This window comes from Bifidobacterium vespertilionis, from assembly GCF_008698145.1.
In the GTDB taxonomy this organism is placed as follows: Bacteria; Actinomycetota; Actinomycetes; order Actinomycetales; family Bifidobacteriaceae; genus Bifidobacterium; species Bifidobacterium vespertilionis.
The window spans coordinates 115344-230686 of record NZ_RZNZ01000003.1 but is presented as its reverse complement, the minus strand read 5'-3'; the positions used below and the strand labels follow the sequence as shown (position 1 = coordinate 230686).

Annotated in this window: 100 protein-coding genes, 1 tRNA gene, 2 pseudogenes and 1 riboswitch (1 of these 104 only partly in view); of the genes and pseudogenes, 64 read left to right on the top strand and 39 right to left on the bottom strand. The window is 64.5% G+C overall.

What is annotated here, in order from left to right; all coding sequences use genetic code 11:
- The 3 genes from EMO90_RS03685 to EMO90_RS03675 all read right to left on the bottom strand — a co-directional run.
- Positions 1 to 535: the start of a YifB family Mg chelatase-like AAA ATPase gene (locus tag EMO90_RS03685; protein WP_150353134.1), read on the bottom strand. 1010 nt of this gene lie to the left of the window's left edge; the window shows 535 of its 1545 coding nt (coding positions 1–535); the start codon lies at positions 533 to 535; its stop codon lies off the left edge, out of view.
- Positions 535 to 1203 (bottom strand): YraN family protein, encoded by a 669-nt coding sequence (locus tag EMO90_RS03680; protein ID WP_150353133.1) that lies wholly within the window; start codon positions 1201 to 1203, stop codon positions 535 to 537. Before EMO90_RS03680 ends, EMO90_RS03685 begins: the two co-directional genes overlap by 1 nt.
- A 370-nt stretch (positions 1204 to 1573) precedes the next feature.
- Positions 1574 to 2452: a bifunctional hydroxymethylpyrimidine kinase/phosphomethylpyrimidine kinase gene (locus tag EMO90_RS03675; protein ID WP_150353132.1), complete on the bottom strand. Its 879-nt coding sequence runs from the start codon at positions 2450 to 2452 to the stop codon at positions 1574 to 1576.
- Between the two features lie 339 nt (positions 2453 to 2791).
- On the opposite strand from EMO90_RS03675, the gene pdxS reads away from it, so the two are divergent.
- The 14 genes from pdxS (at position 2792) to EMO90_RS03605 (ending at position 22555) form a co-directional block, all read left to right on the top strand.
- Positions 2792 to 3667, top strand: coding sequence for a pyridoxal 5'-phosphate synthase lyase subunit PdxS (pdxS, locus tag EMO90_RS03670; protein ID WP_150353131.1), 876 nt, complete (start codon positions 2792 to 2794; stop codon positions 3665 to 3667).
- 3 nt (positions 3668 to 3670) lie between these two features.
- A complete protein-coding gene (pdxT, locus tag EMO90_RS03665) occupies positions 3671 to 4291 on the top strand; it encodes a pyridoxal 5'-phosphate synthase glutaminase subunit PdxT (protein WP_150353130.1) in 621 nt (206 codons plus the stop codon).
- 384 nt (positions 4292 to 4675) lie between these two features.
- A complete protein-coding gene (locus EMO90_RS03660) occupies positions 4676 to 5992 on the top strand; it encodes an O-acetylhomoserine aminocarboxypropyltransferase/cysteine synthase family protein (RefSeq protein WP_150353129.1) in 1317 nt (438 codons plus the stop codon).
- Between the two features lie 450 nt (positions 5993 to 6442).
- On the top strand, positions 6443 to 7018 hold the full coding sequence (locus tag EMO90_RS03655) for an ECF transporter S component (RefSeq protein ID WP_150353128.1): 576 nt from the start codon (positions 6443 to 6445) through the stop codon (positions 7016 to 7018).
- The gene (locus EMO90_RS03650) at positions 7015 to 8598 is read left to right on the top strand and encodes an ABC transporter ATP-binding protein (RefSeq protein WP_223849644.1); all 1584 of its coding nucleotides are present in this window, start codon (positions 7015 to 7017) and stop codon (positions 8596 to 8598) included. The genes EMO90_RS03655 and EMO90_RS03650 overlap by 4 nt, the downstream gene beginning before the upstream one ends.
- Positions 8588 to 9379, top strand: coding sequence for an energy-coupling factor transporter transmembrane component T family protein (locus tag EMO90_RS03645; RefSeq protein WP_150353127.1), 792 nt, complete (start codon positions 8588 to 8590; stop codon positions 9377 to 9379). The genes EMO90_RS03650 and EMO90_RS03645 overlap by 11 nt, the downstream gene beginning before the upstream one ends.
- A 74-nt stretch (positions 9380 to 9453) precedes the next feature.
- Positions 9454 to 10485, top strand: coding sequence for an Lrp/AsnC family transcriptional regulator (locus EMO90_RS03640; RefSeq protein ID WP_150353126.1), 1032 nt, complete (start codon positions 9454 to 9456; stop codon positions 10483 to 10485).
- 728 nt (positions 10486 to 11213) lie between these two features.
- Positions 11214 to 12137, top strand: a complete 924-nt coding sequence (locus tag EMO90_RS03635; protein WP_223849643.1) for an ABC transporter ATP-binding protein — start codon at positions 11214 to 11216, stop codon at positions 12135 to 12137.
- A 41-nt stretch (positions 12138 to 12178) separates the two neighbouring features.
- On the top strand, positions 12179 to 14965 hold the full coding sequence (locus EMO90_RS03630) for an ABC transporter permease (protein ID WP_150353125.1): 2787 nt from the start codon (positions 12179 to 12181) through the stop codon (positions 14963 to 14965).
- A gap of 833 nt (positions 14966 to 15798) precedes the next feature.
- Positions 15799 to 17169: an ABC transporter substrate-binding protein gene (locus EMO90_RS03625; RefSeq protein ID WP_150353124.1), complete on the top strand. Its 1371-nt coding sequence runs from the start codon at positions 15799 to 15801 to the stop codon at positions 17167 to 17169.
- A 142-nt stretch (positions 17170 to 17311) separates the two neighbouring features.
- On the top strand, positions 17312 to 18244 hold the full coding sequence (locus tag EMO90_RS03620; protein WP_150353123.1) for a carbohydrate ABC transporter permease: 933 nt from the start codon (positions 17312 to 17314) through the stop codon (positions 18242 to 18244).
- Between the two features lie 32 nt (positions 18245 to 18276).
- On the top strand, positions 18277 to 19239 hold the full coding sequence (locus EMO90_RS03615) for a carbohydrate ABC transporter permease (RefSeq protein ID WP_150353156.1): 963 nt from the start codon (positions 18277 to 18279) through the stop codon (positions 19237 to 19239).
- 3 nt (positions 19240 to 19242) lie between these two features.
- Positions 19243 to 21414, top strand: coding sequence for a beta-galactosidase (locus EMO90_RS03610; RefSeq protein WP_150353122.1), 2172 nt, complete (start codon positions 19243 to 19245; stop codon positions 21412 to 21414).
- Positions 21415 to 21496: 82 nt separating this feature from the next.
- Positions 21497 to 22555, top strand: a complete 1059-nt coding sequence (locus EMO90_RS03605) for a LacI family DNA-binding transcriptional regulator (protein WP_150353121.1) — start codon at positions 21497 to 21499, stop codon at positions 22553 to 22555.
- 262 nt (positions 22556 to 22817) lie between these two features.
- Here EMO90_RS03605 and EMO90_RS03600 read toward each other — a convergent pair whose 3' ends face one another.
- The 3 genes from EMO90_RS03600 to EMO90_RS03590 all read right to left on the bottom strand — a co-directional run bounded on the left by EMO90_RS03600 (position 22818) and on the right by EMO90_RS03590 (position 27565).
- Positions 22818 to 23852 carry a bile acid:sodium symporter family protein gene (locus EMO90_RS03600; RefSeq protein ID WP_150353120.1) on the bottom strand — a complete coding sequence of 345 codons (1035 nt, stop codon included), beginning with the start codon at positions 23850 to 23852 and terminating at the stop codon, positions 22818 to 22820.
- A gap of 444 nt (positions 23853 to 24296) precedes the next feature.
- Positions 24297 to 25034 (bottom strand): response regulator, encoded by a 738-nt coding sequence (locus tag EMO90_RS03595; RefSeq protein WP_150353119.1) that lies wholly within the window; start codon positions 25032 to 25034, stop codon positions 24297 to 24299.
- Positions 25031 to 27565, bottom strand: coding sequence for a sensor histidine kinase (locus EMO90_RS03590; protein WP_190971913.1), 2535 nt, complete (start codon positions 27563 to 27565; stop codon positions 25031 to 25033). The genes EMO90_RS03595 and EMO90_RS03590 overlap by 4 nt, the downstream gene beginning before the upstream one ends.
- Before the next feature lie 153 nt (positions 27566 to 27718).
- On the opposite strand from EMO90_RS03590, the gene EMO90_RS03585 reads away from it, so the two are divergent.
- Entirely contained in the window at positions 27719 to 29059 is a 1341-nt protein-coding gene (locus EMO90_RS03585) for an alpha/beta fold hydrolase (RefSeq protein WP_150353117.1), read from the top strand.
- A 58-nt stretch (positions 29060 to 29117) separates the two neighbouring features.
- Positions 29118 to 29921: a pyrroline-5-carboxylate reductase gene (proC, locus tag EMO90_RS03580; RefSeq protein ID WP_150353116.1), complete on the top strand. Its 804-nt coding sequence runs from the start codon at positions 29118 to 29120 to the stop codon at positions 29919 to 29921.
- A gap of 306 nt (positions 29922 to 30227) precedes the next feature.
- Here proC and EMO90_RS03575 read toward each other — a convergent pair whose 3' ends face one another.
- Positions 30228 to 32729 carry a beta-L-arabinofuranosidase domain-containing protein gene (locus EMO90_RS03575; RefSeq protein WP_223849642.1) on the bottom strand — a complete coding sequence of 834 codons (2502 nt, stop codon included), beginning with the start codon at positions 32727 to 32729 and terminating at the stop codon, positions 30228 to 30230.
- A gap of 301 nt (positions 32730 to 33030) precedes the next feature.
- Here EMO90_RS03575 and EMO90_RS03570 point away from each other — a divergent pair, with 301 nt between their 5' ends.
- From EMO90_RS03570 to EMO90_RS03560, 3 genes are all read left to right on the top strand, one after another.
- Positions 33031 to 34911 (top strand): hypothetical protein, encoded by a 1881-nt coding sequence (locus tag EMO90_RS03570; protein ID WP_150353114.1) that lies wholly within the window; start codon positions 33031 to 33033, stop codon positions 34909 to 34911.
- A 57-nt stretch (positions 34912 to 34968) separates the two neighbouring features.
- Positions 34969 to 36066 carry a redox-regulated ATPase YchF gene (gene ychF / locus EMO90_RS03565; protein WP_150353113.1) on the top strand — a complete coding sequence of 366 codons (1098 nt, stop codon included), beginning with the start codon at positions 34969 to 34971 and terminating at the stop codon, positions 36064 to 36066.
- A 195-nt stretch (positions 36067 to 36261) separates the two neighbouring features.
- Complete coding sequence (locus EMO90_RS03560) at positions 36262 to 37473, top strand: site-specific integrase (RefSeq protein ID WP_150353112.1); 1212 nt, start codon at positions 36262 to 36264, stop codon at positions 37471 to 37473.
- A gap of 32 nt (positions 37474 to 37505) precedes the next feature.
- On the opposite strand, the gene EMO90_RS03555 is transcribed toward EMO90_RS03560, so the two are convergent.
- From EMO90_RS03555 to EMO90_RS03535, 8 genes and pseudogenes are all read right to left on the bottom strand, one after another.
- Positions 37506 to 38000: a hypothetical protein gene (locus tag EMO90_RS03555; RefSeq protein ID WP_150353111.1), complete on the bottom strand. Its 495-nt coding sequence runs from the start codon at positions 37998 to 38000 to the stop codon at positions 37506 to 37508.
- Between the two features lie 409 nt (positions 38001 to 38409).
- The gene (locus tag EMO90_RS03550) at positions 38410 to 38901 is read right to left on the bottom strand and encodes a hypothetical protein (protein WP_150353110.1); all 492 of its coding nucleotides are present in this window, start codon (positions 38899 to 38901) and stop codon (positions 38410 to 38412) included.
- Positions 38902 to 38903: 2 nt separating this feature from the next.
- Positions 38904 to 39602 carry a protein rep gene (locus EMO90_RS12350; protein ID WP_223849641.1) on the bottom strand — a complete coding sequence of 233 codons (699 nt, stop codon included), beginning with the start codon at positions 39600 to 39602 and terminating at the stop codon, positions 38904 to 38906.
- Positions 39603 to 39627: 25 nt separating this feature from the next.
- Positions 39628 to 39858, bottom strand: a complete 231-nt coding sequence (locus tag EMO90_RS12345; RefSeq protein WP_223849640.1) for a hypothetical protein — start codon at positions 39856 to 39858, stop codon at positions 39628 to 39630.
- 166 nt (positions 39859 to 40024) lie between these two features.
- Positions 40025 to 40300: pseudogene (locus EMO90_RS12715) on the bottom strand (FtsK/SpoIIIE domain-containing protein); the annotation flags it as partial.
- 71 nt (positions 40301 to 40371) lie between these two features.
- Positions 40372 to 40752: a hypothetical protein gene (locus EMO90_RS12090; RefSeq protein WP_190971910.1), complete on the bottom strand. Its 381-nt coding sequence runs from the start codon at positions 40750 to 40752 to the stop codon at positions 40372 to 40374.
- 82 nt (positions 40753 to 40834) lie between these two features.
- Complete coding sequence (locus tag EMO90_RS03540; protein WP_150353109.1) at positions 40835 to 41164, bottom strand: hypothetical protein; 330 nt, start codon at positions 41162 to 41164, stop codon at positions 40835 to 40837.
- Between the two features lie 266 nt (positions 41165 to 41430).
- Positions 41431 to 41745: a hypothetical protein gene (locus EMO90_RS03535; RefSeq protein WP_150353108.1), complete on the bottom strand. Its 315-nt coding sequence runs from the start codon at positions 41743 to 41745 to the stop codon at positions 41431 to 41433.
- Positions 41746 to 42544: 799 nt separating this feature from the next.
- On the opposite strand from EMO90_RS03535, the gene EMO90_RS03530 reads away from it, so the two are divergent.
- Positions 42545 to 45100: a hypothetical protein gene (locus EMO90_RS03530; RefSeq protein WP_150353107.1), complete on the top strand. Its 2556-nt coding sequence runs from the start codon at positions 42545 to 42547 to the stop codon at positions 45098 to 45100.
- A gap of 53 nt (positions 45101 to 45153) precedes the next feature.
- Here the strand turns inward: EMO90_RS03530 and EMO90_RS03525 are convergent, their stop codons facing one another.
- On the bottom strand, positions 45154 to 46131 hold the full coding sequence (locus tag EMO90_RS03525; RefSeq protein WP_190971909.1) for an SNF2-related protein: 978 nt from the start codon (positions 46129 to 46131) through the stop codon (positions 45154 to 45156).
- A 302-nt stretch (positions 46132 to 46433) separates the two neighbouring features.
- Between EMO90_RS03525 and EMO90_RS03520 the strand changes: the two genes are divergently transcribed.
- Positions 46434 to 48041: a CAP domain-containing protein gene (locus EMO90_RS03520; RefSeq protein WP_150353105.1), complete on the top strand. Its 1608-nt coding sequence runs from the start codon at positions 46434 to 46436 to the stop codon at positions 48039 to 48041.
- A gap of 109 nt (positions 48042 to 48150) precedes the next feature.
- Here the strand turns inward: EMO90_RS03520 and EMO90_RS03515 are convergent, their stop codons facing one another.
- Entirely contained in the window at positions 48151 to 50436 is a 2286-nt protein-coding gene (locus EMO90_RS03515) for an InlB B-repeat-containing protein (RefSeq protein WP_223849648.1), read from the bottom strand.
- Between EMO90_RS03515 and EMO90_RS12335 the strand changes: the two genes are divergently transcribed.
- Complete coding sequence (locus EMO90_RS12335; protein ID WP_223849651.1) at positions 50344 to 50700, top strand: hypothetical protein; 357 nt, start codon at positions 50344 to 50346, stop codon at positions 50698 to 50700. The two genes, EMO90_RS03515 and EMO90_RS12335, sit on opposite strands and share 93 nt — an antisense overlap.
- A 673-nt stretch (positions 50701 to 51373) precedes the next feature.
- Here the strand turns inward: EMO90_RS12335 and EMO90_RS12330 are convergent.
- Positions 51374 to 51511: pseudogene (locus tag EMO90_RS12330) on the bottom strand (class C sortase); the annotation flags it as partial.
- Between the two features lie 311 nt (positions 51512 to 51822).
- Here EMO90_RS12330 and EMO90_RS03505 point away from each other — a divergent pair.
- From EMO90_RS03505 to EMO90_RS03475, 7 genes are all read left to right on the top strand, one after another.
- Entirely contained in the window at positions 51823 to 52032 is a 210-nt protein-coding gene (locus tag EMO90_RS03505) for a helix-turn-helix domain-containing protein (protein ID WP_223849639.1), read from the top strand.
- Between the two features lie 358 nt (positions 52033 to 52390).
- Positions 52391 to 52645, top strand: a complete 255-nt coding sequence (locus EMO90_RS03500) for a type II toxin-antitoxin system RelB/DinJ family antitoxin (RefSeq protein WP_150353102.1) — start codon at positions 52391 to 52393, stop codon at positions 52643 to 52645.
- Positions 52646 to 52858: 213 nt separating this feature from the next.
- Positions 52859 to 54484: an aminopeptidase P N-terminal domain-containing protein gene (locus tag EMO90_RS03495; RefSeq protein WP_150353101.1), complete on the top strand. Its 1626-nt coding sequence runs from the start codon at positions 52859 to 52861 to the stop codon at positions 54482 to 54484.
- A 73-nt stretch (positions 54485 to 54557) separates the two neighbouring features.
- Positions 54558 to 54851 carry a hypothetical protein gene (locus EMO90_RS03490; RefSeq protein WP_150353100.1) on the top strand — a complete coding sequence of 98 codons (294 nt, stop codon included), beginning with the start codon at positions 54558 to 54560 and terminating at the stop codon, positions 54849 to 54851.
- 82 nt (positions 54852 to 54933) lie between these two features.
- The gene (locus EMO90_RS03485; RefSeq protein WP_150353099.1) at positions 54934 to 55143 is read left to right on the top strand and encodes a zinc ribbon domain-containing protein; all 210 of its coding nucleotides are present in this window, start codon (positions 54934 to 54936) and stop codon (positions 55141 to 55143) included.
- 2 nt (positions 55144 to 55145) lie between these two features.
- A complete protein-coding gene (locus tag EMO90_RS03480) occupies positions 55146 to 55643 on the top strand; it encodes a GNAT family N-acetyltransferase (protein ID WP_150353098.1) in 498 nt (165 codons plus the stop codon).
- A gap of 88 nt (positions 55644 to 55731) precedes the next feature.
- Positions 55732 to 56154, top strand: coding sequence for a peptide deformylase (locus EMO90_RS03475; RefSeq protein ID WP_150353097.1), 423 nt, complete (start codon positions 55732 to 55734; stop codon positions 56152 to 56154).
- Between the two features lie 143 nt (positions 56155 to 56297).
- Here EMO90_RS03475 and EMO90_RS03470 read toward each other — a convergent pair whose 3' ends face one another.
- The gene (locus EMO90_RS03470; protein ID WP_150353096.1) at positions 56298 to 57347 is read right to left on the bottom strand and encodes an FAD-dependent oxidoreductase; all 1050 of its coding nucleotides are present in this window, start codon (positions 57345 to 57347) and stop codon (positions 56298 to 56300) included.
- Positions 57348 to 57622: 275 nt separating this feature from the next.
- On the opposite strand from EMO90_RS03470, the gene EMO90_RS03465 reads away from it, so the two are divergent.
- Entirely contained in the window at positions 57623 to 58315 is a 693-nt protein-coding gene (locus EMO90_RS03465; RefSeq protein WP_190971906.1) for a L,D-transpeptidase, read from the top strand.
- A 294-nt stretch (positions 58316 to 58609) separates the two neighbouring features.
- Here EMO90_RS03465 and EMO90_RS12580 read toward each other — a convergent pair whose 3' ends face one another.
- Positions 58610 to 58741 carry a hypothetical protein gene (locus EMO90_RS12580; RefSeq protein WP_263390664.1) on the bottom strand — a complete coding sequence of 44 codons (132 nt, stop codon included), beginning with the start codon at positions 58739 to 58741 and terminating at the stop codon, positions 58610 to 58612.
- A 177-nt stretch (positions 58742 to 58918) separates the two neighbouring features.
- Between EMO90_RS12580 and EMO90_RS03460 the strand changes: the two genes are divergently transcribed.
- The 3 genes from EMO90_RS03460 (at position 58919) to EMO90_RS03450 (ending at position 62124) form a co-directional block, all read left to right on the top strand.
- Positions 58919 to 59665 (top strand): helix-turn-helix domain-containing protein, encoded by a 747-nt coding sequence (locus tag EMO90_RS03460; protein ID WP_150353095.1) that lies wholly within the window; start codon positions 58919 to 58921, stop codon positions 59663 to 59665.
- A gap of 194 nt (positions 59666 to 59859) precedes the next feature.
- Positions 59860 to 60678 (top strand): histidine phosphatase family protein, encoded by an 819-nt coding sequence (locus EMO90_RS03455; protein ID WP_150353094.1) that lies wholly within the window; start codon positions 59860 to 59862, stop codon positions 60676 to 60678.
- A gap of 156 nt (positions 60679 to 60834) precedes the next feature.
- Positions 60835 to 62124: a uracil-xanthine permease family protein gene (locus EMO90_RS03450; RefSeq protein WP_150353093.1), complete on the top strand. Its 1290-nt coding sequence runs from the start codon at positions 60835 to 60837 to the stop codon at positions 62122 to 62124.
- Between the two features lie 86 nt (positions 62125 to 62210).
- Here EMO90_RS03450 and EMO90_RS03445 read toward each other — a convergent pair whose 3' ends face one another.
- Entirely contained in the window at positions 62211 to 62720 is a 510-nt protein-coding gene (locus EMO90_RS03445) for an NAD(P)H-dependent oxidoreductase (protein ID WP_150353092.1), read from the bottom strand.
- Between the two features lie 248 nt (positions 62721 to 62968).
- Between EMO90_RS03445 and EMO90_RS03440 the strand changes: the two genes are divergently transcribed.
- Entirely contained in the window at positions 62969 to 63679 is a 711-nt protein-coding gene (locus EMO90_RS03440) for an SDR family NAD(P)-dependent oxidoreductase (RefSeq protein ID WP_150353091.1), read from the top strand.
- Positions 63680 to 63989: 310 nt separating this feature from the next.
- Here the strand turns inward: EMO90_RS03440 and EMO90_RS03435 are convergent, their stop codons facing one another.
- Positions 63990 to 64778 carry an SDR family NAD(P)-dependent oxidoreductase gene (locus tag EMO90_RS03435; protein ID WP_150353090.1) on the bottom strand — a complete coding sequence of 263 codons (789 nt, stop codon included), beginning with the start codon at positions 64776 to 64778 and terminating at the stop codon, positions 63990 to 63992.
- Positions 64779 to 64802: 24 nt separating this feature from the next.
- On the bottom strand, positions 64803 to 65738 hold the full coding sequence (locus EMO90_RS03430) for an isoaspartyl peptidase/L-asparaginase family protein (RefSeq protein ID WP_150353089.1): 936 nt from the start codon (positions 65736 to 65738) through the stop codon (positions 64803 to 64805).
- 152 nt (positions 65739 to 65890) lie between these two features.
- On the opposite strand from EMO90_RS03430, the gene EMO90_RS03425 reads away from it, so the two are divergent.
- Positions 65891 to 66835, top strand: coding sequence for a DMT family transporter (locus EMO90_RS03425; protein ID WP_223849638.1), 945 nt, complete (start codon positions 65891 to 65893; stop codon positions 66833 to 66835).
- Between the two features lie 6 nt (positions 66836 to 66841).
- On the opposite strand, the gene EMO90_RS03420 is transcribed toward EMO90_RS03425, so the two are convergent.
- The 3 genes from EMO90_RS03420 to EMO90_RS03410 all read right to left on the bottom strand — a co-directional run bounded on the left by EMO90_RS03420 (position 66842) and on the right by EMO90_RS03410 (position 70645).
- The gene (locus tag EMO90_RS03420) at positions 66842 to 67480 is read right to left on the bottom strand and encodes a TetR/AcrR family transcriptional regulator (RefSeq protein WP_150353088.1); all 639 of its coding nucleotides are present in this window, start codon (positions 67478 to 67480) and stop codon (positions 66842 to 66844) included.
- Between the two features lie 76 nt (positions 67481 to 67556).
- Entirely contained in the window at positions 67557 to 68810 is a 1254-nt protein-coding gene (locus EMO90_RS03415; RefSeq protein WP_150353151.1) for an alpha-amylase family protein, read from the bottom strand.
- Positions 68811 to 68965: 155 nt separating this feature from the next.
- On the bottom strand, positions 68966 to 70645 hold the full coding sequence (locus EMO90_RS03410; protein ID WP_150353087.1) for an acetolactate synthase large subunit: 1680 nt from the start codon (positions 70643 to 70645) through the stop codon (positions 68966 to 68968).
- Between the two features lie 178 nt (positions 70646 to 70823).
- On the opposite strand from EMO90_RS03410, the gene EMO90_RS03405 reads away from it, so the two are divergent.
- The gene (locus EMO90_RS03405; RefSeq protein ID WP_150353086.1) at positions 70824 to 71423 is read left to right on the top strand and encodes a hypothetical protein; all 600 of its coding nucleotides are present in this window, start codon (positions 70824 to 70826) and stop codon (positions 71421 to 71423) included.
- Positions 71424 to 71444: 21 nt separating this feature from the next.
- Here the strand turns inward: EMO90_RS03405 and EMO90_RS03400 are convergent, their stop codons facing one another.
- Positions 71445 to 72980: an L-serine ammonia-lyase gene (locus EMO90_RS03400; RefSeq protein WP_190971905.1), complete on the bottom strand. Its 1536-nt coding sequence runs from the start codon at positions 72978 to 72980 to the stop codon at positions 71445 to 71447.
- A 999-nt stretch (positions 72981 to 73979) separates the two neighbouring features.
- On the opposite strand from EMO90_RS03400, the gene EMO90_RS03395 reads away from it, so the two are divergent.
- Positions 73980 to 74822 carry an alpha/beta hydrolase gene (locus tag EMO90_RS03395; protein ID WP_150353085.1) on the top strand — a complete coding sequence of 281 codons (843 nt, stop codon included), beginning with the start codon at positions 73980 to 73982 and terminating at the stop codon, positions 74820 to 74822.
- A 131-nt stretch (positions 74823 to 74953) separates the two neighbouring features.
- Here the strand turns inward: EMO90_RS03395 and EMO90_RS03390 are convergent, their stop codons facing one another.
- Complete coding sequence (locus EMO90_RS03390; protein ID WP_150353084.1) at positions 74954 to 75373, bottom strand: glycerophosphodiester phosphodiesterase; 420 nt, start codon at positions 75371 to 75373, stop codon at positions 74954 to 74956.
- Between the two features lie 340 nt (positions 75374 to 75713).
- Complete coding sequence (locus EMO90_RS03385; protein ID WP_150353083.1) at positions 75714 to 77000, bottom strand: glycoside hydrolase family 3 N-terminal domain-containing protein; 1287 nt, start codon at positions 76998 to 77000, stop codon at positions 75714 to 75716.
- A gap of 98 nt (positions 77001 to 77098) precedes the next feature.
- Between EMO90_RS03385 and EMO90_RS03380 the strand changes: the two genes are divergently transcribed.
- The 18 genes from EMO90_RS03380 (at position 77099) to EMO90_RS03295 (ending at position 98060) form a co-directional block, all read left to right on the top strand.
- Positions 77099 to 80368 (top strand): UPF0182 family membrane protein, encoded by a 3270-nt coding sequence (locus EMO90_RS03380; RefSeq protein WP_150353082.1) that lies wholly within the window; start codon positions 77099 to 77101, stop codon positions 80366 to 80368.
- Positions 80369 to 80467: 99 nt separating this feature from the next.
- Positions 80468 to 80989 carry a GNAT family N-acetyltransferase gene (locus EMO90_RS03375; protein WP_150353081.1) on the top strand — a complete coding sequence of 174 codons (522 nt, stop codon included), beginning with the start codon at positions 80468 to 80470 and terminating at the stop codon, positions 80987 to 80989.
- Positions 80990 to 81295: 306 nt separating this feature from the next.
- Positions 81296 to 81637 carry a nuclear transport factor 2 family protein gene (locus EMO90_RS03370; RefSeq protein WP_150353080.1) on the top strand — a complete coding sequence of 114 codons (342 nt, stop codon included), beginning with the start codon at positions 81296 to 81298 and terminating at the stop codon, positions 81635 to 81637.
- A 57-nt stretch (positions 81638 to 81694) separates the two neighbouring features.
- Positions 81695 to 82615, top strand: a complete 921-nt coding sequence (locus EMO90_RS03365) for a hypothetical protein (protein ID WP_150353079.1) — start codon at positions 81695 to 81697, stop codon at positions 82613 to 82615.
- 438 nt (positions 82616 to 83053) lie between these two features.
- Positions 83054 to 83398: a hypothetical protein gene (locus tag EMO90_RS03360; RefSeq protein WP_150353078.1), complete on the top strand. Its 345-nt coding sequence runs from the start codon at positions 83054 to 83056 to the stop codon at positions 83396 to 83398.
- Positions 83399 to 83450: 52 nt separating this feature from the next.
- Entirely contained in the window at positions 83451 to 84374 is a 924-nt protein-coding gene (locus tag EMO90_RS03355) for a hypothetical protein (RefSeq protein WP_150353077.1), read from the top strand.
- 141 nt (positions 84375 to 84515) lie between these two features.
- Positions 84516 to 85598, top strand: coding sequence for a peptidoglycan-binding domain-containing protein (locus tag EMO90_RS03350; protein WP_190971904.1), 1083 nt, complete (start codon positions 84516 to 84518; stop codon positions 85596 to 85598).
- 59 nt (positions 85599 to 85657) lie between these two features.
- Positions 85658 to 86266: an ABC transporter ATP-binding protein gene (locus EMO90_RS03345; RefSeq protein ID WP_190971903.1), complete on the top strand. Its 609-nt coding sequence runs from the start codon at positions 85658 to 85660 to the stop codon at positions 86264 to 86266.
- A 3-nt stretch (positions 86267 to 86269) separates the two neighbouring features.
- Complete coding sequence (locus EMO90_RS03340; protein ID WP_150353074.1) at positions 86270 to 87433, top strand: ABC transporter permease; 1164 nt, start codon at positions 86270 to 86272, stop codon at positions 87431 to 87433.
- A 63-nt stretch (positions 87434 to 87496) separates the two neighbouring features.
- Positions 87497 to 88096: a response regulator transcription factor gene (locus EMO90_RS03335; RefSeq protein ID WP_190971902.1), complete on the top strand. Its 600-nt coding sequence runs from the start codon at positions 87497 to 87499 to the stop codon at positions 88094 to 88096.
- 35 nt (positions 88097 to 88131) lie between these two features.
- Positions 88132 to 89460 carry a sensor histidine kinase gene (locus EMO90_RS03330; RefSeq protein WP_150353072.1) on the top strand — a complete coding sequence of 443 codons (1329 nt, stop codon included), beginning with the start codon at positions 88132 to 88134 and terminating at the stop codon, positions 89458 to 89460.
- On the top strand, positions 89454 to 90077 hold the full coding sequence (locus tag EMO90_RS03325; RefSeq protein WP_190971901.1) for a response regulator transcription factor: 624 nt from the start codon (positions 89454 to 89456) through the stop codon (positions 90075 to 90077). Before EMO90_RS03330 ends, EMO90_RS03325 begins: the two co-directional genes overlap by 7 nt.
- A 2-nt stretch (positions 90078 to 90079) precedes the next feature.
- The gene (locus tag EMO90_RS03320; protein ID WP_150353070.1) at positions 90080 to 91366 is read left to right on the top strand and encodes a sensor histidine kinase; all 1287 of its coding nucleotides are present in this window, start codon (positions 90080 to 90082) and stop codon (positions 91364 to 91366) included.
- A 137-nt stretch (positions 91367 to 91503) separates the two neighbouring features.
- Positions 91504 to 92193, top strand: a complete 690-nt coding sequence (locus EMO90_RS03315; protein WP_150353069.1) for a hypothetical protein — start codon at positions 91504 to 91506, stop codon at positions 92191 to 92193.
- 58 nt (positions 92194 to 92251) lie between these two features.
- Complete coding sequence (gene pth / locus EMO90_RS03310) at positions 92252 to 92851, top strand: aminoacyl-tRNA hydrolase (RefSeq protein ID WP_150353068.1); 600 nt, start codon at positions 92252 to 92254, stop codon at positions 92849 to 92851.
- Positions 92841 to 96440, top strand: coding sequence for a transcription-repair coupling factor (gene mfd, locus EMO90_RS03305; protein ID WP_150353067.1), 3600 nt, complete (start codon positions 92841 to 92843; stop codon positions 96438 to 96440). Before pth ends, mfd begins: the two co-directional genes overlap by 11 nt.
- Before the next feature lie 95 nt (positions 96441 to 96535).
- Entirely contained in the window at positions 96536 to 97516 is a 981-nt protein-coding gene (locus EMO90_RS03300; RefSeq protein ID WP_150353066.1) for an AEC family transporter, read from the top strand.
- Positions 97517 to 97577: 61 nt separating this feature from the next.
- Positions 97578 to 98060: a GNAT family N-acetyltransferase gene (locus tag EMO90_RS03295; protein WP_150353065.1), complete on the top strand. Its 483-nt coding sequence runs from the start codon at positions 97578 to 97580 to the stop codon at positions 98058 to 98060.
- 175 nt (positions 98061 to 98235) lie between these two features.
- Here EMO90_RS03295 and EMO90_RS03290 read toward each other — a convergent pair whose 3' ends face one another.
- The 3 genes from EMO90_RS03290 to EMO90_RS03280 form a co-directional block, all read right to left on the bottom strand.
- Positions 98236 to 98988 carry an ABC transporter ATP-binding protein gene (locus EMO90_RS03290; protein WP_223849637.1) on the bottom strand — a complete coding sequence of 251 codons (753 nt, stop codon included), beginning with the start codon at positions 98986 to 98988 and terminating at the stop codon, positions 98236 to 98238.
- 37 nt (positions 98989 to 99025) lie between these two features.
- On the bottom strand, positions 99026 to 100027 hold the full coding sequence (locus EMO90_RS03285) for an ABC transporter substrate-binding protein (protein WP_150353064.1): 1002 nt from the start codon (positions 100025 to 100027) through the stop codon (positions 99026 to 99028).
- A 92-nt stretch (positions 100028 to 100119) separates the two neighbouring features.
- Positions 100120 to 100869: an ABC transporter permease gene (locus tag EMO90_RS03280; protein WP_150353148.1), complete on the bottom strand. Its 750-nt coding sequence runs from the start codon at positions 100867 to 100869 to the stop codon at positions 100120 to 100122.
- Between the two features lie 103 nt (positions 100870 to 100972).
- Positions 100973 to 101101: riboswitch (TPP riboswitch) on the bottom strand.
- A 177-nt stretch (positions 101102 to 101278) separates the two neighbouring features.
- Between EMO90_RS03280 and eno the strand changes: the two genes are divergently transcribed.
- The 8 genes from eno to EMO90_RS03240 all read left to right on the top strand — a co-directional run bounded on the left by eno (position 101279) and on the right by EMO90_RS03240 (position 106819).
- Complete coding sequence (eno, locus tag EMO90_RS03275) at positions 101279 to 102577, top strand: phosphopyruvate hydratase (RefSeq protein ID WP_150353063.1); 1299 nt, start codon at positions 101279 to 101281, stop codon at positions 102575 to 102577.
- Positions 102578 to 102667: 90 nt separating this feature from the next.
- Positions 102668 to 103174, top strand: a complete 507-nt coding sequence (locus EMO90_RS03270) for an FtsB family cell division protein (RefSeq protein WP_150353062.1) — start codon at positions 102668 to 102670, stop codon at positions 103172 to 103174.
- A complete protein-coding gene (locus EMO90_RS03265) occupies positions 103171 to 103794 on the top strand; it encodes a DUF501 domain-containing protein (RefSeq protein ID WP_150353061.1) in 624 nt (207 codons plus the stop codon). Before EMO90_RS03270 ends, EMO90_RS03265 begins: the two co-directional genes overlap by 4 nt.
- Positions 103794 to 104819 carry a Ppx/GppA phosphatase family protein gene (locus tag EMO90_RS03260; RefSeq protein WP_150353060.1) on the top strand — a complete coding sequence of 342 codons (1026 nt, stop codon included), beginning with the start codon at positions 103794 to 103796 and terminating at the stop codon, positions 104817 to 104819. The genes EMO90_RS03265 and EMO90_RS03260 overlap by 1 nt, the downstream gene beginning before the upstream one ends.
- Positions 104820 to 104883: 64 nt before the next feature.
- Positions 104884 to 104963 (top strand) — tRNA-Leu (locus EMO90_RS03255).
- Between the two features lie 87 nt (positions 104964 to 105050).
- A complete protein-coding gene (locus tag EMO90_RS03250; protein WP_150353059.1) occupies positions 105051 to 105638 on the top strand; it encodes a hypothetical protein in 588 nt (195 codons plus the stop codon).
- Positions 105639 to 105816: 178 nt separating this feature from the next.
- On the top strand, positions 105817 to 106227 hold the full coding sequence (locus tag EMO90_RS03245; RefSeq protein ID WP_150353058.1) for an FKBP-type peptidyl-prolyl cis-trans isomerase: 411 nt from the start codon (positions 105817 to 105819) through the stop codon (positions 106225 to 106227).
- Between the two features lie 106 nt (positions 106228 to 106333).
- Entirely contained in the window at positions 106334 to 106819 is a 486-nt protein-coding gene (locus EMO90_RS03240) for a GreA/GreB family elongation factor (RefSeq protein ID WP_150353057.1), read from the top strand.
- A gap of 147 nt (positions 106820 to 106966) precedes the next feature.
- On the opposite strand, the gene EMO90_RS03235 is transcribed toward EMO90_RS03240, so the two are convergent.
- The 4 genes from EMO90_RS03235 to trhA form a co-directional block, all read right to left on the bottom strand.
- The gene (locus EMO90_RS03235; protein ID WP_150353056.1) at positions 106967 to 107857 is read right to left on the bottom strand and encodes a D-hexose-6-phosphate mutarotase; all 891 of its coding nucleotides are present in this window, start codon (positions 107855 to 107857) and stop codon (positions 106967 to 106969) included.
- Between the two features lie 103 nt (positions 107858 to 107960).
- Positions 107961 to 108485, bottom strand: coding sequence for a GNAT family N-acetyltransferase (locus tag EMO90_RS03230; RefSeq protein ID WP_150353055.1), 525 nt, complete (start codon positions 108483 to 108485; stop codon positions 107961 to 107963).
- Positions 108486 to 108503: 18 nt separating this feature from the next.
- Entirely contained in the window at positions 108504 to 108668 is a 165-nt protein-coding gene (locus EMO90_RS12080) for a hypothetical protein (protein WP_190971900.1), read from the bottom strand.
- 327 nt (positions 108669 to 108995) lie between these two features.
- Complete coding sequence (gene trhA, locus EMO90_RS03225) at positions 108996 to 109880, bottom strand: PAQR family membrane homeostasis protein TrhA (protein WP_150353054.1); 885 nt, start codon at positions 109878 to 109880, stop codon at positions 108996 to 108998.
- A gap of 147 nt (positions 109881 to 110027) precedes the next feature.
- Between trhA and EMO90_RS03220 the strand changes: the two genes are divergently transcribed.
- Positions 110028 to 111512, top strand: coding sequence for a sensor histidine kinase (locus EMO90_RS03220; RefSeq protein ID WP_150353053.1), 1485 nt, complete (start codon positions 110028 to 110030; stop codon positions 111510 to 111512).
- A 90-nt stretch (positions 111513 to 111602) separates the two neighbouring features.
- On the opposite strand, the gene EMO90_RS03215 is transcribed toward EMO90_RS03220, so the two are convergent.
- The 3 genes from EMO90_RS03215 to EMO90_RS03205 all read right to left on the bottom strand — a co-directional run bounded on the left by EMO90_RS03215 (position 111603) and on the right by EMO90_RS03205 (position 115321).
- Complete coding sequence (locus EMO90_RS03215; protein WP_033495370.1) at positions 111603 to 111881, bottom strand: WhiB family transcriptional regulator; 279 nt, start codon at positions 111879 to 111881, stop codon at positions 111603 to 111605.
- A gap of 173 nt (positions 111882 to 112054) precedes the next feature.
- Positions 112055 to 113767 (bottom strand): FtsK/SpoIIIE domain-containing protein, encoded by a 1713-nt coding sequence (locus tag EMO90_RS03210; RefSeq protein WP_190971899.1) that lies wholly within the window; start codon positions 113765 to 113767, stop codon positions 112055 to 112057.
- A 249-nt stretch (positions 113768 to 114016) separates the two neighbouring features.
- Positions 114017 to 115321, bottom strand: coding sequence for an LCP family protein (locus EMO90_RS03205; RefSeq protein ID WP_150353051.1), 1305 nt, complete (start codon positions 115319 to 115321; stop codon positions 114017 to 114019).
- Between the last annotated feature and the right edge of the window lie 22 nt (positions 115322 to 115343).

Sequence of the window (115343 nt, the reverse complement as noted above, 5' to 3'; positions counted from 1 at the left end):
TCACGTCCAGACGATAGCGGGGTTCGCCGCCCATGCGCTCGATCAGTTCGCCCAGATGGCGGATGCCGGTCACGTCCATGCCATGGACGAGGGCCGCCTCCTCCACGTTGGCGTAGGGGACGAACGCGCGCGTGATGCCCCGCTCCTTGGCGCCCAGCAGCATGGGCAGGATGCCGTTGATCGGCAGCACCGTGCCGTCCAGATTGAGCTCGCCCAGCACCAGCGCATGCTCCAGACAGTCGTGGGGGATCATCTTCCCGGCGGCGAGCACGCTGGCGGCGATCGCCAGATCGTGCGAGGATCCGCGCTTGTGCAGCCATGCGGGGGCGAGATTCACGGTCACGCGGGTTTCCGGCCAGCGGAAGCCGCATGCCGTGCACGCCGATTTGACGCGCTCGCGGGCCTCGCTCAGGGAGGTGTCGGGCAGCCCGATGATGGAGAAGTGCGGCAGACCCGGGCTGATGAAGGCCTGCATCTGGATGAGGTTGGCGCTCAGGCCGAGCATGCCGATGGAGATCGCGGTACCGATGGGCATCAGAACGCCCCCGGAATATGGGTGACCTGCGGGCCGAAGCCGGTCACGAGGATGGCGATCACGTCGAAGCGGGTGCCATAGTGGGATACGTCGTTGCTGCCGTCGAGCAGCCACTCCATCGCCGCCCGGCGCAGGTTGCCCTGCTTGCGCCGGTCTACCGCGGCCTGCGGCACGCCCTGCGCCACCGACCGGCGGGTCTTGACCTCCACGAAGACGATCTCCCCGTTCGGTGCGAGGGCCACGATGTCGAGTTCGCCGTAGCGGGACCGCCAGTTGCGCGAGAGGATCCTCCAGTCCTGGCATTCGAGCCAGAGGGCGGCGTAGTGCTCGCCGGCGACGCCGAGCTGCTTGGCGTTCAGATCGCGGCGCGACAGGAGGCGGGCCGCTTCGGCGAGGGGGTCGGGCGGCGCCGCCTGCTCGCTGGGCGCCGCTGTGGGCGTGAAGCGCGATGCGGGGCGGGAGGATGACGGACGACTGGAAGCCGGGCGGTCGTGCGTTGGCCGGTTGGATGCCGGCCGATCGGAGACCGGGCGGGTAGGCGTTGTGCGCGGGGCTTCCGGCGTGTTCGATGGGGTGTTCGTCTGAGTGTTCGTCTTGTTCAGTGGGGTGGCGTCGTGGAGCGGGTGATCGGTTGCAGGATACTGCGGTGTTGTGTGTTGTGTTGTCATGCCCCCAGTGGAGCATCACCGCGTGTTCCCGCGCAATCGCGGAGGGCCCATGTGCGCGGATGTACCCCACTTGCCCATGGTTTCGCGCGTGTCGGAGGCTCGATGGTGGATTGGGCGGTGGATAACAATCGGCCTGTGGACGAATGTGGGCGTTGTTCCTCGTCATCCTGAGCGCAGCGAAGGATCCTTGACCATTGCGTGCGGATTCGGTGGGTGCGCAAGGTTAAGGATCCTTCGACTGCGCTCAGGATGACGAAGTCTGCTCGTGTCATCCTGAGCGAGCGGAGCGAGTCGAAGGATCCTTCGACTTCGCTGCGCTCGCTCAGGATGACGTGAACTGCGCTGTGCTCAGGATGACAGGAAGAGCGACTCAGCCGCGCACCAGGGCGGTGAGCTGGCCCAGGCTCAGTTCGAAGCTCGCCCCGCGCAGTTCGTGGCCGGGCTGGTCCGGCGTGTGCTCCATGGCCGACCGCACGAACTCGCCGGCGATCCGTGCCGACTCGGCCAGCCCGCGTCCCGCCATCACCGCGCCGCACAGGGCCGAGGCGAACACGTCGCCGGTGCCGGGCGCCATGAACGGCATGCGACGGTGCTCGATGCGGACGCACGCTTCGGCGCCCGTCTCCGCGCCGGCCACATAGTTGCGGATCAGCCCGTCTCCGCGGTCCACGCCCTTGAGCACCACATGCCGGGCGCCCAACGCGAGCAGCGCGCTGAGCCAGTCGGTCACCTCGCCGTCGGAGAGGTTCTGGCCGGGGTAGTCGCGACCGGTGAGGATAGCGGCTTCGGTGAGGTTGGGCAGTAGGATGTCCGCGCCGGATGCGAGCCGGCCCATCGCACGGCACATGTCCTGCGTGTACGTGGGGTAGATCTCGCCATTGTCGCCCATGACCGGATCGACCACCTTCAGCGCGCGCGGATAGTCGCGCCACAGCCGTTCGATCACCGCCACCTGAGCGGCGCTGCCCAGAAAGCCGGAATAGACGGCGTCCAGATCCACGCCCTCGCTCTTCCATGCATCCAGATAGCCGTCGAGCATGGCGGTGGTGTCGTGGAAGGTGTAGACGGGGAACAGCGTGTGCGCGGAGAACAGGGCAGTGGGAACCGGGCAGGCGTTGCACCCGGCGGCGGACAGGATCGCGATCGCGGCGGTCAGCGAGCAGGTGCCGTAGCCGCACATGTCGTGCACGGCGGCCACGCGCGGGATGTAGCGCGGATCGCGGTCATACAGCTTCACATCGAGGGTCATGGTTCACGACTCTAGCGACACGCCGGACCAATCCGGGCCATCGTGTTCATGAAATCTTCACAAATCGGGGTGTTGGTGCTTGCGGCGGTGTTTCGATTGCAAAAAATGGACGTTCGGCCGCAATCGTCGAATGAACTGAATATGCATCTGTTCGATCGTTTGCGATTCCGCTGCCCGGCGATCTCCCAAGGACGGTTCGATCGGCCCAAACCGTTGGCATCATGCGGAATCCGGGAGGGTTGGCGACGGCGCGAACCCGTAGCATATGCACTGAATGATCAGGCCTCGGGACGCAATGGCCGCCGGGGCGACCCAACCATCGATACGAAGGGATCGGCAATGGCTGAAAACAGGGCGGAACTCAACAGGAATCTGGCGCAGATGCTCAAGGGCGGCGTCATCATGGACGTCACCACGCCCGATCAGGCGCGCGTGGCCGAGGATGCCGGCGCCTGCGCGGTGATGGCGCTCGAGCGCATCCCGGCGGACATCCGCGCGGCCGGCGGCGTCTCCCGCATGAGCGATCCGGCCATGATCCGCGGCATTCAGGAGGCTGTCTCCATCCCGGTCATGGCCAAGGTGCGCATCGGCCACATCGCCGAGGCGCGCATCCTGCAGGCCATCGACATCGACTACATCGACGAGTCCGAGGTGCTCTCCCCGGCCGACGACGTCTACCACATCGACAAGCGCCAGTTCGACGTGCCGTTCGTGTGCGGCGCCAAGAACCTGGGCGAGGCCCTGCGCCGCATCGCCGAGGGCGCGGCCATGATCCGCACCAAGGGCGAGCCCGGCACCGGCGATGTGATCCAGGCCGTGCGCCACATGCGCACCATGAACAAGCAGATCCGCGAGCTCGTGGGTCTGCGCGACGACGAGGTCTACGAGGCGGCCAAGCAGCTCGCCGTGCCCTACGATCTGGCCAAGTACGTGCACGACAACGGCCGTCTGCCCGTGGTCAACTTCGCCGCCGGCGGCGTGGCCACCCCCGCCGACGCCGCCCTGATGATGGAGCTTGGCGCCGAGGGCGTGTTCGTGGGCTCCGGCATCTTCAAGTCCGGTGACCCGGCCAAGCGCGCCGCCGCGATCGTGCAGGCCACCGCCAACTGGCGCGACGCCGATCTGCTGGCCCGCCTGTCCGCCAACCTGGGCGAGGCGATGGTCGGCATCAACGAGGACGAGATCCAGACCATCATGGCCGCCCGCGGGGAGTGACCCATGGTCGTCGCCGTCGAATACATCTCCAAGGAGGAGTCCGAGGACGTCGAGGACGCTCGCCACGGCGTGACCGGCATCCTGGCCGTGCAGGGCGCGTTCGCCGAGCATGCTGCGATGCTGGACCGTCTGGGCGCGCCGTGGAAGCTACTGCGCGCCGCGGAGGACTTCGATGATTCGATCGACCGGGTGATCCTGCCCGGCGGCGAATCCACCACGCAGGGCAAGCTGCTGCGCTCCACCGGCCTGTTCGATCCGATCGCCGCGCACATCGCCGCCGGCAAGCCCGTGTTCGGCACCTGCGCCGGCATGATCCTGCTGGCCTCCAAGCTGGATAACGATCCGAACGTGTACTTCGGCGCGCTCGACGCCGTGGTCCGCCGCAACGCCTACGGACGCCAGCTGGGCAGCTTCGACGGCACCGGCTCGTTCGGGGACATCGCCGACTTCCCGCTCGTGTTCATCCGCGGGCCGTATGTGGTCTCCGTGGGGCCGGACGCCACCGTGGAGACCACCGTGGACGGCCATCCGGTGGGATTGCGGCAGGGCAACATCATCGCCACCGCGTTCCATCCGGAGCTGACCGCCGACACGCGCATCCACGAGCTCTTCCTGGGTCTGTAGCCGCGCCCCATGCGGCATCATGCAGAATCGTTCCAACCTGCGCCCGCACAATCGCAGGTTGGAACGATTCTGCATGTAGGGGCCTCAAACGGGGTTCCAATCTGCGGATTCGTTCCAGTCTGCGAAAATCGGGGCGCAGGTTGGAACGATTCGGCGAGCAGTGTCGCGATCGGCGTGTCGCGCAGTTTCCGACGATGGAAACCGGATTTGCGATGGTTCCTTAGCCCTACTGCCATTTGGGATTTTAAGGGGTTATAGATAACTCGGATAGCGTCCGGCTTGCGCCACGCCGGACCGCCGCCGTAGGGTCATAACCATCACCTCGCCAACCGCCTCACGGCCGGCGGGTGGCGAACACAGAAGCGTCCAACAAAGGAGCCCATCATGGCAGAAGCCAACAAGAAGTACCGTTTCGAGACCCTGCAGCTGCACGTCGGTCAGGAGCACGCCGATCCGGCCACCGATTCCCGCGCGGTCCCGATCTACGCGACCACCTCCTACGTCTTCCACAACTTCGACCATGCCGAGGCGCGCTTCGGCCTCGCCGACCCGGGCAACATCTACGGCCGTCTGACCAACTCCACCCAGGGCGTGTTCGAGGACCGCATCGCCGCCCTCGAAGGCGGCACCGCCGGCATCGCGGTGGCCTCCGGCGCCGCGGCCGTGGAGTACGCGGTGCGCAACATCACCCAGTCCGGCGACCACATCGTCTCCTCCAAGAACATCTACGGCGGCACCTTCAACCTGCTCAAGCACACCCTGCCGCGCGACGGCATCACCACCACCTTCGTCGACCCGGAGGTCCCGCAGAACTTCGAGGACGCCATCCAGGAGAACACCAAGCTGGTCTACTTCGAGACCTTCGGCAACCCGAACGCCGATCTGCCGGACTTCGAGGCCATCTCCGAGATCGCCCACCGCCACCACCTGCCGGTCGTGGTGGACAACACCTTCGCCACCCCGTACCTGTTCCGCCCGCTTGAGCACGGCGCGGACGTGGTGGTCGAGTCCGCCACCAAGTTCATCGGCGGCCACGGCACCACGCTGGGCGGCGTCGTCGTCGAGGGCGGCAAGTTCAACTGGGCCGAGGTGCCGGGCAAGTTCCCGACCCTCACCGAGCCGGATCCGTCCTACCACGGCCTCAACTTCTACGAGGCGCTGGGCGGCGCGGCCTTCGTGACCCGCATCCGCGCCATCCTGCTGCGCGACACTGGTGCCACCCTGTCCCCGTTCGCGGCCTTCCTGCTGCTGCAGGGCACCGAGACCCTGTCCCTGCGCGTCGAGCGCCACGTCCAGAACGCCCTCAAGGTGGTCGAGTACCTGCAGACCGTGCCGGAGGTCGAGTCCGTGTCCCACCCGTCCATCCCGGGCCGCCGCGACCACGCCCTCTACGAGAAGTACTTCCCGAACGGCGCCGGCTCCATCTTCACCTTCGACATCAAGGGCGGCAAGGATGCGGCGCGCGTCTTCATCGACAACCTGCACCTGTTCAGCCTGCTGGCCAACGTGGCCGACGTGAAGTCCCTGGTCATCCACCCGGCCTCCACGACCCACTCCCAGGAGACCGTCGAGGAACTCGAGGATCAGGGCATCCACCAGGGAACCATCCGCCTGTCCATCGGCACGGAGAACATTGAGGATATCCTCGACGATCTCAAGGGCGGTTTCGAGGCCGTGCGTGCCTCCGGTCTGGCCAAGTGAGTCCGGCGAGAAAACTGAACTCGGTCTGAAATGACCGCGGCTTCCGGGTCCCGACTGCCGGCGGGAATTCGGAGGCTGTCCGGGGCCATTGGCATCCGGACGGACGGCCCCGCGTTTCATGCGACGCGGGGCCGTCCTGTTGTTGGGGATGCGCCCTGTCATCCCCGAGCTGCGCCCGTCATCCTGAGCGAAGTCGAAGGATCGTTGGCCATTGCGCATTAAGTCATTGGTGCGCAAGATTAAGGATCCTTCGCTGCGCTCAGGATGACGGTGAGAGGCTCCGCTCAGGATGACGGGGGGCTGCGCTCAGGATGACGGGGGCTCCGCTCAGGATAACGTGAGTGTTGCTCATATTTTGATTTATTGAATATAAACAGCGCTGTAAATATTCAAATTGCGCTATATTTATGTTGTAATTCCCATGAATTGAAAGAATGAGAGAGGGTATTCATGGCTGTCAATACATCGGACAACACATCGGGCAACGCGTCCGCCGGCGTGGGGAAGGCGCTCAACGCCTCCACCATCCCGCTGATCGCCATCATGACCGCGGTGACCACTGTAGTCACCATGTTCGTCAAAATCCCCACGCCCACGCGCGGCTACCTCAACTTGTCCGACGCGATGATCTTCTTCGCGTCCTACGCCTTCGGCCCGTGGGTCGGCGGCATTGTGGGTGGTCTCGGCCCGGCGCTGGGTGATCTGATCTCCGGCTACCCGCAGTGGGCCATCTTCACGTTCGTGATCGACGGCGTGCAGGCCGTCATCGTGGGCGCCGCCGTGCGCAAATTCAAGGCGCTCGACATCATCCTGTGGTCCGTGGTGGCCGGCGTGTGGAAGGTGTTCGGCTACTTCATCGCCGGCGGCATCCTTTCCGGATGGGGCCCGGCGCTGGGCGAGGTGCCCGGCAATTCCATTCAGGCCGCAGTAGGCCTGGTGATCGGCATCGCCCTGTTCTCCGCCGTGCGCAAGGCGTATCCGCCGCTGGTCCGTCTGGGCAATCTGGGTGTCAAGGCCGGCGAGTGAATCGCAATACGTCCTTCGGGGCGCAGACCGCGTCCCGATCCGCTGAGCCCCCGAGCCGCGCGCTGATCGCGGTCCGGGGGCTCGGTTGGCATTACGCGCCGGTCATCGACGGCGGCAGGCCGATCCTTGGACTCGCGGACGTGAGTTTCAAGGTGCATGAGGGCGAATTCGTGGGTGTGGTCGGCCCGACCGGGGCCGGCAAATCGACGCTGTGCATGGCCTTGACCGGCGTGATCCCCGAACTGGCCGATGGCAGCATGGACGGGGAGGTGGCCGTGGCCGGCATGCGCACCGGCCGGACCTCCGTGGCCGATCTGTCCGCCCGCGTGGGCTATGTGCAGCAGGATCCGGAGTCGCAGCTGTTCTGCGCCACCGTGGAGGACGAGATCGCCTTCCCGCTGGAAAACCGGGGCATGGATCCGGCAGCGATGAACCGGCGGATCGATGGGCTGCTGCGCCTTGTGGGATTGGACGGGATGCGTGACCGTGCGCCATCGAGCCTGTCCGGCGGGCAGATGCAGCGCGTGGCCATCGCCGCCGCGCTCGCGGGCGATCCGGACATTCTGGTGATGGACGAGCCCACGGCCGCGCTGGACCCGGATGGCCGGCGTGAGGTGTTCGCCGCGTTGGATCGCATCCGTGACGAGCGTGCGCGGGCCGGCTGCCACCTTACCGTGGTGCTGGCCGAGCAGGATACCAATCATCTGGCCGCGTGGGCAGATCGTCTGCTGGTGCTGGAGAACGGCCGGTTGGTCCGCGACACGGATCCCGGGGAGTTCGCCCGTGAGCCGGAGCTGTTCGAGCGGCTCGGCGTCGCCCTGCCCGCGCCCGAACCGGATATCCGCGTGATCGGGGAATCGGACGGGCGGGATGGGGGAACGAAGCCAGCCGATGCCACCATCGTCGCCGATCATCTGACCCATCGCTATGGCGTGGGCGATCCGGACGCTCCGGCCGCGTTGGACGATGTGACCGTGGCGATTCCGCGCGGCGCGTTCGTGGGGCTGATCGGCGCGAACGGATCGGGCAAGACCACCTTCGCCCGCCACCTCAACGGACTGCTCAAACCCACATCGGGCCGTGTGATCGTGGACGGTCTGGACACGCACGGCCAATCCGTGGGCCGGCTCGCCCGGCATGTGGGCTACGTGTTCCAGAATCCCGACCATCAGATCTTCTGTGCCTCCACGCGTGAGGAGATCGCCTTCGGGGCGCGTGCGCTCGGACGCGCACCCAAGGAGGTGAACGAGGCCGTGGACCGCATGCTGAAGCTGTTCGATCTGGCCGACAAGGCCGATGTTTCGCCCGCCACGCTGGGCTATGGCGATCGCCGGTCGGTCGCGCTGGCCTCCGTGCTGGCGCAGGGGACCGACGTGCTCGTGCTCGACGAGCCGACCGCGGGGCTCGATCGCAGGCGCGGCGATCGTCTGCTCGCCGCGGTGGACGGGCTCAACCGCGCGGGTGTGACGGTGGTGATGATCAGCCATGACATGCGGGCCGTGGCGGAACACTGCACGCACGTGATGCGTCTGGACCATGGACGGCTTGCGCAATGGGGGAGGATCGACCATGGATGCTGATCTGTACGTGCCCGGCGACGGATGGCTGCATCGGGCCGACCCCCGCGTCAAATTCGCGCTGAGCCTTTCGCTGCTGGTGCTGTGCCTGGTGTGGCGCACGCCCGCGATCATCCTCGCCGCGCTTATCGCGGAGCACGTGATGCTCGTTTCGGACCGTGTGCCGTGGGAGAGGATCGCATGGGTGTGGAAGGCGCTTGCGGCCATCATGGTGCTGATCGTGGTGCTGTGGCCCATCTTCGACCCGTCCGGAACCCATGAGATCTGGCGTTGGGGATGGCTGCGGATCACCCGCGAGAATCTGGTCATGGCCGCCGTGATGGGCCTGCGGATCCCCGCACTCGGCTTCGCGTGCTTCCTCACGCTGTTCACCACTAGTCAGGCCAAACTGATACGCGGACTGACACGGCTCGGCATGCCGTACCGCGCCGGTCTCACGCTCGCCACGTCCTTGCGGTACATTCCCGTGTTCTTCCGCATCTTCCAGTCGGTGGTGGATGCGCAGCGCGCCCGCGGACTCGACTTGGAGGGCCGTTCGTTCCTCGCCCGCGCCCGCGCCTATCTGCCTGTGATCGTGGCCGTGCTCATCCGCGCCTATCGCATGAGCCAGTCGGTCGGTTGGGCCATGGCCTCGCGTGGTCTGGGCATGAGGTTGTCCGGGGGCGTGCGTCGCACCTCGCGCGTGGAGATCCGCATGCGCGGCGCCGATTGGGCGATGCTCGCGGCGATCGTGCTCGTCACGGCCGTGCTGATTGCCGTCACCGCGCTGGGAATGCTGGGATGACAAGGGGCTCTGGGATGACAAGGAATGCTGGGGTGAGCGGGAAAGCCGAGATGACCGAGGACGGAGGTTGAATCATGGTGCAGACGGGCAACAGTGCGGGTGCACAGTCCACGGGCGTCGATGCCACTGATCTGCGGATCGTGGCGGCCCTGCAGCGCGACGGTCGCATGCCGTTCGCCGCGCTCGCCGATCGCATGGGCACGTCGATCTACACTGCAACCGAACGCTACCGGCGGCTCGTGGATGCGGGGATCATGCGTGTGGTGCCCGTGGCCAATCCGCTCGCCTTCGACAATTACCGTCAGGTGCTGGTGGGTCTGCGCGTGAGCGGCAGCCGCGATGAGGTGATCGCCCGACTTAAGGCCATGCGCGAGGTGACCTACGTGGTGTGCGCGTTGGGGGACGCCGACGTGATCGCGGAGGCCGTGGCCCACTCCAACGCGGCGATGGACCGGTTCCTCAAGCGCGATCTGCGCGAACTGCCCGGATTGGAGCGCATTCAGGTGTTCTCCTGCGGACGATTGGTGCTCGACGACCATAACGTGGGCGTGCTGGGACGTCTGCTGCGGGTCGCCGACGGCGATGCGGATCCTGCAGGCGTCTCGGAGACCGTCTCCGTGATGGGCAAGCGCGAGGCGAATGTGGGTGCGGACGTGCCGGTGACCGCGCTCGATCCGCGTCTGGCCGAAACGTTCAACGCGCTGCAGGAGGATGGACGTGCCAGCTGCCAGGCCGTGGGGGAGCGGTTGGGCGTGACGCACACTGCCATCCGCGCGCGCATCCGGCGCATGGAGGAGGCGGGGCTGATGCGCATCATGGCCACTGTGAGCCCCATGCGGCTCGGCGGGTTCCGCCAGGCGTTCGTGGGCCTGTCCGTCCGGCCGCCGCATGTGCTGGACGAGGACGCGCTGATCGACGTGCCCGAGGTGACATATGTGATGAGCGGCGTGGGGTTGGGCGGCGCCGATTATCTGATCGAAATGGTCGCGGATGATGACGGGGCCCTCTGGCGGGCCGTGGACGGATCGTTGCGCGCGATGCCCGGCGTGGAGCAGATGTGGTGGGCGACCACGGTGAGCGTGGAGAAGGAATCGTATTGGCTGTAGCTTCCGTCGTTCTGGGCTGGCGCAGCCGGACGCTGAAGGGCGACTGTGCGGACTGGATGGTGCGGACTGGATGGTGCGAACTGGGCAGATTGGGACGTTGGTTTTGCAAACTAGGCAGGCCGGTACTTTTAGGAGCCGATTTTGGGTCCCAGAAGCCCGGATCTGCCCAGTTTGCAGCCCGTGGAGGTGCGGATTCGGGTTGGCGGGCGTCACGGGGTGCGAAGGGTGCGTCACGGGGAGCGAATGGCGTCACGGGGCGCGATCGCGCCGCGTGACGGGGTTTGGGAGGGCTTGCGGCAGTAGGGCTCCGGGATGGCGTCACAGGGAGCGGCCGCACCCGGTGACGCGCCTCGCGCCCGGTGACGGTGGGTTCGCGCCCGGTGACGGGGAGGACGGTTTGCTTCGTCAGCCTGAGGCAGCCCGTTAGGGCGAAGTCGAAGGATCCTTGGCATTGTGCACAAAGTTAAGGATCCTTCGACTCCGGCTTCGCCTTCGCTCAGGATGACGGGGCTGTCCGCTTCACGGCTCAGTGCTCAGGATGACGGCGGGAGAGAGCTCAGGGTGGTGCGTGACACCAGACATCCGGCATCATCCTCAAGGATGAGGAACGTTGGGCTGGGGTGCCCGATTTTCATCCCGACGCATCATGTTGGTCGCGCCTACGGTTTCGTAGTCTGAACATCGGATCGGGGAATGATCCCCGGATGAACGAATGAGAGGAACGCGAAATGAACGAGACCGCGAATGCAGCCAACCCGTTGGGCGATCATGTGCAGGTGACGGTGGCCATGCCCCCGCAGACGAGCCTGCCCCCGCAGCCGCCCGTGCCGCCGCAACCGCAGGCCGCCGGCCCCGCCGAGCATGTGGCCTATCCGAATGCCCCTGTGGCGATCGAGGCGATCGAACTGGTGAAGGACTACGGTTCCGGCGACGCGGCCGTGCATGCGCTGCGCGGCGTGAACGTGCGCTTCGAGCAGGGCAAATTCACCGCGATCATGGGCCCCTCCGGCTCCGGCAAGTCCACGCTCATGCACACGCTCGCCGGCCTTGACGCGGCCACGAGCGGGCGCATCATGTTCGGCGGCAAGGATCTGACGCGCATGAACGACAACGAGCTCACCCTGCTGCGCCGCCACCGGATCGGCTTCATCTTCCAGAGCTTCAACCTGCTGCCCATGTTCACCGCCGAGCAGAACATCCTCATGCCCCTCACACTCGCCGGTGCCAAGCCGGACCGCGCCTGGTTCGACATGCTCGCCGCCACGCTGGGGCTCACGGACCGCCTGAGCCACCGGCCCAACGAGTTGTCCGGCGGCCAGCAGCAGCGCGTGGCCATCGCCCGCGCCCTGGTGACCAAGCCGGATCTGGTGTTCGCCGACGAGCCGACCGGCAATCTCGACTCCGTGTCCAGCGCCGAGGTGCTGGGCTTCCTCAAGCGCTCCGTGAAGGAGCTTGGCCAGACGATCATCATGGTCACGCACGACGCGGTGGCCGCCTCGTACGCCGACCGCGCGATCGTGTTCGCCGACGGACGGATCGTGGCCGACGTGGACCGGCCTGATGCCGACATCATGAACCGGCTGCTCATGGCCGAACGCGAGCGTGCCACCAGGACCGTCGGATCTGTGCGTCGCGCGGCCCACCGCGCCTGAATCGCGGCATCGGAAACGATACGGAAGGAAGAACGACACCCATGTGGCAGGTAACCCTCAAACTCATGCGCAACAGCCTGAAGATGCTCATTCCCGCGGGCATTGCGATCGTGATCGGCACGGCGTTCATCGCCAGCACGTTCCTCTTCGGCAACGCCCTCGACGCCTCGTTCCGCAGCATGGCGTCCGCGGGATTCGGCGGCGCGAACTATGTGGCCTCGTACAGCTCGAACGGATCGAACAGCGCTTCCGACGACTCGGCGTCCGACGGGGCGACGGCGAGCGCCAAACTGGGCGATCTGAAGCTCGACGCCATCCGCAAGGTGAACGGCGTCAACGGCGTGCGGCCCGAGCTGAGCACGTCGGTGAACCTGACGAACGGGCAGAAGCACTCCGGCACCGTGGCCAGCCCTGTGTACCAGCCGGAAAGTCTGATGGTGCAAAAGCTCACGGAAGGATCCTGGCCGGCGAATGACGGGCAGATCACCCTGTCCAAGCCCATCGCGGACCGACTTGGTGCGGGAATCGGAGACACGATCGACGTGGCGTCCAACTCGCCCTCGCCCGCGCCCGGACGAACCAACCAGACCGTCAGGCTCACCATCGTCGGATTCGCCGATGATGACTACAACGCCTATTACGGCGGTTCGGCGGTCGTCTCCGAGGCGACGTTCAACACGCTGCAGGTGAATTATCCGAGTGCGGACCAGATCAGTGTGTATGCCCTGTATCTGGACATCGCCGCACCCGCCGGTTCCGTGGATCAGGACGTGCTGGATCAGGTCAACGCCCTGCTGCCCAAGGGGTACGAGGCCATCTCCAAAACCCAGTACGAGGACCAATCCCTGAATGACATGGGCGCCGATGACGGCACCAGCGTGATCACGCAGTTCCTGCTCGTCTTCGGCATTCTCGCCCTACTGGTGGCCGCGCTCGTGATCGCCAACACGTTCCAGGTGATGGTGGCCCAGCGCCGGCGCACGCTCGCCCTGCTGCGCACGATCGGCGCGAAGAAGGGACAGCTGTACGTCTCCGTGATCTTCGAGGCGGCCATGCTGGGGTTGGTTTCCTCGCTGATCGGCATCGCGGTGGCCGTGGGCTTGGTCGGCGCGATGTCCGCGGGCGGGATTGCACTCGCAGGCATCCGATTCACGCTTTCGGTCACGTGGCCGGTGATCGTGGTGCCGATGGCGTTCGGCGTGGCGATGACGATCCTCGCGTCCCTGTCCTCCGCGCGCACCGCTACCAGCGTGACGCCTCTGGAGGCATTGCAGCCGCTTGAGATCAGCCAGGAGAAGAAGTCCGGTGCCGCCCGGCTCGTGCTGAGCCTGATGATGATGGCGATCGGCGTGGTCGTGGCCGCGTTCGCCGTCTGGCAGGCGTGGCGGTACCTGCATGGCCGGAGCTCGATCATGAGCGCGCAGTTCAGCATGGTGCTGCTCGCCTCGATCGGTGCGGCAGGCCTGTTCTTCGTGGGGCTGTTGCTGTCCGCCGTGCGTTGGATGCCCGCCCTGCTTAAGGGCGTGGGTGCGCTTGTCTCGCACTGCGGGCCGAGCGCCACGATAGCCGCAGCCAATATCCAGAAGAATCGCCGGCGCGTGGCCGCCACGGGTGCGGCGCTGCTGATCGGCGTCACGCTCGTCAGCTGTCTCGGCACCGGAGCGGCATGCGCCAAGCTCTCCCTCGCCAGGGCGCTCGACATGCGCTACAGCGTGGACATGCAGATCTCCGGCGGGTCCGGGGCCGTGATCGATCAGGCCTTGCTGGACAAGGTCAAGGCGGTTTCCGGCGTGGAAGACGCGCGGTTCGTCCGTGTGCTGGACGCCGGCTACGGCAGCGACCCGAAGGCGGACGGCACTCGGACCATGAGCCTGTACGGCATTTCCGCGGCCGACGCGAAGGCCGTCATGAACGCCGACTACACGGCTGACGTGATCGCCGATGGAACCGTGGTGCTGCCCGAGAAGCATCTGAGCCCCGACATGGACATCACCGACGGCATGGACCTCAAGGTGCTGCCCTTCAGCCTCTCCTCGGACGGTTCGATGACTGACGCGGACCATGCCAGCGCGCTCAAGGTGACGATCAGCGACTTCCGACGAGTCGGTGCGAACTATCAGCTCTTCGGACTTGTCTCGCCCGGCACGTTCGACAAACTGCAGGAATCGCTTGCCAAGGGCGTCTCCCTGATGGACTCGGATTCCGCGGCGGGCTCGGCCGGTGTGGCTGGCACGGCTGGCACGGCCAGCTTGGCCGGAACAGCCGGCTCGTCGGGCGGCGTGCGCTACCAGATCTGGGCCAAGGTCGATCCGAACGCGGTGCCCGTCGATCTGCTCAACGCCGTCCAGGATGCGGTGAGCGACGATCCGAACGTGAATGTGGCCGGCGCCTTCGCCGAACGCGCGGTGTGGGATCGGAACGTCAACATGGTGCTCATGGTCATGGTGGGGCTGCTTGCGGTGGCCGTGTTGATCGCCCTGATCGGCGTGGCCAACACACTGAGCCTGTCCGTGATCGAACGCACGCGCGAATCCGCCACGCTGCGGGCCATCGGCATGACCCGCGGACAGCTGAGGCGCTCGCTGGCCGTGGAGGCATTGCTCATCTCGCTCGGCTCCGGCGTGGTGGGCGTGATCGTGGGCAATCTGTTCGCCTGGCTCGGCTCCTATGTGATGTTCAGCCAGTTCGATCAGGTGCGGCTCACCGTCGACTGGGGCATGACCGGCATCATTCTGGCCGTGGCGGCCGTCTCCGCCCTGCTCGCCAGCGTGTTCCCGGCACGGAGGGCGGTGCGCACGCCGCCGGTCGAGGCTCTGGCCGAGGCCTAGCGGCCTCGCCTTCGCCTCGACCGGCGGCCGTCGCCGCCTTGGCGGCGGCTCCCCTCACCTACGGGAAGCCCGCTGGGCTTCCCGCTTGACGGTTCGGCTGGTCGAGGCTCTGGCGGAGGCCTAATCTTCTCTCGTCATCCTGAGCAGAGCGAAGCGGCGTCGAAGGATCCTTAACTGTATACACGAGGTCAAGGATCCTTCGACTCCGCCCTTTGGTGTCCGGCTGTGCCGGACCGTCGCCGCCTTGGCGGCGGCTCCCCTCGCCTACGGACAGCCCACCGGGCTGTCCGCTTAACGGCTCAGTGCTCAGGATGACGAAAAGGAAGCTCAGGATGACGTGGGCCGACTGCTGTCATCCTGAGCGAAGCCGAAGGATCCTTGGTCTCCCGCACCGGCCCTTCCTGCGTCCCCGACCCATCGAACTGCAAGATCTGCCAGCAACTTCCCCCGCTTCCCTGTTTGCTGGCAGATCTTGTATCTGAGAGCCCCCCGGAAGCCCCCTCAGCTACAGAATCTGCCAGTAAACCGGAAACAGGAGCGACTTGCTGGCAGATCTTGCAATTCGACGGGGTAAGGGCGCGCGAGGACCGGGGGAGTGCGGCTCCGGCGTGGCAGCTCAATCAGATGGCCTTCGACACGCCGGTCAAATGCCGTCGCCGCAATGGGTAAATCGTTTTAGTCCCAATGTCCTCGGTGCCATGGTTTGCATTAAAGGTACACAGGTGTATCATCGTACTTAGGTACACGGCTGTACCACTTGGAAATAAGCCAAGAAGAAGCCGTACCGTTTCCAGAACGATCTGGAGAAAAGGTATAGGAAGGACACAAGGAACATGCGTACCGCAAAGAAGATCATGGCCGCGTCGGCCGCCGTTGCATCGATGTTCGCGTTCACGGCATGTGGCGAAAGCAACACGAATGCCACTCCGGGCGCCCAGCCCACGGACACCAACACCGCCGAAGCCAAGGGCGAGATCACGTTCTGGGGCTGGGACTCCGGCAACGCGATGGGCGACATCATCGCGGCATTCGAGAAGGCCAACCCCGGCATCACCGTGAACTTCAACAACACCGGCACCGCCGAGAAGACGTCCACGGCCCTGACGAACGCCATCTCCGCCGGCAAGGGCGCCCCGGACGTTGTGATGCTCGAGGATCCGACCGTCACCCAGTTCGCCGTGACCGGCGATCTGCTGGACCTCACGGCCTTCGGCGCGGACAAGTTGGCCGACGACTACGCCGCCGGCCCGTGGAACAAGCTGCAGTACAACAACGCTCCCTATGCGCTGCCCATTGATTCGGGCCCGGAGATGTTCTTCTACAACAAGGCCGTGTTCGACAAGGCCGGTGTGGACGGCGAATCCATCAAGACCTGGGACGACTACTACGAGGCGGCCAAGAAGATCCGCGCCACGGGCGCCTACATCACCAACATGGCCGGCACGTCCAACGACTACCAGCCGTTCACCGCCCAGGCTTGGCAGGCCGGCGCCCAGCCGTGGAAGGTCGACGGCACCAAGATCACCATCAACATGTCCAGCGATGCGGGCCTGAAGAAGTACACGGACTTCGTCCAGAAGCTCATCGACGAGGATCTGGTGGACACCAAGACCAGCAACTGGTCCGACGCCTGGAACCGCGGCCTCAACGACGGTTCCATCGCCTCGCTGACCATCGGCGCCTGGATGCCCACCAACCTCATCTCCGGCGCGCCCGATCAGGCCGGCAACTGGCGTGTGGCCCAGCTGCCGCAGTGGGAGTCCGGCAAGGAGGTCTCCGCCGAGGACGGCGGCTCCGCGCTCGCGGTGGTCAAATCCTCCGCCAGCCAGGCCGCGGCCTACAAGTTCATCGAGTACCTCACCCACGGCGACGGTGCCCAGCTCATGGCCGACACCGGCACCTTCCCGTCCCTGAAGAAGATCCTCTCGTCCTCCGCCTTCACCGATCCGAACAACGAGGCCAACAAGAAGACCAACGACTACTTTGGCGGCCAGAACGTGAATCAGGTCCTCGCCGAGGCCGCTCAGCGCCCCACCGAGAAGTTCCAGTACCTGCCGTACAACCCGTTTGCCCAGACCGCCTACGGTGATGAGGTCTCCAAGGCCTACACCAAGGAGATCACGCTGGCCGAGGCCATGAAGAACTACGCGAACAAGCTCGCCGAGCAGGGCAAGTCCCAGGGCTACGACGTCACCGTGGAGTGACGCGGGGATCAACATTCCGCGATAGTTCGAAATTCCGGTTTCACCATGCGAGGGCGGGGTCTGCATCCCCGCCCTCTCCATGACCCCGGCTGCCACCGGGGAGGATCCATCAGATCAAGCATCCAAGGAGAGTGTGAGGATTATGTCCCAACAAACCAGCGTCGCACGCGATCGAGGCGCCGACGCCATTCCGGTCAACAAACACAGGCGCGATTGGCGCGGATGGAAGTTCATGTGGCCGTTCGCCGTCATCTTCGTGCTGGTGTTCATCATCCCGATCGTCTACGCCGTTTACATCAGCTTCTTCAAGCGCAAACTCGCCCTCGGCAACCGCACGGTGTTCGTGGGATTCGACAACTACATCCGCCTGTTCCAGGACCAGCAGTTCTGGCAGGGCGTGGGACGCGTGGCCGCCTTCACCGTCATCCAGGTGCCGGTCATGCTCGTGCTTGCCGCGCTCATGGCGCTCGCACTGGATTCCATGAAGCTGCATGGCACCAAGTTCTTCCGCATCTCCACGTTCCTGCCCTACGCGGTGCCCGCCGTGGTCTCCACCATGATCTGGGGTTTCGTCTACGGCGCCAAATACGGCCTCGTCGGCTCCCTCAACGATCTGCTGGGCACCCACTTCGACGTGCTTGATCCAAGCGTGCTGCTGGTCGCCATCGGCAACATCAACACGTGGGAGTTCACCGGATACAACATGCTGATCTTCTACAGCGCGCTGTCCACCATCCCCCATTCGCTGTACGAGGCGGCCGCCATCGACGGCGCCACCGAATGGCAGATCGTCCGCAGGATCAAGATGCCCGAGCTCAGGGGATCGCTCGCCATCACCGTCATCTTCTCCATCGTCGGCTCCTTCCAGCTGTTCAACGAGCCGCAGATCCTGAAGACCATGGTCCCCGGCAACGCCATCAACACCTCGTACACGCCGAACATCTACGCGTACAACCTGAGTTTCACGGCCAACGATTCGAACTACGCCGCCGCGCTCGCCATCGTCATGGCCGTGATCACCATGATCATCGCCTACGCGGTGCAGCTCAAGAGCATGAAGGAGCAGATGAAGTGAGCAAGAACTACACGGCCGCGGACCTCAAGGCCATGGAGAGAAACGCCCGGAAGGCGGCGAAGGCCCAGGCCAAGCGCGTCGCCAGGGACGAGGCGGCCGAACGCAAGCGGTTCGCGAAGAATGGATTCTCCAACCCCGCCAACCCCACCCGCTCCCTGGGGCTGACGATCGTCTGCGCGATCTTCGCGATCTACTGCCTATTCCCGTTCTACTATCTGCTCGTCAACGCCACGAAGACCCAGTCGGAGTTCATGAGCAAGCTGTTCGGACTCGCCCCGGGCCACAATCCGTTCGCCACCCTGTGGGACAACATCGTCACCGTGTTCACCTACCAGAACGGCATCTTCGGCCGCTGGTTCCTCAACACGATCCTCTACGTGGTGGTGGGCGCGGGCGGCGCCACCTTCCTCGCGATCATGGGCGGCTACGCGCTCGCCAAGTTCCGGTTCCCGGGCCGCAAGCTCGTCTTCGCGATCATCATCGGCTCCATCTCCGTGCCGGGCATCGCGCTCGCCGTGCCGCAGTTCCTGCTGTTCGCCAAGCTCAACCTCACCCAGTCGCCGTGGGCCATGATCATCCCATCGCTGGTTTCCACGTTCGGTCTGTACCTGATGTGGATCTTCTCCGATCAGGCCGTCCCGGACGAGCTGCTTGAGGCCGCGCGCGTGGACGGGGCCGGCGAGTTCCGCACCTTCTTCCAGATCAGCCTGCCGCTGCTCGCACCCGGCATCGTCACCACCGCGCTGTTCACCATCGTGGCCACGTGGAACAACTACTTCCTGCCGTTGATCATGCTGACGGGAAGCCAGCAGTGGTATCCGCTGACGATCGGCCTCAACCAGTGGAACGATCAGGCGAACACCGCCGGTGGCCAGGCGATCCAGAACCTGGTCATCACCGGTTCCCTGATCACCATCATCCCGCTGGTCATCGCGTTCCTGCTGCTGCAGAAGTACTGGCAGTCCGGCCTTGCCGCCGGCGCCGTCAAGGAGTGAATCATGTCCCGCAATCCCAATCCGTCCGCAGCCCGTCGCGCATTCCGCTGGCCCATGCTTCTTACGCGGGACGGCTCGGGCATCGCGTACGGCGCCGACTACAATCCGGACCAGTGGCCGGAGGAAATCTGGGACGATGACATCCGCCTCATGCGCGAGGCCCATGTCAACGTCGTTTCCCTGGCCATCTTCTCCTGGGCGCGGCTTGAGCCGCGCGAAGGCGAATGGGACTTCGGCTGGCTCGATCGGATCATCGACAAGCTCGGCGGGGCCGGCATCGCGGTCGACCTCGCCTCGGCCACCGCGACCGCTCCCTATTGGCTGTATGAGAAGCATCCCGAGGTGCTGCCCCGCCGCGCCGACGGCACGGTGATCGGCCCCGGAACCCGTCAGTCCTGGAGACCCACCAGTCCCGTGTTCCGCCGCTATGCGCTCGAAACCTGCCGGAAGCTGGCCGAGCGCTACGGGACCAATCCCGCCGTCACCGCATGGCATGTGGGCAACGAATACGGCTGGAACAACGGCGAGGACTATTCCGAGGACGCGCTCGCGGCCTTCCGCCGGTGGTGCCGCGACTGCTACGGCACCATCGAGGCGGCGAACGAATCCTGGGGCACGTCGTTCTGGTCGCAGCACGTGAACGACTTCGACGAGATCCTCCTGCCCGGCAACGCGGGTGGCGGCGACGTGTTCCTGAACCCCGGCCTGCGGCTTGATTTCCGGCGCTTCTGCTCGGACGCCCTCAAGGATTTCTACCGCGCCGAACGCGATGCGATCGCATCGATCTGCCCGGACAAGCCGATCACCACGAACTTCATGGTCTCCACCGACCAGTGCAAGCTGGACTACTGGGACTGGTCGGCGGATGTGGACTTCGTGTCCAACGACCACTATTTCCACGAGGGCGACATGCATCTGGACGAGCTCGCCTGCTCCGATTCGCTGCTCACGGGATTCTCCCTGGGCAAGCCGTGGTGGCTGATGGAGCATTCCACCTCGGCGGTCAACTGGAAGCCGTACAACGCGCGCAAACGCCACGGCGAGCTGATTCGGGACGCAGTGGCCCACGTGGCCATGGGCGCTGACGCGATCTGCTTCTTCCAGTGGAGGCAGAGCCGGTTCGGAGGCGAGGCGTTCCATTCCGCCATGGTGCCGCATGCGGGTGAGGACACCCAGGTGTTCCGGGACGTATGCGAGTTGGGCGAGCTGCTCGCCAGCTTCTCCGAAGCCGGCGTGCCCGGCAGCCTGGTGAAGCCGTCCGATGTGGCCATCCTGTTCGACGCCGATGCGCAGTGGGCGGGGGAGAACCCCACGCTGCCTACCACGCGCATCAGCCACTGGCATGACGTGCGCGACTGGTACCGCGCGTTCCTGGACCGCGGGGTGCGCGCGGATGTGGTGCCGCTCAAATCCGACGCGTGGAGCCTGAACGGGTATGGGACCGTGGTGCTGCCCTCTCTGGTCATGCTGTCGGACGAATCGGTAGCCCGGTTGCGCGACTTCGTGGCCGCCGGCGGCACGGCGATCGTCAACTGGGCCACCGGTCTGGTGGACGACCGGTTCCATGTCGGCCTCGGCGGCTATCCGGGCGCCGGCAACGGTCTGCTGCGCGAGCTTGCCGGCGTGAGGGCGGAGGAGTTCAACATCCTCGCGCCCAATGACGGAGGGGACCCGCAGACCATCGGATTGTCCAATGGATGCACGGCATCCGTGTGCGCGAATGTGATCACGTCCGTGGCCGGATCGGCCTGCGTGCTCGCCTCCTACAAGGGCGATGAGGCGGCCGATTGGCAGATGGACGGCGTGCCGGCCGTGGTGCGCAACGCATATGGTGAAGGGCATGTCTACTACGTGGGCTGCGATCTGGCACGCGAGGATATTGCCCGTCTGCTTGCCGATTGCGAGCCGGACGACGGGCTTGGTCGATCCGTTGCCGGTGCGGATGCCGATGCGATCGATCCGGTGCTGCATGTTGTGCGCCGCGGCGCGGACGGAACGGAGTTCGACTTCCGATTCAATCGTATGGACTCCGACGTGGACACCATCATCAGCTCGGACAGCGAGATGGTGGCGGCCTACCGTTGCGATGCCGTCGATGGGACGGGATGCGAAGGCGGGACGGTTCGCGCGGTACTGCACCGCAACGGCGTTCTGGTCACCCGGCGGGGGAAATGATCGACCCTTGTGCGCTTCGTCCGTTCCTTCGTCCGCGCGAAGCGTACAATCGCACCGAAACGTCAATAGTAAAGGAGCGGCCATGAGCGAGACATCCCGTGCGGTGAAGCGTCGCGTGACTTTGCGTGATGTGGCGCAGGCGGCGGACGTTTCGCTCAAGACCGCGTCCAATGTGATCAACGGCAACGGGCGCATGAGCGAGGAGACCCGCCAGCGTGTGAAGGATGTCATCAGGGATCTCGGCTATCAGGTCAATGTGGCCGCACGAAACCTGAACCGCCACACCACAGGGTTCATCACGCTCGCCGTGCCGACCCTCACCGCGCCCTATCTGGCCGAGCTCGCCGATCGCGTGATCGGGGCCGCCCGCGCGCGCGACTATGCGGTCTACGTCACCACCTATGCGGAGCTCAACCGCGGGGCGCAGCTGTTGCTGAGATCCTTCAACACCACGGTGAGCGACGGCATGATCCTGTCCATGTCCGAGGTGGAGAAGTTCCGTCCGGAGGATCTGCGCGTCGACTATCCACTGGTGTGCACAGGCGCCCGCACCACATGGGATGCGGCCGATCTCATCACGCCCGACGATGTGGATGCGGCCGCGCAGGCCACCCGCTTCCTGTTCGAGCATGGGTCGCGATCGATCGCCGCGGTGGGCGTGCGAACGCCGATCGACAGGTCGGCGCTGCTGGGGGCCGTGGAAGGCAATGCCGAACTGCGTCTGCGCGGCATACTGGAGGAATGCGACCGGCAAGGCCATCCGTTCGACACGCGTTTGGGCGGCTTCACCGGCTACAACTGGACGATCGGCTCCGGATTCCACGCCACGCAGGCGCTCATCGATTCCGGGGTGCCGTTCGACGGGGTGGTGGCCCTCAACGACCAGTTGGCCATCGGCGTGATTTCCGCGCTCAAGGTCAACGGGCTGTCCATTCCCGGTGATGTGCAGGTGATCGGCTTCGACAACATTGAGGAGGCCGCCTATCTGGAAACCCCGCTGACCACCATGGACTCGCGGCTCGAATGGCTGGCGCCCACGGCTGTAGACCGCATTCTTGAGCGGATCGGCGGCGGTGCGGACGAGCCGAAACTGCTCACCGAGCGTTCGCGCGTGATCGCCCGCGCCACCACGCGCGGCTAACGGAGCGCTGCGCACGGCTTAGCAACGTCATCCTGAGCGAAGCGCAGCGGAGTCGAAGGATCCTTCGTCATTTCGCATGAAGTCATTGGTGCACAAGGGGTTAAGGATCCTTCGCTTCGCTCAGGATGACGTGGGGGCTCCGCTCAGGATGACGTTGGTGGCCCGCTCGGGATGACGATCGCCGGGCATGCAAAACGGGCCGCTTCCGATTGGGGGAGCGGCCCGTTTGGTGAGAGTGTTAGTGAATCGCAGTCAGAGGCGATCAGGCGACGGCCTCGTGATCCTCGGCGTCGGCCTTGAGGGAGCCCTTCTCGCCGTTGGCGGAATCGTGCGCGATGGCGTGCTTGTCATCGTGGTTGCGCCACCAGCTGGAGAGCACCGAGCCGGAGATGTTGTGCCACACGGAGAAGAACGTGGACGGCACGGCGGCCAGCGGGGTGGCGGCGAAGGAGGTCAGAGCCAGAGTGGCGCCCAGAGCGGAGTCCTGCATGCCCACCTCGAAGGTGATGGCCTTCTGCTGGGCGTAGCGGAAGCCCTTCGGATACACCTTGTACATGAGCTTGGAGAAGCCGAAGCCCAGCGCGTAGCCGGAGAGGTTGTGGAGCATGACCACCGGGATGGCCATCAGGGTGGCGGCGGAGAACAGCTTGGGCTGGTTGGCGGCCACGACCACGCCGATGATCAGCAGGATGGCGACCTGGGAGACGATCGGCAGGGCCACGGTGACCTTTTCGATCTTCTTGCCGAAGACCATGTGGCAGACCACGCCGAGGGCGATCGGGAAGAGCACCACCTTGAGGGCGTTGATGAACAGGGACTGGGCCGGGACGGTCACGTACTGGGAGGCGAGCCACTGCATGAGCAACGGGATCATGAACGGGGCGCACAGCGTGGAGAGGATGCCGATGGAGACATCAAGCGCCACATCGCCGCGCGACAGGTAGCTCATCACGTTGGAGGAGGTGCCGGACGGGCAGCAGCCCACCAGGATCACGCCCACGGCGAGCGGGCCGTCGAGGCGGAAGATCCAGCACAGCAGCACGGCCACGAGCGGCATGATCACGAAGTGCGCGACGGTGCCGACGATGACCATGAGCGGCTGCTTGAGGATGCGGGCGAAATCGTCCAGCGACAGCGTCAGGCCCATGCCGAACAGCACGATGCCCAGCAGATAGCCGGTGTAGCTCTTCGCCCACACGCTGGTGGCGGGCACGAAGTAGTTGAACACGGCCCACGCGACCACGATCGCCGTGAACCATTTGGTTAGCCAGTCGGCGAAACCCTTGACCTTTTCCATTTGATTTCTTCTTCTTTCCTTGCCGCTGCGCGGGGTACGTACGCGAAGCACGCGCGGAGACACACAGACAAATAAAAGACCCCGCCATCTTTGAGGCAAGGGCCGTAAGGATTTTGTCCGTGAACCCTGCCTTTCGGTTGGCGGGGCACAGCTGAATTCAATGCCGATCAGTCCGCCAACGAAGTCGAAATAATCATTCGCGCGGACAGCAGCAGCGACTTGTGGTCGGTGGCGTTTCCGTTCATCGTGGCGGACCTCCTTTCGCATTACCCGCGTGTTGTGCACGCGGACGTTCGTTTCATCGGACCGCTGTGCGATCCGAACTGCTGCACACAATAGGGCCGTGTAAGGGGTCCGTAAGTGAAATGGCCACTATGTGAACGCGCGGGTTGCGGGGTGTCCGCTCCCCGCTGCCTGTTCTCCCGCGATGCGGCGCCGCCGGGTTCACACCAAGTGGTTCTCGTACGCGAACACCACCGCCTGCACGCGGTCGCGCGCGTTGATCTTCTGCAGCAGATGGGCCACATGGGTCTTCACCGTGGGCAGGGAGACGTACAGCTTGTCCGCGATCTCCTGATTGGACAGGCCGTGCGCGATCTCCACCAGCACCTCGCGCTCGCGGTCGGTGAGCAGTGCGAGCTCCGGATCCGTGTAGGACTGGGCGGGCCGGCCGGACTGCGGCGACTGCGCGAGCTGCGTGGGACGGGACGGATCGGGCTGCCCCGGCTGGGCCGGCGATCCGAAGCCGCCCTCCATCATCCTTTCGATGAGCCGCTTGGTGGCCGAGGGGGCGATGATCGCATTGCCGTTGTACACCGTGCGGATGGAGCTCAGCAGCGTCTCCGGCTCGGTATCCTTGAGCAGGAATCCGGAGGCTCCGGCGTTGATCGCGGCCATCACGTACTCGTCCAGATCGAAGGTGGTGAGGATGATCACGCGGATGCCCTCGTCCAGCGCGGTGATGCGTCCGGTCGCCTCGAGTCCGTCCATGCCGGGCATGCGCACGTCCATGAGCACCACGTCCGGCCTGGACCGTTCGGCCAGCGCCACGGCCTCAGCGCCGTCACGGGCCTGACCCACCACCTGCATGTCGGCCTGCGAATTGATCACCATGCCGAAGCCGGCGCGCACCAGCTCCTGATCGTCGGCGATGACCACCCTGATCGTCTGCGTTTCACTCATGGTTCCACTGTAGCCGGCTGAGGCTCCGAAGGCATCGGGGACACCCCCGACTGCGATTCCGATTGCGGCAGAGGTGTCCGGCGCGACAGCTGCTCGTCCAGCGAGGCGTTCGGCGTGAGCTTCATCGCGTCGATGCCACCCCTGTGCGCCTCGTCGGTGGAGCCGGTCTCGCGCAGCACGCCGAGCAGTTGTCGCATATGGGCCAGCGCCGTGCGGCCCTGTTTGCCGATCGCCGCGAACGCGTTGGAAATCGCCTCCGGGGAAGGTTGGGCGCCGGCCTGCTCGGCCTCGTCCAGCATGGCGATGCCCGCCGATGCCCGGTCGATCACGCCGTTGAGCGTTTCGGTCACCTCGGTCTGGATGGCCGCGCTGATCCGGTCGCGTTCCATGTTGGCGGCGAGCACCTTCTGCTTGTCCCGTTCGGCGCGCAGGGCCTCCTCGCGCATCTGCAGCACCAGCGCGTTGGATCCCCTGGACCGGGTCCACAGGCCCAATGCAATCGCGCCCATGCACATGATCGCCACAACCATTCCATAGCCCGCGCCGATGACCACGATTCTGATCACGTCGCCCGCCGTTTCGATGCCGGTGGCATATGCCAATCCGTATGCCGCGCCGCTGAACGCATCCGTGAGGAGCCAGATCATCCGGCTGACGCCGTAGGTGCTCACCGCCAGCTTCAACCCGCATAGCAGCGAATCGGCCAGCGCCATCAGAATGATCCATCGCCGCGAATCCTCACGCCCGTAGACGATCGCCGAATACAGCGCGACCAGCGCCAGCGCATTCACCGGTGTGATCGGCGTCAGCACGACGAGCTGGAAGACCGCGAACATCGCCATCGCCGTGGCGCATGCGACCGGGAAGCGTCGGCGCAAGGCCAGCGGCAGGGTCATCGTCGCCGTGATGAACAGCGATTCTGAGGAGCTGACCCACGAGCCCAGCACATTGGTCCCGGAGATCCCGGACCACAGGCAGAACGCGCACATGGCCAACGCGGCGGCCGCATCCATAAGCAGATAATGCCGTTCTGTCCAGTGCGACAGGCGTTCCACGAAGTTCGACCCCTCGTATGGGGATTCCTCCGAGACATCCCAGAATGGCCGGGATCGCAAGGCGGCCATGGCATCCTGAACGCGTGCCGCGGCCGGCCGGCCGGAGGGGGAGACGCCGTCCGCGGCGGCCTCGAACCCCTGCGCGACCCGTCCGTCCGGGCTGCTTTGCGTGAACGGGATCCACGCGCTCACCTCGTATCCGCCGCCGTCGCGCGGTCCGGCGCTCACCGTGCCGCCCACGGCCATGATGCGCTCATTCATGCCGATCAGTCCATATCCGGGCTTGTGGCCGTCCAGCGCGGCGGCCGCGCCCTGCCCGTCATCGTCCACGGTCAAATGCAGACCGGCGTCCATCCAGCGCTCGATCACCGTCACGTTGACGCCCGGGCCGGCGTATTTGCGCGCGTTGGTGAGTGCCTCCTGCACCAGCCGGTATGCGGCCACGCCGGCCTGATCGCCAAGCCGTTCGGGCTGCGGACGGCCGATCGACCGCCGGATGACCGAGCCGTTCGAGGCCGTGTCCAGCGTGGCGTCGGCGGCGGCGATCAGCGCGGTCAAGTCCCCGTACCCCGCATGCGCCGATCCGCCGAACACGCCCAGAAGGCGCTTCATGTCGTTGAGCGCGCGTTCGGACTCGTGCCGGATCGTCTCCATCGTGGAGCGGGCCACCGCGGGGTCGTGCGCGCCCGCGTACCGGCCGCCGTCGGACTGGATGATGATGATCGACAGGGTGTGCGCCACCACATCGTGCATGTCGCGTGCGATGCGCGCGCGCTCGGCCACCGCGGCGATCCGGCGCTCCTCGGCCTCGCTCGACTCCAGGGCGGCGTTGCGCTCCTGCATCAGCAGCACTGTGGCCCGGCGGGCGCGGTTCCAGAACGCGATGATCGTGATGCTGACGAGCAGCATCCAGGCCACGCCGATCGATATGGAGCCTTCGACCAGCAGCTTTTGCGCGCAGTCGCCGGTCAGGCCTGCGGTGTAGAGCGTGCCGCACGATTGCGAATATTGCCTCTCGGTTTCGTGCCCCAGTGCCTCCATAAGCGGACCGGCGTTCGGAGCCAGTGCTATGGCGATGCCGGCGAACGTGCCCAGTGCCAGTGCCAATGTCTCATATCGCCACGTGTCCGCCGCGTCGCCGTACATGAGCGCCGAGTACAGCATGAGCAGCGCCAGCAGATCGCCCGTCACCATGGCGGGGCCCGCGATGAGCTGCACGAACGCCGTGGCGGCGAACGCGAGCGCGGCGGTCTTGGGATGCGAGCGGCGGAACGCCACCGGAGCCGTCAGCAGGAACGTCCACGCGAAATCGGCCCGCCATGACCCCGAGCCGAACAGCAGGCCGGGTGCGCCGGTGTTGTTCTGCATGACCATGATCATGATCATGTACGCCGCCGCTGCCAGCAGGGTGTCGGCCGCCATCGGATGCGCGGCCATCCAGGCTCTGATCCGTCCCGTTCGTGCGTAGTTCGTCATGGAACACAAGGCTAATCGGCGTCTTGCGATCGCAACATCGTGCGCGGGGATGATTTGCGCCCGCCGCGGTTTGTCGTGCCGCGGTTTGTCGTGCCGTATGGGTGAGATGGATTCCAGAAAAACGCATACGCCCAAAGGAAAGGAACGACGCCGATGACGTTGCTTGCGCAGTATTACGTGCCCGGTCTGCATGTGGAGGATCATGCGATCGACGTGCCGCTGGATTGGACGGGCAAACAGCCCGGTGAGGCCTTCGATGGTGAGTCGCTGCGCCTGTTCTACCGCGTGGTGACCTCCCCGGAGCACGTGCACGATGATCTGCCTCTGCTCATCTACCTGCAGGGCGGTCCCGGCGGCGAGTCCCCGCGTCCGTGGGGCCCCACCAGCGACGGCTGGATGGAGGAGGCGCTCAAGCACTTCCGCATTGTGCTGCCCGACCAGCGCGGCACCGGCCGCTCCAACCATGTGGACGGCATCGTGATGCGTCGCATCGGCGATCCCCAGGCCCAGGCCGCGTACCTCAAGCACTTCCTGGCCGACTCGATCGTCAAGGACTTCGAGCACCTGCGCCGCACGGTGTTCTGCGGCCGCCAGTGGGTCACGCTGGGCCAGAGCTACGGCGGCTTCCTCACGCTCACCTACCTGTCCTTCTTCCCGGAGGGCGTGATCGCCAGCTTCACCGGCGGTGGCATCCCGCATGTGCCGGCCAACGCCACGGAGGTCTACCAGCACACCTTCCCGCGCATGGTGAAGAAGACCACGCAGTTCTACGAGCGCTACCCGCAGGACGTGGAGCGCGCGGCGGCGGTCGCGGACATCCTCGCGAACAACGAGGTGATTCTGCCCGGCGGCGACCAGCTCACCGTGGAGCGCTTCCAGATGCTCGGCTCCGACTTCGGCATGAAGCCCAGCTTCGAGCGCGTGCACTGGATCCTCGACTCCGCGTTCCTGGACGGCGATGGCTCGGCGTCCAAGGACTCGCCGCTGAGCGAGGAGTTCCTCTCCCGCGTGGAGGTCGCCACCTCGTCCCGGCCGCTCTACTGGCCGCTGCAGGAGTTCATCTACTGCGACGGCGAGATGGATGAGCCGATCCGCTGGGCCGCCCAGCGCGTGCGCGACACCAAGCCCGAATTCGCGCCCGACGCCCGCCCGCTCATGTTCACCGGCGAGGCGATGTTCCCGTGGATGTTCGACAAGGAGAAGGCGCTGCGCCCGTTCAAGCCCGCCATGGACATCCTCATGGAGGACACCTCCTGGGGCCGCATCTACGACGAGGACCAGCTCGCCCGCAACGAGGTCCCGCTTCAGGCCGGCGTGTACTTCGACGACCTGTACGTGGATTCCGGCATGCAGCTGGACACCCTCTCGCGCGTGGGCAACTCGCACTACCTGACCACCAACGAGTTCGAGCACGATGGCCTGCACGGCGCTGTGATGTTCAAGCGCCTGTACAACGAGGCGCTGAACCGCGGCGATCTCGAATCGCTGTTCTGATCGGCCGCTTAATCGTCAGCGGCATTCGGCAAGGTTCGGCAAAGGAGAAAAACCGCATATGACCACCAACCCCACCATCGGATTCATCGGCTACGGCAACATGGCCCAGGCCATCGCCCGCGGCCTCGTGGACGCCGGCGTGACGAGCGGCGAGAGGATCGTCGCCTGCGCCGCGCACTACGACAAGCTCGAAAGGACCACGGCTCAGGTGGGCGTCCGCCCGCTGCACACACCGGCCGAGGTGGTCGCCGCGGCCGATGTGGTCGTGGTGGCGATCAAGCCCTACCAGATCGAGGCCGTGCTGGGACCGTTGGCTTCTGCGCTCGCCGATCCGGACAAGTTCGTGGTCTCGATCGCCGCCGGATGGGATCTGGCCAAATACCGCGCGCTGTTCGGCGATGCGGCGGACGGCATCCATATCCAGTGCACCGTGCCGAACACGCCGATGGCCGTGGGCAAGGGCGTGCTGGTGACGGAGGATGAGCACACGCTCACGGACGGTCAGGCCGCCCTGTTCGAGGCGCTGTTCGGGCCGATCTCGCTCATCGAGCGCGTGGATGCCGCGCATATGACCATCGCCATGACCATCTCCGGTTGCGCGCCCGCCTTCACGGATATGTACATGGAGGCGCTGGCCGACGCCGGCGTGAAGTACGGTCTGCAGCGCGCCACCGCGTACCGTCTGGCCGCCAAGATGGTCGAGGGCGTGGGCGCGCTGTACCTGGCCACCGAAACGCACCCCGGCGCCATGAAGGACGCCGTCTGCTCGCCCGGTGGCACCACGATCCGCGGTGTGTCCCAGCTGGAGAAGGACGGGTTCCGCGGTGCCGTGATCGACGCCGTCGACGCCATCCAGGGGTAGGCGGGCTTGCTGTCATCCTGAGCGAGCTTCGTGTCATCCTGAGCGAAGCGAAGGATCCTTCGGCTTCGCTTCGCTACGCTCAGGATGACAGAAAGCGACTTTCCACGTCATCCTGAGCGAAGCCCGGTAGGGCGGAGTCGAAGGATCCTTAACTCCATTCAGAATGACGGATCCGCCCAGTTTGGTCCGGCAGGAGGGGCACAAACTGGGCAGATCGGAAGGTATGGAGCAGAGCGTGGAGGCTAAGGATCCTTCGACTCGCTCCGCTCGCTCAGGATGACAGAAAGCGACTTTCCACGTTGTTCCTCAGCGTTGCGTCCGTACGTACAGGTGGTACGGCCGGTCGCGATCGATGGCGAACAACGGAACGAACATGAGCCCGGCGGAGCGGTGCGTGAATCGCAGCGTGCCCGGCTTGCGCTCGAAGGCCGCATCCGGGTCCGCCGCGTCCACCGGCACGTCCAGCAGCTGGTCGTGGTCGCACAACGCGGCCAGTACGTACGGCCCCCATGTCACCGCCGCCAACTCGGGGCGGTCCGGCGCGGGGATCAGTCGCATGCGCGGTGCGAATGCCAGCTCGATGCGCATGCCGCCAAGCGCGTCCCTGCCCAACGCATCGGGCGTGATTACGAGTTCGCCGCCGTCGCCGGCCGTTCCATATCGGGCTTCGATCGGCTCCCCGTCCACGCGCACGTTCGCTTTCGGCCGGCCTTGTCCGTCAACGCTCCACGCCGGCACGTGCAGCCGCAATGCGTCCACGGCCAGGCGCTTCACGTCGATCGTCACATGTCCGGGATCCTCATCGCGCACCATCACATCCAGATCGGCGGCGGGATCGCGCAGCGTGCCATTGAGATAGCGCGTGACGATCAGCGCGGATCGCCTACCCGCGGCGTCCCGCGTTGAATCGCCGTCGCGGGCCACATAGTACACGCCCTGCGCGTAGTAGAAGTGCGATTCCAATCCGGTGCCATGGCAGCAGCTGTTCTCGTCCGCGTCGAAATCCTTGTGCCCGCCCGGCTGCGTGGGCATGAAGTACGTGCTGCCGCCTTCTGGCGCATGATCGGTGCTGGCTGCGATGTGGTTGACCGTCGCCAGTTCCGCGAAATCCGCATACCTGCGCCGCTCATCGGCGGTCGCATACGGGGCCAGCGCGGCCGTGAGCTTGAGCATGTTGTACGTGGCGCAGCTTTCCGCCGTGTCGTCCGCGAGCAGCGCGCCGATCACGTCGGGCTGGTGGAACATCTCGCCCTTGCCCGTGCCGCCCATCGCATACAGATGATGGGCGAGCACCGCGTCGCAGAAGAACCGGGTCTGCTCCAGATAATGCGCGGCATCGTCACGCGATTCGCCGATCGCCCTGGCCAGTGTCACCCATCCGATCACCTGCGGGATGTGCTGGTTGGCGTGCAGTCCGCCCAGCGCATCCACCCGCTGGCGCATGGGGACCATGAGCCGGTCGTTGTCGAACAGCCGGGCGGCCGCAAGATGCCCGGGATCGTGCGTGAATCCGTACAGATCAGCGAGCGACTCGTTCATCCCGCCAAACTCGCCGGCGATGTACATGCCCCACATGCGCTGCAGCTGCTCATGCGGCAGTCGGCTGAGCCGCGCGTACACCCAATCGCCTATCCCCGTTGCCACATCCAGCGCGGTCCGGTTGCCCGCCCAGCGCCAGGCGTCGAGCAGTCCGGCGAGGATCTTGTGCAGCGTGTAGTAGGGCGCCCAAATGGTGGGGTAGGGGACGTAGCGTTCCAATTGATCGAACTGGTCCTCCGCGTAGGCGGACAGGAATCCCGGGTGGAAACCGGGCTTGGCGGAGAACGCGCGCTGCACCTCGGCCAGCGAGTCGACCACGTAGTCCAGCTTGCGCTTGATCGTCCCGTCCCCGCTGGTCGCGTACGCCAGCGCATAGGCGGACAGGCAGTGGCCGGTGGTGTGGCCGCGCAGCAGCGAATCGGGCGCGTCCCAGCCCGTCATGGCCTGCGCGCCGCGTGTGTCCAGACCGCTCGCGCGGCGGAACTCCACGAGCAGACGATCGTTGTCCACCGTCCTGAGGAAGGCGAGCCGACGGGCCTGATTGCCCGCCAGCACGCCATCGCCGGTCAGCCGCACATGGCTCAGGGGGATCGGGACAAGGTTGTTGCCGGCGGCATCGGAGGTTCTGTTCCGTGCGATCGCCGGATCGTCGCTCCGCGCGTGCACGGTGGCGGTCACGGGGATGTCCGTGCGGTCGATCACCCCGTGGAACGTGCCGGTCCAGCCGTCCGGGCCGGCCATGCGGGCGGTGCCACTCTGCCAGTCGATGCGCTGGGACAGGAGCCGGCCATCATCCGCGCGCACGGCCGTATACATCGGTAGATCGAACGATGCGCCGGCCCGGACGGTGGCGTCGATTGGGAAGACCTCGCTCACCCGGATCCGGTTGGCCTGCTCGAGCACGCGGACGTGGAATGCGCGGGTCGCAGTCGCCTCCCCGTGCCGGACCGTGGCGGTCAGCGTCACATCGCGATCGCCCCGTCCATACTCCGGCTGCCGCACGGCCCCGTCCGGGCGGATCCAGCGATCGTCGCTGCTGGACCAGATGATCCCGGAACCGTTGGCGCCGCGCGTGGGCAAAGTCAGATCGAATTCGACGGTGCCGGTGTTGCCGATGTAGAGCAGTTCGGCGTCCCGCTCGGCGAGTTGGGCGTCGGACGCGTCGGCGCGAGTGCTGGCTGACTGGGAAGCGTGCGTTTCCGTGACGGGCTCCTTCCGGTAGATCGCGATCATGCCAAGACACGTATAAGTCGCAGCCGTGACGATCATGTAACGGGCGCACCGGGGCGAGAGGCCCGTCACGCGGCGCGAATGGCCCGTCACGCGGCGCGAATGGCGTCACCAGGTGCGGGCGCTCCCCGTGACGGTGCCCGGGAGGCCTTGTCCCGCAAGGGTTTTGAAGTCGCGTCACTTGGTGCGGGCGCGCCGCGTGACGTGAGTCGCTCCCTGTGACGGCCCATTCGCGCCGCGTGACGGGGCACCCGCCGTCCGGTCCGTCCGGTTCGCGCCCCCCACCCCCCGATGATTACGCGCGAATCGCCCGGGCAACGTTGTCTGGGATAATGGATGTATGCGTCAAGGGGCTGAGGTCTTTTACAAATGCCGATTCCAGACCGCTCCGGCGCTGGAATTGGCCGATCCGCTATGGCGGATCGTCGTGCTGGTGCGCACATGGTTGTGCGGCCGGCACGCCACCATGTCCGCTGACGATGACGTCTGGCGGACCCGCGTGCGCGACGGGGGACAATGCTCGTCGGACTCCGGCGACGTGCGCATCCGCTCGGTCATGTGCGAGAACGAGGAGGGCGGCGGATTCTCCTGGGCCTGCCGCGTGGAGGAGATCGACGAGGGCGACAACGATCCGGTGACGGGCGGTCGTTTCGCCGGCCGGACGTGGACCACCGAAATCGGCTACCGCGAGTCGGGGGACGATCGGCGCGGGGAGATGGGCATACTGGTCTCCTGCTACAACGAGCCCCGGTTCATCGGACGGGTGAAGTCGCCCGGCATCCCCATCGTGCCCGATCTCGTATACCTCATCACCGGTGCCGCGGATCTGCGCTGCGGGGTGGCGGGCATTCCCGCGGACCGCTTGGTCTTCGAGATCGGCGGCACCAATCCCGAGCACAGCGCGTCGAAGTTCTGGTCGCTGGTGACCGCCGCGGACCGCACGTACCCGATCGTGTACGTGGGCACGGATTGGACCGGCTGGCTCGCGCTCGATCCGGACGAACTCAATCGGGCCATATTCCCCAATGCGCTGATCTGCAATCCGGCCGATGCGGATGCCGAGCGCCGGCTCATGGTCACCCAGCCGGCGGCCGTGCGCTGCGAATGGCACGGGGTGAGCGTCTTCCCGCCCACGGGTAAGCCGATCGTGCGCGAGAACGGATTCGACGGCGACGCGATCGAGTCCATCCGCGACAATGACCGCGAACAGGGCGTCTCGCACACGCTGTGGGGCGAGGACACGCCGGATCCGGTGATCGTGATGATCCGCCGGGCGCTGGCGGAGGATGTCTCGTTCTACGAGGGCGGCGGGCTGATCACCGTGGAGAAGCTCGGTCGCGAACTGGCCGAACGGGCCTCGCGGCGCAAGGTGGCGGAGACGCGGATGAGGCTTGACGCGGCGCTCGCCGATGCGAAGGAATCGCAGGTCACGCTCAACCGGTTGCGCAGGGAACGCGAGGAACGCCGATCTGGCGGCGAGGCGGATGCGGATGGCGATGATCTGGTCACCTCGCTCACCGGGGAGGTGACGCGTCTGGAACGCGAAGTGGACGATGCCCTCGATCTGGCCGGCAAGGCCGAGGACGCGCGACTGGCCGTGGCCACCGAGCTGGCCGATGCCCGGCGCGAGCTGAGCGATCTGTCCCGCCAACTCGGCGACTACCGCAGGGGCGACGGACCGCAGGCGGCGGCCCACACCGAGGCCCTGCTCACCTACGACCTGCCGGCCATGCTCTCCGCCAGCACCAAACGCGAGAACGCCGCCGTGGATGCCACCCTGGTCGCCTTCTTCGCGCGCCGGTACGAGGACCGCATCCACGTGGTGGCCGGCGCCCTCAAGGGGTGCATCACGCGGCCGGCGCTGCTGTGGCAGGGCATGCTGTGCATGTGCACTGCCGTGTACGGCATCTACGCGCGCGGCAACGGCAGCGGCAATGCGGAGGACCGGCTCAAGCAGGATCCCAGCGTGCCGGCGCGCTTCGAACTGGCCATGTCCGAAGGCCCCAACACCAACCGCAACCCGCGTCTCGTGAAGCTGCGCCAGGTCTCGTACGAGGGGCGCACGGTGGACATCACGCCGCACCTCAAAGTGGGCCGCGGCGCGGACAGCATGGACACCCTGCGCATCTACTACGGCTGGGACGCCGTGGACAACAGGCTGGTGATCGGGCACATCGGCACGCACCTGCTCAACGACACGAGTCTGAACGGGCGGTTCTAGGGATCCGGTCCCGTTGCGGATGCTCTGAGGTGGAGCCGTCGCGCTAGGCTAGCAGGCATGTCTCTTACTATCGGAATCGTGGGCCTGCCGAACGTGGGCAAGTCCACCATGTTCAACGCATTGACCCGCAACAACGTGCTGGCGGAGAACTACCCGTTCGCCACCATCGAGCCGAACACCGGCATCGTGCCCCTGCCGGACGACCGTCTGGCCGTGCTCGCCAAGCTCGTGCACACCGAGAAGATCGTGCCCGCCACGGTGACCTTCGTGGACATCGCCGGCATCGTCAAGGGCGCGTCCGAGGGCGAGGGCCTGGGTAACAAGTTCCTGGCCAACATTCGCGAGGCCGACGCGATCTGCGAGGTCGTGCGCGCCTTCAAGGACGACGACATCGTGCACGTCAACGGCAAGGTCGACCCGGCCGACGACATTGACACGATCAACACGGAGCTGATCCTCGCGGACCTGCAGACCATCGAGAACGCCCTGCCCAAGCTGGAGAAGGACCTGAGGGGCAAGAAGATCGAGCCCGCCTACATGGATGCGGTCAAGAAGGCCAAGGGGATCCTCGAGAACGGTGAGACGCTGGACAAGGCCGCGCGCGAGGGCCGCTTCGACAAGGACTCCGTGTACGACCTGCACCTGATGACCGCCAAGCCGTTCATCTACGTGTTCAACGTGGACGACGATGAGCTGGCCAACGACGAGCTCAAGGCCAAGCTGGCCGCCTCCGTGGCCCCCGCGCCCGCCGTGTTCCTCAACGCCCAGTTCGAGGCCGATCTGACCGATCTGGACGAGGCCGACGCGCGCGAGATGCTCGCGGACGCGGGCCTCAAGGAGTCCGGTCTGGACCAGCTGGCCCGTGTGGGCTTCGACATTCTGGGCCTGCAGACCTTCCTCACGGCCGGCGAAAAGGAGGTGCGCGCCTGGCAGATCCACAAGGGCTGGACCGCCCCGCAGGCCGCCGGCGTGATCCACACCGACTTCGAGAAGGGCTTCATCAAGGCCGACATCGTCTCCTACGACGATTTCGTGGCAGCGAACGGCTCCATGGTCCAGATCAAGGAGGAGGGCAAGCTCCGCCAGGAGGGCCGCGACTACGTGATGCAGGACGGCGACATCGTCGAGTTCAAGTTCAATGTGAGCAAGAAGTAGCCTAGGCATTCCCTGAATGGCTTCATACCGCGTAAATCGTTGGTATGAAGCCATTTTTGTTATCTGCTCTTGTCGTCCGGCATCCGCTGGAACAGGGCTGTAAGGTGCTGTGGAATGCTGGCTTAGGCTACCCTTTTGGCTACCCCTAGGTGAGGATCCATGGAGTCCTGTTCCCTGAACGCATAGGAACAGGGCATGAATGAGGTACAAGATAAAAAGCAACGTCGGCCGCATGGATCAGGTGCGGTGTATCGAACGGCGAATGGCACGTGGATTGCGGCGAGGGAACTGCCTCCGGACCGGGCGACGGGCAATCGGCGACGTTTGACCGCGAAGGGAAAGACCAAGGCGAAGGCACTTGGGCGGTTGAAGACCAAGGCAAAGGAATATGAACGGACCGGGAAGATCGCATCATCCACTTCGCCTTTGCTCCGTGATTGGTCGGAGCGTTGGCTGAAGGAGATCGCCACAGTGGGAGTGCGCCCGAAGACGGCACGGTCTCTGGAGGTGCAGATGGAACGAATATGCAACCTGATTGGTGGCGTGCGGCTTGGGCGCTTGGAGCCCTCGGACATGCGAGTATGTGTCGCGGGATTGGAAGAAACGTTGGCTCCGCTTACGGTGCGGGTTACGTGGGCAACGTTCGTGCGTTGCATGCGCGACGCTGTGCGTGAAGGATTGATTCGAGACAATCCATGTGACATGGTGGATTCCCCGAGCGGCAGGAGACAAGATTTTCTTATTCTCACCCCTGCGCAGGCAACCAAACTTTGCAGCGACGAAGTCGAACTCATGTGGAAGCTGGATTGGGTGCTGGGATATCAGACCGGTATGAGGACTGGGGAGCGGCGCGGAATCACCTTCGACGAATTGGTCACAATCGACGGCGTACCGTGCATCCATGTGAAGCGACAGTTGCAGCGGATCGCAGATGATGAGCCGAAGTGGCCTAAGAGGATGGCTTTCGTGCCGATACCGCAGGGCGACCATGAGTGGCTGGTGCCACCTAAGACGGAGGCGGGCAATCGGCTGATTCCGTTGCCGGCAGAGACGTTGGCATTGATGGGCAAGTGGCGCGAAATGCGCCGTACGATGGGATACGGCGAAGATCCGTTGGACCTGTTGTTCATCGATGATAAGCATGGTGGGCGGGCGGTGACCGGTGCCCGGGAACGGTACATGTTCGAGAAGGCCCTGAAACACAGCGGCCTTCCCCATGTGCGCATTCATAGCATGCGGCACACACTGATTACGGCTCTTGCCCAGCAGAACCTCCCCGAAGCCATTCGTCTGGCGTATGTCGGGCATGAGGATGGCAAGGTGGACGCCCAATACCAGCACATGTCGGTGCAGTCTCTTGTTGCCGCCGCTCAAGCAGCTAATAGGCTGATTGGCGTTAGGCAATGATCTGATGTTCGTATTGAGTATTGAATACGCGGTTAATTGCGCGTGGCGGGGTCGGTGTGGATGCCGTGGTCTATCGCGGACAGGACGATCATGGACAGAGTGTGCCGCGGGTTGATGCCGAGCGCCTCGCCGGCCAGGGCGATGGCCTCGTCCTCCATGCCGACGGCCCAGTCGAGGTAGGCCGCCGCGGCCAATGGGTTCACGGCCCGCTTCGTGTGCCCGGCTTCGGCGAGACGGCGGGCGATGCGCCGGGCGCGATCGGCGTCGATGATGGCATGCCCGCGGAACGCGCCGGCGAGGACGCGGTCCATGATGCTCCGGGAGTACGGGTCGTGCGCGTGCTCGGCGAGCATGCCGAAGTCGTCCGCGCACAGGGCCGGGTCGAGCGCGAGGACGATGACCGCGTCCCGCCACGCGAACCGGTGTTCCATCTCGGTTATGAACATGGCGATGTCCGCGTCCGTGTTGACCGCGTTCCACAGGGCGGTCGGGGTGATGCCGGTGGCGGGGTGCGTGTTGATGGCCATAAGGTGCTCCTTGACTGGGTTGATGTGACTTTGTTTTCGCCGTGTTCCGGCGTGGCAGTGCCAGAACCCCGGTCCGTGGCGGGCATGACGGGACGTCTCCGACATGCTCGCGTGCGGCCTGTCGTGTCCGCCGCGGACCGGGGTTAGGGTGCCGTCCCGCCGGAACATGGGGAAACCGCCGCCCGCACGGGCGGCAAGGGAATGGGATGATGACCGCCCGACCCGTGTCGGGCGTCCCCGTCGTGGCGCGCGGTTTGCCGCGCTCCCTGCTTGCCGGGACGCGGGTCACGGGACCGGGACCGTTTCATGTACGGGGATGACGGTGCCGTGTGTGTGGCCGCGTAGCGGCCGAGCCGGGCCGTCCGGCCGTTAGGCCGGCGAGCCCGGCGGCTCGGTATTGAATACGCGGTTAATTGCGCGTGGCGGCCGAGTCGAGGCAGGCGTCGATGACCTGCAGGGCGAGGGGGATCTCCCCGGTTTCGGTTTTCTGCAGGACGAACGCGCGGATGGAGGGCGCGTGCCGCAGCATGCGGTATTCGTCCGCGTCCATGGCGAACGCGTCCGCGCTGTGGAGGGTGTCGTCGATGATCTGCCGGTCGGTGCGTTCCGCGCCGAGCCCGGCCATGCGCCGCAGGCTTCGGCTCCATGTGATCGACCGGCGGCGGCTGGTCGCGTCCACGTATTCCAGCCACAGGCTTCGCATTGACGCTCCCGTATCGGAGGGGAGGGGCTGCGTGTCGTCGAGGAATTGGAACGGGTTCAGCCCGTCGGTTTTCCGCGCGCGCTTGCGGTCCGCGCGCGTCATCTCACGGGCCAGGTCGTATCGGCCGGAGTCTTTCGCGTCGGGGGTCTTGCTCATGTAACTGGCGAGCCGGATCATGTCCCCGTCTGCTTTTTCCACGGTCACGCCGCGTCGTTTCGACGGGGCCTGCGATCCGGATCGACTGTTCGCACGGCCGTGGCCCACATGGCGTGGATGTCGCCGCGCATGCGGTCGGGGTCGAAGTCGCGGTCGAGGAGCAGCAGGACGTGCAGGTGGCAGTGCCAGCCGCCCGTGGGACTCCATGTGATCTCCATGGACCGGATGTAGTGCATGATCCCGGCATGCCGGGCCCATGCGCGCCATGCCTGCCCGCCGCGCATGCGCGACCATGCGCCCGACACCAGATCGATCATCGCGCGCAGCGGGTCGTGGGGCGTGTGCGGGATGGTCAGGGTCAGGAACCCGATCCCGTGCCCGGCACCGGCCCGCCAGTATTCGATGGCTTGCCGCACGTCTCGGGCGCGTTGGGCGCGGATGACGGGCGTGCACAAGGGGCAGGACCATGGGGACGCGCAATGCTCCGCGCCCGTGACGAACGCGCGACCGCCGCGCACCCGGATGCCCGCGATCCCGCCCAGGGGCCACCCGCAGCGTGCCGTGCGCGGCAGTTCGCCCAACCGGTCGTAGGCCACGCGTCCCGTGCCGCGCGACGCGCGGTCGAGCAGCCACGCCTGGGACCGGGCCTGCCGCGCATACTGGCGTTCCCGCCACCCGCGCAACGCGTCCGAGTCGCGCCGCCGGTCGTACGCCGATCGCGCGCCGCCCGTCCCGTTGCCCATGGTTTGGTCCTTCCCCTTTGTCCGGCTAGTTGACGGTGCGGAACCGGACGGCCTCGTGCCGGGCCGTGTCGTGCCAGTAGCCGACGCCGGGCTTGCCGAACGGGATCGCGTGCGGCGCGCACCCGTCGCGCACGGCGTCCTCGCCCATCATCATGACCGTTTCGGCCTTGCTGTTGAGCGCCAGGGCGATCCGGTTGGGGAACCGGTCGCGCAACGGGGTGGCTTCCTTGCGGGGGTCCTGCGTGGCGGCGACCACCGTGACGCCCGCGCTGCGGCCCAGTCGCAGGATCCGGTCGAGCAGGTAAGCGGGCCTTCTCCTGCTTGGCTTTCGTGTCCCGGTCGGGCGCGCCGGCGAGCTCGCCCATCTCGTCGATCAGCACCACGATCAGGGGCATGCCCCGGTCGATGGTCGTGTTTGCCAGTCCCATGTCGCGCAATCGCCGGTTGCGTTCGCCGCGCAACCCATCCACTCGTTCCAGCAATCCGATCGCGGCGTCGAGATCGGTGGCGAGGCCCGCCATCCAATGCGACCACGGCGTCAGCTCGACCCCGTCCTTCAAATCGATGCCGTACAGCAGGGTGTACCCGTCCGCGACGGCCGGGATCATGTTGCGGATGAGCTGACGCAGGAGACGGGACTTCCCGGCCCCGCTTCTCCCGGACAGGAACGTGTGGCGCCCGGGTGGGATCGTGATCACGCCGCCGTCCAGGATGTTGCGGAACCATAGGATTCCCGCCCATTCGGGCGGCGGCGCGATGTCGCGGCGTGTCACGACAGCGTCCACTCGCGCACGCGGGGCTTGCACATGCGGGTCTCGCTGTCGTCCATGCCGAGGGCCTGCTGCAGGCGGATGCCCGCCTCCACGGCCTCTTCGGGGGAGGTGATCTTGGGGATCGCGCGCACGGGCACGCGGATGCGTATGCCGCTGGTGCGCCCCCACGTGAACGGCAGGCGGGGCTTGCCGTAGCGGATGGAGACGAGATTCCGGTCCTGCGCGTCCCGGATGCCGAGGATCGCGCACACGGTCTGCCGGTCGTCATCGGTTTCCCTCGCGCATCGGTGGACGACGACCACGACGGCGACGGCCATGGCGAGCGCAAGGACGATGACGGCGACGGTGCCGGGATGGGCTAATAATTGGTCTAACATGATGGTTCCTTTCGTATGGGTGCGGCGGGACGCCGGCGCCTTCCGGTTGGGTGGCGTCCCGCCATGGTTGGATTGGCTGTTTTTAGAGCTTGACCGGCCCGCCGGGGTTGTTCGCGGGACGGACGTCGTCGGCGCTGTAGGAGACGCCGCTGCGTCCCTCCGTGTTCCACGGCATGGCACGCAGGTTGTCGAAGCGCAGCTTCTCGTTGTCATTGAACTTGAACGGCTCCGTGTGGGGCACGCTCACCTCGAGCACCTCGGGGCGCTCGTCGGCGGGTTTGACGAGCACGCTGACGCGCTGCACGGGCACTCCGTCCCTTAGGACGGTCTTGCCCTCGTTGTCGGTGCGAGTCTCGGACTGGACGAACCGGGGCTCGCCTAGACGGGCGGGATCAACCGGAATCCTTCGCATGATTTGTCTCCTTGGTCTTTTCGATGAAATACGCAAATGGCGGTGCCGTCTGCGCTGCACATCTATGCACGGAAGAAGACGGTGCAATGCTCACGGGGTTTCGGATTGCACATGTGTGCATGAATACGGCGTGCGGCGTGTGATGCAATCGCGTGTCAGCGTTGTTGAATGTCGGCTGACATATCTCGGACTTACTGCCGCAACGATTCCAAGGACTTTGTCAGAAAGTAAGCCATCACGGCACATGTGCCCTAGGGCACTGTTGTTCATTCGAATGGCAGGGGGCTCTTACTTTTTGACATTTCTCCCAAACCTGTTGTGGCAGTAGGATCGATGGCGTCAGACTTGATCGTGACATACGGTTGACTTGTCACGTAGAGGAAAACTGGAGGCGAAACGTGGATCCGTTGTCGTTGGGAGCTGTTCCATCGGAAGGAGACCGAATCGAGGCTCAGCGATTGGATACAGCCCTCCGTGAGGATCGGACTGGTGAACTGGTCTTGAGTGGAGAGGTCGACCTCGTCGTCATTGATGCGCACCGTTTCGGTGGTCTCGACGGGATGCGTGGCCATCCAGTGCATGTGCGCATTGGATATAACCCAAGCCAGAAGCTGAAAAGAACGCCACCCGGTTGCCGGTTGCTGACATACCACAAGCATCTTATCGGTTTTATTGACAACGAGGAACTGTTGCAATTGGATGATGTCCTACGACGCAATGGCCTGCACATGGTCGTCAAATGCCTGCCATCGTATGACGGATCCGCGTGTTTGTTTGTGCCCCCCTCTCGAGACGCTTCGAGAATTGTCCCGTGTGATCAGACTCCATCGAAAATGGCCATTGCCTGCTTCATTACTCAAAAGACAGTTCATGGCGGAGCGCGAGTATGCCAGAATCCAACGGAACAAATGCTCGTTAACCTTGACGTTCACCGATGCGCGACGAATCCCCCATTTCGTCGTTTCTCACCCATTTTGGTCCGGTCGCTGCCATGTGGTCGAACAATTGCCCGATCCCGGGGTGCGCCGTGCCCCGATATGCAGGTTGATGTCTTCATTTGGTTGCAATGAGGTACTATCCGCGAAACGCCGCGGCGATACCAGGGCCAATATCCCCTTTGCGTTCCTGCATCGTTATCGAGCAGAGCCGTTGGATGTCGTGTGCGTGGCTGTGCTGCCGGCTGGACGTCGCAAGCCTCTTGTCAGAATCGCGATAGCGCCCAGTTCTCAGTCAATCTGATGTTCATTGGACCACCTATCCGCAATTCTTGCGGTTAAAGCTCATTTTCCCGTGTCGACGACGTATACCCCATGGCGTCACAGCAACTGGGATCACGAAATTCGTTTCTTGATCCCCCGAGACGACATCGGAGGTAACCGAATGCTATCTGAAAACGAATTCTTGCAGGGGGACTGCGCCATCCTTCTCAAGCCGTTACCGCGGCTTGAACCCCTACCGCCGTATCCAGGTATGCTACGTAAGCTATGCACGCTGCTGTCCGGGGTGTCCTGCACGACCGATGCGTTTGACAATGACTGGCTAATCATTTCTCCGGACGGTCGTCGAATCACCGTCCCGAAAACCGATGCGGGGTTTCCCGTGTGCTCGCCCGGCGCGGCGCTGGCGATGGCCGAATTGCGCGTGACGATGGGTGGTGGCCCCCTCGCATTCGCCATTCAGGAAGGCACTGGTAGGCTCTGGCATCGTCGTGTGGAAAACGGGAAAACCATGTTCCATCCCATCGCCAGTATCGAAGCGGAGTTTGGAATCCCTCTTTCCGATCATCTTTCCGGCATCGACGAGTTCGTGCGACGTGCCGTGGAACGGGTTCCCGGGGCGCGTCTGGTACTAGGGGTGAAATTCGCCAACCAAGGTTTTGCGCGCACCTATTGCGGCGGAGGCAGTAGGTCGCGCACCACGATCGTCAACCCCGACGACCCCCGATTCAGCATGATCTGGTCGCTCGATCTGTCTCACATCAGCTATTGCAACGAGCGTGTCAAGCGCTTCCAGCATATGGCCCACTTGATTGTGGACGAAAAGACGACCGCCGAAGTACTGGCTCGTTCCATAGCGGCTCCGGTTTGTCAGCCCTATATGCATGGGGCTGCGTTTTTCACCGGCCCGGGCGGCAACGGCAAGGGTCTGACCATTCAAGCCATCGCCGCATTGTATAAGGGGTTGGCCTCGCCGTTCAATCTGGCATCCCTGCTGGGGGTGGCACGCTCGTCATCCACCACGAACGACCAAGCCTCGGTCGGTCTGCTGACCGGATTGCTCGCCTATGACAGCGATGCGGTCAACCCTGGACAGGGACTTGTTGAGAACCTCAAGAAGGCCACGGCGGGTGAGACCCTGTCCATGCGACTGCTCAAGCAGAACGTCTCGAGCAATACGGTGACCGCGTTCATGATCATGGCTACGAATCGGAGCAGCACTCTGCCGTCCACTCCAGAGTGGAAACGACGTATTTGGAATGTTCCGTTTCGCTCCGACACCACTGAGGAAACGGTTCTGCGGTGGGCCGAGTATCTGGGTGACGGCACGAACCCGGACGATGGCGTCATTGACGCGCTCATGGCCGGTGCCGTGAGCTTCGCGTACGGGCATCCCGACCCCGTGGTCGTCAACCGGTTGACGGAGGGATTGACTCTGTATGGGCAAACCGTGCGAGATCTGCTCATGTCGTGCGCGCCTTTGGGCGCTGACGGGCTGCCTGACAGGCCTCGTGTGCCTGTGTCCTGCTCGGTGCTGAAAGATCTTCGCGTTGGGGAGAAGGAGCGCGCGGACCAACTGTCCCTGATGGGATTGACCACGGCCAGCAAACGAGACGTGCACGGTGACGGCCGTACCAGGCAGGTCATTTGCATTAAGGACGCACGGCGATTCGAGCCGTTCGCCGACGAGTGGCGCAAACAGGACGCGGCAAACCGCCGTGAGCAGATCATCGAGGACGAGACCAAGGCGGAATTGGTTGGCAAGGCTCGCGGGCTGCTGCTTGATGCAAAGCCCCTTATGGGGTTGGACACGACAGCTCAGATACGAACGGTGCAGAGCATACCGGAGATGGATGGATGGATACTCACGCCCAATGAAAACCAGTGGGACGGCAAGGATGAAAAAGGGATCCGTGCGCATTGGCAGGATGATGAGGCTATTTGCAATAGCCTGCGGTCGTACGATCCGGCTGGCGTGCCGGACAAATATGGGTTCTCGGCGGGCTTAGGACTGATTATCATTGATTGCGACGCCCCTAAAGACAAGAAATCCTATCCGGAACATGGTGTTGATACCCTCGCGAAGCTTGGGATCACACTTGACGATCTGAGAACGCTCGCATTTCGTTCCATGCATGGTGTTCACCTCGTCTACCGCATGCCTGCGGATTGGATCGGCAGAGTCAAGGCGTCCACCCATGTACATGGAACCAATGTTGATTTGCGTCCCGGTCATAAAAGCTATGTTGTCGGACCCGGTTCCCATTGGGTGAGCCGGAAGGGTACCCAGTGCAACTATCCGGGCATCATCATGCTGCCACCGGAAACTCTTATAGATTCAGCCGATGAATCCTCGCAGAAGGAGCGTCGCATCCCGCTATTGCCCGCGTCGATCGCCGAGTGGATCGCATCCGATCCCAAGTGTCTCGAAAAGCCATCTATTCCCGAGGCGCCGCGCCCAGCTCCGGTCAATCATGACGATGGGAAGAGGAACGATGGTTGGCATGTCGACATTCCTCCTATGGGACCCGGCGCCACGCATGACGCTGCTCGGGACACCGCTATGAAAATCGCGGGGATCGCGGCTAAGTACAATTGGTCGGATGCGCGGCGCGACGCCGAAATGGATCGGCTGCGCGCCGCCGTACCGGCTTCGCACGATCCGCAGGACACGGAACGCGTGATCTCTTCCGCGATTCGCAAAGCCTCCGGTCGTTGAGAGCAAAAACGGTGATCGGGCGAGGAAAACTAAGACTGCCGTCGTGCGATATGTTACGAAATGCTATCAGCACGACGGCAATACCTCGCATCGATTTGCCCGGTGAGGGGGATGGTGGGTTGGAGGTTTTCCCGGTTTGGGTAGAGGAATCCGGCGGTCAACTGGCTTAACCGGTTGGTGAGTACGCCCGCGTTACCGGCGTTGATCTCGCCGGGCTGCAAATCCACCGTCAAATCCGATAGCAGCCGGTCGTACACGTGTCGTGTCCCGTCGGGCATGCTGACGGAGCGTATGTCCACGATCGGGTCCGTGATGTCGGGCCGATACTCCCGTCGGCTCATGGACAGGCAGAATGGTTGGATGGCGGTCATGATCTCGTCGAACGCACCCGGATTCGGCTCCCACGAATACACGACACCCGTCCGCCAATTTCTGGCCCCCGCATGGAACCAAGCCTCCCGATACCGGGTGATTGACGCGCCCAACGCTTGGCCGCCGTCAATCACATGGATTTCCGCCCACAGATTCTCCAAACTTTTCGGCACGGGCGTGCCCGTCAACCCGATGATCCGCTTCATGGTTCGCCGGCGGCGTTTGAGAATCCGGAACCGTTGGCTGCGGGGATTCCGGTACGCGCTCAGCTCATCCACAATCAGCCCGGTCCACGGCCACACGGTGACGTGCGCATCCAACCATGGGAGGCATGCCGATGATATCAGCGTCACATCCGGCAAGCCCGCCCGTTGGCAGGCGGCCAACCGTTGCCGGACGGGCACACCCAAGGATTGGCGGGACAACTGATGGTAGGCCGCCCACTTGTCCAGCTCCCGCTCCCACGTGTGCTGGCGGATCAGTTGGGCGGGCACCACCACCAGCCACTTCAATCCCTCCCCGCGTCGCCGGCACAAGTCCATGACCGCGATGCTCGTCAACGTTTTACCCAACCCCATGTCCAAAAACAGGCCGCAATGCGAATGGTGGAGCGCGAACCGGACGGCCGTCTTCTGATACTCGGTTAAAGGACTCGTCATACGCATCGGGTATGCGTCCATTCGACGTGCGAACACGGGTTCCGACCGGAAACCCGGGGCGACACGCCGACATTCCAGCACACGCCCAAACACTCTGAACCCGCACCATTGCAACGATCCCACCGTCATACGCCGTCAACCCGCCCACCCTTGTCAGGGGTGGGGGACGCATTCACGTGAGCAACACCACCGAAAAGACGGGCTGCCGGGGATGATCACACAATGGGCTCCCACGGCCTGTCAACCCGGCGAGCCGAATACAATAGCAACCCACGACACCCAAGGAAGGACGGAAGAGAATCATGAGGAACACTCTTCGCAAACCCCTCGCGACGATCACGATGATCACCGCGATCGGCATGCTCACCCCCGCCACCATCATCCCCACGGCCTACGCGAACGACAACACCACTGTTACGGTCGCCGCCGACCAGCTCACCCAAGCCCAAGCGAAGCTTGACGCCGCCAAACAGGACGTCAACACCAAACAGGCAGCCGTCGACCAGGCCACCAAAGAATACGATGATGCGAAAACCGCATACGAGCAAGCCCTCAAAGACAACCAGGGCAGCGGCGCTTTGACACCCGAACAGCAGGCCGCACAAACACAATTGGCAAAAGGCTTCTACGGGTTCCTCCAACAGGAAGGCTCCCCAGCCGCCAAAGACCTCATCACCAACGACCCCACATTCAAACAATGGGTGCAGGACAACAACGTCAACCTCAGCAACGTGGGTGCCAACAGCAGCTTCAGCTTCGACAACGTGAACAAATCCCTCGACCTGATCGACAACACCAATGAGGTCCGGCAGGCCGAAGGCCAGACCACGGTGACCGTCACCGACTATCTCATGGCTGGCGCAGCCATCTCCAATGAGAAAGTCATCAAGAACTACGCGCACACCAACGCGCCCTGGGCCGGCTCCGAAAACATCGCCGATGGTTGCGGTGTTCAGTCGGTCGAATGCTGGGCCAACATGGAGAAAAAGTATTTCGACCAGTACGCGCAATCCGACAGCGAACTTGCCGCACACCGCTACGACTCCTACTGGGTGTACGTCAACCGTCCCGACATCTACGAGGGCAACGGCAACTACATGACCACCGGTCACTACCTCAACATCATGGACAAGAACAACAAGAGCGTCGGAGTGGGATTCGGCCAACATCCAACCGGATATCAGGATTTCACCACTGATACCACGACGCAGCAGTTCCGACGTGACGAAAAGGGCACGGCATACACCGTCGCCGAGTTCCGTGCGAAGCTGAACGCGTACGTGTCGAAGCTCAAGGAGCAGGCCGGCTCCACCGGCAACCAGACCGAGGTCGACAACGCGAAGAAGAAGCTGGACGAAGCCCAACGAAAACTCGACCAGGCCCAACAGGCGTTGGACGCGGCCCAGAAGACGCTGGAGCAGGCGCAAAAGGAATACGACGAAATCAAGAACAATCAGGGAGGCCAGCAGCCCGGCGGCGACACCGACAAGCCGACCGGTGACGGTACGAGCGTGTACAGGCTGTTCAACCCGTACATGACCCAGGGCACCACCCACCTGTACACCACCAGCAAAACCGAATACGATCATCTCCAAACCCTCGGCTGGAAGGGCGAGGACATCGTGTTCCACGCCGCCAAATACGCGTCCAGCAGCCCCGTATGGCGACTCTACAACCAGTACGACGGCTCCCACCACTACACCACCAGCATCGACGAATACCAGCACTTGCAGGACGTCGGCTGGACTGGAGAGAAAATCGCATGGTACGCGCCCGATCAAGGCAGGGACGTGTACCGCGTCTACAACCCGTACACCGGCGAACACCTGTTCACCGCCGACCACGCCGAAGCGCTCAAACTCATCAACATCGGCTGGACCGACGAAGGCATCGCCTTCAAAACCAACTGACCACAACAGTTCAGTCAAGTGAGGTGGCCCCTCCCCGAACGCCTGGGGAGGGGCCACCTCACTCAACCCGCTTGCTCGCAAGATTCACATGCGAACAAGGGTCAGCCGACTACTCCACGCTATGGCGACGCTTGCGGGACACCAGAGTCATGGTGATGCTCGCGCCGGCGATCAGCACGATCGCCACGCCGATCAGCACGCCCATCGTCGTACCGGTCTGCGGCATTTTCGCCAGCACCTTCGGAACGACCGTGACCACACGATGCTCCGTGGTCGTGTTCCCGGCCTTATCCGTCACCGTGTACGTCAACTCGTACTTGCCGGGCTTCGACGGGTCAACGGTGCCGGTGACCGTGATCTTGCCGGTCACATCACCATCCTCCCGGTCGGTGCCGGTCACATTCTCCATGGGATCGAACTTGTCGCCCACGGTGATCTGCTTGTCGTCCGTGCCATCGATCGTCGGAGGAGTGTTCTGCCACACCGCATACCAGGTTTTCGTATCACCGAAATTCACGGTGACCTTATCACCCGGCTGCTTGGATGGCGTGGTGGCCTTCGGATCCTCAGCCCAGCCCAAAAACACGCGGCCCGTGTAGGTTGGCTTCTGAGCGGGGATCGTGAACTCCTTGCCGCCGCCCGGCTGGCCGGCCGCGGTCTCACCCTTCGGAGCGTTCTCACCGCCGTTGGGATCATACTGGATGACCGCATCCTTGTCGGCGCTCCACACGGCGTACAGTGTGACCGTTTTGCCGTAGTCGACCGACAGTTTGCTTGACGGCTGCGTGGTCGCGGTCGTGGCTTTCGGATCCTCAGCCCAGCCGAGGAACTTGTGGCCCGCCCACGTGGGGGTTTGCGCGGGGATCGTGAACTCCTTGGCGTCTCCCGGCTGACCGTTCGCGGTCAACGCGTTGGGCGCGTTCTGACCGCCGTTCGCATCGAACTTGACGGTGGCGGGCTGGTCGGCCTGCCAGACCGCGTACAGCGTGGTCGTGTCGCCATAGTTCACGGTGATCTTCGCGCCCGCCTGCACGGTCGGCGTGGTGGCTTTCGGATCCTCGGCCCAGCCGAGGAACTTGTGGCCCGCCCGCGTGGGCTGCGTGTTGGACACGGTGAACTCCTTGGATGCGCCCGGAGTGCCGGTCGCGGATTCGGCTTGGGGAGCATCCTGACCGCCGTTCGCATCATAGTTCAACGTGGCGTCCATGTTCTCCACCCACACGGCGTACAGGGTTTTCGTGTCACCATAGTTCACGGTGACCTTGCCGCCCGGCTGCACGGTCGGCTTCGTGGCCTTCGGATCCTCAGCCCAACCCAGGAACTTGTGACCCTCCCATGTTGGGGTTTGCGCGGGAATCGTGAACTCCTTGTTTCCGGTGGTGCCGGTTTCCGACAGATCACCGGGCGCGCCCGTACCGCCGTTCGGGTCGAAGTGGACGACCGCATCCTTGTTTTCCTGCCAGACCGCGTACAGCGTGATGGTGTCACCATAGTTCACGCTGACCTTATCACCCGCCTGATAGGTTGGCGTGGTGGCGTTCGAATCGGTGGCCCAGCCGAGGAACTTGTGGCCCGCCCACGTGGGCTGCTGGTTGGACACGGTGAACTGCTTCGCTCCGGTGGTGCCGGTCGCCGACTCGCCTTGGGGTGCGCCCTGACCTCCGTTCGCATCATACTGGAGGTTCGCGTTCGCGTTCTCCTCCCAGACCGCGTACAGGGTGGTGGTGTTCCCGTAGGCGACGTTCACCGTGTCGCCGGGCTGATGGTCGGCCGTGGTGGCCTGCCGGTTCTCAGCCCATCCCTTGAACACGTGCTTCGCCCACGTGGGCTTGCCGTTGGGGATGGTGAACGTGTGCGTGCCGCCCGGCTGGCCGGCCGCGCTTTGCGCCGCGGGCGCGCCGCTACCACCGTTGCCGTTGAACACGAGGCCCGCGTTCGCTTCCTTCTGCTGCCAGACCGCGTACAGGGTGACGGGCTGGTCGGCGGACACGCGCACCGTGCTGCCGGCCTGATACGTGGCGTTGGTGGCGGTGGAACTGGTGGACCAGCCAAGGAACGTGTACCCGTTGCGCGTGGGCTTCTGAGCGGACACGGTCGCGTTCATGGTGCCGCCCGTCGTGTTCGACGTCTCCCAATCAGCGGGCGCGCCACTGCCGCCGTTCGCATCATAGTGCAAACGGTAATCGTAGGTGGTTTCGGCCGGGCAATCCCAAATGGCGTACAGCGTGGTGTTCGACTGGATGTTCATGGTCTGACCCGGACGGTACGTCGTACCCGTGCCGGACGAGCTTGTGTTCCACGCTTGGAACGTGCACTGGCCGCCCGCATTGCTCTTCGAGAAACCATTCTGGGAGACCGTCAGGAACGAATCCTGCGGAACCGTCTGGCTTGGCACGCTGCCCGTACCGCCATTGCCGTTATACGTCAACGTGACATTCTGAACATTGTCTCCAGGATTATCTTTCACAAAGAACAATCCGACGCCGGCGACATTGTGCCCGTAATTGTCACTGTTGATGCTGGTTCCGCCGCAGGAGACGGTTGCCTGACGTCGAATGTCATCGGCGTTCCCGGATTGTTCGGATGGCTTGGTGTCAAAAAGCAGGGTCGCAAAGCACGAGGTGCCTTTGGTGGCTTTGAATTTGCCGGTGGTGCCTAACGGTGGGTAGGGGGGACGGTCTTCAGGCATTGAATTGCTTTTATCTCCCGCAGCAAGCACGATCCAGTAATCATCGTTCAAGGTGAAATACAGGTTCGCGCTGCCGTTGCCACGCCAGTCATCACCGCCACGGTTGATGGCGAAACGTGAATTGTTGCAGAACATGCTAATGATTACATTGTTCTGACTGTTCACGGATGGGGAGGAATAAGAGGCGGGAATAGGCGCGGAGCGAGCATCCTGCCATGTTTGACCTTTCCAGAAGTCGATGGCTGCGACGCTGATGCTGGTGACCGGGCTGGTCACACCGGAATCCGCGCAACTAGCCACCGGCATGATGCCCGCGTCCGGATCAGTGGTGACACTATCAACCATGCTGGCTTGCGCGGGAAGAACCATACCACCCAACAGGGTGGCGGTGGCGAGCATCGCGCCCACAATCGACGTGAGCTTGCGTTTCAACCCGAAACCTCCCTTCCAAGTCCGGGGGTTAGTTGAATCATGTTGGTTCATGATCATTTCCTTTCTCTAACTATTTGGCGGAATGCCTGCCGTAGGGCAGTAGCTTGCGTTCCCTGCGGGTCTGCCAGCCGGTCCAACCCGTGTAGCCGATCGAACAGGGCAGGGTGGCGACCGCGCTCAACGTGAACCAGTCGCCAAGAATCGGGTTGCCACGCTCTGCGTCCCGTTCGAACGGGGCGACATCCGGCATGGACGCGCGTACTCCCGACACGATGAGACGTTTCGTGTTCACCCCATACGGCCAACACGTCAACAGGGTCACACGATCCTCACCACGGACAATCGTGAGGCTACAAGGGCGTAGCGTTCGAGGAGTACGCCGCCTGACATGACACCGACGACAAGAAATGTCGGTTAGGATGACCTTGATCATGGTCATAATGGTCGGTTGGAGCGGACGGTGCCCTGTCGTGGATTCAGGGCGGGCGAGCCGTGCTATCCATGGGTCAATGTCGGCACTGGTGATTTGCCGTCGACTGGCCACTCGGCGTGCCGCGGTTTGCTTTCCCAAAGCCGGTCCGGGAAAACTGGCTAACGCAGGGTTTTGATGATCTTGCATAGTCCTTCGCTGTCCGACTCGAACGACGAAGGAGAATTTCCATGACGCCACAAAACAAGGAGCGTATGCTTCAGGCCCCGTTGGCTGATCGTCTTACCCTGACCATTCCGGAAGCAGCCGTGCTGTCCGGTTTGCCGGTCAAGATCGTGCGTGCGGCCGTCCTGAATGATGACCTGCAGAGCTTCACCGTGGGCAGTATGACGAAACGGGTGAAGCGCACCGACTTGGACGACTGGATCCGCACCCTGTGACTTGGTGATTTCTCCTCGGATATCGGTGTGGCGAAAGGCTACCCTTTGGCTACCCATGTATACTGGAGTCTGTCGGATGGCAAGCGGCAGTAGGCGGGAAGCCGATGGTCAGGGCCTTGCAAGTGTTCAAGTTCAAAGTGAGCAAGAAGTGACGGTGCATCCCCGCTGATGCTTGCATCCCGGGCCCCGCCCTTCTGGCAGCAGGAGGGCGGGGCCCGTTGTTTGGATGCCATGTGACGGTCAAGTGCGGCATGAAGCCGGTCTTCGGGTCGAAACATAGATCGTCGTGATATACAAGTTGCATGAAAATATAATCATTTCGGTGTAAAATGATAGACAATGAAGTAAAGGAGTTGACATGAGCATACAGATTGCCACTCGTGTTGATGATGATCAGGCGGCGATGTTCAAGGAAACCGCAAGACGTCTTGGCACTACACCGTCAGATGTGCTCCGTATGTTCATCAGCGCCTTCAACGAGCACCGTGGTTTCCCCTACGACGTGCGTCTGACGCGGGAGACTCAGGAGAATGCGATGCCTTTTGACTCCGAGCATGAAGCCACCGAATACGCAAGCCGGCTTGCATTGAGACTGTCCGATGAAACGAGGTGAGATCTGGACGCTGTAGGCCGACGGGTACGCCAGCAAACCCCGACCGGTGGTGCTGGGCTTGATGTGACGGCTTCCTCGCAATCGGCTCCGGACCCCTATGCGGACCATGGCTGCGATTCCCGTACCATACGGCCTACAGTGGAGACATCGCAAGTGGAGACATCGCATGGCCGGCGCGAAGGGCCATGGCAGTGATCCGAAGGGAAGGCGCATATGAGCGAGCAAACGGAACCGGCCCTTGGTGCCGAGGATCTGAGGCGGTTGCGCGAGGCGGCGGCGGGCAATGACGTCGAACCCGAGCCGGGACGCCGGGGCGGTGGTCTGCGTCTCAACGGCAAGGGCTTCGAGGACATCATCTTCAGCCATTGGGGGCCGAATCCGAACAAGCTGCCGGCCGTGCGCAGTCCGCTGGCGGACGACGCCGCCAAGCATCGCGCCGAACTGGCCGCCAAACTGCCGGGGGAGCGGTTGGTGATTCCCGCCGGCGCGGTCCGACATCGCACATGGGACACCGACTTCCTGTTCCGCACCGGCACCGCGTTCGCCCATATGACAGGCTTGGGCCGCGACTTGGAGGCCGACGCCGCGCTGGTCATCGATCCGGTCGTTGCCGCGGATGGCGGTGTTGGACACCGGGCCGCGATCTTCCTCGAACCGGCCATTGACCGCACCAATCCGCGCTTCTTCTCTGATTCCAAGCACGGCGAATTCTGGGTGGGCCCGCGTCCGCTGCCGGCCGATTTCCACATCATGACCGGCCTTGAGATCCGGAATATGACCGAATTCGAGGACGCCCTGCGCGCGGGCGCTGGTCCGGACGGCATCCGCATCCGCGTGCTGCGCGGCTACGATCCGCGGATCGACGCGACGGTGGACCGTGTGCGCGAGGAAGTGGGGCTTGGGGACGCGGCCGCCAATCGCGGTGTGGACGCCGTGCTCGAGCAGAGCTCCGACGAATGCCGCATCATCAAGACCCCGCGCGAACTCGACGAAATCCGCAGGGCCGTGGTCGCCACCGAACGCGGATTCGAGCGCGTGGCGGACGTGCTGCCCATCGCGCGCAAGGTCAAGCGCGGCGAGCGACTGCTTGAGGCCACGTTCACGCACTCGTGCCGCTATGAGGGCAACGGCATCGCCTTCGGCACCAATGCCGCGTCCGGCCCGCGCGCCACGATTCTCGACTACCACGCCAACGATCATGCGCTCAGGGACGGCGATCTGTTCCTGCTCGACGCGGGCATAGAGCTCGACTCGCTGTACGCCGCGGACATCACGCGCACCATGCCCGTGGGCGGCCGGTTCACGCCGGCCCAGCGGCGGGTCTACCAGGCCGTGCTCGACGCCTCCGATGCGGCGATCGAGGCGGCCAACAAGCCCGGCGCGGTGTACAGCGACATGCTGCACGCGGCGCTCGAATCCACCGCGCGTTCACTCGCGGACATGGGCATCCTGCCGGTGAGCGTGGAGGAGGCCCTCAGCCCGGACGGCCACCAGCATTACCGTTGGCTGTATCACGGCACGGGCCATCATTTGGGCCTCGACGTGCACGATGCCTACCGTTCGCGCAACGAGCTGTACGCGGACGCGCCCCTGCGCCCGGGCATGGCGTTCACGCTCGAACCGGGTCTGTACTTCGACGCGGCCGACGAACTCGTGCCGCCGGAATACCGTGGCATCGGCGTGCGCATCGAGGATGACCTGATCGTAGGTGAGGACGGTGTGACGCGTCTGGTGAGCACCTTCGCCCGCACGCCCGACGAGGTGGAGGCATGGCTCGCGGCGCACGAGCCCGAAGACTATCTGCCGAGCTTCCTCGAGCACGAGGCCGAATGCGCGTGAGCCGTGGCCGCGTGATCCGCGTGAGCCGTGGAGGGCCCGCGCATTGTCGGCTCCACACGGCAAGGTGAGGGCTATGCAAGAAACCCTATCCAAGCTCGACCTGTCCGCCTTCGACCGGATCGCCGTGTGGTACGGCATGCTGCCCGCCGCGGCGAAAAGCGTGATCACCATCGCGGTGGGCGCGGTATTGGCCTATGTGGCGTTCAAAGTCGTCATCAGGATCGTCAAAACCGTGCTGCATGCGGTGATCGCGGCCGTGCTCGCGTTCCTCATCGGCACCGTGCCGGGTAATCTGATCCTGAGCCGGACCTTCGACCGCGTGGAGCAGCAGGTCGGCCCGTCCATCAGCCAGATCGTCAACCGCTGAGCGATTCGCTTCGCCGGTCCGCTTCCACGTCAACCCGATTCCCAGCCAATTCACGATCAACCCATTACCGGAAAGGATTGCCATGCAACAGCAACAGTATGTGTGCGCCAAGTGCGGATGCCGCGAATACGACAGCGACCAGTTCCAGGCCACCGGCGGCGAGTTCGCCAAGCTCTTCAACGTGCAGAACAAGAAGTTCATCACCGTCAGCTGCCGCGACTGCGGGTACACCGAGCTGTACCGCGCCCAGACCAGCAGCGGCATGAACGTGCTCGACTTCCTCGTCGGCTGACCATGGCCGCTCCCGATCTGGACATCCGCGTATACGATCGCGCGCCCCGCGCCGCCCGCGAGATCAGGCTCGAGGCGTTCACGTCGCTGGCGGATGTACGGCCGGAGTTCGACGAGTGGGACGAAACCGGACCGGCCGTGCATCTGCTGGCGTTCGCGCGAGCCGACGCCGTGGATGCCGAGGGTGCCGTGGATGCCGATGGTGACGCTGACGCCCAACCCGTCGCCACCTGCCGTTTCTATGCCGATTGCGATCATCCTGATCAGACGGGTCGCTACGTGATCGCGCGCCTTGCCGTGACCCCGCGTCTGCAGGGCCGTGGCATCGGCGGCCGTTTGCTGGACGACGCGGAATCCCGCATTCGTGCGGCGGGCGGACGGCTTGCGGCGGTGCATGCCGATCGGGGCATGTTCGCGTACTACGAGCGCCGTGGCTATGAGCGCACCGCGGAGATGTACGATGGCGGCACGCACGGCTGGCTCGTCAAGCCGCTGGTCTGAGACCGAGACGCCTGGCGCGCCGCCGGCGCCTGATCACACCGCCGAAGTCCGGGCGCACCGCCCGTACCGATTATGAAAGGACCTTTTCATGCAGCGACCGATCATGACCTCACCATCATTCCTACGCATCCCCTCGGCGCCCGCCACCGCCTCCGAAGCCGATCTGGCCGTCGCGCGCGATCTTGCGGACACCCTCGCAGCACACGCCGAAGCCTGCGTGGGCATGGCCGCGAACATGATCGGCGTGTCCAAGCGCATCATCGTGTTCGCCGACGAGGCGACCGGCCGCGCGATGACCATGTTCAACCCCGTGATCATCGCAAAGGCAGAACCGTACGGCGCCGAGGAGGGCTGCCTGTCCTTGGATGGCATGCGCGAGACCACGCGGTACCGGCGCATCACCGTCACCTACCAGGACCGCCGCATGCGCGAGCACACCGCGAAATTCGAGGGCTTCACCGCGCAGATCATCCAGCACGAGGTCGATCACTGCGACGGCGTGCTCATCTGATCGGACTTGCCGACCATATTGTCGATTCGTGTGGTGGTTTTTGCCGGATGATTATATAGCCGGACCGCCATTCCGCCATTTTTCGGCGGTTTTATCTGCTCCGGAACTGCGGAACCACCACACGAATCGGAAATATTCTGCTTTCAGTACCTGGGCACCGGGGCGGGAGGCTCCAAACCGGTCTTCTCGTGCATATCCGAGGAACGGTACTGCATGTCCAGCGCCGCCACGGCCCCATCGGCCACCGCGGTGACCACCTGGCGCAGGTCCTTGGCGCATACGTCACCCGCCGCATAGATGCCCGGCACGTTGGTGCGCTGCTTGGAGTCGACGATGATGTAGCCGCGGTCGTCGCGCTCCACGAATCCGTCCACCAGCGTGGTGTTGGGCACGAATCCGGCGAACACGAACACGCCGAACGCGGTGCCGCGCGGCGTCCGGTACTGGATCACCTCCCCGGTGCGCCGGTCGCGCAGCTTGGCCCAGCGCAGATCGTCATCGCCGCCCACGGCGAGCATCTGCGTGTTGAACCGCACCGAGATCTTGGGGTGCTTGAGCGTACGCTCGGCCACCTGCGACGCGCAGGTGAAGTGGTCGGATCGCACGAGCACGGTCACATGGCTGGCGAACTGCGTGAGGTAGACGGCTTCCTCGGCCGCCGAATACCCGCCGCCGATCACGAACACGTCGTATCCGTTGAACACGTTGCCGGCGGACGTGGCGCAATAGGCCACCGCCCCGCGTCCGGTCCATTCCTCCTCGCCGATGAACCCGGCCTTGCGAGGCACCGCGCCGGTGGCGATCAGCACGTTGAACGCGCGCACCACGCCGGCGGACGTGGCGACGGTCTTGATGTCCCCCTCCGGTGCGATGAGCTGCACCTTGGCGTCCAGAAACTCCGCGCCGAACATGGCGGCCTGCCGGTGCATCGATTCCGCCAGCCACTGTCCCGTCGCCCGCTCGATGCCCGGATAGTTGCGCACCTCGCTGGTGAGCGTGATCTGCCCGCCGTACGATCCGGCCTCGATCACCAGCGCCCGGTATCCGGCGCGCGTCAGGTAGATGGCCGCGGACAGTCCGGCCGGGCCGCCGCCGATGATAACGGTGTCGTACAGTTCGCCCTCCGCATCCTCTCCGGCCAGGGGCGTGGGGGAGAGGGTGGGCAGCGGCACCAGCGGTGATGACGATGACATGGTTGGCTCCTTCCGGGCGCGACGGCGGGGGAGACGGGCGTGGCCCCCGATCGCGCCGATGATGGGGCTGATCGTAGGATGGCGTCGTTTCCCGCATCTGACGGCTGTGTAACGCCGGTGTGGCGTGGTTGGCACGCGCTGCGCCGATGGGACCGCCGATGGGCCGCCGGTGGACCGCTGGTGGATCACCGATGGGCCCTGCGCGGTGGTATGTCGCGCCTTTGAATGGGGTTTCGTTGCGGTATGGTTGCACCGGATGACACGTTAGGGAGGGAATGATGATGTATGCGATGATCCGCCGTTGGGTGGCGTTCCTCAGGCCGTACCGCGTCCCGCTGTCCGCGAGCGTCGCCTCGCTGGCCGCAATCGCGCTGTGCCTGGGCCTGACGAACATGGTGACCGCGAACGGACGGCACGGCGAGGCCCAATCGGTGGCGGCGGCCCCTGTGGTGGAGCTCGTGGAATTGGACCGTTCCTCCGCGCCGGCGGTGAATGCGGCCCTTGCCGCGAAGCAGGCGCGCGAGCCGCTGATCGCCAAGGTCCGCGCCAACTGGCGCGAGCCTACCGGCACTCAGCCCGACCTGAGCCAGTACTCGGACATCAGCGTGGACGTGAGCCTTGCCGACCAGATGGTCTACGTCAAGTCCGCCGGCAAGGTCATCTACGAGATGGTCGCCAGCACCGGCATCAACGACAGCACGCCCCACGGCACGTTCCGCACCAACGGGGCGGGCGGCGACCACTTCTACACGCCGTACGATCACATGGGTGCCGACTACTGGACGCGCATCACCGGCGTCTACCTGTTCCACTCGGTGCCCACCGGTTACGATGCGGGCGACTACATCGAATCCGAGGCCGTCAAGCTCGGCCAGCCCGCATCGCATGGCTGTGTGAGGCTCACGGTGGCCGACGCCAAGTGGATCCACGAGCAGCTGCCCAAGGGCACTCCGGTCACGATCGGCTGAGCGCGTTCTGCGGCGCGTTGCGCGTGTGACGGCGCCGCGTGCGGCGTCGTCGGGGTCGGGGCTGGCGCCGCTGGGCGGGCGAGTGTGAAAGCATAAAAAACGGGCCGCATCGAAAAGGGAAACGATGCGGCCCGTGGGGAAACGTTAATCAACAAAGAGTTGAGATGTGCGGGTCGGTGGCAGTCCGACCACGCGGGGCGACGACGAAGGGGTCGTCGCATATGTGGAAGTAAAAGAAGTAAGCAATAAGCAGTTAAGTTTTTGGTCGAGCCTTGCGGCCCTGATGAGATGAACTCAGTTGTGCTTGCGCATGACGCGCTTGATGGCCTTCAGGATGCCCTGGGCCATAGCGTAGTTGGCGACGCTCGGGTCGTTCATGGCGATGCGCGAGCGAAGAATGGCGTTCATCATTTCATCATTAGTCATGATCTGTCCTTTCCTCGATCGAAGCGTTTCGCTTCGTCTTTGTGCTGACAGTTGTCATGGTAGAAGACTTGGCCCGTCGAGGACATGCCGCGTTGATCGCATCTTTTATATAATCATCTGCTACACTATTGGAAGTGTTATATTGTCGTAACAATCGGGAAGGGCGAGGATAACGATATGGCGGTTGTCGACGAATCCAAGCTGCGGTACCTCGAGTTCATCCAGCGCGAGGACCGCGTACGGCACCACACCTATGTGCAGGAGATGCGGCAGTACGATCTCATGAAGGCGGGCGACCCCGAGGCGATTCGCGAAAGCGTGCGCATGTGGGATTCGGGCCTGTACGGGCATGTGTCCGACGATCCCGTGCGCAACGCCAAGTACCTGTTCGTCACCTCCATCACGCTGGTCACCCGCTTCGCGATCGAAGGCGGCATGGACGAGGAAGATGCCTACAACGCCTCCGACCTGTACATCCAGGACATGGACCACTGCGCCACCGTGGACGAGGTGCGCCGACTGCACACGGACATGATGACCTTCTTCACCTGGGCCATGGCCGACCTATCCAAACAGGACGTGCAGTCGCGGCCCATCGCCGAATGCCTGGACTACATCCACTACCATCTGCACGAGAAGATCACCGTGGCCATGCTCGCCGACCATGTCCAGCTCAACCCCACGTACCTCTCCGAGCTGTTCAAGCGGGAGGTGGGCGTACCCGTCTCCCAGTACATCACGGACCGTCGCATGGAGGCCGCGTGCAACATGCTCAAGTACTCGCAGTACTCCCTTGCGGAGATCGCGCAGATCCTGGCCTACCGGTCGCAGAGCCACTTCACCAAGGTGTTCGGCAAGGCGGAGGGCATGACCCCCAAGGAGTATCGGGACCGGTACGCGAAGACCGGCATCTGGCCGGAGTGACGGGACGGTGGAGCTCGGCGATGGGCTTTGGCGCCGGGCTTTGGCGGCGGGGTGGCGGCCTGCGGCGGCCCGCGGTGACGTCCGGGTGAATTCTTCCCTCCGCCGGCGTGAACGGGCGCGGCGGGACATGCGCGGCGCGGCGCGATCGACTACGTTGTAATCAGTACACAGAACGAGAATAGGAACAACATCATATGGGAATGCCCCTTGACATGTATGTGATCAGGCACGGCGAATCCGAAGCGAACGTGATCGTCGAAGCGGGTGAGCAGGGCGACAACTCCCTGTACACGCAGGACAACGTCACCGTCCCGGACCGCTCCTGGCGACTCACCGCCACCGGCCGCAAGCAGGCCGATTGCATCGGGCGCTGGCTGGTGGCCCAGCAGCAGCTGTTCGACCGCTACCTCGTCTCGCCCTACGTGCGCACGCGCGAGACCGCCGCGACCATGGCCCTGCCCAAGGCCCGGTGGGAGGAAACGCGCGCGCTGCGCGAACGCTCCTGGGGCGAGATCAACACCATCACCAAGGACGAATTCAAGAACAACTACAGCCGCAATTGGATGTTCAAGGCCACCGATCCGCTGTACTGGCGACCGCCGGCAGGCGAGTCGATCGCGGACGTGTCCGAGAACCGCGTCCACAACCTGCTCACGTCCCTCAACCGCAAGTCCGACGCCGAATCCGTGGTGGCCGTGACGCATGGCGATTTCATGCTCGCCCTCATGCTCACGCTCGAGGACCTGTCCGACGAGGAGTTCCTGCGCCGCGCGGATGCCCCTGAATGGCGGATCACCAACTGCACCTGTCTGCACTACTCCCGCCGCGATCCGAACACCGGCCGCACCTCCAAGCGCGTGCGCTGGGAGCAGACCGCCCGGCCCGTGTACGTGGAGGAGACCGGCCGATGGGAGGTCAAGGTGGAGCCGTGGCGCGAGTTCCAGCGCCCGGTCATGTCCAACGGCGATCTGGTGGACGTGGTCCACGCTGTCGATCCCCACTTGGATCTGTAGGTTGGTTGGCCGGGTCCGTCGGAACGTAGCGACGGGCCCGGCAACGTAGAACGCAACACCCCGGAACCGCGGACAGGCTACAATGGCCTGCGAAGCATGCGCGGAAAGGCAGAGTGTACGCGGATCCGCGCCTGAGAGAAAAGCGAGGAGACGCAGTTGTCCAATCTGTTTTCCTGGGGTTTGCACGGCGACGGCAAGACCCTGGCGCCCGGCGAGGTCGTCGAGCCTGATGAGCGCCTGACGTGGGGCCGCACGGCCGGCATCGGCGCGCAGCATGTGATCGCCATGTTCGGCGCCACGTTCCTGGTGCCGATCCTGACCCATTTCGACCCGTCGACCACCCTGTTCTTCACGGCCATGTCGACGGCCCTGTTCCTGCTGATCAACAAGAACAAGCTGCCCAGCTATCTGGGTTCGTCGTTCGGCTTCATCGCGCCGATCAGCGCCGTGGCCACCGCCGGCAAGGGCATCCCCGTGGCGAGTTTCGGCATCCTGGTCACCGGCCTGCTGCTCGCGCTGGTGGGCGTGGCCGTGCACTTCGCCGGCGCCAAGTGGATCGACATCATCATGCCGCCGGTCGTCAACGGTGCCATTGTGGCGATCATCGGCTTCAATCTGGCCCCGAGCGTGTGGTCCAACTGGCAGAAGGGCATGGACACCGCCCTGGTGACCCTGCTGGCCGTGCTGCTCATCGCCGTGCTGTTCAAGGGCCTGATCGGCCGACTCAACATCCTGCTCGGCGTGCTCGTGGGCTATGTGTACGCCTGCTTCCGCGGCCAGGTGGACTTCTCCGCCATCGGCGAGGCAGCCTGGATCGGCTTCCCGCGCTTCCACACCCCGCAGGTCGACTTCTCCATCCTTCCCATGTTCGTGCCCGTGGTGCTGGTGCTCGTGGCCGAGAACGTGGGCCACGTCAAGTCCGTGGCGCAGATGACCGGCCGCGACTACGACGGCCAGATGGGCACCGCTCTGTTGGCGGACGGTCTCGGCACCGCGATCGCCGGCTTCGGCGGCGGCTCCGGCACCACCACCTACGGCGAGAACATCGGCGTGATGGCGGCCACCAAGGTCTACTCCACGGCCGCCTACTGGTGCGCGGCCGGCTTCGCCCTGCTGCTGAGCCTATGCCCCAAATTCGGCGCGGTCATCAACACCATCCCCTCCGGCGTGCTCGGCGGCGTGACCACGCTGCTCTATGGCATGATCGGCATGATCGGCGTGCGCATCTGGGTGGAGAACAAGGTCAACTTCGACAAGCCGCTCAACATCATGGTCGCGGCCATCGTGATGATCATCGGCATCGCCGACTTCACCTTCGCCGTCCAGGGCGTGCAGTTCAACGGCATCGCCATCGGCACCATCGTCGTGCTCGTCGCCTACCACGGCCTCAAGGCCATCGGCAAGGCCACCGGCACGATCGACAAGAACGATCCGGACATCCTGTAGACGTCCTTTCGTCCATTCACGTGCGTAAACCCCCGCTGGGATGCTCTCAGCGGGGGTTTACGCACGTGAAACGGACAGAGCCGGAATCAGAGCTGCGCGGCGAACTCGGAGGCGGCTTCGGCCAGCTGCTCGTCGGACAGGTTGTTGACGTCGGCCACGATGAACGGCTTGACCCAGGTGGCGCCCACGTGGTGGACCATGGTGGCGAACGGGCTGAGCAGCTCGTCCATGGTGACATGGTGCTTGCCCTCGGGCGTGTAGGAGTCGGCCGGCGATCCGGTGGAGACGGCCACCTGGAACTCCTTGCCGATCAGCTTGTGCGCGTTGCCGTACGCCCAGTCCGGCGTGAGCACCGTGTCCTCCCACTGCTTGAGCAGGGCGGGGGAGCTGTACCAGTAGAACGGGAAGAGCAGCACCACGCGGTCGGCGGCGTCCACGCGGGCCTGCTCGGCCTCCTTGCCGACGTTGAACTGCGGGTACTCGGCGTACTCGTCCACCACGGTCGCGCCGGCGGCCTTGGCGGCCTCGGCCAGCGCCTTGCCGATGCGGGACGTTTCATTGAACTTGGGGTGGAATGCCAGAACGAGTGTGGACATGGCTGACTGCTCCTTATGGTTGCGGTTATGGGTCGTTGCGGCCGGCATGTCATGGCAATTGCCAAGCCGCGGTCTTCCGATCCCAGCTTAGGTTCCGATCGTATGATGCACGGGAATTGCGCCGCACAATGGACAGGTCTAACCGGTTCGATAGGCTGGCTGCCAATCGGGCGTGCGTGCGGCAGTGGCGCCTTTCCGCCTGCGCACGATCGATTGGCAATCAGACGCGGACATGCAGGGAGGCGGCCATGAGGTATTCGGACGGCAAGGCGATCGCGATCGTGACGGGCAGCGCGATGGGACTGGGCTATGAGCTGACGCGCGGGCTGATCCGCCGCGGCTGGTTCGTCGCGGGCGTCGATTTCAACGAGGAACGCCAGCTCGAGCTGGCCAAGGAGTTCCCCGCCGACTCGTACCGCGCGTTCGTGGGCGATGTGTCCGACGAGATCTTCGCCAAGAGCACGCTGTCCGACATCGCCGGGACCGGCCATGTGGATCTGCTCATCAACAACGCCGGCCAGCCCTCGTTCAAGGCCCCCGCCGACTACGTTGCCGCCGATGTGGACAAATGCCTCAAGGGGCTCAAGGGCATGATCCTGTGGAGCGTGGAGACCCTGAAGGCGTGCGGGGAGCAGGACCTCAAGATCGCCAACGTGATGAGCACCGCCGCCACGCGCGGCAATGCGAACGAATCGGTCTACTGCGCCGCCAAATGGGGCGAGAAGGGATACACCCAGAGTCTCAAGGCCGCGTACAAGGGCTCGAGCGTCAAGGTGGTGGGCGTCTACCCCGGCGGCATCGACACCGACTTCTACCGCGAAAGCCACGACTACGTGTCCACGGAGAAGCAGCACACGTTCATGGACGCGGGGGAACTGGCCGAGGTGATCCTGTTCAACCTCGTCAATGAGGCGAATCTCACGGTTTCGGACATCCTGATCGAGCGCAACTACCGCTGAGCGGGTGCGCGGGTTGCGTGCGGTCGTCGAAATGGTGGCGGTTTGAGACGCAGAGCGGTGTGCGTGTGTCTCAAACCACCACCATTTCCAGTAGTGGATGCGAATTGAGACGCAGGAGGGGGCTTTCGTGTCTCATTTCGCGACCAAACGCGGAAGCGGATGCGGTTTGAGACACGGACAGGGCCTCCTGTGTCTCATTTCGCCACCGAATGCAGAATTGGGTGCGGTTTGGGACGCAGGGGAGCGCACATGTGTCTCGTTTCGCCACCATTTCCGGTAGTGGATGCGGTTTGAGACGCAGGGAGGCGCCTCACCGCCGCCCGGGCCGCCCTCCGTTCATGAACGCGGCGATCCGGCGTGTGACCGCCCTTGGCAGCGCCCGCTCGGCGAACGCCCCGGCCGCGCACGTCAGTCCATGGTAGCCCAGCACGCGCCTGCGGCTCATCCTCCGCCACGCGAACCGGGCCAGGGCCGCCGCGGTGGCGGGCCGGGTCATCGTGAAGAAGTTCCGGCCGGACATGCGCGCGGCCTTCTCGAAACCGGTGGTGGTCGGTCCGGGGCACACGGTCGTCACGGTCACGCCGGTGCCGCGCAGCTCGTACGCCACCGCCTCGCCGAGCGATCGGACGAAGGCCTTGGACGCGAAGTACATGGCCATGTACGGCCCGGCCATCATCGAGGCCACCGAGGAGATGTTGAGGATGCGGCCATGCCCCTGCGCGCGCATGTCCCGCCCATAGCGGTATGTGAGTTCGGCCACGGCCTCCATGTTGACCCGCATCATCGCGCGCTGGCGTTCCCAGTCGGCATTCAGATACACGGTCCAATCGGCGAAACCGGCGTTGTTGACCAGTGTGTCCACCTTGTAGCCGTGGGCGTGCGTGTAATCGTACAGGCGCTCCGCCGAACCCGGCTCGGCCAGATCGACTGCCACGGCTGCCACATGCACATGGAAGTCCCGCTCGATCGCGCCGGCCACGGCCTCAAGCCGGGATTCGCTGCGTGCGGTGAGGATCAGATCGCGGCCCTCCCGCGCGGCCAGCAGCGCCAGCTCGCGTCCGATGCCGCCGGTCGCCCCGGTGATCAGCGTGTATGCCATCGCAATTCCCCTATGACTCGACGCCTATGCCTCGACGCCGAAGCCGGAATCGTCCATCCAGCCCCGGTTCATCATCTCGCTGTTGAACGCGAACACGCCGGCACCCTGCGCGGGCAGCACGATCATGCCGCCGTCGCCGTGATGCCGGGCCACCCCGTCCAGCGCGGCCGATGCGGCCTCGGACGCCGACTGGCCCGCGAAGCGCATGCGATCGGCCACCTGATGCGCGGCCACCTCCTTGACGAACGCCTCGCCGATGCCGGTGCAGGAGATCGCGGCCGAATCGTCCGCCGCATACGTGCCGCAACCCGGCAGCGGGGAATCGCCCACGCGGCCCGGCAGCTGGTTCGTGATGCCGCCCGTGGAGGTAGCCGCCGCCACATGGCCCTGCGCATCGCGCGCCACCGCGCCGATCGTCCCATGCTTCTCCCACACATCGCCGCCGGTTTGCGCATCGGCCAGCGACTGCCTGCGGGCTTCGGTGATGAAATACTGCGGATCCTCGGTCTCCACGCCCCATTCGTGCAGCTGCGCGTCGTCCGGATGCGCGAACAGCACATGCTTGGTGAGCTCCTTGACCGCGCGGGCCGCGTCGATCGGATGGCGGGCCGTGGTCACACCGGCCACCGCGCCCACCTCGCCGTCCTCACCGGTCATCAGGCAGGCGTCCATCTGCGCCTTGCCCTGGCTGGTGAGCGCCGCGCCGCGGCCCGCATTGAACTCCTCGGCGTCCTCCATCACGTGGATCGCCGCGCACACCGCCTCCGTGGCGGGTGCTCCGGCGGCCAGCAGCGCCCAGCCGGCGTCCAATGCGCGCTTGAGATCCCGCCTGACCTGTTCGCGGCGCTCCGACGTGGAGTGCTTGCCGTACGATCCGGCGCCCCCGTGGATGAGCAGCAGCGGGCCCGAGGCCCCTCCTACGGTTTCCCGAACGACGATCGACGATTCGGCCTGTGCCATGACATGATCCTTTCCCTGGCTGTTATGCGGCAAGTCTAGCCGCGCCGCGCGGCGACGATGGCCGACGTGTCACATGCCTGATCCCCTTATAATGATTCGGCCCCGGTGGACGGCCGGGGAACAAACTCGCACAATGATACGGAAGACGGGGCATGCGAATGGCGGATGGCACGCGATCGACCGAACCCGAAGCGCACGGCGGGGCGACGCTGGAGCGCACGCCCCGGGACATTCTGATCGGATCCCTGCTGGTTCTGGCCGGCGGCGCGATGTGGGGCGTCAACGGCACGGTGTCCAAAATCCTCATGTCCGATTACGCGATCGCCCCCGAATGGATCGCCTGCGTGCGCCAGCTCGCCGCCGGTCTGATCTTCCTCGCCTGCGCGGCCATCGCCACGCCAAGGAAGCTGTCCGGCGCGGTGCGGGACGTGCGATCGTGGCCGTCGTTACTGGCCAATGCGGTGGTGTGCGTGCTGCTCGTGCAGGTGGCCTATCTGACTTCGATCGACCTGACCAATTCGGGCACGGCCACCGTGCTGCAGTCCCTCAACCTGCTGTTCGTGCTGCTCTACACCTGCGTGCGCGGCCGCCGCGGGCCGAACGCTCGCGAGGGATTGGGCGTGGCGTTCGCGTTGGTGGGCGTGGTGCTGATCGCCACCGGCGGCAATCTGGGCACGCTGAGCCTGCCGCCCGCGGGACTGGCTTGGGGACTGGTCAACGCGCTGTCCACCGCCGCGCTCGCGATCACCCCGCTGAAACTCATCGCCAAATGGGGTGCCTTCGTGACCAACGGCGTGATGTTCGTCGTTTCCGGACTTTTCATGCTGCCGTTCGTCCGTCCGTGGGAGCATATGCCGCCGCTGGACGCGCGCGGATGGGGGCTGATGGCGTTCACCGTGCTCGCCGGCACGTTCGGCGCGTTCTGGCTGTTTCTGGTCGGTTCCATGAAGGCCGGCCCGATGCGCGCCACGATGCTCGGCACGATGGAGCCGGTCATGGCCACGGTCTCGGCCGTGCTGTGGACGTCGGCGGTGTTCACGCCGGTTGATCTGACCGGGTTCGCGCTGATCATCATCATGGTGTTTTTGGTGCGGTAGCGCGCATCAGGCGGATTCGGCGGGTGGCCGATACGTGCCCTGGCGTGCGTCGCGCAGCGCTGGGAAGAACGCCTCGATCAGAAAGCGCACGAACTGCTCGATCGGCATCGCGTTCGGATCGGCCAGCCACTTGCGCATCACCGCAAGCAGACCGGAGACGTAGAACTCCCTGACGTATTCGCGCGTGGTGGCCGTGGGGGCAGCCGTCGCGGGCACGCCCGCGTACATGGCGATGAGCCGCACGTCCACGTTCTTGATCCGCTCCAGGAATTCGGCGTCGCCGTGTGGTCCCAGCAGCACGGCCAGATAGGGCGCGTCCCGCTTGGTGACGGCCACGAACGCCTGGATCTGGCGCTCCAGCTCCTCCCGGTTCGGCAGGTGTGTGGATGGGATCGCGGTCGGGTCCGTGTGCTCCAGGCCCTCGAACAGATGCCGCCGATGGCTCAGCAGCTCATCCTCGATCTGGTGCAGCAGATCGTACACGCTCTGGTAGTGCAGGTAGAAGGTGGCCCGATTGTATCCGGCGCGCTCGGTGATCTCGCGCACGGAGATCTTCTCGATCGGCTTGACCGCGTACAGTTCCCAGAATGCGTGGCGCAGCCGTGCGCGGGTGCGCGCGGTGACCTCGGGCTGCTTGTTCGCCATGGGTGCCCCCTATCTCTCGACAGCATGTTGCGTATTGGGGAACCATGTTAGTCATGGGCAGGACCGTATGCCCGCGCTATGCGGAGTAGTGGTACAGCGTGCGGCCGTCCGGCGCGGTGATCGCCACGGATGCCGTGGGCTCCAGCGCCAGCTCCACAACGATCGAATCGCGACCGTCCGCGCTTACGGAACGGTACCGGTACCGCTTGTTCTCCAGCAGCAGTTTCTCCGTGCGCGCGCCCATCAGCCAGGGGTGCTGGCGTCGCAGGGCGATGAGCGCCTGATGCGCCCGGTACATCCACGCGCCCACCGGCGACAGCTCGTCGGGGGAGAGGGGGAACTTCGGGCGGATGTCGTCGTCGCCGCCCACGCGCTCCTCCTTGACGCCCACGTAGGCCTGCTCGTCGCCGTAGTAGATGCTCGGCACGCCGCCGGCGGTCATGAGCGCGGCCAGCGCGAGCACCGCGCGTTCCGGGCCGATTTCCGAGGCGATGCGCGTCACATCGTGGTTGCCGATGAACGTCTGCGGCGTGAACGTGTCCAGGAAGCCGTTGTGGCGGGTGAGGTTCCAGTCCAGCTCGAAAAAGTTTTCGGTCTGAATGCTGTGCCGGATCGACTTCCACAGCTCGTACTGCGTGACCGAATCCATGCCCGAATCGCGCACGATGGCCGGGTAGTCGCCGTGGATCACCTCGCCGAAGATCCACGTGTGCGGGTGCTTTGCGCGCACCGCCGGGAGCACATGCCGCCAGAATGAGACGTCCGTGGCATAGGCCGCGTCGAGCCGCCATCCGGCCGCGCCGCGGTCCAGCCAGTGGTTCATCACCCGGGCCACGTAATCGGCCGTGCGGGGATCGGCATGGTTGAGATCTACCAGACCGCCGTGGCCTTCGAACACGTTGAGCTCCGGCCTGCCGTCGGGGCCGGGATGGGTGGCCACCATGCCTGCCCATGGCCCGTCCGCCCGACCGGCCAGCGCGTCCTGCACGGCCGGATGCGCCCATCCCACATGATTGAACACGCCGTCGAGCACCAGGCTCATGCCGTACTCGCGGCACGATTCGGCCAGACGATCGAAGGCCGCGTCCCCGCCCAGACGCACGTCAACATGCATGTGGTCCAGCGTGTCGTAGCCATGCGTGGCCGACTCGAAGATCGGGCCGAGCAACAGGCCGGAGACGCCCAGATCGCGCGCATAGCCCAGCCAGTCGACGATCGAATCGAGGCCCCGGCCATGGAACTCGCGCGGGCCGGACGGGCGGATGTCCGCGCCCACGAAGCCCAGCGGATAGATGTGCCACCAGATGCCGTAGCGCACCCAGTCGGGCATGGGACGGGAGCTGGCGGGGACGGGGGAATGATCGGAAGACGGATGCATAGTGGCCTCCTTCATACGGTGATTCCATTGTGGCAGAGAACCGCCGCACCGGCATCCGACGCCACGCCGTCCCCCTGTGCGCCTTGTGCGGTATGCCTTGTGCGCCGTCAGCTGCCGAAGTCGATGTCGCCCAGCTTCTCGATGAGCTTCATGTTCTCGCGGTAATCCACCGGGCAGGCGATGATGTCCACGCCCGAGCCGCTTCTCAGGGCCGAGCGCAGCACCGGGTAGAGCTCGTCCGCCGCGGTGATCTCGTGGCCCTTCGCGCCGAAGCTGGAGGCCAGCTCCACCACGTCCGGGTTGCCGAAGTCCACGTACTCGTGGCTGCCGTCGTGGATGTCCATCTTCCACTTGATCAGGCCGTACGCCTCGTCCACCCACACGAGCACCACCATGCGGGCGCCCACGCGCACGGCCGTTTCCAGCTCCTGCACGTTCATCATGAAGCTGCCGTCGCCCATCACCGCGAGCACCGGCCGTCCCGGATGCTCCAGCGAGGCGGCCACCGCGCCCGGCAGCGTCCAGGCCATGGTGGACAGGGAGTTGTCGATCACGCAGGTGTTCGAATAGTACGTGGGGTACAGGCGGGCCATCCACATCTTCAGGGCACCCGTGTCCACCAATGTGATGTCCGTGTCGGTCTCCATGGCCCGGCGGGTCTCGTAGACCACGCGCTGGGGCTTCATGGGGAACGCGTCGTCGTCGGCGTGGGACATGTATTCGTCCGTGAGCAGCTCGTGGATCTTCGGGTGCGATTCGTCGAAGCTGACGTGATGCGCCTTGAGCCCGGCGATCAGCGCGGCCAGCGTCGCGTCGATGTCGCCCATGATGTTCAGGGCCGTGGAGTAGTGCGCGTCGGTGTCCTCGGCGAACGTGTTGATGTGGATGATCGTCTTGTCGTCGTTCGGGTTGATCTTCTTCGGATCGAACTGCTGGATGGAGAAGCCGATGGCGATGATCAGATCGGCCTGGTCGAACGCGAAGTTCTCATAGTCGTGGCGCATGAAGCCCACCACGCCCAGCGCGTTGGGGATGCGGTCGGAGATCACGCCCTTGCCCTCGAACGTGGTGGCCACCGGCACGTTGAGCTGCTCGGCCAGCGCCAGCAGCCGGTTCTCCGCATGCCCGCGCGCCACGCCGTTGCCCGCCAGGATGATGGGATGCCTGGCGCCGGCGATGATGTCCACGGCCTCCTCGATGGTGCCGGTCGTGGGCACGATCTGCACCGGTTTGGGCAGGGGGAGCGGCTTGGCGCCTTCCGGAGCGGGCATCTCCGCCACATCCTCGGGCAGGATCAGGCAGGTGGCGCCCGGTCGCTTGCGCTGGGCGATGGAGAAGGCCTTGCGGATCATCTCCGGCACGGACTCCGGGGTCATGACCATGCTCGTCCACTGGGTGAGCGGTCGGAACACGGATTCAAGGTCGATGATCTGGTGCGACTCCTTGTACAGGCGTCCCACATCGCCCTGCGCGCAGATGGCGACCAGCGGCACGGTGCTCGCATTGGCCTGTGCCACCGGCAGCGTGAGGTTCAGCGCGCCGGGTCCCAGCGTGGCCAGGCACACGCCCGGCTCTCCGGTCAGATGCCCGTGCGTGGCCGCCATGAAGCCGGCTCCCTGCTCGTGGCGGGTCAGGATGAATCGGATGCGCCCGTCGCGTTCGATGGCCTCCATGAGCGGGATGTTCTCCTCGCCCGGGATGCCGAACATCACGCGCACGCCCTCGTTGACGAGGCATTCGACGAACAGATCGGCCGTGGTCCTGACATGCTTGCTCTGGTTGCTCATTGCGCTCCTTGCTTCGCTCACGGGCCGATAGCATGGCACCGCCGTATGACGTCCGTGTTTCCGGTGGCATGCCCCGATTGTCCGGGTCGGTGCCTTTGCAGCCGGTCTTTGCAGCCGGGACATCCTGCATTCACCGTTCGCGCGCTTGTTATTCATCTTGATCTGCCATGATTGGATCATGGAACAACAACACGCAAAGATGCATGAATGGGTCACCGGGGATCACGAGTTCGCGCGCCGCCAGTGGAAGGGCTTGCCCCTATGGGTGGTCTTCCTCCTCACCGTCGTGTTCGCGTCGGCGTTGGCGTACGTATTCTTTTTCCTCGTCCCCCTGGACGGGTCTTTGGACCGCGTCATCGCCGCGCTGCGACTGCCTGCGGGCTGGCAGGGGCGTCTCATCCTGGGCGCCGCGTTCGTGGTCGTGGCGACGCTGGGCATGATCCACTCCTCGTGGAACCAGGGACGGGGCATGCCCGACGATCTGGTGGGCGTGGATCCAGACGACTTCGATCTCGACCTGCGCTACGGCTCCGACTATACGGACAGCGACGGTGACACGCGGCACCGTCGCATATCCGCGATCGTGTTCACCCCCGACGTGCACCGGACCTTTACCCTGCCCATGCGGAGGGATGACGGGAAGCTCACGCGCGTGCAGTTCACCATCGATCAGGGGCAGATCCGCTGCGATGGCGATGACGGGACGGAGTCTAGCGAGGATGACTACCGGCTGGACGAAGGCGTCACGATGAAGGGGAGCATCGTCGTTGTGTCGTGATGGCGATGCTGGCCGACATGCTCAGCACTCCACCACGTTGACCGCAAGGCCGCCCTGCGAGGTCTCCTTGTATTTGCTCATCATGTCCGCGCCGGTCTGCTTCATGGTGCGGATCGCCTGGTCGAGGGAGACCACGTGCGAGCCGTCGCCCAGCATGGCCATGCGGGCCGCGTTGATGGCCGTGTTCGCCGCCATTGCGTTGCGTTCGATGCACGGGATCTGCACCAGCCCGCCGATCGGGTCGCAGGTGAGCCCCAGATTGTGCTCAATGCCGATCTCCGCCGCGTTCTCCACCTGCGCCGGCGTGCCGCCCAGCACCGCGCACATGCCGGCCGCGGCCATGGAGCAGGCCGACCCGACCTCGCCCTGGCAGCCCACCTCGGCGCCGGAGATGGAGGCGTTGCGCTTGAACAGCATGCCCACCGCGCCGGCGGTGAGCAGGAAGCGGATCACGCCGTCCTCGCTCGGATCGTCGGCGAACAGCCAGTAATAGTGCAGCACGGCCGGGATGATGCCGGCCGAACCGTTCGTGGGGGCAGTGACGATCCGCCCGCCGCCCGCGTTCTCCTCGCTCACCGCGAGGGCGAACAGATCCACCCATTCCACGGCCGATGCACGGTCGGACAGCGAATGGCCCGGTCCGGACGGGTTGCTGGGATCGAGCGGATCGGCGGTGAACCGGGCGTATAGCTTCGGGGCGCGCCGGGCCACCTCAAGTCCACCGGGAAGGATCGGCTCCGCGCTCGTGCAGCCGTTGTGCACGCATTCGCGCATCACGCGCCACACCTTGAGCAGCGAGGCGCGCAGATCGTCGGCCGCATGACGGGCGAGCGGGGAATCCATGTCCACCGGCGTCTCGCTGCCGCCAGTGCGCATGGCGATCTCGTTGCGCCACACCAGTTCGGCGATCGAAATGCCCTCGCGCGCGCAGATCGCCAGCATTTCCTCGGCGGAGGTGAACGGGTGGGGGACCGGGGTTTCCGCGGCGTCCGTGGCGTTGGGGGCGTCGGTGGCGTTGGTGGTATTGACGGTGGCTGGATCGTCGGCGTGCTCGGCGTCGCCCGGCTTGGCCGGTTCCAGATCGGCCGGCACGCCCTGCTGGATGAATCCGCCGCCCACGGAGAACCACACGTCATCGGCCAGCGGACGGCCGTCCGCGGCGCTTGCCTCGAAGCGCATGCCGTTCGGGTGCCGGCGCGGGGTGATCCACCGCTCGAAGACGATGTCGCGATCGTACACGAAGGGAAGACTGCGGGTGCCGGCCAGACGGATCACGCCGTCGCGATCCACGCGCTCGCGGATGTGCAGCAGATCGGCCGTGTCCACGTCGTTCGGCAGGGATCCCTCCAGCCCGGCGATCGCCGCGCGATCGGTGCCGTGGCCCAGACCGGTGGAGGCGAGGGAGCCGTAGAGCGTGACCTTCACGTTCGCCACATCGTCCAGAATTCCGCGGTCTGCGAGCGATCCGGCGAACGCCGCTGCGGCGCGCATGGGGCCCACCGTATGCGATGAGGACGGGCCGACGCCGATCGAGAACATATCCAGCACGCTGAGCATCCGCAAACCTCCGAATCCGAATGGTGGACTATCACTTGACAACACAAGGGTAAGGCATGAATGTACCGGACGTCTGATCTCCGGGTTTCGCGCGTCGCTACCCGCCGACCCGTCATCCTGAGCGAGGCGAGCGCCCTTCCAATCCTGCGCGTAGCGTTCGTCATCCTGAGCGCGCAGTGAGAGCTCTCCCGCGTCATCCTGAGCGGAGCGAAGGATCCTTAATCTTGTGCGGATAGTTAAGGATCCTTCGCTCCGCCCTGTCGGACTTCGCTCAGGATGACGTTGCCCTTCATGTCGAACGCTTGGCCGGGCGTGTGACCCGGCGTGCGTGACCGGGTGTGCGCTGTGACCGGGCGTGTGACATGGCGTGCCCATTCCCGGTCACAGGGATTTCAAAATGGCTTTATTTCAACGTTTCTGACACCCCGTGACCGGGCGTGTCCACACCTTGTCACGCTCCCGGTCACACCGCACGCCGTGTCACACGCCCGGTCACACGCCGTGTCACGCCCCCGGTCGCGTCGAGTCCCGGAACCGGCCCGATCTGCCCAGTTCTGCCCACGTTCACTCCCGGCTCATGCCCGATCTGCCCAGTTCTCGTCTAGCTCGCCTAATCCGCACCGCAAACTGGGCAGATCGGGCCTCTCGTCGCGCAAACTGGGCAGATCATGCCATTTGGAGGCCGAAAATCGGTCGCAGAATACCGGATCTGCCCAGTTTGCGAATCCAGTGTCCCGATTTGCCCAGTTTGTGGGTGGGGCACCGCAGGTGGCACTTCCGCCGTCATCCTGAGCGCAGTTCCGTCCCAGTCATCCTGAGCGAAGCGAAGGATCCTTAACCTTGTGCATGAATTAAGGATCCTTCGACTCCGCTTTGCTCCGCTCAGGATGACGGGCAGGCTACGCTCCGCTCAGGATGACAAATCGGGATGTCCCCATCGTCCCCGGCCGTCGGAATACTGGATGTCGACTCATCCCGCGCGGAAATCCAAGGAGGATCATGCGGTATTTCGAAGAGACGATCAATGGCGTCGACGGCTCCGAAGCCCTGTTCCGGGGCTATGTGATCAGCAATTCCGAAGCGATGGATCCGGATCGCGTGCGTCCGGCCGTGCTCATCCTGCCCGGCGGCGGCTATACGCGCACCTCCCCGCGCGAGGCCGAACCCATCGCGCTCAAGATGCTGGGCTACGGCTATCAGGCGTTCATCCTCGACTACTCCTGCGCGCCCAGCGAATATCCGGTCGCGCTGCTTGAGACCGCCGAAGCCATGCGTCGGATCCGCACGCATGCCGCCGAATGGCACATCGATCCGGATGCGATCGTGATCTGCGGCTTCTCCGCCGGAGGACACGCGGCCGCATTCTTCAGTGAACGGTGGAACGGCGCCGAGGTGCGCGAGCACGGCTTCGACCCGGAGGAGATCCGCCCGAACGGCATGCTGCTGGGTTACCCGGTCATCACTTCCGGCCCGTATGCGCACCGCGGATCGATCGACAACCTCCTTGGCCCCGAGCGCAAGGACGATCCGAAGTGGCTGGATCTCGTCTCGCTGGAACGCCATGTCACCGCCGACGTGCCGCCCACGTTCGTGTGGACCACGGTGACCGATCGCTCCGTGCCCGTGCAGAACACGCTGCTGTTCGTCAACGCGCTGGTGGATGCCGGCGTCAACGTGGAGGTCCACATCTTCCCCGAAGGCAATCACGGTTCTAGCCTGGGCACCAGGGAGACCGACAATCCGACGGGCTGGATCGGCAACCTCACGTGCGTGCAGATCTGGCCCGATCTTGTCGACCGGTGGATTCAGGGGCGGTTCCCGAACGCCACCTCGTGGAAGTGACGGCGGCTGCCCGCTTCGACGGAGAGACATAGGGCTCTGGTGGATGCAAAAGAGCCGGCCCGGAGGATTCCGGAACCGGCTCTGATCTATCGTTGCGCGGCGCGGGTTCATTCGCCCGCCGCACTCGCCGATCAGGCGTACTTGGCGGAGGCGACGCCCTCGCGGCGGATGGTGAAGTTGCGGTTCATGCGCAGGTACATCTCGGCGCCGGCGCGGCCCACATCGCGGTGGGTGAACAGCATGCGGATGGCGAAGGCGGTCTTGCCGTCCTCGGACAGGTTCTTGAACGCGGCGTGGGCATCCCAGCCGTCGGCGGCCACGGCCTCGTTCGGCACGTAGGCGTAGCCGTAGCCGTCCTCGTTCACGTAGCCCAGGAAGGGCAGATCCCAAGCGTTGTGCTTGGTCAGTTCGGCCTTGTAGGCGTCGACCTCGACCAGCGCGCTGTCCGGGATGCCGAAGGACTTGGCGATCTCGTTGGCGTGGGCGGTCTTCTCCTCGGGCGACTTGGAGTACCAGGACGATTCAACGTCGATGAGCTTCTCGTTGGACATGTTCATTACCTCCGCAATAAGAACAGATCATATGTTCGTTTTGAACACGAGCACTACGCTATCACCGGCTGGAAGCGTGCGAGGTTTCCTCGGTGAGACGTAGGGTGAACGGCCGGTTTCTGAAGTGTAAATTCGTTGGAATTTCAACGATTATGAGGTTCCTCTTCCGTGAGTGGTCTGGTGCAAACGGAGGCACTGCAACATACTTCATACGGAATCGAACAGGCCGTGTGCGGAAAGTGAGCATGTTGCATAGCAAATGAACAAATCCACAGATGTGCTGATCGTTTCTCGTAACATGGCCGTAACAAATGCCGTTTGCCGTATCCGTGACGGCGGATCAGCCGGCCAATCCCATCCCGATCTTCAAGGTCACCACGCGCACCGCAGCATCAGCCACCAGATCCGCAAATGCCGCGTCGGATTTCGCCCGCGCCACAAGCCCGTCGATGATCGGCCGCACGTAGTCGCTCGCACCGATGCACGCCAAGTCGCCGCCGGCCTCCACCAACCGCACGCCCAGCTGATCGGTCGCGATGCCGCCCAATGCCTCCGCGGACAGCGAATCGGAGATCACCACGCCCTGGTAGCCCGCCTTGCCGCGCAGATGATCGGTCACGATCGCCTTTGAGAACGCGGCCGGCGCCGATCCGTCGATGTTCGCGTACGTAGCCAGTGACATCATCACCATCGCCGGCTGGGCCTGGCGAATCGCATCGTCGAAGGCCGCGACCGCCTTGTCGCCGAGCGCGGTGGTCCGGTCCGTGATCCCCTCGGCCGTGAAATCGGTGTTGCCGGTCACGCCGCCAAGCCCCGGATAGTGCTTGACGGCCGATTGCACGCCGGCGTCGCGCATGCCCTGCACGAACGCCACGCCATGGTCGGCGTTGCCGGCCGCGTCCAGTCCGAAATCCCGGTTCAGCGCGCCGATGGGCGCATTCGACTTGCGCGCCACCCGCACGGTGTCCAGCACGGGCGCCAGATCCACGTTGACGCCGGCCGATGCGAGCTCGCCGCCCCAAGTCGCGGCCGAGTTGCGCAGGGCATCCGTGCTCATCTTGCCCCGTCTGACCGCGCTCGGCATGGTACTGAATCCCTCGCCGGTCAGGTGCTGGACGCTGCCGCCCTCCTGGTCGGTGGCGATGATCAGCCCGTTGCCGGCCGGCGCGTACGACTGCAGCGCCTTCGTCGCTTGGGACACGCCCGCCACGCCGGTCTTCCATTTGCCGAGCACCAGAACCGATCCCACATGATCATCGCGGATCAGCGGCTCGATCTGCGAGGCGTCCGTCCCTGCGAACAGCGGGACCATGACCAGCTGGCCGATCCGCTCCTCAAGGCTCATCGACGCGACCATCGCGCGGGCCCGGGACTGCGGCGAATCGTCGGTCGCGGCGGGGGAGGAAGAACCATCGGGGGAAGAAGAATCGGCGGGCGAGGGAAGCGCTGCGGAAGAGGAAGCCGCGGAGGGGCTGCCCCCGGACAGATTGGAATCGTCGCCGTTCGGCGCGGATTGGGTGCCGATCGCACCGCATCCGGCCAGGACCAGGCACATCACGATCGCGCAGATCGCGGCCAGCGGCGCTGGGAGAGCCTTACGGGCGGAACGGGGGAAAGACATACGCATACCCCCGATTATGCGACATCATCGTCCCCTTCATGGTCCCAAACGGGGATTCAGCCCAGCGCGAGCCGAATCTCCCCATATCCCGCTAGGCTGGCGTTATGTCGTTTTTTGATGCATTCGGTGGGATATTCGACCCGAACTACGATCCCCGAAAGAAGGGGGACCGTGGTTCACGATCGGGACGCGGCGATGATGATCCGATCATCATCAACGTCGAGTCGGATGGGGACGATGGGCGGGACGCCAACGCGGGCGGTCCGTCCAACGGCTCCGGCATGCCCCCCTACCGGCCCAGTGCGCCGCGCATCGCACGCCAGCCCCAGCGCCCCCACTCCAGTCGCGGCAGCCGCATCCTGTGGGGCGTCGTGGTGGCGCTCGTGGTGGTCGCCGCGCTGTTCTTCGGCCTGTCCCGTTTCATCACCGACCTGATGTGGTACGGCCAGCTCGGCTTCGCCTCCGTGGTGTGGACGCAGCTGGGAGTCAAGGTGGGCCTGTGGGTCGCCTACGCGCTCGTCATGGGTCTGGTGACCTTCGTGTCAGCGTGGCTGGCCATCCGCGCCCGCCCGGACGCGGCGGACGGGTCCACGTTCCGCGTGAACGGCGATGTGATCGAGGTGGGCAAGGGCCTGAGCTCCAAGCGCGCCATCCGCGCGGCCGTGGTGGTTTCGCTCATCATCGGCGTGGTGTTCGGCTCCCAGTTCAACGCCAACTGGTCCGAGATCCTGCTCATGTTCCACAACCAGTCCTTCGGGACTGTGGACCCGCAGTTCGGCATCGACAACGGCTTCTACGTCTTCGTGCTGCCGGGCCTCAAACTGGTGTGCTCGGCCGTCGCGCTGCTCCTGTTCGTGGGCGTGATCGCCTCCCTGGTCACGCATTTCCTCATGGGCGGCATCCGCCTGCAGATGCCCGTGCGCGGCAAGTCGATCTTCAGCGTCACCACGCGTGCCCGCCGCCAGCTCGGCGTGTGGATCATCCTCAACTTCCTGATGCTCGGCGGCAACATGGTCCTCAACATGTTCGACCAGCTCACCGCCGACGGCGACCGCGTCACCGGCGCAACCTACGTCTCCGTGCACGCCACCATCCCCATGACCATCGTCACGGCGGCCCTCATCGCTCTGCTCGGCGTGGTGCTCGGCGTGTGGATCATGACCACCAAGGCTCTTGGCGGCGCGCCCTCGGCGAACGCCCTCGAGGCCTTCCGCGTGTGGCGCACCCCGGTCGTCTCCGTGGCGATCGTGGTGGTGGCCGCCATGGTGCTCAACGTGGTCTGGCCCGTGCTGCTCCAGCGCTTCAAGGTCAACCCGAACGCGCAGGAGCTCGAATCCACGTACATCCAGCGCAACATCGACGCCACCACCAAGGCGTACGGGCTGGACAACATCAAGGTGGAGGAGTACAACGCCACCACGCAGGGCAAGTCCGGCGCGCTCGCGGAGAGCGCGGACACCACCGCGCAGATCCGCCTGCTGGACCCGCAGGTGGTCGCCTCCACGTTCAAGCAGCTGCAGCAGTCCAAGCAGTACTACACCTTCGCGGACACCCTCGCCGTGGACAAGTACGATGTGAACGGCGAAAGCCAGGACACGGTGATCGCCGCGCGCGAGATCAACCTCGCCGGCAACGACAACCGCAACTGGGTCAACGACCACACCGTGTACACGCACGGCTACGGCATCGTGGCCGCGTACGGCAACAAGGTGACCGCCGACGGACAGCCGGAGTTCTTCGAGAAGGACATCCCCACGTCCGGCGCGCTGACCGACTCCGAAAAGTACGAGCCGCGCATCTACTTCTCCCCGAACGCGCCGGAGTACTCCATCGTGGGCGCGCCCGAGGGCACCGCGTCCTGGGAGTTCGACTACCCGACTGGATCGCAGGGCGCCACCACCACCTTCAACGGCGACGGCGGCCCGTCCGTGGGCAACATCTTCGCCCGCCTGCTCTATGCGGTCCGCTTCGGCTCTGACCAGATCCTCTTCTCCGACCGCGTCACCTCCGACTCGCAGATCCTGTACGACCGCAGCCCCAAGGAGCGCGTGGCGAAGGTGGCCCCGTACCTCACGCTCGACGGACGCGTGTACCCGGCCGTGGTGGACGGCCGCGTCAAGTGGATCGTGGACGGCTACACCACCTCCGCGAACTACCCGTACTCGCAGACCGTGGATCTGGGCGCCGTGACCGAGGATTCCACCACCGAGTCCTCCGCCACCATCAAGAGCCTCACCTCCCAGAAGGCCAACTACATCCGCAACTCGGTCAAGGCCACCGTGGACGCCTACGACGGTTCGGTGGACCTGTACGCCTGGGATGCGAACGATCCGGTGCTCAAGGCATGGGAGGGCATTTTCCCCGGCCAGTACCACCCCATTTCGGAGATCTCCGGCGACCTGATGAGCCACATCCGCTATCCGGAGAGCCTGTTCAAGGTGCAGCGCGAGCTGCTCGCCAAGTACCACGTCCAGAGCGCGAACCAGTTCTTCTCCGGCGAGGACTTCTGGCAGACGCCCACGGATCCCACCGAGCCGGACAGCCAGCGCGCCGAGGGCATCAAGCAGCCGCCGTACTACCTGACCCTGCAGACCGGCGGCAGCAAGGAGCCCATCTTCTCGCTGACCTCCACGTACATCCCCGCCGGCACCGCCACGCGCGAAATCCTCACGGGCTTCCTGTCCGTCGATTCGGATGCGGGCAACGAGAAGGGCGTGATCGGCGACAACTATGGCACGCTGAGGCTCATGGAGCTGCCCAAGAACACCAACGTGCCCGGTCCCGGCCAGGCGCAGAACAACTTCAACGCCAACGCGGACGTGTCCAAGGAGCTCAACCTCCTGCAGTCCGGCTCCACGAACGTGGTGCGCGGCAACCTGCTCACGCTGCCCATCGGCGGCGGACTGGTGTACGTGCAGCCCGTGTACGTGCAGTCCAGCGGCACCACCAGCTTCCCGCTCATGAAGAAGGTGCTCGTGGCGTTCGGCGACCAGGTGGGCTTCGCGGATACGCTCGACGAGGCGCTCGACCAGGTGTTCGGCGGCGATTCCGGTGCCTCCGCCGGTGACGCCGCCAACTCCGACGGCAAGGAGACCACCAAGCCGCAGGTTGACGGCTCGGGAACGTCCGGGTCCGGGACCTCGTCCGGCTCGGGTACGTCCGGAACCACCGGTTCGACCGATGGCTCCACCCCGTCGCCGTCCGCATCGCCCTCCGCATCGGGCTCCACGGACCTGAAGCAGGCCCTGCAGGATGCCTCCCAGGCCATGAAGGATTCCGACGCCGCCATGAAGAACGGCGACTGGGCGGCCTATGGCGAGGCCCAGAAGAAGCTGCAGGACTCCCTCAACAAGGCCCTCGCCGCACAGCAGTAGTAAGTTCCCCTGAGCCGAAGGATCCTTGATTCCCGAACGAATCAGGGATCCTTCGGCTTTATGCCTTCAAATCCCCACCCCAACAGCAATCGAGTCGTCATGCCCAATTCCCCATACCGCATCCGCCCCGCCGAATCCGATGACGTCGCCGCCATCGCGCGCATCTACAACGCCGCCGTGGAGGCCGGCGGATCCACGGCCGACCTTGAGTCCCAAACCCTGGAACAGCGCCGTGCATGGGTGGAGTCCCACAAGCCGCCGTACGTGGTCGCCGTGATCGAGGACGCGGCCGCGGCCGAAGGGGACGACCCGGTGATCGGTTTCGGCGCCCTGTCCGTGTTCTACGACCGCCCCGGCTACGACGGCGTGACGGATCTCGCATACTACATCGCCCCGGAGGCCCAGGGCGGGGGAGCGGGCACGGCGATGCTCGACTGGCTGCTTGCCGCCGCGCGTGAACGGAACATGCGCAAGGCGATCGGCATCATCTTCGCCGACAACGCCGGATCGGTGGCCCTGATGCGCCGCTTCGGCTTCACCCAATTCGGTCTGCTGCCCGCCGCCGCGACCGATGCCACGGGGAAGATGCACGACATGTCGTACTGGTATTTGGAGCTGTGACGGTGTGTCGAACATTTGTACGATGGTGTAGATAGTGTTGTACCCATAACTGAATGCAATGTATTGAAGAAACAGGGCGCTCCCAAGTTCGCGGGATGCGCCCTGTTGTGTTTTCTGGAGGAGTGTGGCATGGATAGTACCCGTTTGGGGGACAGGAATCCGCTGTTGGGTGGACTTTGGTCCCGTAGGCTCGGTATCGAGGCGAAGGAAAAACGCCCGTCGGTCCCGCGCATTGAAGCGTTGGAGCGTCTCTGCAAGCTTGGCGAAAGCCCTGACCAGTAATTATGCGAACGTAAGGAATTCATTATGGAAGCTTCACGACTCAGATGTGTGGCGGCTGTTTTGGCTCTCTGTTGCGTACTTGTTCCCACTTCCGCAGCCAATGCCAAAGCAAGTATCAATAGCGAAAAACTCGAACTGTATTCAGAAACGGATTTTGCCGGATATGGCATGATCTCGAAGACGTGTACCGTAGATCTCCCGGACAACGTCTATGATTCCGGCATTCAAAGTATTGCGGACTATTGTACGGTCTGGAATAACACAGTTTTTGGTGGCGATGAAAACATTGCTACCTTAGATAAGCATGTGCTTAAGTATTCGTTCAAAAAGCACAATGCTGCTGATCATGTGACCACTGGCTGTTGATGGCTAAGTATATTAATTCTTAACTGAGACGTAAAGAACTATAAAAGGGGGCGTAGTATGGTAAATCGACGTTTTAATCAGCGAATTGCACATGTAGTGGTCTTTACTGCTATAAGTGCTATTCTTCTTTGTGGATGCGGATATGACGATGATCAGACAGCGGCAGTTCCGCAGACCCTAAACAATGCTGTTGCCGATTTACTTGGGCGCCCAACTGAACTGTCTCAGGCGAAGGAAATGCTCACCATCCAGTGTGCCCGTGAACGTGGGTTTAATATGCCACAAACGTTGACGGTCAATACCGGTGCCGAAGGATACGCTGATGTTCGTGGAGTTTTTCGCTCGCGCAGTGAAGCCGAGAGTGTTGGCTATCCTTCGGTTACTGTCAACTACGATGGTGGTTCTGATGTGCTTAATGCTTATCAGGATACGTTGAATAGTGAAGAGAGCGAACGATTCGATAACGAGGTGCAAGGCGTGTTAGATAACCCAGAAACCAATAGTGCTTGCTGGTTTCAAGCTACGCGATGGATTTATGGATCATGGAGCAATTACACGGATTGGTCTCATGTTTCTGACGAGTATGGCAGAAGCAAGTCGGATACGACGTTGAATGATCCGGATGTGGTCGCCGCGATCAGGGATGAGTACATGCCCTGCATGGCCGAGTACGGCTATAAGGTGCGTGGCCTGCGTGCCTATGAGATCGCGCAGAAGGAGTTTGGCGCGTACCGCACGTACAACGAGCCCCCGGACGAGCGGGAGAAGACGCTGGCCAGGCACGATTTCGACTGTCAGGAGCGGGCTGATCTCATGGACAAGCTGGATGCGGCCATGCAGCGTACGGCGGGTAAGTGGATGCTGGAGAACGAGGCGATGCTGCTGGAGCGCCATGAGCTGCTCGAGCAGGCCATGGACCGGGCGAAGCAGGTCATCGACGGCAGCGTCACCTACCAGACCATCGATAAGCGTCAATAATGCAATCAGGTATGGGATTCCATTATGAATGCATTGCACTCGGATGATGATGAGCGGTTGCGCGGCACTCGACGCAGCGGTCACGATGTGAGGCGTGTCCTGCTGATGCCTGGACAAGCGGCGGTGTGTCGAACATTTGTTTTACGAACATCTGTCCAGTTATGTGGCTATTGTTGTACCAATAACTGAATGCAACGTATTGAAAAAACAGGGCGCTCCCAAGTTCGCGGGATGCGCCCTGTTGTGTTTTCGGAAGGATAATGGCGTGAAAGTACCCATTTGGGGGACAGGAATCCGCTTTGGGAGGGGGCTCGCTCCCATAAGCTCGGTATCGAGGCGAAGGAAAAACGCCCGTCGGTTCCGCGCATGGCGGCGGGGGACCGGCTCTCTTTCTGATATAAGCCATGTCTAACTAACTATTGCAAGTGCAAAGGACTAATGATGAAGCATCCAAGATTCAGATTTGCGGCGGCCGTTGTGGCACTGTGCTGCGTACTCATCCCCACGTCTGCGGCCAGCGCCAAGACGACTTCTTCCGGGGTGGAGCTCAAGATGTATACGGAAAATGATTTCGCCGGAGGAGGTGCCATGTGGGATACGTGTACCGTAGATCTCCCGGACAACGTCTATGATTCCGGAACTCAAAACATTACCGATTATTGCACGGTGTGGAATAACACAGTATTTTGGGGTGACCAGCCGATTGCAAAGCTGTTCAAAGATCAGTTTGTGCCAGCGTTTGACAAGCTCAATGCAGCTGATCATGTCACCACTGGCGGCTGATTGATACTAATCTATTATTCCTTGAATTCGACCGGATATGGAGCGTGGGATTATGAATAAGCTGACTATGATGCGCTACGTTCAAAGCGCGTTAATGATTGTCGCGATGATTGTCGTGCTGGGTGGTTGTGAAGCAAAGAAAGATCAATCCGCTGTTGTGCCGTTGACTTTGCAAACGGCGGTTTCCGATCTGATCAGCAATCCCACGGAACTGTCTCAGGCGAAGGAAATGCTTACCGTTCAATGTGCTCGCGCACTGGGTTTCGATATGCCAAGCGCATTGGCGGTAAGCACCTCTTCCAAGGGCTATGCGGATGTTGGCGGCATTTTTCGGTCGCAGGCCGAAGCCATGGCCGTCGGATATCCCACGGTCACTGTTGACTATGCCAAGGGAGTTGATACCTTGGATGCGTACCGGGACACGTTATCGGAATCCGAAAGCGATCGGTTTGCCGAAGAGGTGTCCGGCACTCTTGGTGGTGATCCCAGTAAGAATACTGCCTGTTGGAATCAAGCCACACGCTGGTTGTATGGTTCTTGGGACAACTACACCATGCTGTCGAATACCTTCAATGAGTATGGCAGAAGCAAGTCGGATACGACGTTGAATGATCCGGATGTGGTCGCCGCGATCAGGGATGAGTACATGCCCTGCATGGCCGAGTACGGCTATAAGGTGCGTGGCCTGCGTGCCTATGAGATCGCGCAGAAGGAGTTTGGCGCGTACCGCACGTACAACGAGCCCCCGGACGAGCGGGAGAAGACGCTGGCCAGGCACGATTTCGACTGTCAGGAGCGGGCTGATCTCATGGACAAGCTGGATGCGGCCATGCAGCGTACGGCGGGTAAGTGGATGCTGGAGAACGAGGCGATGCTGCTGGAGCGCCATGAGCTGCTCGAGCAGGCCATGGACCGGGTGAAGCAGGTCATCGACGGCAGCGTCACCTACCAGACCATCAGCCAACAAGCGCAATAAACAGACTTGCAAGGGAACGTATATTCGGAGGTCATCATGGGCATATCTCATCCGCGCAACGGGGATCGATCGCACAACGGCCAACGTTCACATGGCTGGGGCGGAGCGGTGCTGGGGTTGCTGCTTGCAGCATTCCTCATCATGGGCAGCGTCGTCGCCACGCTGGGCATCCGGAACATGCGTGAGCAGCAGGCCGCCCCGAAGCCGATCACGGTGACCACCGCCGTGACCCGCGATCCCGTCTCACAGACGCTCAGCGGCACCCTGCACGCCTTCGCGCACCGCAGCCTGACGGTGAGCGGCGAAGGCACGGTGACGCGCGATGGCATTGCGGCGGGCACGCAGGCAAAGGAGGGCGATGTGATCTCCACGGTGAACGAGCGACCAATCCTGCTGTTGAAGGGCGATGTGCCGGCATACCGGACCATGCAGTCGGGCGACTCGGGACGCGACGTCAAGCAGCTGCGAGCGGCCCTTGCCCGGCTGGGGTACAGGACATCGGACAAGGCCGGCGAATTTGGCCCGTCCACGGCGCGGGCGGTATGGCGACTGTACAAGGCATACGGTTTCCCGGCCGTTGATGCGGCGGGCGTGCCGCTTCCGGATACCGAGCAGGATCGTGAGCGCGCGGCCATGCCTGTCTCCGAGCTTGTCTTCTCTCCCACCGTGCCGCTCATCGCCACCGGCGTGTGCGGCGAGGCCGGGACTCGGGCGCAGGGAGCACTATGCACGCTGGAAACCGTTGAACGCGACTATGCCGTGGCGTTCGACGCGGCGGACGTCAACGGTCTGGATAGCAAGGATGCGCTGAACAACCATGCGGCCCGCGCGCTGTTCGCCGAGCCGTTGGACGGCACGGTCACCGCATCATACACACCGCCGCAGGTTGGTTCCGAAGGTGATGGGAATGAGGCGGCCGGCGCGGAAGAAAATGGGCAGTCGACGGTCCGGACCAACAAAGTCTGGTACGGATTCGCCGCGTCGGAACCGGGCAAACTGCCCGTGGAGCCGGATGATGCCAAGGTCACGCTGACCATTCGGCAAAGCGCGGAAGGCTCGTACTCCGTGGATTCGGCGGCGCTGAGGGGCGGCGACGGCGATTGGTGGCTTGCGGACGAGCAAGGCGAACGTACGCCGGTCACGCTCGGGTTCTGTCACGAGGGACGTTGCGAGATCACCGGCGATGGATTGCGCGAGGACATGAAGGCGGTGATACCGGAATGAATCGGCCGTTGATTCGCATGCGCGGCGTATCGCGCCGCTTTCCTCCCGCCACCATTGCCGTGACGGACGCCTCCTTCGACGTGTTCCCGGGCGAATCGGTGTCCATCGTAGGCGCGTCCGGCTCGGGCAAATCCACGCTGCTGGCCATCATCGGTCTGCTGGATCGCTCGTCCGGCGGCGAATACCTGCTCGAAGGCTTGGATGTCGGCTCCATGCGCGCCGGCGCGATCAGCCGGATGCGGCGGGACATGATCGGATACGTCTTCCAATCGTTCCATCTCATCGACTATCTGACCGTGCGGGAGAATATCCTGCACGCGTTGGCCATCAAGGGCGTGCATGGCCGTCCTGCGCACGATCGTGCCATGGAATGCCTGGAACGGGTCGGATTGGAAGACAAGGCCGAGCAGTTTCCATCCACGCTGTCCGGAGGTGAGCAACAGCGCACGGCGATCGCCCGTGCGATCGCCGCACGTCCCAAGCTCCTGCTGTGCGACGAGCCGACCGGAAACCTCGATTCGCGCAATTCGCAGACCGTGGTCAACATGCTCGCCACTGTGATCGGCAAGGACACCACATTGATCATCGTCACCCATGACCCGCGCGTTGCCGACTCCTGCGCACGCCACCTCATGGTGAGCGACGGCGTGGTGAGTGAGGAGGGCTGACCCATGCGCAATCCGCTGACGCGGGCCCTGATGGCCCTGTTCCGGCGTGGTGGGAGATCCCTCCTGACGCTGCTGGCGGTATTATGCTCGGCGGCCGCGCTGGTGGCATTGCAGGGCATCACGGCCAGTTCCGCGGACAGGACCACACAGCGCTTCACCGACATGGAACGTTCATCCATCCAGGTCTCCCTGCCCGCGTCATTCTGGGATATGACGGAATCGGATTTGCTGAAGCGGCTGGATGGATTCCCGCAGATCACCGCCGCCGGCACGCTGCACGTTCCCGAGGATGCCAGTACGGCAGCGGTCATGGTCAGTCCGCAATGGGGCGCATCGGTCGAGGCGAGCGTGGCCGTCGGCACCAATGAGGGGCTGCGGGCGCGTGGGGCCAGTGTGAAGGCGGGGCATTCGCTGCCGGGGCCCGCCGCCGAAGCCGATCCATACACCGCGATTCTTGGCAGCAGACTTGCACGGGAACTGCACATCACCATGGCACAGGGCGATCCTATGGTGACGGTCAACGGCGTGCGACTGTCCGTGGTCGGCATCGTCAATGACGGCGAGGATGATGCCACGCTGGCGACCACGCTGGTCATATCACCAGAAACCGCCCGCATATTCGGCATGCTGCCGGCCACGCGCACCATGCAGGTGCAGGTGGAGCAGGGCACGGCGCAAACCGTGGCGGCCAGACTGGCCGTGGCGCTCAACCCCGGGAACGCCAACGCCGTGTATGTGGAGGCCCCGTCCGATCCGGCTACGCTGCGCGCCAGCCTCATGGCGGATTCGCGGGATCTGACCGCCATCGTCACGGCGATCATGGTCGCGGTCACCGCATTCGGCATCGTCAATACCATGCAGATGGCGGTTAATGAGCGGCGGCGCGAAATCGGCATTGATCTGGCCCTTGGCGCGCCTCGACGGAACATCGCCTTGCAATTCCTCTCGGAGTCGATGGGACTCGGCTTCGCCGGCGCCCTGCTGGGGCTGCTGGTCGGCGCCATCGGCGCGGGCGTATGCGCGCTCGCCGGCGGATGGCGGTTCCTGTTGCCTTCGCAGGTGCTGCTGGTGCCTGCGGCGGGACTTGTGATCGGCGCGCTGGCCGGACTGCTCCCGGCATGGAGGGCCTCGCGCGTGGATCCGGCGGAATTGCTGAGGTCGTCATGATCGCGCGGCTAGACTGGAAGGCGGATCAAGGACGATGGGAAACGGGGCGGTATGGACGATCGGATGACACTCGGCATTGTGGACAACGACCCATGGGTGGCGTCTTCCCTGCAGCGGGCGATCGTCGTCAGCGGCGCGCCGGCGAACGTGCTGTGGACCGCACTTTCGGCTTCGGAGGCGGTGGGCCGGTGCGGAAAGCCGGATGGCACGCCGCAGGTGCTGCTGACCGATCTGGAGATGCCAGGCGGTGGCGGCTACGAGTTGGCGCAGGAGATCAAACCGCGCTTTCCCCGAATCGTGATCGTGGCGATGACCGCATTCGAGCTGACGCATTCGGCCGGGGAGCTGCGGGCGGCGGGCATTGCGACCGTGATCGCCAAATCCCTGCCGATCGTGGAACTGCTTGGCGCGGTGGCCTCGGCGGCGGGGAACGCGAAACTGGAGAACTGGGCGAACCGGGAACTGGCCATGGTCCGGCCCAGCGAACAGGAATTGGAGACGATCCGCCTGTATGCGGGCGGGGAGACCACCGAGGCGATCGCCCGCAGGCTCAACGTCTCGGAATCCACTGTGAAAACCTATATGAAGCGCCTGTTCGCCAAATTGGACGTACACAACCGTGCCGAGGCGATCATGGCTTGTACGCGTAAGGGACTGCTATGAGGGAACTGCTCATCCGCGCATGGCGGGGCAACGCGGTGCATCTGGCCGCCGCGGGCGTGCTTATGGTCGTGGCCGCGGCCGAGCTGGCAATGCTGAAGGGAATCGGGACCATGACCCTGGTATGCCAGCTGTTCACAGTGGCCTACATGCTGGCGGTGTCCGCTCTGCCGTTGGTCCCGGTGCAGGCGAGCATGGTGATCATCGTGGCGGCGCTGGCGGAATCCGCTATGCCGGGGTTCCTGCTCGGCGACGGCTACGTGCATGCGCAGTGGGGATTCGTCTACGCGCTGATCGTGCTCGCGGCGGAATGGTCGGTGTGGATCCCGTCGATCATCGTCGTGGCGTTGTGCGTGTTCCTGATCGCTCGCGGCGGGAATCTGGATGAGAGCATGGACGGACCGGGGCTGTTCAATCTGCCGGCGCGTGTTGCGGTGCCGTTCATGCTGGCGGCTTTGGCTGTGTGCGTAATCGTATATCTGCTTCACAAGGCCGCGTCGGAGCGCCTGCGTGAGCGCGAGGCCGCCGAAGCGCGTCAGAGGCTGCTGGAGCAGGAGAACGCGCAATATCTGGAGCGGCTCAACGTGCTGCACCAGCTGCACGACTCGGTGGCCGGCACGCTCACCTATGCACTCATGCTGTGCCGACGGGGACGATCCGAGGGAGACGTGGATCAGTACCGGTATGTGGAGAACGCGATTGGGGAGGCGCTGGACCACATGCGCAGGGAGGTGATCGAACCGACCCGACGCCTGATCGACGAACGGGATGGGATGGTCGGCCCGACCGCGGCGGGTGCGCCGAGTGCGAGGCTGCGATCTGCGGGCGAACCTGGCATGATCGACCTGCAACTGGGCAAAACCGCCACCCGCCTGCGCTCGCTCGGCTTCCAATGCGAGACGCTGCTGCGCGGCGACTTCGCCGGACTGTCTCCGGAACGTGCCGTATTGGCGTCGCGGGTGGTGGAGGAAATCGGCAACAACGTGCTCAAGCACGGCAAGATCGGCTATTGCGCGATCACCATCACCATCGGGAACAATGGGTCGGTGCGGATCTGGTCGTCCAACATGACGGATGCTGAGCAACCGCAAGTCGTCGGCAGCACGGGCGAGGCGCACGGCAGTGTGGTCAATGGCAGCACGGACAGCGAGGACTGCTCGGACGATGCGGCCCGCTCATCCCAAGCCGGCGAAGGCCTCGCCCTGATCCGCCGAAGCATCCGCCCGTTCGGCGGCACGCTCACAACTTCCTGCGAAGACGGGGAATGGACGACCATTGTCACCATTCCCTCGGATGCGATGGCGGCGAGGGATGTCTCATCAGCAACCGATACACTGGATTGCAGGAATTCCATGAAAGGATGCTGATCGTTATGGAGCGGCGTGGCCCATTGACGTTGGGCGTTGTGGACAATGATCCGTTGGTGGCGGAATCGCTCAGGCGTCTGCTGGAAGGTCAGGGGGCCCCGATTCAGGTGCTGTGGACCGCATATTCCGCGCGTGAGGCGGAATCGCTGTGCAACGCGGAATTGCCGCACATGATGCTGACCGATGTTGAGATGCCCGAACGGGACGGCATTGCGTTGGCGACGAGCCTTGCGCAACGGTTCCCGGACTTGACGGTGGTGGCGATGACGGCCTTCGAGATGTCTTATGACGAGCAGGAGCTCAATGACGCGGGCGTTGCCGCGGTGATCAACAAAGACGCCACGCCATTGGAATTTTTGAACGTCATTGCGCAAACGTCGGGGAACGGGAGGCTGTTGGAATGGTTGCACCGTATGTCGAAGACCGCCAAGCCCACCGCGCAGGAGCTGGCGGCTCTGCGGTTGCTGGCCAATGGCGAGACCACGCAATCCGCCGCGCGCATGATGCATGTGAGTGAAACCACGGTGAAAACCTATATCCGTCGGTTATTTGCGAAATTGGGTGTATCCTCCAGGGCGCAGGCGGTGCTGGTGTGCGCGACGCGGGGTCTTCTGTGACCATGAGCTGGAAATATGCGCTGGAGAAGGTCCGTCCGCGGGCGATGCATATCGTCGCCGTTTTCGTGTGCCTTTCTTTGGCGGTTTCCGAACTGGATGCCAGTGGATTCGACTGGATGACATGGCCTTCCCGAATCATTTCCATCGCCTATATGGCCTCGCTGGTGGTTTTGCCCATCTTTCCGGTTCCCTCCAGTGTGGCGATCGCGATGGTGGCGCTTGCGCAGATGCTTATGCCGGTGCGCGTGCTTGGATATGTGACCATCCAAAGTCTGTGGGGACTGTGGTATGCGCTGATCGTGCTTGCGCTGGAACGATCGGTCTGGGCATCCGGTGCGATCGTGGCGGCATTCGCCCTGCTGTCCGTTGCACAGGGGGAGCGCCCATTCCGCTGGGGCATCATGCATGTGAGCGTGATGGGCATGTTGCCGTTCTTTCTCATCGCTCTGGCCGTAGGCGCGTCAATGCACGTCTGGCGCACGACGGCAAGGGAACAGGCCCGAGCACAGGCCGAAGCCGCCGCCGAGCACGCGCTGTTGGAGCAGCGAAACCGACAGCAGCAGGAACGGCTCAATATGCTGCACCAATTGCATGATTCGGTGGCTGGGACACTCACCTATGCGGTGATGCAATGCCGGGAGGCGCAGTTGGATTGCAGCGAGGAACAACGCATCCAATACGAACGCATCGAGTCCACCGTGGAGGATGCGTTGAATGTGATGCGCAGCCGGGTGATCGAGCCGACCCGGCGATTGATGAGGGAGGATCGGTTGGAAAATGACGGCAAATCCGACATATCCGGCGGTGCGGATGCCGTGCGGCCTGTTCGGGCGGCTGTTTCGCCCGTAGACGCTTCGGTCCCCTCGGACGATGTCGATGCTCGGACGATTCTGGATATGCTCGATCATGTTGCCAAACGGCTCCGCCATTCCGGATACCGGTGCGAAACGCTGCTGCGCGGCGACAGCTCATTGCTTGGCGATCATGCAACGGCAATCGTTCGCCAAGCCCTTGAGGAGATTGGCAACAACATTCTTAAGCACGGCGTTCGCGGCTATTGTGTCATCATGGTCACGTGCGCCGAGCGGAAGGTGACTGTTTGGTCATCCAATATCGTGGATGGCAGCCACTGTGTCGGCGATCGCGGCGGGAAGACCCATGTGCCGCAGCATGACGGACTGGGGCTGGAACTCATACGCCGTCGCGTCGCGCTGCTTGGCGGCAGCCTCGCAACCTCCTGCGAGGACGGAGAGTGGACGACCATCGTCACTATTCCCTCGGATGCGTGATCGCAGCGAAATCCGCCCGTTTTGACGACAGGGGCCCGCTGGTGTTGCCATGGTTTCGAGGTTACGCTGAAGGTGTCGGTTTCATAGGCCGATTGCAAGGCGGCACTCTGAATCGGATTTCGGCAAAGGCGGTTAACATGCGATATGCACTGCGCGCACTGGCCGCGGCCCTTACCATCTACGCCGCTGCAGGTCTGATGTCCTGCGGCCAGCCCAACACCGCGGACGATGGCGCAAGCCATGCGCCAGCGACGCCGTCGAATGTGAACTACACGTCCGACGCCAAGCTGAACCCGTACTATGCGGACTCGCTGAACGTCAAGATGAAGCGCATGACCGCCAATCCGGACATCATGAAGGCCATTCTCTCGGACAGCGTGATTAGCGCGGACGAGCTGAACGAACTGCAGCGGCGCGTGGTGGGGTGCTACGCCGATTTCGGTCTGGTGTATGTGGATCTGGGCGAGGGGCAGTCGCAGATCGGCACCGCATCCGGGCAGCCCATGGGGCCGGACAGCACCTCCAAGGCCGATGCGCAATGCCAGGATCTCAACTACCAGTTCAACGTGCTGGCGACCACCTACTACCAGTCCATCCGCAACCCCGACCACGCCGATCTCACCCTGTACATCGTGCAGTGCCTGCAGGAGCACGGCATCGTCGGGCAAACCTACACGGCCGACGACTACCGGCGCGACCAGAAGACGCAGACCGGCCCGGTCTTCGGCAAGGACGCCTTCGACGCGCAAGCCCACGCATGCCAGTCGGATCCGTTGAACAACGGCTCGGGCAAACTGCCCAAGGAGGCGCAGCCTTCCGCCCGTTGACGGCGGGAACGGGTATCATGCCATAGGTTTGAGGCGTTGAACAGACGAGGAGAGAACGATGGCATCCGATTTCTGGCTGGTCGTGGGATTGGGCAACCCCGGCGCGAAGTACGAGAACACCCGGCACAACATGGGATTCATGACGGCCGACGTGCTGGCCGAGCGCTGGTCGGTCGCCTTCGCCGACCACAAGGGGCTCGCCAAGCTCGGCAAGGGCGTGATGAACCTTCAGGGGCGCAACGTCAAGTTCTTCCTCGCCAAGCCCCTGACCTACATGAACGATTCCGGCAACGCGGTCGCCTCCATCAGCGCTTACTACCAGATCGAGCCCGACCACATCGTGGTGATCCACGACGACATGGACCTCGACTTCGGCCGCATCAAGGTCAAGGCCGGCGGTTCGGCGGGCGGCCATAACGGCATCAAATCCATCGACCGCTCCCTCGGCACGCCCAAGTACGCGCGCGTGCGCATGGGCGTGGGACACGCGGCCCGCGGCCCCCGCGCGCACGACAATACCGTCAACTGGGTGCTTGGTGGCTTCGGGCCCGACCAGCGCAAGCAGCTGCCCGACTTCCTCGCCGACGGCGCCGACGCCGCCGAAATGATCATCTTCGACGGGCTCGCCAAGACGCAGGAGCACTTCAATGGCCGCTGACGCCAAGTCGCAGGGCGCCGCCGCAATCGCCGATGCCAAGGCCGCGGGCGCAAAGTCAGCGCCGATCGGCCACGGCACGCTCGCGCACCTGCTTGACGGACTTCAGGCCGATCCGAGCTTCAAGGCGCTCGCCGACGGCAGGATCGACGTGCCGGAATCGGACGTGGACCCCACGCTCACCATCGGCGCGCCCGATGGCATGCGCACCGCACTCGCGGCGGCCGTCGCCAGCCGTGTGCCGGTGGTGCTGGTGGTCGCTTCGGGACGCGAGGCCGAGGAGACCGTGGATGCGCTGCGCTCCTGGTATGCGGGAGATCCCAACGACATCGCCCAGCTGGAGGCGTGGGAGACGCTGCCTCACGAGCGCCTCAGCCCCCGCGCGGACACCGTCGCCAGCCGCATGGCCGTGTTCCGCCGCCTGAAGCATCCGGATGCGGGCAACCCCATGTTCGGCCCCATCCGCATCCTCGTCATGCCCATCCGCTCGCTCATCCAGCCGGTCGTGGCCGGATTGGGCGACGTGGATCCGCTCGTGTTCACCGTGGGGGAGGAGCTCGCGCTGGACGAGGCCGGCAGACGCCTCGTGGAGAACGCCTACACGCGCGCCGATCTGGTGATGGACCGTGGCGAATTCGCCGTGCGCGGCGGCATCCTGGACGTGTTCCCGCCCACCGCCCCGCACCCGGTGCGCATCGAATTCTTCGGCGACGAGATCGACTCGATCAGGGAGTTCCACGCCTCCGACCAGCGCACGTACGGCAACGGCCTGAAGACCATCTGGGCCACGCCCTGCCGCGAGCTGCAGCTCACGGACGCCATTCGCAAGCGGGCCAAGGCGCTCATCGGCTCCATCCCCAACGCCGAGGACATGCTTGAATCCATCGCCAACGCCATTCCGGTGGAGGGCATGGAATCCCTGCTGCCCGCGCTCGTGGACCATCTGGAGCCCGTTTCCGGCATGCTGCCCAGGCATGCGGTGGTGATGCTGGCCGACCCGGAGAAGCTGCGCCGATCGGCCGAGGACCTGGCCAAGACCGCCAACGAGTTCCTGGCCGCCAGCTGGCATGTGGCGGCCTCCGGCCATGGCGCCGGGGCGCCCATCAGCTTCGACGAGGCCAGCTTCCTGGACTATCAGGAGACGATCAGCGCCCTGTCGTTCAGCGAGCATGACGTGTGGAAGCTCACCAGCTTCGGCGTGGACGCCGAGCAGCCCGGCCACGTGCAGCTCGCCGCCGAGGCCCCCGAATCGTTCCGCGGCAGCGAGGACAAGGCCCACGCAGGCATCGAGGGACTGGTGGACCGGGGCTACGAGGTGGTCGTCACCGCGGCCGCGCAGGGCACGCTCGCCCGTCTCAAGCGCGCTATCAACGAAACCGGCATCGCCTCCATCACCCCCATCCGCTCCCAGGCCGTGGACGGCTTCGTGGACCGCGCCGCCAAACTCGCGCTCCTCACCGAACGCGACTTGACGGGACGCACCTCCGCGGCCGGGCAGGCCAAGACGCCCAAGCGCCGCCGCAAGGCCATCGACCTCATGGAGCTGAAGCCCGGCGACTTCGTGGTGCACGAGCAGCACGGCATCGGCCGGTTCGTAGGCATGCGCCAGCGCACCATCGGCACGGGCGCCAACCAGACCACGCGCGAGTACCTGATCATCGAATACGCGCCCAGCAAGCGCGGCGCCCCGGCGGACAAGCTGTTCATCCCCACCGACCAGCTCGATCAGGTCAGCAAGTACATCGGCGCGGAGGTGCCCAAGCTCAACAAGCTGGGCGGCTCCGACTGGGCGGCCACCAAGGCCAAGGCGCGCAAACACGTGCACGAGATCGCCGAGGATCTGGTCAAGCTGTACTCGGCCCGCCAGCGCACGCCCGGCTTCGCGTTCAGCCCGGACACCCCGTGGCAGAAGGAGCTCGAGGACGCCTTCCCGTACCAGGAGACGGCCGACCAGCTCACCACCATCGACGAGGTGAAGGCGGATATGGAGAAGCCGGTGCCCATGGACCGCCTGATCTGCGGCGACGTGGGCTTCGGCAAGACGGAGATCGCCGTGCGCGCGGCCTTCAAGGCCATCCAGGACGGCAAGCAGGTGGCCGTGCTCGTGCCCACCACGCTGCTGGTCCAGCAGCACTTCGAGACCTTCTCCGAGCGCTACGAGGGCTTCCCGGTCACCGTGGCCGCCATGAGCCGATTCCAGACCGCCAAGGAGATCAACGAGACCATTGAGGGGCTGGCCAGCGGGGCCGTGGACGTGGTGATCGGCACGCACAAGCTCCTGAACCCCAAGATCAAGTTCAAGGACCTGGGACTGGTGATCATCGACGAGGAGCAGCGCTTCGGCGTGGAGCACAAGGAGACGCTCAAGGCCCTGCGCACCAACGTGGACGTGCTCTCCCTGTCCGCAACGCCCATCCCGCGCACGCTGGAGATGGCCGTCACCGGCATCCGCGAGATGTCCACGCTGGCCACCCCGCCCGAGGATCGCCTGCCAGTGCTCACCTATGTGGGTGCCTACGAGGACGCCCAGGTCACCGCGGCCGTGCGCCGCGAGCTGCTGCGCGGCGGCCAGGTGTTCTACGTGCACAACCGCGTGCAGGACATCTCCAAGATCGCCGCGAAGATCCACGAGCTCGTGCCGGAGGCCCGCGTGGGCATCGCGCACGGCAAGATGGGGGAGAAGCAGCTCGATCAGATCATCCGCGACTTCTGGCATCGCGACATCGACGTGCTGGTATGCACCACGATCATCGAGACCGGCTTGGATATCTCCAACGCCAACACGCTGATCGTGGACCACGCCGACCGTTTCGGCCTTTCCCAGCTCCACCAGCTGCGAGGCCGCGTGGGCCGCGGCCGCGATCGCGCGTACGCCTACTTCCTGTACGACCCGTCCAAGCCCATGACCCAGCAGTCGCACGACCGCCTCGCCACGATCGCGCAGAACACCGCGCTCGGCAGCGGCTTCGACGTGGCCATGAAGGATCTGGAGCTCAGGGGCACCGGCAACCTGCTGGGCGACGAGCAGTCCGGCCACATCGAGGGCGTGGGCTTCGACCTGTACATCCGCATGGTCTCCGAGGCCGTGGAGCAGTACAAGGAGCCCGAGCGTCACGAGCCGGTGGCCGTGAGCATCGATCTGCCCATCGAGGCGTCCATCCCCGTGGACTACATCGATTCGGACAAGCTTCGTCTGGAGGCGTACCGCAAGCTCGCCGCCGCGCGCACCGAGGAGGACCTCAAGGACCTCGCGGACGAATTGACCGACCGCTATGGCAAGCTGCCGGAGGAGTTCGAAATGCTGTTCGGCGTGGCCCGCCTGCGCGCCAAGGCACGCGAGCTGGGCATCTCGGAGATCATCGCGCAGGGCAAGAACGTGCGCATCGCCAAGATCGACCCGCCCGAATCCATGCAGATGCGCATCAACCGCATCTACAAGGGCGCCCAGTACCGGCCCGTCACGCACACCTACCTCATCCCCACGCCGTTCGCCGGTTCCCTGGGCAGCGGTCCGATGAGCGGCGAGCAGGTGATGGACTGGACCAGCGACCTGCTCAACGACTTCGCATGGAAGCCGAAGGCGCTGCGATAGGCCGTTCGCCGGTTGCGGCAGGTTGACCGCCGGCCGTTTGTCTACCGAACTGTCTATATGAAACCGTGGCGTCTTAAGGTAAGGAGAGCGGGTTCATGGGACAGTTCGGCATCGTCGTGGGACAGCTGGTGGGCTTCCTCATCATGCTTCTGGTGGGATACGGATGCGTGCGGCTCAAGTTCTACGGCACGGTGGCCCTCAACGGCATGTGCGCGCTGCTGCTCAACGTGCTCATCCCGGTCCTCGTGTTCTCCAACGCGGTGGACGGCACCGACCGCGCGGATCTTGAAGCCAACTGGGGCGTGATGCTGCTGACGGCCATGATGTACGGCCTGCTCGCGCTCACGTTCTTCCTGGTCGCCTGGCTGCTGCGGCTCAGGGCCGAACGCGGCCGCATCTTCCAAGCGGCGCTGATCTTCGGCAACGCCGGCTTCCTGGGCATCCCGCTCATCATGGCCCTGTTCCCGCAGCAGGGCGCGATCTACGTGGCGCTCATGTCGATCGTGGATCAGGGGATCCTCTGGACGTACGGCGTGTTCCTGTGCGAGCCGATCCCGTCCGGCGGCGGTGAAACGCCCGCCAAGCCGTCGCTCGGCGCCCGCGCGGCCGGTCTGCTGCGCCGATTCGCCAATCCCGCGTTCATCGGCATCATGATCGCCCTCGCGCTGATCCTCGCCGGCGTGCGCATCCCGCGGATCATCCTCACCCCGCTGCACACCATCGGCGGCATGGCCACGCCGATGTCGCTGATCTACTTGGGCGGTCTGTTCGCCACCACGCGATGGTGGAACGTGCTCAAGCGCTATGAGCTGTATGCGGGCCTTGCGGCCAAGATGCTGCTGTTCCCGGTCGCCTTCCACGCGCTGCTCACCATGGGCCCGCTGGCCGCCGTGCTACCGGTCACGCACGACATGGTCACGATGATCTGCCTGATCTCCGGCCTGCCCACCATGACCACGATCGCGATGTTCTCCGGACGACGCAACAACATGCCCGAATACGCCACCGGGTTCGTGCTGGTGAGCACGCTCTTCTCGCTGGTGTCGCTGGCCGTCGTCTCCTCGGTGATCATGTAGCGTGGCGATCTCATGCAACGGTGGCGTGCCGGGTCGCAGCCGCGCGGGTACACTGTCGCCCATGACCGATTTGCACATCCGCCGCGCCGAGGAGCGCGACATCCCCGAACTGCACCGTCTGCTGCGCGAGGTGCTGGAGGTCCACCACAACGGGCGTCCGGACCTATTCAAAACCGGCACCGCCAAGTACACCAACGAGGAGCTGGCGGCCCTGTTGGCCGATGATGGCACACCGGTGTTCGGCGCGTTCGCGGACGACGACGCCACATTGCTCGGCTACGCATTCTGCGTGTTCCAGCGGCATGAGGACAGCAACATCCTCACCGACGTCCTCACGCTGTACATCGACGACATCTGCGTCGATGAGCCGGCCCGCGGCAGGCATGTGGGCACCGCGCTGTACCGGCATGTGCTGGATTTCGCCCGCGCGCGGGGCTGTCACAACGTCACGCTCAACGTGTGGTCGTGCAACCCCGGAGCGCAGGCGTTCTATGAGCAGCTTGGACTCAAGCCGTACAAGGTGGGTATGGAGCAGCTGCTGTAGGGCCGGCCGGGGGAGGGACAGGCGACCGTGGAGACAGCGACGGGGCAAGCCGGTGCATGAAAAAACGCTGGTGACGATGTGCCCACCGTGTGCCCACGATGTGCCCACCTTGTCACCAGCGTTGTTGCGCGGTATGCCGGTCCCCGGTCCGTCTTGCTTCAGCGTCCGTCTTGCTTCAGCGCAGCGCGTCGCGCAGCCGGTCCTCGAGCTCGGCGTGATTTTCGGGCCGGTTGTGCCGGTCCAGATGCGTCCGATCGATCGCCAGTTCCGTGCGGATCTCGCCGTCGGCCAGCACCAGCGCCCGGTCGGCCAGACGCACGGCCTCCGCCACATCGTGCGTGACCATGAGCACCGACCAGCCGTGCGAGGAGCGCAGACGGGCCAGCAGATCCTGCATGTCCAGACGGGTCAGGGCGTCCAATGCGCCGAACGGCTCGTCGAGCAGCAGCAGCTTGGGTTCGCGCACCAGCGCACGGGCCAGCGACACGCGCTGCGCCTGCCCGCCGGAAAGCTCCGCCGGCCAGTCGTCCGCGCGCCCGGCCAACTGCACCGATTCCAGCGCCCGTTCGGCGACCCCGCGCAGCTCGGAGCGGGTGCCCTTCATACCGAGCGTGATGTTGCGCCACAGTCGCTGCCACGGGACGAGGCGGGAGTCCTGGAAGCCGAACGCCGTGTCCTCCGTCACGTCCACCACGCCCGAGTCGGCGGGGATGAGCCCGGCCGCAAGCCTCAGGAGAGTGGACTTGCCGGAGCCCGAACGGCCCGTGAGGCACACGAACTCGCCGGGCGCCACGCTGAAGGTGACGTCCTTGAGCACGGGCTTGCCGTCGAAGGAGACGGCCACGTCCCGGAACGAGGCGACGGAGGCTGCGGGCGCGGCGGTCTTGAAGGGCATGCCGGCCTCGATGGGCTCAGTGGTATCAGTCATCGGATGGGACCTCTCTTGGGGGAATCGCCAGCGGCGGTCACTTGGTGCAGTCGAGCACGTAGTCGGTCAGATCCGGCTTGGACTTGATGAACCCGAAGTCCACGTACTGCTGGGCGATGTCCTCGAGCATCTGGCGGCCCTTGGCGTCCACCGGCAGGATCTCCGGCACGTCGAACTTGCGCACCTGGTCTACGATTCCGTCCGACGCGCCGAACTTCTTGTAGGCGTCGTAGATGAACTCCGGATCGTTCTGCGCGCGGTCGGATTCCTTGACCAGCGCCTGGTAGAGCTTCTTGACGATCTCGGGATGCGCGGTGGCGAACTTGCGCGACACCATGTGCAGCGTCACGTTCTTGGAATCGTAGTCCTTGCCGGTGGTGATGAGCTTGGCGCCCGGCGTGGCGATCGCGGCGGCGAGGTTCTGGTCGTACGTGGCCAGCGCGTCGATGCGGCCGGAGGAGAACGCGGCGGAGAAGTCGGTCTGGCTCAGCTCCACCTCCTCGACCTTGCTGTAGTCCAGCCCGGCCTTCTCGAACGCGGCCTTGAGGATGTAATCGCCGGTCGCGCCCTTCTTGTCGATGCCCACGCGCTTGCCGTACAGGTCCTCCAGCTTGGTCACGTTCGAGCCGGGGGCGGCCACCAGACCCTGCGAATCGCCGGTGTAGTACTCGATCGCGTACGCCACCCAGGGGGCCTTCTGGTCCACCAGGTTGATGAAGTATCCGGTGCCGGTGCTGGAGGTGTCGGCCTTGCCGGCGAGGATCACCTTGTAGGCGTCGTCCGGCGGGTTGTACGGGCCGGAGAAGTCGGCCTTGTAGGGGGCCATGGTCTCGGCGAGGAAGGATTCGTCCTTGACGGTGGTCAGGAAGTTCGCGGTGGACAGATAGGCCACGCGGATCGAGTCCGTGGCGTCGGAGGATGAGGCCGATCCGCCCGTCTGGGAGGATCCGCAGGCGGCCAGCGGGATGAGCATGGCCGCCGCGGCCAGGGCGGCGACGGGCCGGACGATGTGGGAGCGAAGATGGTTGAAATTGAACATGAAAATTCCTTTGATGATCAAAAGTCTGAATGATATTCGGATGTTGGATGCGCCGGTTCGGTGAATGGGCGCGGATTGGCTCGCGGCCGCGATCAGCGCACGGTCACGGACCGGTACGGCATGGCGAGGCGCTCGATGAGCCCCACCAGCGCCTCGGACGCGAGTCCCAGCGCGGCGTAGAGGATCACGCACAGCACCATCTGGTCGGTGCGGGAGAACTGCTGGGCGCGCGAGAGGATGTAGCCCAGGCCCACCGTGGAGTTGACGGTCTCGCATGTCACCAGCGCGATCCACGAAACGGTGATCGCGAAGCGCAGGCCGGTCATGAAGCTCGGCATAGCGCCCGGCAGGAGCACGCGCGAGAAGACGGTCCAGCGGTCCATGCGGTAGGCGCGGGCGAGTTCCACGAGCCTTGGATCGATGGCCCGCACGCCGTCGCGCACGTTCACGTAGATGAGCCCGAACACGCCGATCGCGATGAGCGCGACCTTCATGGATTCGTCGATGCCGATCCAGATGATCAGCAGCGGCGAAAGCGCCGGGAACGGAATGGCCCTAAGCATATGGACCGGTTTGTCGATGATCGTGAGGCCCAGCCGTGAGGCTCCGGCGATCAGACCGGCCGGCAGGGCGAGGACGATGCCCACCGCGAGTCCGGCGCACACGCGGGCCAGACTCATGCCGACGGACGGCCACAGCAGTCCCTCCTCGGCCAGATCCCCGAGCGAGGACGCAACCTCGCCGGGGGAGGGCAGCGGACGGGAGTCCGATGGGGTGAGGGTGGCGAAATACCACCATATAAGCAATGCGAGCGTCGAAAGCCATGCGGCGATGCCGGTCATGATGCGCGTCGGGATGCCGCGTGGGCTCACACCGACGGATCCGCCGCGCGTGCGCGTGCGGATGAACGACCGACCTGCCGAACGGACTGACGCGCGCGACGATGAAACGCGCAACTGACATTCCCTTCGATAGTGCTAACTACATCAGGTTCGACGAGTGTGATCTCAGCCCGGCCGTCCGCTTTGAACCAGCATGTTTGAGACTTTGGCCCGGGCACCCCGTGTCGTCATCCATTGTGGGCGCATGGCATGGACAACGTGCCGGGGCGCATCCGCGTAGTTTTTTGCGCGGATCGTTTCGACAAATGGACGCAAGGCGTATGGAAAACGTATGTCCGCCCTTGCAACGTCCACAAAATCCGTTAGTGTAGGTTTCGTAATCACAACATACAGTCTGTAAGGAGCAGTTGTGGCAGCAATTGAAAGCGTGTACGCGCGTCAAATCCTTGATTCCCGTGGCAACCCGACCGTCGAGGTCTACCTCGAGACCGAAGACGGCGCCCAGGGCAAGGGCCTGGTCCCGTCCGGCGCCTCCACCGGTGAGGCCGAGGCTTGGGAGCGTCGCGATGGCGACAAGTCCGTCTACGGCGGCAAGGGCGTTCTGAACGCCGTCAAGGCCGTGAACGAGGAGATCGCCCCGAAGGTCATCGGTATGGACGCCGCCGACCAGCGCGCTCTCGACGACCTGATGATCGAGCTCGACGGCACCCCGAACAAGGGCCGTCTGGGCGCCAACGCCATTCTGGGCGTCTCCCTGGCCGCCCTGTACGCCTCCGCCGAGTCCGCGGGCCTGCCGCTGTACCGCTACATCGGCGGCACCAACGGCCACATCCTGCCGGTTCCGAACATGAACATCATGAACGGCGGCGCCCACGCCGACTTCGCCACCGACATCCAGGAGTACATGATCTCCCCCTACGGCTTCAAGACCTACTCCGAGGCTCTGCAGGCCGGCGTCGAGGTGTACCACACCCTGAAGAACGTCCTGAAGAAGGAAGGCCTGAACACCGGCCTCGGCGACGAGGGCGGCTTCGCCCCGAAGCTGAAGTCCAACAAGGACTCCCTGAACTACATCGTCGACGCCATCTCCGCCGCCGGCTACGAGCCCGGCAAGCAGATCGGCATCTGCCTCGACGTCGCCTCCTCCGAGTTCTACAACAAGGAGACCGGCAAGTACCACTTCGAGGGTGACGAGCGCGACGCCCAGTACATGCTCGACTTCTACGAGCAGCTGATCGAGGAGTACCCGATCGTTTCCATCGAGGATCCGTACCAGGAAGAGGGCTGGGAGGACTGGGCCGCGATCACCGCCAAGCTCGGCGATCGTCTGCAGTTCGTCGGCGACGACCTGCTGGTCACCAACCCGAAGCGTCTGCAGAAGGGCATCGATCTGGGTGCCGCCAACTCCCTGCTGGTCAAGCTGAACCAGATCGGTTCCGTGACCGAGACCCTCGACGCCATCGAGCTGGCCACCGCCAACGGCTTCACCTCCATGGTCTCCCACCGCTCCGGCGAGACCCCGGACACCACCATCGCCGATCTCGCGGTTGCCAAGAACACCCGCCAGATCAAGACCGGCGCCCCGGCCCGTGGCGAGCGCGTTGCCAAGTACAACCGCCTGCTGGAGATCGAGGACGAGCTCGGCTCGACCGCTCAGTACGCCGGCTACAGCGCGTTCAAGGCCTGCAAGAAGTACCTGGCCAAGTGAGCCGCTGACCCCGGTGACGTGCCGTCATCGGTAGCGTTGTGAAATGCCCGTCGCATTCCCAAGTCGAATGCGACGGGTATTTTCGTATTCATGGCGTCTTCAGGAAGAAAATCATCGTCCCGCATCCCTTCGGGACCCATCGCGTTTTTCCTGTCGATCATTCTGGTCGTCATCGGACTGATCCAGCTGGTCTCCACATTCCACACGTACGCGACGAATCTCGCGGAGCTCAACTCGCTGAGGAAAACGCAGGCCGCGCTCATCGAGAAGAACCAGGACCTGCAGAACGACATCGCCCGATGGTCCGACAACGAATACGTGGCCGCGCAGGCCCGTGAACGTCTGGGCTTCGTGTTCCCCGGCGAACAGGCCATCCGCGTGCTGCACCCGGAGGCCGTAACCGGCGATGCCACGGACCAGACCGATGCGTCGGAGTCATCCTCGCACACCGCGACCAACCTGCCGTGGTACAAGGAGCTCTCCTACGCCTTCGAACAGGCCGATCAGAAGAAGGATGACGGGCAGGCATCCCCCTCGCCGTCCGAATCATCCAGCAGCACAACCGATTCCAACACCACCAAGGACAATCAGCAATGACCCCAACCGACACCACCTTCGTGACCGAACTGGCCGAGCGCCGCCTGCGGGAAGGCGCCAGCGAGCGGGACATCGAACTCGTCCAGGCGCAGCTGGGCCGTTATCCGCGCGGCATGGTCGCCGTGGGCGCGCGCTGCGTGTGCGGCAATCCGCTGGCCGTGGTCACCAGGCCGCTGCTGCCGGGCGGCATCCCGTTCCCCACCACCTGCTATCTGACCGGTCCTGAAGTGGTCAAGGCCGTCTCCCATGTGGAGGCGAACGGCGAGATGCCGCAGTACACGGATCTGGTGGAGCATGACGCCGACGTGCATGCGGCCTACGAGCGCGCCCACGAGCTGTATCTGGCGTTCCGCCATGCGATCGCCGAGCGTCTGGGCGACGATGAAAGCCACATCGAGGGCATCAGCGCCGGCGGCATGCCGGTGCGCGTCAAGTGCCTGCACGCGTTGGTCGCCCAGTCGCTGGTCATGGGCCCGGGCGTCAACCCGATCGGCGACCGGGTGCTGGAGCGCGTGAGGGACGAATTCGATCCCGCGGTGTGCCGCTGTGCGCTGCGGGCGGGCGAGGACGGCTCCGACGCCGACGCCGCCGGTTCCAAGGACAGGAAGGACGTGGACTGATGACCGAAACGAATGAGCGGTCGGTGACCGTCGCGGGCGTGGACTGCGGCACCAACTCGATCCGCCTCAAGATCTCCCGCGTGGACGAGCATGGATACACGGACGTGCTGCCGCGCGTGCTGCGCGTGGTCCGCCTCGGTCAGGACGTGGACAAGACCCACCGCTTCGCCGACGAGGCGCTGGAGCGCGCCTATGCGGCCGCCCGCGAGTTCGCCGGACTGCTGGAGGAGCATCATGTGGACGGGCTGCGTTTCGTGGCCACCTCCGCCACGCGCGACGCCGCCAACCGCGAGGCGTTCGAGGACGGTATCGAGTCGATCCTCGGCGTGCGGCCCGAGGTCATCCCCGGCACCGAGGAGGCCCGTCTGAGCTTCCTGGGCGCCACCAGCGTGCTCGGCCCCGAGCAGGACGGCACCATGCCCGCGCCGCCGTATCTGGTGGTCGATCTGGGCGGCGGCTCCACCGAACTCGTGCTCGGCGGCGACGGAGTGGATGCGCCCGCCGACGAGGTGACCCACGCGTTCTCCATGAACATCGGCTCGGTGCGCATGACCGAGCGCCATCTCCTGTCCGACCCGCCCACGCAGGAGCAGATCGAGGAAGCTGTGGCGGACATCGACGCTCACATCGAGGAGGCGTTCCGCACGGTCCCCGCCGAACGCACCGGCACGATCATCGGTGTGTCCGGCACGGTCACCACCATGACCGCCCTGAGCATGGGCCTGTCGGAGTACAACCATGCCGCCGTGGACGGCCGCCGCGTGAGCATCGACGAGATCACCGACGTGGACACCCGCTTCCTGCTCATGTCCCGCGCCGATCGTCGCGCCTACAAGACCATCCACCCCGGCCGCATCGATGTGGTGGGCGGCGGCGCGCTGGTTTGGAGCCGCGTGCTCGCCAAGGTGGCCGAACGCGCCAACGCGGCCCGTGGGGCCGGCACGATCACCTCCTACGTGGCCAGTGAGCACGGCCTGCTGGACGGCATCGTGCTCGACTACGGACGCCGGCTGCTCGCGGCGTGACCGCGGACGTGGCATAATAGCCAAGTATTTGGTTTGCGCGGGTGGCCCAAAACCGCCCGCACAGGCCCCCATGGCGAAATTGGTATACGCAGTGGACTTAAAATCCATCGCTTCGGCTTGCGGGTTCGAGCCCCGCTGGGGGCACCTTCGCATGGAATGTTGCCCCGCGCGTTTACAAACGGTTCATATACTGGCCGCTGAAACAGAAACGCTCGAGGCGCGAGGAGCATCATGGCCGCACAGGGATCATCCGCACAGGGATCGTCGCAACCAACCGAATCCAACGCAATCGAATCCGGCCTGCCAAGCCTGCTCGTCCAAGGCGTGGTGGCGGCTCTGGTCGCCTGCGTGGGGGAAATCATCATCGCGCCCATATATGCAGCCATCGCGCATCTGGCCGTGGTGCCGTGGGCCATGGTGGCCTGTCTGCTGGCGGTGGCGTACACGTATATTGTGGGGTTCGCGCTGCTGTGGGCGGCCGAATCGCTCTCGCACGGGGTGAAGAACCCCAAGGCCGTGCCGTTCGTGTACGGTGGCGTGGGCCTGTTCGGCTTCGGCGCGTGGGGCGTGTTCGTGCTGCCGGCCATGGTGAACTCCTTCTCGGGGCCGCAGGGGCTGGCCGCCATGTCCACGGGGCAGATCGTCGCCACCGCGTTCAACTGCGCGGTGATCGGGTTCGCGGCATTCGTGATCGCCCGGATCGCGTACCCGAAGCTGGCGATGCGCCGCGGGGCGGTGTACGGCATCGGCGCGGTGACGGTTGCGCTCGCCCTGCTGGGGCTGTTCTTTGCCACGCGCATGTACGGCGTGCTGTACTGACGGCGCGCTGGCTATAGGACGAAGCGCGGCGCTGAAGCGCGGCGCTCGGCGATGGCGCGGTGAGGACACGGTGAAGACGTGGTGGTTCGCCGTTTGGAAATCGTTGGGATCCCCGATTGCGTTCGTCGCGTTTGCCCGCTAGGATAACGCGATATTGAACAGCGATAAAGGAGACACCATGGCTGATACGAACATGCCGAAGGTCAACGCCGAGTTCGGCGCCACGCCCGTGATCGAATTCCCCTCCGAAACCGCGCCGGCGGGCCTCAAGGCCGTTGAGCTGGTCGAGGGCGATGGTCCGATCGTCCGTCGCGGCGACACCGTCACCGTGAACTACCACGGCGTGGTCTGGGGCAAGGACAAGGCTTTCGACTCCAGCTTCGAGCGTCATCAGCCGGCCAGCTTCGGCATCGGCGTGGGTCAGGTCATCAGGGGCTGGGACCAGACCGTTCCCGGCCACAACGTCGGCTCCCGTCTGGTCGTCTCCATCCCGCCGGAGTACGGTTATGGCTCCCGCGGCGTCCCGCAGGCCGGCATCGGCGGCGGCGACACGCTGGTCTTCGTCATCGACATCATCTCCACCCGCTGACGAGCACAACCAACAGACTTATAGCGCCGGCCGTTCGCGTGACGCCGGCGCTTTTGCGCATGTTTGCGCGGATCAACCAATCATTCATTGAAGGGAACATACCATCATGGCAGAGGAAGAAAAGGTCGTCCTGCTCACCCAGGAAGCGTACGACAAGCTCAAGAAGGAGCTCGAGTGGCGTGAGGGCGACTACCGCAGCGAAATCGCCGAGCGTATCGCCGCCGCGCGCGCCGAGGGCGATCTGTCCGAGAACGGCGGTTACCAGGCCGCCCGCGAGGAGCAGGGCAAGAACGAGGGCCGCGTCAACGAGCTGACCGTCAAGCTGCGCAACGCCAAGATCATGCAGGCCCCCAAGGCCGGCACCGTGGGCAACGGCTCCGTGGTCACCATTCTGCTGGCCGGCCGCGAGAAGACCTACGTGCTGGGCTCGCGCGACATCGCCGTGGCCACCGAGCACGAGGTGATCAGCCCCGAGTCCCCGATCGGCGCCGCGATTCTGGGCGCCCACACCGGCGACGAGGTCTCCTACAAGGCCCCCAACGGCCGCGAGATCACCGTGACCATCAAGGAAGCCAAGCCGTTCGAGGCCTGATTCCGGACCATCCTGTTTTTTCAGGGGCTTTTCAGGGCGACGTTCATGATGCATGCCGCATGCGCATGCCGTGGCGTCGCCCTTTTTGCATGCGCACGGCGGTCACGGGGGAGTGGTTACAGAGGAGTGGTCACAGGGCGCGGGCGCCTATGCCTCTGTCCGCAGCGTCTGGCCGAGCGCGTGCGATTCGCCCGGCTCCAGCGTCACGGCCAGCTCGCGGATGGCCGCGCTTTCCACGCAGACGAATTCGCGCCACTCGCTGCGTTCAGCACCGGGATTCCACACCACGGTCTGCGTGGCGCCGGTGCGCTCAATGGCGATTGAGCGGTTCCACGCGTCGTCGCGCAGCAAGAGCCCGTTGCTGGCGTAGTAGACGCGGTCCACGCCGGAGGCGGTGAACGCAACGGGGGAGTGCGACTGCGTGCGCGTGGGGAATCCGGGCTCGCGGAATCCCGGCAGCGTCGCATCGAGATATGCCGAGTTGCCAAGGCCCTCCAGTCGGACGCGCGTCGCATCGCCCACGCGCAGATAGGTGTGCAGGGCCGCCTCGAAGGTGAAAGGTACGGAACCGGTGTTGCGCACGGTCAGCGTGACGGCCAGCTCATGTCCCGCCCGCACATCGTATGCGGCCCGGAATGCCGATCCCGGAGCGAATCCGCCTGTGCATCGGGCCAGCAGATCAGCCGGCACGTCCGCTGAGTCCAATGTGCAGCGCATGCGGCGGTCGGAGCTGAGCCGATTTGGGCCCGCCGGATCGGGTACGTCGTCCGCAGCCGGCCTCCAGAAGCTCGTGCGCGCGAAGCCGTGCCGTGGGAACCGGTCCGTAAGCCGGCCGCGCTCGAAGCCCTGATTGAACCATGGGAACACCACCGGGATGCCGCCGTCGATGAACTCGCCCTCCCTGAACGGCACCGCGGCCGGGGTCCAGAGCACGGGGAATCCGCCTGTGGGAGTCCAGGACATCACATGCGCGCCATAGTCGCTGATCTGCGCCCCGCCATCTTCGTTGATGAGATTGCGAATGATGAAATTAGCCATATCAGTCATTATGTCATGGAAAGTGTTATTGCCCTTTGGCCATGTCTCGTTGATTCTAGTCGTTATTGACGAGCGTTTCGGCTGGGTTGATCAAGTTTGCCGCTTATCGTCGTGCCCAGAGGTTGAAGGTGAATCCGTGACGGTCGGGATCGTAGGTTTTGATCAGTTGGAAGCCAAACGATGCGAATAGGTGGGCGCTGGCGCGGTTGTTCTCGTCTATGGTGGCCACGAACACGGGATCCAGATTCCGGTGGACGGCGTCATGCGTAGCCGTGGAAATCGCATCTCGCAATGCCTGCGTTCCCAATCCAAGTCCGCGTAGTTTCCGCGATACCGCGATGATTGCGATCTCGTACACGCCATCGCCTTTGTGGACAACGGCACAGTACGAGGCCAGATTGCCGGTCTGGTCATCCACTCCTACGCGAATCCAGCAGTCCTTGTCGTGGTAGACCGGACTGTTGTGGATGAGTTTCTGCACGAGCAGGGCCCATGGTTCGGGATGGAGTTTCTCCCCTTTGACCCATACGCCGTTCACCTGCCTATTGGCAGGCACGGGCGATGTGCAGGTAAACGTGATGAACGACTCCTGATCGGATTTCTCGGCGAATCGTAAGCGAACAACCATGGGAAATCCGCGCTTCCGTTAGGCGTAAACGTGCTTGGAAACGGCTGCCGGGTTTTGTTTGGGGCGGGAGGCCTTGCCAAGGAACTGAAGGACGTCCTCTGGCAGCGGCGCATCGCACAGATGCAGATAATCGTATTCAGGACTGTCCGTATCGACGGTGTACAAATCCGTGAGCTTGACCATGCCGCCTCCTTTCGTTGCAACCATGCTAACGCCGGACAACCGCGGATGGCAAGTTTTCCGTTTGGAACAGGGCGATTCGATCGACTGCTGTCGATGGATGGCCCATCTGTCTGCATGCTTGTACATTCCGCATCTAGTCGGACGTACCGCGCGAAAAAACGGGGCGTGGGCGAGGAATCCCGGGACGCCCCGGAATGGCTGTCCGGCGATGCAAAGACGACGCATGTCGAGGACGACCAACCCGTGTGGCATTCGAATGCCTTGAAAGCGTTGAAATTTCAACGATCTAAATACGGATGATGAAATCGCTCATGGACCAATCGTACGTCACCACAGATGCACGATCACCATGTAGATCGCGACCATGTGGCAGGCGTATCCGGCCACGGTGCCCACGTGGAAGATCTCGTGGAAACCGAAGACGCGCGGCCACGGATCGGGCTTGCGCAGGGCGTAGACGATCGCGCCGGCGATGTAGCAGGCGCCGCCCGAGGCGAGCAGCACCACCACCGCCGGGCCGGCGACGGGGGACTCCCAGAACAGGCCCATGAACGCCACGCCGGAGACGCCGAACACGATGTACGTGATGGTGTACAGCCATCGTGGCGCATTGATCCAGATCACGTGGATGATGAGCGCCACGGCGGTGCACGCCCACATGCCGGTGATGATCGTGTTGCGCCAGAATGGCGAGAGCGCGAAGGAGACCGGCGTGTAGGTGCCGGCGATGAGCAGGAAGATGTTCATATGGTCGATGCGCCGCAGCACGTCCGTGACGCGCGGGCTCCAATCGCCCAGATGATAGGCCGCCGAGTTGCCGAACAGCACGAGGGAGCAGGTCATGAACACCGCGCACGCCCATTTGAGCGAGGCGAACGGGGCCAGGCAGATGAGCACGATCCCGGCGGCCAGCGCGAGCGGCGCGGCCACGGCGTGGATCCATCCGCGCAGCAGGGGCTTGGGACGGCCGTGGACGTCGAGCCGCACCTTGCGCTCCACCTCGGCCGGGGCGATGCCCTCGATCCTTGCGGCGCGCTCCTCCGCCTTGGCGATCACCTTGCTGGCCTTCTCCTCGGCCTTCATGCGGATCGTCTCGGCCCTCGCCTGCGCGGTGGTCCTGACCGCGTCCGCCTTGGCCTGCAGATGGTCCTCGCGCGCCTTGATGACGGCCTGACGCTTCGCCTCGATCTCCGGCGTGCTGCGATGTGCCATGCGATGCCTCCTGCGTCCACGCGACCGGACCGTTCGCCCAGGTCGACTCAACCTACGCCTGCGTAACCTACGTTACCGTAACAATGGCGGGACGTGAAGGGGCGACCCGCCGTGACATTGACGCCAACGCACCTTACACTAAGTCCTATGGCTGATTTCACACATATTCTCGCGACACGACCCGATCTGACCGACGACGACCGCGAATGGCTGCACCATCTCGTGGGGGATTGGCAGGTGATCGCCGACCTGAGCTTCGCCGACCTCATGCTGCTCATCCAGAATGGCGACGGCGAATATGTGGTCGCCGAACAGTGCCGCCCCTCCACCGTCATGTCCCTGCGCTTCGACGATGTGGTCGGCAAGGCGACGCCGGCGGACCAGGTGGCCGAACTCGACCAGGCCATGGCCTCCAGCACCGTGTTCCGCTCCACCCGCCTGCGCACCCAGGGCCGCAACACCATCTGCGACGTGTATGCGCCGGTCCGCCACAACGGCAAGACGCTGGGACTCGTGGTGCGCGAAACCAACATGGCCACCCGCGAATCCAACGGCCGCTACGAATCCGAGAGCATCAAGGCCGGCAAGCAGCTGTTCGAGATGATCCCGCGCGGCCAGTTCCCCTACGTCGACTCGGTGCTCAACCAGCGCCACAACGCCCGTGTCTCGGACGGTTTCATCATCCTCAACGCCGAAGGCATCGTGCGCTACGCCTCGCCGAACGCCATCAGCTGCTTCCGCCGCCTCGGTTCGGTGCAGGTGATGCAGGGCCAGTACCTGTCCGAGATCGGCACCACGCTGCTGCACCAGAACGACCCGGTGCCGGAGACCCTGCCGCTGGTGCTCACCGCCAAGGCCCCCGTGGACTCCGAGCTCAACGCCAACCGCTCGGCCGTCTCCCTGCGCTCGCTGCCCCTGTACGACGCGAACGGCCGCGTGGGCGGCATCGTGCTGTGCCGCGACGTCACCGAGCTGCGCCGCCGCGAAAAGGAGCTGCAGACCAAGGACGCCACGATCTCCGAGATCCACCACCGCGTAAAGAACAACCTTCAGGCCGTCTCCGCGCTGCTGCGACTGCAGGCGCGCCGCACCAAGAACGAGGAGGTCAGGAAGGAGCTGGGCGAGGCGCAGCGCCGTGTGCAGACCATCGCCGTGCTGCACGAGGGCCTGAGCCAGAGCGCGGACGAGGTGGTCGACTTCGACAAGGTGATCGCCAACCTGCTGCGCATGAGCGTGGATCTGGCCGTGGCCAAGGACCAGCACATCGAGATCAACTATCTGGGCAAGTTCGGCATGATGCCCGCGCAGGACGCCACGCCGCTGAGCCTGGTCCTCACCGAGCTGGTCACCAATTCCATCGAGCACGGCTTCGAGGGCCGCAAGGAGGGCCACGTGACGATCTCCGTGGGCCGCGGCGGCAACAACCTCAACGTGGTCGTGGAGGATGACGGCAACGGCCTGACCACCGAATCGCACGAAGGCATGGCCCGCTCCTCGGGCTCCGGTCTGGGCACGCAGATCATCAACACCTTCGTGACCAACGACTTCGGCGGCACGGTCCGCTGGGAGCCGCGCCGGGAGGGCGGCACGCGCGTGGTCCTGGACATGAAGCTCCGCGCCGCGCAGGAGTGACCCGGTCCGGGAAAACGGGAAGGGGCGGGTTCCGGATGCTCTATCCATCCGGAACCCGCCCCTTGGATTTATGCGGTGCGTACGCGCGCGTCAGGCCTGCATCTGCATGGCCTGGGAGCGGCGGGCGCGCATGGCGCGACGCTTCAGCGCGCGACGCTCATCCTCGCTCAGACCGCCCCACACGCCGTAGTCCTGATTCGTGTCCAGCGCGCACTTGAGGCACGCGTCAATCACCTTGCAGGTGCGGCACACGGCCTTGGCCTCTTCGATCTGCTGGTATGCCGCACCGGTGTTGCCGACGGGGAAGAACAATTCGGGGTCCTTGTCCCGGCAGGCCGCCTTGGCGCGCCAATCAAAAGCACTACTCATCTGTCGCCTTCCTTCACGTCGATATCAACTCGACCGCGGATGTTTCAACGTCCTTATAGAAGGAAAGCACGAATGCCGCGACTTTTCAAGAGCGTTGTCCCACGAACGTGAGGTTTCTCGCCCACCGCGGACAAAACCTTGCCTGCGGGTTCGCAGGAAGCCTGCCGGAAGCCTCACCGATCGCAGATCTGCAGCGGATTGGCCGCTCCGCGCGCCACCGCCACCGCCCGTCCCGGGATGCGGGTCGCGTCCGGACCCAGTCGGGCGAGGACGTCGGCCGGTATGCCGGCGAGCAGATCGGCCGTGCGATCGCCGCCGGGAAAGACGATGCGCATGGTGATGCGCGACGCGTCGCCGATCCTGCGGGCCGAGGACAGCGCGTAGACGAGCGTCACGGCCGGATCTCGCTGCAATCGCTCGAACACCGCGCGCCGGGGATCCTGCGACAGGGGGTCCACCATCGGTTCCGCGTCGTCGACCAGGGCCACGCGAATCGACCGGTGCTCATCCTGCATGGCCCGTGCTTCCTCGATCGAGACGGCGCAGGGGATGCCCGCTGCCTTTAAGCACCGTCCGATGCCCTCCAGCACGGTGGTCTTGCCGCGTCTGGCGTCGCCGATCACCACGATCGAGCCGCCGTCCAGTGGGATATCGCACGGATGCAGGGCCACGCCGTCGTCCCAGGCGCCGATCCGCACCGCCTGCGGCGAGGCGAAGGCCGCCGGATCCGCCGGCGCGGGCAGATATTCCGGCAGCGGCTGGCTGAACAGGAGCCGCCCGGCGTCGCAGCCGCAGAAGCGGGCCGCATCGGCCACGGCCTGGACCATCGGCGCGGCATCCATTGGGGCGGCGCAGCGGAAGGCCGCCAGAGTGTCCCCGTCGTGCCGGTATCCCATGCCGGGACTGGTGGAGGGGATCAGCGACGCGGCCTTCGTGCCCAGCATGCTCATGGACTGCAGATCGTCGCGCACGCGCATGCACAGATTCACCGCTATGTTGGCCTTCATGGCCGCGCTGACCTGACCCATCGGATGCTGCGTGCATGCGACCAGGTTCATGCCGAGCGAGCGGCCCAGCGACGCCAGTCGGGTCAGCCGGTCCATCGCATCCGGCAGCTGTTCCTTGAGCGCGTTGAATTCGTCGACCACCACGAGCAGTCGCGGGGGAGGCGATGGCAGGTCGTCGATCTGCCCGCCGCCCGCCTCGGCCACCAGCCGCTCGCGGCGCTTGAGCTCCGCCTCGATCGCGTTGAGCGCGCGCACGGCATGCTCCAGATCGAGGTCGGAGACGCATCCCACGGTGTGCGGCAGCGCCTCGAGCCCGCGGAAGGTGGCGCCGCCCTTGAAATCGAGGAAGACCATGGTGAGCGCCTCGGGCGGGTAATGGGCGGCCAGGGCCAGGCACCATTGCCGCAGCAGCACCGATTTGCCCGATCCGGTGGTGCCGGCCACCAGCGCGTGCGGGCCATGCGCGGCCAGATCCATCATGACCGGACCGTGCTCGCCCATGCCGATGGGCACGCCCTGCGAAGTCCCTCCGCCCGATCCCGCACGCTCCCGCGCCAGCATCCAGCGGTGGACGATCAGGCGCCACCATTGTGTGCCGTCCGGGTCGAATCCGATCAGCTGCGGCCATGGGACGGTGGACAGATCGGGGATGACAGGCTTGTCGGGTCCCCAGCCTGGTCCGCCGCCCGTCGCGCCGCCGTTTGCCGAAACGCCCGGCATCGCGGGGCCGGACGGCTGCTGACGTGCGCGCATCAGCATGAACGAGGCGATGCATCCGAACAGGCCGGGCAGCAGCATCACGGCGAACATCCATCGGCCTTCGGCGATCATCATCGCCGCCATGGCCAGCTGCGCGCACGCCGGGGCAAGCATGCTCATCAGGAGCCAAGGTGTGGCAGGGTCGCGCTGGGTGGCTGGGTCATGACGGGCGGCTGGGTCGCGTGTGGCGGGGTGCTTTGCCGTGGCGGCGGTTCCGCCGTTCCCGCCCGGTTTCCCGCCGGTTCTCCCGCGGCGGAACGGATTGCGTGGTTTGAGGCTCATGCCATGAGTGTGGATGGGCCCGCCGCGTGGGTCAAATTCGCAGAGCCCTGTGGTCGAATGTGCCTCAGGGCCTGTGCCGATTGGGTTTTACAGGCTGCCGACCGTGCCCGGCGCGTGCGTGCCGGCGCCCAGCTCCGTGAAAAGCTGCGCGTTGCGCGCATCGTCCAGCAGCACGGACGAGCCCACGCCCGCCGCGCGGTAGTCGGCGTTGGTCCAATAGACCGTGCCGGTCACGCCCTTGTCCCCGGAGGCGTCCTTGAAGGCCAAGGCCATCTGCGCGAGGTTCCAGGCGTTCGACTTCTCGTCCACGGTGAGGGAACCAAGGCCGGCCTTCATCAGGCTCTGGACCTTGCCGAAGTTGGTGAGCGTATCCCCGCTGGCCGCCTTCTTGGTGATCGCGGCGATCACCTGGCGCTGGCGTTCGGCGCGGCCGAAATCGCCCTTGGGATCGGAATAGCGCATGCGTGAAAAGGCGAGGGCCGTGGCGCCGTCGGCCACATGGCATCCGGCCTGCCAGTTGAGGTTCGATTTGACGTCGTTGACCGTGCGGTCGTAGCACAGCTCCACGCCGCCAAGCGCGTCCACCACGTTCTGCAGCCCGCCGAAGCGGATCACGGCCACATGGTCCACGTTGAGGCCGGTGATCTTTTCGATCTGTCCCACAAGCGCGGGGTATCCGGCGGCGGCCGCGGCGGCGTTGATCTTCATCTTTTTGCCGTTCACGTCCACCAGGGAGTCGCGCGGGATGGAGATGAGCGAGCTGTTGCCGGACTTCGGCTTGGTGAGCACCAGGATCGTGTCGGTGCGGAATCCCACGGTGCCATCGTCGATGCCCGTGCCGTCGCCCGCGTCGCGTTCGTCGGAACCGAGGAGCAGCCAGGTCTGGGCCGGTGTGTTGGAGGCGCCGGTGAGCATGTTCTGCCTGACCAGCTGGCCGTTGACCCAGCCCCACAGGGAGAAGGCGCCGAATGCGGCCACGAGGACGATGACGAGCAGTATGGTGAGTCCCCTGTGCGCGGGGCCGCGCCTGCGCCGACGGGTGGTTGCCGCAGCGGCCGCCGCCCCGTTTCCCGCATGGGTCTGCTGGATGGCCGGTCGGGTCGCGATGGCCGGCATGGCCGATGTGGCGGCGAGCGGGGCCGCCTCGTGCGCCGCGGGGACGGAGGTCCCGACGGATCGGCTGGTGCGGCGTGCCGCTCTGGCGGGCGACGGCGAGGCGGCCGCGGGGGAGAAGCTTGGCGGGACGCTCGCGCCGGTCGGGAACGCGCCCGGGGCACGATCATGCGCGGTTTCGGCCGGGGCCGCGTGGCGCGCGGATCTGCGGGATGCGCCGGAGGGAATGAAACTCGGCGGCGTCTCCGGCGTTTCGTGTCCTGCTGATGGCTGAGTCATATTCCCTCCAAATTACCAATTA

Excerpts from the sequence above, each read along its gene's own strand:
- EMO90_RS03680 (WP_150353133.1), bottom strand. The coding sequence starts at position 1,203 with ATGACAACACAACACACAACACCGCAGTATCCTGCAACCGATCACCCG.
- EMO90_RS03675 (WP_150353132.1), bottom strand. The coding sequence starts at position 2,452 with ATGACCCTCGATGTGAAGCTGTATGACCGCGATCCGCGCTACATCCCG.
- pdxS (WP_150353131.1), top strand. The coding sequence starts at position 2,792 with ATGGCTGAAAACAGGGCGGAACTCAACAGGAATCTGGCGCAGATGCTC.
- pdxT (WP_150353130.1), top strand. The coding sequence starts at position 3,671 with ATGGTCGTCGCCGTCGAATACATCTCCAAGGAGGAGTCCGAGGACGTC.
- EMO90_RS03660 (WP_150353129.1), top strand. The coding sequence starts at position 4,676 with ATGGCAGAAGCCAACAAGAAGTACCGTTTCGAGACCCTGCAGCTGCAC.
- EMO90_RS03655 (WP_150353128.1), top strand. The coding sequence starts at position 6,443 with ATGGCTGTCAATACATCGGACAACACATCGGGCAACGCGTCCGCCGGC.
- EMO90_RS03645 (WP_150353127.1), top strand. The coding sequence starts at position 8,588 with ATGGATGCTGATCTGTACGTGCCCGGCGACGGATGGCTGCATCGGGCC.
- EMO90_RS03640 (WP_150353126.1), top strand. The coding sequence starts at position 9,454 with ATGGTGCAGACGGGCAACAGTGCGGGTGCACAGTCCACGGGCGTCGAT.
- EMO90_RS03635 (WP_223849643.1), top strand. The coding sequence starts at position 11,214 with ATGAACGAGACCGCGAATGCAGCCAACCCGTTGGGCGATCATGTGCAG.
- EMO90_RS03630 (WP_150353125.1), top strand. The coding sequence starts at position 12,179 with ATGTGGCAGGTAACCCTCAAACTCATGCGCAACAGCCTGAAGATGCTC.
- EMO90_RS03625 (WP_150353124.1), top strand. The coding sequence starts at position 15,799 with ATGCGTACCGCAAAGAAGATCATGGCCGCGTCGGCCGCCGTTGCATCG.
- EMO90_RS03620 (WP_150353123.1), top strand. The coding sequence starts at position 17,312 with ATGTCCCAACAAACCAGCGTCGCACGCGATCGAGGCGCCGACGCCATT.
- EMO90_RS03615 (WP_150353156.1), top strand. The coding sequence starts at position 18,277 with ATGGAGAGAAACGCCCGGAAGGCGGCGAAGGCCCAGGCCAAGCGCGTC.
- EMO90_RS03610 (WP_150353122.1), top strand. The coding sequence starts at position 19,243 with ATGTCCCGCAATCCCAATCCGTCCGCAGCCCGTCGCGCATTCCGCTGG.
- EMO90_RS03605 (WP_150353121.1), top strand. The coding sequence starts at position 21,497 with ATGAGCGAGACATCCCGTGCGGTGAAGCGTCGCGTGACTTTGCGTGAT.
- EMO90_RS03600 (WP_150353120.1), bottom strand. The coding sequence starts at position 23,852 with ATGGAAAAGGTCAAGGGTTTCGCCGACTGGCTAACCAAATGGTTCACG.
- EMO90_RS03595 (WP_150353119.1), bottom strand. The coding sequence starts at position 25,034 with ATGAGTGAAACGCAGACGATCAGGGTGGTCATCGCCGACGATCAGGAG.
- EMO90_RS03590 (WP_190971913.1), bottom strand. The coding sequence starts at position 27,565 with ATGACGAACTACGCACGAACGGGACGGATCAGAGCCTGGATGGCCGCG.
- EMO90_RS03585 (WP_150353117.1), top strand. The coding sequence starts at position 27,719 with ATGACGTTGCTTGCGCAGTATTACGTGCCCGGTCTGCATGTGGAGGAT.
- proC (WP_150353116.1), top strand. The coding sequence starts at position 29,118 with ATGACCACCAACCCCACCATCGGATTCATCGGCTACGGCAACATGGCC.
- EMO90_RS03575 (WP_223849642.1), bottom strand. The coding sequence starts at position 32,729 with ATGATCGTCACGGCTGCGACTTATACGTGTCTTGGCATGATCGCGATC.
- EMO90_RS03570 (WP_150353114.1), top strand. The coding sequence starts at position 33,031 with ATGCGTCAAGGGGCTGAGGTCTTTTACAAATGCCGATTCCAGACCGCT.
- ychF (WP_150353113.1), top strand. The coding sequence starts at position 34,969 with ATGTCTCTTACTATCGGAATCGTGGGCCTGCCGAACGTGGGCAAGTCC.
- EMO90_RS03560 (WP_150353112.1), top strand. The coding sequence starts at position 36,262 with ATGAATGAGGTACAAGATAAAAAGCAACGTCGGCCGCATGGATCAGGT.
- EMO90_RS03555 (WP_150353111.1), bottom strand. The coding sequence starts at position 38,000 with ATGGCCATCAACACGCACCCCGCCACCGGCATCACCCCGACCGCCCTG.
- EMO90_RS12350 (WP_223849641.1), bottom strand. The coding sequence starts at position 39,602 with ATGGGCAACGGGACGGGCGGCGCGCGATCGGCGTACGACCGGCGGCGC.
- EMO90_RS12090 (WP_190971910.1), bottom strand. The coding sequence starts at position 40,752 with ATGTTAGACCAATTATTAGCCCATCCCGGCACCGTCGCCGTCATCGTC.
- EMO90_RS03540 (WP_150353109.1), bottom strand. The coding sequence starts at position 41,164 with ATGCGAAGGATTCCGGTTGATCCCGCCCGTCTAGGCGAGCCCCGGTTC.
- EMO90_RS03535 (WP_150353108.1), bottom strand. The coding sequence starts at position 41,745 with ATGCACTGGATGGCCACGCATCCCGTCGAGACCACCGAAACGGTGCGC.
- EMO90_RS03530 (WP_150353107.1), top strand. The coding sequence starts at position 42,545 with ATGCTATCTGAAAACGAATTCTTGCAGGGGGACTGCGCCATCCTTCTC.
- EMO90_RS03525 (WP_190971909.1), bottom strand. The coding sequence starts at position 46,131 with ATGACGAGTCCTTTAACCGAGTATCAGAAGACGGCCGTCCGGTTCGCG.
- EMO90_RS03520 (WP_150353105.1), top strand. The coding sequence starts at position 46,434 with ATGAGGAACACTCTTCGCAAACCCCTCGCGACGATCACGATGATCACC.
- EMO90_RS03505 (WP_223849639.1), top strand. The coding sequence starts at position 51,823 with ATGACGCCACAAAACAAGGAGCGTATGCTTCAGGCCCCGTTGGCTGAT.
- EMO90_RS03500 (WP_150353102.1), top strand. The coding sequence starts at position 52,391 with ATGAGCATACAGATTGCCACTCGTGTTGATGATGATCAGGCGGCGATG.
- EMO90_RS03495 (WP_150353101.1), top strand. The coding sequence starts at position 52,859 with ATGAGCGAGCAAACGGAACCGGCCCTTGGTGCCGAGGATCTGAGGCGG.
- EMO90_RS03490 (WP_150353100.1), top strand. The coding sequence starts at position 54,558 with ATGCAAGAAACCCTATCCAAGCTCGACCTGTCCGCCTTCGACCGGATC.
- EMO90_RS03485 (WP_150353099.1), top strand. The coding sequence starts at position 54,934 with ATGCAACAGCAACAGTATGTGTGCGCCAAGTGCGGATGCCGCGAATAC.
- EMO90_RS03480 (WP_150353098.1), top strand. The coding sequence starts at position 55,146 with ATGGCCGCTCCCGATCTGGACATCCGCGTATACGATCGCGCGCCCCGC.
- EMO90_RS03475 (WP_150353097.1), top strand. The coding sequence starts at position 55,732 with ATGCAGCGACCGATCATGACCTCACCATCATTCCTACGCATCCCCTCG.
- EMO90_RS03470 (WP_150353096.1), bottom strand. The coding sequence starts at position 57,347 with ATGTCATCGTCATCACCGCTGGTGCCGCTGCCCACCCTCTCCCCCACG.
- EMO90_RS03465 (WP_190971906.1), top strand. The coding sequence starts at position 57,623 with ATGATGATGTATGCGATGATCCGCCGTTGGGTGGCGTTCCTCAGGCCG.
- EMO90_RS12580 (WP_263390664.1), bottom strand. The coding sequence starts at position 58,741 with ATGACTAATGATGAAATGATGAACGCCATTCTTCGCTCGCGCATCGCC.
- EMO90_RS03460 (WP_150353095.1), top strand. The coding sequence starts at position 58,919 with ATGGCGGTTGTCGACGAATCCAAGCTGCGGTACCTCGAGTTCATCCAG.
- EMO90_RS03455 (WP_150353094.1), top strand. The coding sequence starts at position 59,860 with ATGGGAATGCCCCTTGACATGTATGTGATCAGGCACGGCGAATCCGAA.
- EMO90_RS03445 (WP_150353092.1), bottom strand. The coding sequence starts at position 62,720 with ATGTCCACACTCGTTCTGGCATTCCACCCCAAGTTCAATGAAACGTCC.
- EMO90_RS03440 (WP_150353091.1), top strand. The coding sequence starts at position 62,969 with ATGAGGTATTCGGACGGCAAGGCGATCGCGATCGTGACGGGCAGCGCG.
- EMO90_RS03435 (WP_150353090.1), bottom strand. The coding sequence starts at position 64,778 with ATGGCATACACGCTGATCACCGGGGCGACCGGCGGCATCGGACGCGAG.
- EMO90_RS03430 (WP_150353089.1), bottom strand. The coding sequence starts at position 65,738 with ATGGCACAGGCCGAATCGTCGATCGTCGTTCGGGAAACCGTAGGAGGG.
- EMO90_RS03425 (WP_223849638.1), top strand. The coding sequence starts at position 65,891 with ATGCGAATGGCGGATGGCACGCGATCGACCGAACCCGAAGCGCACGGC.
- EMO90_RS03420 (WP_150353088.1), bottom strand. The coding sequence starts at position 67,480 with ATGGCGAACAAGCAGCCCGAGGTCACCGCGCGCACCCGCGCACGGCTG.
- EMO90_RS03415 (WP_150353151.1), bottom strand. The coding sequence starts at position 68,810 with ATGCCCGACTGGGTGCGCTACGGCATCTGGTGGCACATCTATCCGCTG.
- EMO90_RS03410 (WP_150353087.1), bottom strand. The coding sequence starts at position 70,645 with ATGAGCAACCAGAGCAAGCATGTCAGGACCACGGCCGATCTGTTCGTC.
- EMO90_RS03405 (WP_150353086.1), top strand. The coding sequence starts at position 70,824 with ATGGAACAACAACACGCAAAGATGCATGAATGGGTCACCGGGGATCAC.
- EMO90_RS03400 (WP_190971905.1), bottom strand. The coding sequence starts at position 72,980 with ATGCTCAGCGTGCTGGATATGTTCTCGATCGGCGTCGGCCCGTCCTCA.
- EMO90_RS03395 (WP_150353085.1), top strand. The coding sequence starts at position 73,980 with ATGCGGTATTTCGAAGAGACGATCAATGGCGTCGACGGCTCCGAAGCC.
- EMO90_RS03390 (WP_150353084.1), bottom strand. The coding sequence starts at position 75,373 with ATGTCCAACGAGAAGCTCATCGACGTTGAATCGTCCTGGTACTCCAAG.
- EMO90_RS03385 (WP_150353083.1), bottom strand. The coding sequence starts at position 77,000 with ATGCGTATGTCTTTCCCCCGTTCCGCCCGTAAGGCTCTCCCAGCGCCG.
- EMO90_RS03380 (WP_150353082.1), top strand. The coding sequence starts at position 77,099 with ATGTCGTTTTTTGATGCATTCGGTGGGATATTCGACCCGAACTACGAT.
- EMO90_RS03375 (WP_150353081.1), top strand. The coding sequence starts at position 80,468 with ATGCCCAATTCCCCATACCGCATCCGCCCCGCCGAATCCGATGACGTC.
- EMO90_RS03370 (WP_150353080.1), top strand. The coding sequence starts at position 81,296 with ATGGAAGCTTCACGACTCAGATGTGTGGCGGCTGTTTTGGCTCTCTGT.
- EMO90_RS03365 (WP_150353079.1), top strand. The coding sequence starts at position 81,695 with ATGGTAAATCGACGTTTTAATCAGCGAATTGCACATGTAGTGGTCTTT.
- EMO90_RS03360 (WP_150353078.1), top strand. The coding sequence starts at position 83,054 with ATGATGAAGCATCCAAGATTCAGATTTGCGGCGGCCGTTGTGGCACTG.
- EMO90_RS03355 (WP_150353077.1), top strand. The coding sequence starts at position 83,451 with ATGAATAAGCTGACTATGATGCGCTACGTTCAAAGCGCGTTAATGATT.
- EMO90_RS03350 (WP_190971904.1), top strand. The coding sequence starts at position 84,516 with ATGGGCAGCGTCGTCGCCACGCTGGGCATCCGGAACATGCGTGAGCAG.
- EMO90_RS03340 (WP_150353074.1), top strand. The coding sequence starts at position 86,270 with ATGCGCAATCCGCTGACGCGGGCCCTGATGGCCCTGTTCCGGCGTGGT.
- EMO90_RS03335 (WP_190971902.1), top strand. The coding sequence starts at position 87,497 with ATGACACTCGGCATTGTGGACAACGACCCATGGGTGGCGTCTTCCCTG.
- EMO90_RS03325 (WP_190971901.1), top strand. The coding sequence starts at position 89,454 with ATGCTGATCGTTATGGAGCGGCGTGGCCCATTGACGTTGGGCGTTGTG.
- EMO90_RS03320 (WP_150353070.1), top strand. The coding sequence starts at position 90,080 with ATGAGCTGGAAATATGCGCTGGAGAAGGTCCGTCCGCGGGCGATGCAT.
- EMO90_RS03315 (WP_150353069.1), top strand. The coding sequence starts at position 91,504 with ATGCGATATGCACTGCGCGCACTGGCCGCGGCCCTTACCATCTACGCC.
- pth (WP_150353068.1), top strand. The coding sequence starts at position 92,252 with ATGGCATCCGATTTCTGGCTGGTCGTGGGATTGGGCAACCCCGGCGCG.
- mfd (WP_150353067.1), top strand. The coding sequence starts at position 92,841 with ATGGCCGCTGACGCCAAGTCGCAGGGCGCCGCCGCAATCGCCGATGCC.
- EMO90_RS03300 (WP_150353066.1), top strand. The coding sequence starts at position 96,536 with ATGGGACAGTTCGGCATCGTCGTGGGACAGCTGGTGGGCTTCCTCATC.
- EMO90_RS03295 (WP_150353065.1), top strand. The coding sequence starts at position 97,578 with ATGACCGATTTGCACATCCGCCGCGCCGAGGAGCGCGACATCCCCGAA.
- EMO90_RS03290 (WP_223849637.1), bottom strand. The coding sequence starts at position 98,988 with ATGACTGATACCACTGAGCCCATCGAGGCCGGCATGCCCTTCAAGACC.
- EMO90_RS03285 (WP_150353064.1), bottom strand. The coding sequence starts at position 100,027 with ATGTTCAATTTCAACCATCTTCGCTCCCACATCGTCCGGCCCGTCGCC.
- EMO90_RS03280 (WP_150353148.1), bottom strand. The coding sequence starts at position 100,869 with ATGACCGGCATCGCCGCATGGCTTTCGACGCTCGCATTGCTTATATGG.
- EMO90_RS03270 (WP_150353062.1), top strand. The coding sequence starts at position 102,668 with ATGGCGTCTTCAGGAAGAAAATCATCGTCCCGCATCCCTTCGGGACCC.
- EMO90_RS03265 (WP_150353061.1), top strand. The coding sequence starts at position 103,171 with ATGACCCCAACCGACACCACCTTCGTGACCGAACTGGCCGAGCGCCGC.
- EMO90_RS03260 (WP_150353060.1), top strand. The coding sequence starts at position 103,794 with ATGACCGAAACGAATGAGCGGTCGGTGACCGTCGCGGGCGTGGACTGC.
- EMO90_RS03250 (WP_150353059.1), top strand. The coding sequence starts at position 105,051 with ATGGCCGCACAGGGATCATCCGCACAGGGATCGTCGCAACCAACCGAA.
- EMO90_RS03245 (WP_150353058.1), top strand. The coding sequence starts at position 105,817 with ATGGCTGATACGAACATGCCGAAGGTCAACGCCGAGTTCGGCGCCACG.
- EMO90_RS03240 (WP_150353057.1), top strand. The coding sequence starts at position 106,334 with ATGGCAGAGGAAGAAAAGGTCGTCCTGCTCACCCAGGAAGCGTACGAC.
- EMO90_RS03235 (WP_150353056.1), bottom strand. The coding sequence starts at position 107,857 with ATGGCTAATTTCATCATTCGCAATCTCATCAACGAAGATGGCGGGGCG.
- EMO90_RS03230 (WP_150353055.1), bottom strand. The coding sequence starts at position 108,485 with ATGGTTGTTCGCTTACGATTCGCCGAGAAATCCGATCAGGAGTCGTTC.
- EMO90_RS12080 (WP_190971900.1), bottom strand. The coding sequence starts at position 108,668 with ATGGTCAAGCTCACGGATTTGTACACCGTCGATACGGACAGTCCTGAA.
- trhA (WP_150353054.1), bottom strand. The coding sequence starts at position 109,880 with ATGGCACATCGCAGCACGCCGGAGATCGAGGCGAAGCGTCAGGCCGTC.
- EMO90_RS03220 (WP_150353053.1), top strand. The coding sequence starts at position 110,028 with ATGGCTGATTTCACACATATTCTCGCGACACGACCCGATCTGACCGAC.
- EMO90_RS03215 (WP_033495370.1), bottom strand. The coding sequence starts at position 111,881 with ATGAGTAGTGCTTTTGATTGGCGCGCCAAGGCGGCCTGCCGGGACAAG.
- EMO90_RS03210 (WP_190971899.1), bottom strand. The coding sequence starts at position 113,767 with ATGAGCATGCTTGCCCCGGCGTGCGCGCAGCTGGCCATGGCGGCGATG.
- EMO90_RS03205 (WP_150353051.1), bottom strand. The coding sequence starts at position 115,321 with ATGACTCAGCCATCAGCAGGACACGAAACGCCGGAGACGCCGCCGAGT.